The sequence below is a fragment of the Cupriavidus sp. GW822-FHT03E04 genome (genome assembly GCF_058801495.1).
The window spans coordinates 111,954-216,722 of the sequence record NZ_JBXANI010000015.1; the positions used below are offsets into that span (position 1 = coordinate 111,954).

The window sequence follows — 104,769 nt, forward strand, 5'->3', positions numbered from 1 at the left end:
GCCCACCCACGTGGTGCCGCTGGGCCGGGAGGCGCCGGTGGACCCGGCCTCCGGCACGCTGGCGATCGGCGTTCCCGCCTTCAACGTTGACTCCTTCATCGGCGACGATGCGGGCGCGCCAGTGCCGGTGGGCGAGGTCGGCGAGATCATTTCGCGCGGGCCGATGATCGTGCCGGGCTACTGGAACAAGCCGGAAGAGACGGCAAAGGCCATGGCGGGCGGCTATTTCCACACCGGCGATGTTGGATTCATGGACGCGCAAGGCTGGTTCTACCTCGTCGACCGCAAGAAGGACATGATCGTCGCCGCCGGCTACAAGGTCTGGCCGCGCGAGGTGGAAGACGTCTTGTATACGCATCCCGCGGTGCGCGAGGCGGCCGTGGTGGGCATCCCGGACGCCTATCGCGGCGAGACAGTGAAGGCCGTGGTCAGCCTGAAACCGCAGGCCAGCGTCACGCCGGAAGCGCTGCTGGCCTGGTGCAAGGAGCGCATGGCAGCCTATAAATACCCGCGCGTGGTGGAGATCATCGACGAGTTGCCGAAGACGGTCACGGGCAAGATCCTGCGGCGAGAGCTGCGCGGCTGAGGGGGCCGTGCGCGCAAGAAAGCGGCTGAAATCGTCGGCGCGCGCGCGGCATCCGGCGTGGCAAAAAAGACAAAATCACGCGTTTACCCCTTGTATATAGAGTCCGTGGACGCATCCACTGCTGCGTCCGCGCGACACAACGGCAGGCCGCGCGAGACAAAACCTCAAAAAACCCCGGGGAAAACCCCGGTTTTTACACTCGCACACACGAAAACCCCTTGACGTTGCGTTGTTTCCGCTATGATTCAGTCGATGCCGCACGCCGATAGTCGATCGACGAAGCGTCGAGCGACATCGGATGCCACATCCCGTGCGACATCATTCTGTTCAACTCATATTTATCGATATGGCGACCAAAGCGAATCCGACCGCGAAGACTGCAACCAAGACCGCTGCCAAGAAGGCACCGGCAACCAAAGCCGCTCCCGTAAAGGCTGCTGCCAAGAAGGCCGCGCCGGCCAAGAAGGCTGCTCCGGCTACCGCGGTGACCCCGCGCCCGCTGAAGGACACCTTCAACAAGTCGAGCCTGGTCGCTCACCTGGTAGCACAGACCCAGCTGGACGCCAAGGCCGTGAAGACGGTGCTGGCCCATCTGGAAAACACCATCGTCAGCGCGCTGCACAAGAAGGGCGCCGGCGAATTCACGCTGCCCGGCCTGATGAAGGTCACGGCTCAGCAAGTACCGGCCAAGAAGAAGCGCTTCGGCAAGGACCCGTTCTCCGGTGAAGAGCGTTGGTTCCCGGCCAAGCCGGCCAGCGTCAAGGTCAAGGTACGCCCGCTGAAGAAGCTGAAAGACGCAGCTGCCGCCTGATAGGGGCCCTGTTTCCAGCTTGAAAAGGAGCCGCTAGCCGGCTCCTTTTTTGTATCCGGCGAATGTGCAGCCGTGCCCGTAGCTCCAGCTTTTCCCGCTTTCCCCGCTGTTTTGGTCGTTTCCGTAGTTCCTCAGCCGGCCGCCAATGAAGCCGGCGCACCATTCCGGGAGATCGTCATGCCTAGCATCCAGTGCCGCCTGTGGCGGCTTGCCTTGCGCCTGGTCCGGCGCAAACAGCGTTTTTCCAGCGCGCAGGCGCTGCACGAGGAAATTCGCCGCCGCCGCAAGATCGGCCGCGCGAATCCCACGGCGCGCTTGCTGGCGCGCCATGCGGTGAGCATGGAACCTGTGGCCGGCGTCGAGGTCTACACCGTGCGCCCGCGGGGCAACGACAGCGGCAGGCAAATCCTCTATCTCCATGGCGGCGGCTACGTCTTCGATATCGTCAGCCAGCACTGGGACTTCATCGGCAAGCTGGTGGATGCGCTCGGCGCCACGGTGACCGTGCCGATCTATCCGCTGGCGCCCGAGCATACCCATCGTGAGGTCTTTGCCGGACTGCTGCCGCTCTACGACCAGTTGGTCCGCGGCAATCCACCCGCCAGCCTGACCGTCATGGGCGACTCCGCCGGCGGCGGCATGGCGCTCGCGCTGGCGCAAGTGGCCCGGGATACGGGACGCGCGCTGCCTGGCCGCCTGGTCTTGCTGTCGCCGTTCCTGGACGCCACTGGCAGCAACCCGGCCATCGATGTGCTCGAACCACTTGATCCGATGTTGTCGAAGCTCGGCGGCATCGAGTGCGGGCGCGTCTATGCCGGCGGCGATCCCGTCACGCTTGCACAGGTCAGCCCCATCTACGGCAGCCTGCGCGGCTTGCCTCCGGTCACGCTTTTCATCGGCACCCACGACGTCCTGTTGCCGGACTGCCGCGCTTATCGCGCGCTTGCGCAGGAACAGGGCTTGCCGCTGCGCTATTACGAATACGAGGGCATGTTCCACGTGTGGATGCTGTTGCCAATGCCGGAATCCAATGCCGCCTTCGCGCAGATCGTCGCCGCGGTGCAGGCCGATGAAGCCCCGCAGCGGCAGCCGGAGGCGCGCGCCGGGCAGGGCGCTGCAACCGGGTATCAGCCGATGTAACAAGGAACGGCGATAATCGCGGGGTTGCCGGCCAGGTGCCGGCCCAAAGTAGTTAGGAGTCCCCATGCTTTCTCGTCGTTACGGCGCGGTCTGGCTGACCGCGCTCGCTTTGCTGGTTCTTGCGGCACTTGCCGCCGGTCACCGGCTTTCTCCCGCATGGCTGGCTGTGCCCGTTGTGCTTCTGCTGGTTGGCTTGCATGACATCGGCCAGTCGCGCCACTCCATCCTGCGCAACTATCCGATCTGGGGCCACCTGCGTTTCTTATTCGAGTTCATCCGCCCGGAGATCCGCCAGTATTTCATCGAGGACGACACCAACGAGATGCCGTTCTCGCGCCAGCAGCGCAGCCTGGTCTACCAGCGTGCCAAGAACGAGGTCGACAGCCGGCCCTTCGGCACCGAGATCGATGTGCGCCTGGCTGGCCACGAGTGGATCAGCCACTCGCTTGCGCCGACCCGCATCCCTTCCGCTGACTTTCGCATTACCGTGGGCGAGGGCCGCGCCCAGCCTTACTCGTTATCGATCTTCAACGTCTCGGCCATGAGCTTCGGCGCGTTGTCCGGCAATGCGATCCGCTCGCTCAACCGGGGAGCAAAGCTTGGCGGCTTTATCCACGACACTGGTGAAGGCTCGATTTCCCCTTACCACCGTGCCGAAGGCGGCGACCTGATCTGGGAGGTGGCCTCCGGCTACTTCGGCTGCCGCCGCCCGGACGGTGGCTTCGATCCCGACAAATTCGCCGAGCAGGCGCGCTCGCCGCAGGTCAAGATGATCGAGGTCAAGCTCTCGCAAGGCGCCAAGCCGGGCCACGGCGGCGTGCTGCCGGCGGCCAAGGTGACGCCGGAGATTGCCGCCACGCGCGGCATCGGCATGGGCGAGGACTGCATCTCGCCCGCCACGCACAGCGAATTCTCCACGCCGCTGGGCCTGCTGCAGTTCGTCGACCGGCTGCGCACGCTGTCCGGCGGCAAGCCGACCGGGTTCAAGCTTTGCATCGGGCACCCGTGGGAGTTCTTCGGCATCGTCAAGGCCATGCTGGAATCCGGCATCCTGCCGGACTTCATCGTGGTGGATGGCGCCGAAGGCGGCACCGGAGCAGCACCGCTGGAGTTCGTCGACCATATCGGCGTGCCGCTGCAGGAAGGGCTGCTGCTGGTGCACAACACGCTGGTGGGCGTGAACCTGCGCGACAAGATCCGCGTTGGCGCGAGTGGCAAGATCATCACTGCCTTTGACGTGGCGCGCACGCTGGCCACCGGCGCCGACTGGTGCAACTCGGCGCGCGGCTTCATGTTTGCGCTCGGGTGCGTGCAGGCGCAGAAGTGCCATACCGACCGCTGCCCCGTGGGCGTGGCCACGCAGGATCCGGTGCGCCAGCGCGCCATCGTGGTGCCTGACAAGGCGGATCGCGTAGCCAGCTTCCACCGCCAGACGCTGCACGCGCTGCTGGAAATCCTGCAGGCCGCTGGCCTGAATCATCCGGGCGATCTCAAGCCGCACCATATCGTGCGGCGCATCTCGCCCAACGAAGTGCGGCTGATGTCCGAGCTGCTCAAGTTCCTCACGCCGGGGGACCTGATCAACGGGAATTTCCGTTACCAGTTGTACGAGAAGTACTGGCCGCTGGCGCGTTCCGACAGTTTCTCGTTGTAAAGCACTGCGCTAGCGCGCGGCTTGCGGCGCCGGCAGGCGGGCGCGCCCGTGCTGCCGGAATGCGCTGGGCGTCTGCCCAACATGCTTCGCAAAGAAGCGCGCGAAATACGCGGCGTCCGCAAAACCCAGGGTCGAGGCGATCTGCTTGATGTCGAGATCGCTATAGAGCAGGTCGCGCTGCGCCTCCACGATCAGGCGCGAATGGATCAGCTGCAGCGCGCTCCTGCTGGCAAGCTGCTGGCAGATCCGGTTGAGCTGGGTGGACGAGATGCCGAGCGTGTCGGCATAGCCCGCCAGATCCTGGTGGTTCCGAAAACGTGCCTCTACCAGTTGCTGGAACTGCTGAAAATGGCGTGCGGTCCTGCCCGCCGGCTGCGCCCCGGTTGCACCCGCGCCGCAAGCGCGCCGGGCAATGCCCACCAGCAACAAGGACAGCAGCGCCGACAAGGCAGCACCGCGCCACAGCGATACTGCGTTCATCTCCGCGCGGAACAGTTCCAGCGCCCCGGCAAGCACGGTGGCGTCATCGCGCTCGCTACCGGCCGGGTCACCGAACGGGTCATGGTAGGGCCGCTCGAACAACGGTAGCGCATCCGGCACGCCAGCCAGCAGCGTGTGCAGGTAGTGGTCGGTCATGGTAATGACGATGCCATCCACGTCCGGCGTAAACCGAAAACCATGCACGCAACGCGGCGGCACCGTTACCACCGTGCGCGCGCCCAAGGGGTACTCGCGGTCGTCGAGCAGCGCGCGGCCGCCGCCCTGGTGCACGTAGAGCACCTGGAAGAAGCGTTCGTGGCGGTGTGGCTTGATTTCCCAGTCGTTGACGCCGCTGCGCTCCGGGATCGACTCGAAATGCAGCTGTTCCAGCAGGGGCTCGTTGGAGTTGACCCCATAGAGGGAGTAGGTCGGGACGGTTTTCATGGGGCGGGGGCGGGCACCGGGGTGGCCATTGTCCCGCCGGGGGGGCGGATCTGTCCATCGGTGCTGCCGCTTGCCACGGCAGCGCACCGATGGCCACCGATGGCTATTGATCCGCCTTGGCGCCCGACTTGCGCACGATCTCAGCCCACTTCTTGCCCTCTGCCGCGGTGTAGCGCGCGAACTCTGCGGGGGAGGAACCCACCGGTTCGGCGCCCATGTCGGCGTACTGGCGCTGCACGTCGGGCTGGCGCAGTGCCTGCGCGGCGTGGGCCGCGAGTTTCTCCACGATCGGTGCTGGCGTGCCGCGCGGCGCCCACAACCCGTACCAGGTGCTGATATTGAAGCCGGGCAAGCCCGACTCCGCCACCGTCGGCACGTCCGGCAGGGCACGCGCGCGCTTGAGCGTGGTGACGGCCACGGCGCGCAGCTTGCCGGCCTTGATGAACGGCATGGCCGATGGCATGGAATCGAACATTAACTGGATCTGGCCGCCCATCAGGTCGGTCAGCGCGGGCGAGCTGCCCTTGTACGGCACGTGCTGCATCGAGACATTGGCGGCGAACTTGAACGATTCGCCCGCCAGTTGCTGGGCCGACGCGTTGCCGGCCGAGCCGAAGTTGATGCTGCCGCCCTTGGCCTTGGCATAGGCGATCAGGTCCTGCACGGTCTTGACCGGCGAATCGTTGTTGACCACCAGCACCAGCGGCACATCGGCCAGTTGCGTGACAGGCACAAAGTCACGGAAGGCGTCGTAGCGCATCTTTGGATAGATGCTCGGGTTGATCACATGCAGCGAGGCATTGGCCAGGATGGTGTAGCCATCGGGCGCAGCCTTGGCGACCATTTCCGCGCCGATCATCCCGCTGGCGCCTGGCTTGTTGTCGATCACCACCGTCTGGCCAAGCGTGTCGCCCATCTTGACGGCGACCACGCGCGCCAGCAGGTCCGTGGGGCCGCCCGGCGGGTAAGGCAGCACCATGCGGATCGGGCGCTGCGGGAAATCGTCGGCGGCACGGGCCGGCGACGTGCCTATGGCAGCAAGCGCGGTGGTTGCCAACGTTGCCAGCAGGGCAAGGCGCAACGCGGACCGGCGATGCTTGGTGTGCTGCGTACTGTGTTGCGTGTTCAGGACCCTGAATCGGCTTGGCATGCGTTAGTCTCCTTGATTTTTATTGCGACTTTGCCGATGACCTGCCTGGCTTCCAGCGCGTCCAGCGCCTCGGCCAGCCCGTTCATCGGGTACACCTTCGACACGGTCGGTCGGATCTTTCCTTCGCTAGCCCAGCCGCACAGTGTCTTCATGACGGCTTGCAATGCGTGGGCATGCTGTGCCCGCTCGTTGGCGGGCGTCCAGCCGATGTAGCGCCCTACGAAAAATCCATGCAGCGTCAGGTTCTTTACCAGCAGCAGGTTCAGTGGCGCTTGCGGGATGCGGCCGCTGGCAAAGCCGATACTGAGAATCCGCGCGTTGGCGGCCGCCGCGCGCAGCGCCTGGTCGAACAGGTCGCCGCCTACCGGGTCCACCACCACATCGGCACCGCGCCCCCCGCTCACACGCTTGACGGCGGCGGCCAGGTCTTCCGGCGCGAGCGCATGTTGGGCGCCGCGCTGCAGGGCCTGAGCGCGTTTCGCTTCGGTGCTGGCGCAAGCAATCACCTGCGCGCCCAACTGGTGGGCGATTTCCACGGCGGCCAGGCCCACGCCGGCGCCGGCGCCAAGCACCAGCACCGTGTCGCCGGGCTGCACGGCGCAGCGCCACACCAGGCCGCAGTAGGCGGTGCCGTAGGAGAGGGGGATCGGCAGGGCTTGCAGCGCGTCGAGCGCATCGGGAATGGGGTAGACCGTGTATTCGGGCAGCGTGACTTCTTCGGCAAAGCAGCCCCAGTCGGCAATGGCAGCCACGCGGTCGCCAGGGCGCAGGCGGGTTACAGCGGCGCCGCAAGCCACCACGTGGCCGACCGCCTCGGTGCCGGGCACGAACGGCAGCGGCGGCTTGGTCTGATAGCGGCCTGCCACCATCAGGCCTGTGGCGTGGCTTACGCTTGCGTACTCCACGGCCAGCGTGACGGCGTGCGGATCCGCCAATGCCGGGCGCGGGATGCTGGCAAGGCGAACGTCTTGCGCTTTGCCGAAATGCTCGCAGAGCAGGGCCCGCATCATGCCCTGGCTCCCGCGGTGGCATTGCCCGCCAGAGGGCTGGCCTGCCTGACCACGCCCATCTCCAGCCATTGCGCGAGCTTGTCCGGGGTGACACCGTACTCACGCAGCACGGCTTCGGTGTGTTCTCCGACACGCGGCGCGGCGGTGGCCGCCCGCCGCATGCCCTTGGCGGGGATGCCGGCAAACGGCAAGGCACCCAGCCCCGCCTGCTCGATCGTCTGGAAGGTCCCCTGCGGTGCCGCTAGCGGGTGGTCGAGCACTTGCTGGTAGTTGCGCACCGGCGCATGAAGGATGTCATGCGCCTGCAGGATGCCGAGCCAGTGCGCCGTGCTTTTGCCGGCAAGCACCGCCGCCACAGCGTCCTGCAGCCAGGCCGCGTGCGCCATGCGGCTGGCGTTGTCCGCAAAGCGCGCATCTTGCGCCCAGCCAGGGCGATCCAGCGCGCGGCAGAGCCTGCCGAATTGCGCGTTGTTGAGCGCCAGCAAGGTGAGGCTGCCATCGCTGGTGGCAAAGACGCCATTCGGCGCGCTCACCGGCCCGGCGGCCACAGCGCCCTGGATGGCGTATTCGAGGATATTGTTGGCCTGCAGCGCCACGCAGGCGTCGAACAAGCTTAGCTCGACATGCGCGCCGACGCCGCTGCGAAAGCGCCTGCACAAGGCGGCGGCGGCGGCCTGCGCCGCGTACAGGCCGGTGGCCGCGTCAGCCAGCAGCATGCCGATGCGCCGCGGCGAGCCGTCCGGCATGCGATTGGTGTGCATGAGGCCGCTGTCGGCCTGCATCACGGAGTCCGAGGCCGGGTGGTCGGCATATGGACCGTCCGCGCCGTAGCCGCTGATGGACACATAGACCAGCGCCCGGTTGCGCGCGGACAGCGCGGCGTAGCCAACGCCAAGGCGCTCGGCGACCTGCGGCCGGAAGTTCTGCACCACGATATCCGCCCGCAGCGCGAGGTCGAACAACAACGCCTTGCCGGCGTCGGTGGCCGCATCGATGCAGACGCCACGCTTGCCGGCGTTGTACGCGATGGACAGCGCACTGTGCTCGCCACGCACCACGCCAACATGCCGGCCCCAGTCGCCAGCAGGCGGATCGACCTTGATGACGTCGGCGCCTTGCTGCCAGAGGATGTGCGCGCAGTAGGGGCCTGCGATGCCCTGGCTGATATCCAGGATGCGCAGGCCGGAGAAGGGCAGCTCGTCGACAGCTTCGGGTGAAGGCGGGGTATGCGAAGGTAGCGCGGATTGCAGGTCGGTCTTGGCCATCGGCAGGGATCTGGGAGTCGTCATGTCGCGTCGGATGCCCTATGCTAGGGCGTACTCCTGGCCGTGACAATCCGCCGGCCTGTGCCATCCGTGTTGACTCATGATTGACAATAATCCAAGCTTCGACCTGAACCTGATCCGGCTGTTCGTCACGCTGGTGGAATCCAAAACGCTCACGGCCGCCGCCGCGCGCGGCGGCATGACCCGCTCCAATGTCTCGCGCCGGCTCAAGGCGCTGGAGCAGCATATGGGCGCGCAACTGATGCGGCGCACCACCCGCCATGTGGAGCTGACCGAGGCCGGGCGGCTGCTGTATGCGCACGGCGTGCGCATGCTGGATGAGCTGCAAGCGGCGGGCACTTCCATCGACAGTCTCGGCCAGACCGTGCGCGGCGATGTGCGGATCCGCCTGCCCACAGGGCTCGGGCACTTGTACCTGGCGCAGGTGTTACTGGAGTTCGCCCGGCAATACCCGGCCATCTCCCTGCGCGTGCTGATCAATGACTATATCGGCGACCTGATCTCCGCCGAGGTGGATGTGGCGTTGAAGATCACCTCCCTGCCGCCGGAGGATCATGTGGCGCGCAAGATTTGCGCGGTAGGCTGGTGCCTGTGCGCATCGCCCGCATTCCTGTCGGAGCACGGGCCGGTCAGCCGCGCGGAGGATCTTGCCCACTGCGACCTGATCGCGCCAGCGTCGCTGGGTCGGCGCTTCGATCTCAAGCTGAAGCTGGCCGGCACGCCGCTGATCCTGCGGGTCGCCCCGCGCATCCAGTCCGGCGACTATCCCTTCCTGTTCGAGTCGATGATGACAGGACTCGGCGTTGCCTTGCTGCCGCGCTATGCCGTGTGGCAGCAGATCGGGCGTGGCGAAGTGGTGGAGGTGCTGCCCGAGTACGAGCCCGAAGGCGTGGGCGACAGCATTTACATGCTGACCGCGCCGAATCGGTTTCCCACGCTGGCCACCCGCACGCTGATGGACTTCATCCGCGCGCGGCTGGAGAGCCAGGCGGGGAACTGGGGCGGGCATAAGGCGGGCGCGGAGGTTGACGCCGCGTGATAGTTTGGCGGCGTTGGCGCGACGTCATTGGCGCGAGCAGCGCAAGCCTGCGCCAGCCGCGCCTGCGGCGGTTGGCTGGGCAAGCCCGTCTGGTTTACTGCGGCCCCAGCTTCTTGATCAGCGCATCCAGCATCGCCAGTTCCTGCTCGTCCAGATCCGTCAGCGGCGCGCGGACCGGGCCGGCGTCATGCCCGACCAGCTTGGCGCCGGCCTTGACGATGCTCACCGCGTAGCCTGCGCGGCGGTTGCGGATGTCCAGGTACGGCAGGAAGAACTCGTCAATCAGGCGGTTGGTGGTGGCGTGGTCGTCGGCGGCAATCGCGCGGTAGAAGTCCATCGCCGTCTTGGGGATGAAGTTGAACACGGCCGACGAATACACGGGCACGCCCAGCGCCTTGTAGGCCGCGGCATAGACTTCCGCGGTGGGCAGGCCGCCCAGGTAGGACAGGCGGTCGCCCAGCTTGCGGCGGATGCGGACCATGCCTTCGATCTCGCCCACTCCGTCCTTGAAGCCGATCAGGTTGGGGCAGCGGTCGGCCAGGCGTTCGAGCATGTCCGCGTTGATGCGGGAATTGCCGCGGTTGTACACGATCACACCGATGTGGACCGACTTGCAGACTTCTTCGATATGGTTGGCAATGCCGTCCTGGCAGGCTTCGGTCAGGTAGTGCGGCAGCAGCAGGATGCCCTTGGCGCCCAGGCGCTGGGCTTCCTTGGCGTAGGCGATGGCCATGCGGGTCGGGCCGCCGGCGCCGGCCAGGATGGGCACCTTGCCTGCGCAGGTTTCCACTGCGGTGCGGATGACATTGGCGTAGTCGTCCGGCGTCAGCGAGAAGAACTCACCGGTGCCACCGGCGGCGAACAGGGCGGTGGCGCCGTAGGGGGCCAGCCATTCCAGGCGCTCGACATAGGTCTCGGGGCGGAAGTTGCCTTGCGCGTCGAAGTCGGTCACGGGGAAGGAAAGCAGGCCTTCCGAGACGATCTGCTTGAGTTCTTGTGGTGTGGTCATGATGGCTGGTCCTGATACCCGCAAGGGCGGTGTTGGTTCAGTGGTTCTTGTGCATGACTTTCGTCTGCGCAATTTCGAGATACGTCATCGTACAACTAGAGATTTGAATGCGCAAGTACTTTTGTTTTGGCAAAGGGTTTCGGCCTTCGGCTTTGCCAGCGACCGTCAATATGAAGAGACAGGGCAGGGGGGAGCAGTCCAGGCGCGGAATGGAACGCGTATGGCAGAATCTCATGAATTCGCCTTGAAAGCTGGCTGAAAGCTTGGGGCGTGGCATCTTCCAGTCGGAGCACCCGGACCAACCGCGCCGCTGCAACGGCTAACGCACCCTACCCAGAGGAGTTGTCTTGGAGCTAGGGTAAACACTCAATGTTGCCGATGAAACCGGGTGCTTATAATTCAAGTTATACGATGACATATCACGTAACCGGCCAAATAGGCGAGATGGCCGAGAGCCGTATGACGTAAGACGGCCTCCCATCTCCAATCCGGTTCGTGCAGGAGACACCATGAATCTCAGCAATACCCTCAGCGTGGCCGGCGAGGCCACCCGTCGCAGCCACGTCCGTTACTGGATCCTGCTGATGATCTTCGTGGTGACGACGGTGAACTATGCCGACCGCGCCACCCTTTCCATCACCGGCCCAGCGATGCGCTCGGAGTTCGGCTTCGATGCCGTGCAGATGGGGTTTATCTTCTCGGCCTTCAGCTGGGCCTATGTGATGGCGCAGATCCCGGGTGGCTGGTTGCTGGACCGCTTTGGCGCGCGCCGCATCTATGCCTGCAGCATTTTCCTGTGGTCGCTCTTTACCCTGCTGCAGGGCTTTATCGGCGGATTCGCCACGGTCGGCGCGGCCGTGACCACGCTGTTCGTGCTGCGTTTTGCCGTGGGCCTGGCCGAGTCGCCGGCGTTCCCGGCCAATGCCAAGGTTGTGGCCAGCTGGTTTCCCACGGCCGAGCGCGGCACGGCTTCGGCCATCTTCAATTCCGCGCAGTATTTTGCCGCGGTGCTGTTTACGCCCCTGATGGCCTGGCTGACCCACGCGCTGGGCTGGCACCACGTCTATCTGTGGATGGGCGCGTTGGGCATGGTGCTGGCAGGTCTCTGGCTCAAGGTGGTGCGTAGCCCGGCGAGCCATCCGGGCGTGAATCGCGCCGAGCTCGACTACATCAAGCAGGGCGGCGGCCTGATCGAGATGAGCGGCGACGCTGGCAAGAAGGACAAGGAAGCCTCCGGCACGCGCTGGTTCTATGTGCGCCAGCTGCTCTCCAACCGGATGCTGCTGGGCGTGTACCTGGGCCAGTACTGCATCAACGTGCTGACGTACTTCTTCCTGACGTGGTTTCCCGTGTACCTGGTGCAGGCCCGTGGCATGTCGATCCTGAAGGCGGGGTTTGTCGCATCGCTGCCGGCGATCTGCGGGTTCCTGGGCGGTGTGCTGGGCGGCGTGATTTCCGATGGGTTCCTGCGCCGCGGCTATTCGCTGACGGTGGCCCGCAAGGTGCCGATCGTCGCCGGCATGCTGCTGTCGGTCAGCATGATTGCCTGCAACTACGTGGATAGCGAGTGGCTGGTGGTGGGCTTCATGGCACTGGCCTTTTTCGGCAAGGGCATCGGCGCGCTGGGCTGGGCCGTGGTGGCGGATACGGCACCAAAGGAAGTGATTGGCCTGGCCGGCAGCATCTTTAACATGTTCGGAAATATCGCGGGCATCGTCACGCCTATCGTGATCGGATATATCCTTGGCACCACCGGTTCTTTCAATGGCGCGCTGGTCTTTGTCGGCGCCAACGCGCTGGTGACGGTGATCAGCTACCTGGTGATCGTCAAGGAAATCAAGCGCGTCGAGCTCAAGCATCCCTGAAATCCCTGAATTGAGTGGTGCCTGCTGCGCAGGTGCCGCCCCGGCGCAGCGGCCAAGTGTTTCGCAAGGAAAAAAGACATGTCGGTGATCGATATCAAAGTAGAACAGCCAGGCGGTTCGCGGCCGGCTGCGCAAGTGCAGGGCACTGCGCTGTACATCCGCATCCACGCGCTGGATAACGTGGCAATCGTCGCCAACGATGGCGGCCTTCCCGAGGGCACGGTATTTCCCTGCGGGCTGACGCTGCGCGAGCGGGTGCCGCAGGGCCACAAGGTGGCGCTGGTGGACCTGGCGGCTGGCGATGCCGTGGTGCGCTACAACGTGGTGATCGGCTACGCGCTGCGCGACCTGCCCAAGGGCAGCTGGGTCAACGAGCGCGTGATCGAGATGCCGGTGGCGCCCGGGCTGGACAACCTGCCTGTCGGCACGCGCGTGGCGGAACCGCTGCCACCGCTGGAAGGCTATAGCTTCGAGGGCTTTCGCAATCCGGACGGCTCGGTCGGCACCCGCAACATCCTCGCCATCACTACCACCGTGCAGTGCGTGTCGGGCGTGGTGGAGCACGCGGTGCGGCGCATCCGGGCCGAGCTGCTGCCGCAGTATCCCAATGTGGACGACGTAGTGGGGCTGGAGCACACCTACGGCTGCGGCGTGGCCATCGATGCGCCGGACGCGATCGTGCCGATCCGAACGCTGCGCAATATCGCGCTGAACCCGAATTTCGGCGGCACCGCCATGATGGTGAGCCTGGGTTGCGAGAAGCTGCAGCCGGAGCGCCTGCTGCCGGCCGGCAGCTTGCCCGGCGGCCTGGATGTTGGCGTGGTGTGCCTGCAGGACGACGAGCACGTCGGCTTCGAGAGCATGATCGATTCCATCATGGCAATGGCGCATACGCACCTGGCCAAGCTGGACCAGCGCCGCCGCGAAACCTGCCCGGCCTCGGAGCTGGTGGTGGGTGTGCAGTGCGGCGGCAGCGATGCATTTTCGGGTGTGACCGCCAATCCCGCCGTGGGGTTTGCCACCGACTTGCTGGTGCGCGCGGGCGCCACCGTGATGTTCTCGGAGGTCACTGAAGTGCGCGATGGCATCGACCAGCTCACCGCGCGTGCCGCCACGCCGGAAGTGGCGCAGGCCATGATCCGCGAGATGGACTGGTACGACCGCTACCTGGAAAAGGGCCGTGTCGACCGCAGCGCCAACACCACGCCCGGCAACAAGAAAGGCGGCCTGTCCAATATCGTCGAGAAGGCCATGGGCTCGATCGTCAAGTCGGGCTGCACGGCCATCACCGGCGTGCTCTCCCCCGGCGAGAAGCTCAAGCAAAAGGGCCTGATCTACGCGGCCACGCCCGCCAGCGACTTTATCTGCGGCACCCTGCAACTGGCCGCCGGCATGAACCTGCACGTATTCACCACCGGCCGCGGCACGCCGTATGGCCTGGCCGAAGTGCCGGTGATCAAGGTGGCAACGCGTAGCGATCTGGCACGCCGCTGGCACGACCTGATGGACGTGAACGCTGGCCGCATCGCCACCGGCGAAGCCACCATCGAGGATGTGGGCTGGGAGTTGTTCCGGTTGATGCTGGATGTGGCGAGCGGGCGCAAGAAGACCTGGGCCGAGCACCACAAGCTGCACAACTCGCTGGTGCTGTTCAACCCGGCGCCGGTAACCTGACCCGTTAGCCCGGCCAGCGCGGCCAAAGAAAATCGATGCGGCGATACGCGGCCGGGACCAGTGTCCCGGCCGCTTTACATTCGCCGGGGGCCAACCTTAAATGAGGAAGGATTCGGCCCTTCTCCTGGCTACCACGCCTGCTGCCTTCCCCCCTTCAGTTCGCCATGCCATCCTCTCCCCGACATGACGCCGGAGACGGATGAAGCACGGATCAAGCCTTGCTTCGTGGCGCGCGGCCAGTGCCGCGGCCGAACCCCTATCCGGGATTCCGTCGCGAGGTGCATCATGGCCGATTTGTCGAGTGAGCTGGTCAATGGGTTGAAGTCGAAACTGAGAGGCCAGGTGCTGCAACCTGGCGAGCCGGGCTATGAGCAGGCGAGGCAAGTCTGGAACGCCATGATCGACCGCCGTCCCGCGCTGATCGTCAAAAGCGCCGGCGCGGCCGATGTCATCGATACGGTCGCGTTCGCGCGGGACAACGGCGTGCCGCTGTCGGTACGCGCCGGCGGCCACAACATCGGCGGCCTGGCGCTTTGCGATGACGGCATCACGCTGGACCTGTCGGGCATGAAATCGGTGCGGATCGACCCCACCGCGCTGCGCGCCTATGTCGAGCCCGGGGCCACGCTGGGCGATTTCGACCACGAGGCGCAGGCCTTCGGCCTTGCCACGCCGCTTGGCATCAACTCCACCACCGGCGTGGCCGGACTCACCCTGGGCGGCGGCTTTGGCTGGATCAGCCGCAAGTACGGCACCACCGTGGACAACCTGGTCAGCGCCCAGGTGGTGACAGCCGATGGCAAGCTGGTGCACGCCAGCGCCACTGAGCATCCCGACCTGTTCTGGGCCATTCGCGGCGGCGGCGGCAATTTCGGCGTGGTCACCATGTTCGAGTTCGCCCTGCGGCCAGTCGGCCCGGAGATCTATGGTGGCCTGATCGTCTATCCACTGGAGCAGGGCGTGGCCGTGTTGCAAGCCCTGCGCGACCGCCTAGACGGCATGCCCGACGAGCTGACCGTGTGGGCCGTGATGCGGCTCGCGCCGCCGCTGCCGTTCCTGCCGCCGCAGACCCATGGCAAGCCCATCGTGGCGCTGGCTATCTGCTACATCGGGCCGCCAGCCAACGGGCCGCAACTGGTTGAGCCATTGCGCCATCTCGGCACGCCCTATGGCGAGCATGTCGGACCCATGCCGTTTGCTGCGTGGCAGCAGGCGTTCGATCCTCTGCTCACGCCGGGGGCGCGCAACTACTGGAAATCGCACAACTTCGCCGGGCTGGATGATGGCCTGCTCACGTTGCTGGTGGATTACGTCAACAAGCTGCCCTCGCCGCACACCGAGATCTTCATCGGCGCCATGGGCGGCCAGACCAACCGGGTCGCGGCAGACGCCATGGCTTACCCCAATCGCGATGCCAACTACGTGATGAACGTGCATGGACGCTGGACCGAGCCGGCCGACGACGCCGCCTGCATTGCCTGGTCGCGCGAGGTGTTCCAGGCCGCCGCACCGTACGCGCTTGGCTCCGTATACGTGAATTTCCTGACGCAGGAAGAGGGCGATCGCGTCGGTGCCGCGTACGGGCCGAACCATGCCCGGCTGGTCGAGGTCAAGCGGCGGTACGACCCCAACAACCTGTTCCGCCACAACCAGAACATCAAGCCCTGAGCGCTTCCCGGCAGGCTATGCCGCCGGCCCCGTGCCGGCGGCATGGGTTACGTCGATCTTCGTACCGCGGGCGAGTGTCTGATACACCACGCAATAGCGCTCGGTCAGCCGCAGCAGCGATTCGAGCTGCTCGGCCTGCGCATCGGTATCCAGTTCAAACCGCATCCGGATCGCGCGCAAGCCCACGGCGGCGTCCTTGCTCACGCCAAGCGTGCCGCGAAAATCGAGGTCGCCTTCCACCAGCACGCGCGCATCGCGCAGCACGATGCCCAGCGCGGTAGCCACCGCATTCAGCGTGACGCCAGCGCAGGCGGCCAGGGCCTCCAGCAGCATGTCGCCGGAGCAGGCGCTCAGGCCGGTGCCGCCGGTGGCAGGATGCAGGCCGGCTTGGACCATGGCCTTGCCGGTTTCGACGTGGCAGGTAACCCCCTCGCCCAGGCGGCTCGATGCACGCAAGGTGATCAAGGCAGCCTCGGGGTGTTCTCGGTACTTTTCCTTGAGCGGGGCCTGGAGGGTGCGGAGTTGGTCGGCGTGCACGGGCGTTCTCCCAAGCGTTGGCTTCAGGCATCGAGCCTAGACGGCGGTTGCAAAACCTTCAAGGCGGCAACAGGCAGCCAGCATCTGAGGTGTCAAATCAACCGCGCCCCCGGCCACGCCCCCGACATCACGATATTGCGCACAGACTGCCGCACCGTTTGCATGATGTCCCACAATTCTGGCACCGGTGTGCGGTTACGCGCGGTGGCAAGCGCCACCTGCCGCGTCACGACCGGATCCACCAGCCGGGCGGAATGCAGCCGGCCTTGCGCTACGCGATCCGCGACCGCGGCAAACGGCAGCAGGGTGGCGCCGCAGCCGTCTTCCACCAGGCGCATCGATACGGTATTGGACGCGTCGCATTCCAGCGCCAGTTGCAGGGTGGTGCCCGCGCGAGCAGCGAGCGATTCGGCCAGCACGCGCAGGCCGTGTCCGGTGCTGGGCAGGATCAGAGGCACTTCGCCAAGGCGGCGCACGGGAAAGGTCGGGCCGAGGTGGCTCCAGGATGTCGGCGTGACCAGGGTCAGGTCTTCTTCCAGCAGGATGTCGACCTTCAGCGCCCCTTGCTGCTCGGGCAGGTAGAGCAGGGCTACGTCGATCTCGCCAGCCGCCAGCCAGGCGAGCACGGGGCTGGCCAGTCCTTCGACGAAGCGCACTTTGGTCGCCGGGAAGCGTTGCTTGAGCGCGGTGCCGATGCTGGCGAATGCGGTGTTGGCGATGGTGGGCTGCGCCGCGATCACCAGTTGCGCAGGGCCTTGCGCCGACGAAGCGCGGATGGCTTCGCGGGCTTCGGCGAGCGTGGCCGCTACCTGCCGCGCATAGACAATCAACGTCTGGCCGGCTTCGGTCAGCACCACGCCGCGCCCGCTGCGGTGAAACAGGCGGGTGTCCAGCGCGGCTTCCAGCCGGGCGATCTGCCGGCTTACGGTGGACTGGTCCGCGCCCATTTCGAGCGCGGCGCGCGAGATGCTCTGCGTGTTGGCGACGCAGACGAAGCAGGCCAGATCCTCGGAGTTCATCGCAGCGCTTAGCTGGCGAAACGATCGCGCAGCGCCTGCGTCGCGGTACGGAAGAGACTCTGGTCCACGCCCACCGCCACGAAGCTCGCGCCCATGTCCAGGTAGCGGCGCGCGTCGGCTTCTACCGGTGTCAGCGTGCCCACGGCCTTGCCGGCGCGCCTGGCGGCCGCGAAGATGCGCGCCACCTGCGCCTGCACTTCGGGATGGTTGGGGTTGCCGAGGTGGCCGTAGGCGGCCGCGAGGTCGTTCGGGCCGATAAAGATGCCGTCGACCCCATCGACCGCGCAGATCTCGTCGGCCGCGTCCACGCCTTTGCGGCTTTCGATCTGCACCAGCACGCAGATATTGTCATTGATCTGGCTGAAGTACTCCGGCACCGTGCCATAGCGGTTGCTGCGCTGGACCGACGACACGCCACGCATGCCCGCTGGCGGGTAGCGGGTGGCGCTCACCGCGCGCCCGGCCTGCTCCGCGCTCTCCACAAAGGGAATCAGGAAATTGTAGAAGCCGATGTCCAGCAGGCGCTTGATCAACACCGGATCGTTGGCGGGCGGGCGCACTACCGGCGCGCTCACGCTGCCTTGCAGCGCCATCAGTTGCGGGATGAAGGTCAGCACGTCGTTGGGCGAATGCTCTGCGTCGAGCAGCAGCCAGTCGAAGCCGGCCAGGCCGAGGATCTCGGTGGTGGTGGCGTTGCCCAGCGAGCACCAGCACCCGATCACGCGCTTGTGCGCCAGCACGTCGGCACGAAAGCGGTTGGGAAGGGGTGAGGGCAAGGTTGAATTCGGGAGGGGGGACATGACGATGGTGTTCCTGTTTTCAGTCTGGAAGGCGAATGGGTCAGCCGGTGCCCACGATCTGCCAGGGCGGTGTGGCCCCGCATTCAGCCTTTGACCGGCTGCGGGGCCAGCGCTGATGCCAGATGGCTTGCTGGGCTGGCGGGTCAGTGCGAACCGCTGACGATCTGCTTGGTGAAGCTGGCGCGTTCCATCTCCACCACCTCCACGCTGACCTGCACGCTGTCTTCCGCGTTGGCCGGGCGCACCGCGTCGGCAATGACCTCGCAGATCGCCTGGCTCAGTGCCTGGCGCACGGCCAGGTCGCGGCCGTCCAGGATGTGCAGGCGCGCATGGACGAAAGCGCGCTCGCGCGCTTCGGTGCCCTGGCGGTAGGAGGTCAGCGTGATGCAGCGCGACTTGATGTCCGGCTCGCCGAACTGGCCGGAGGCCAGCAGCGCGGCATTGGCCTCGTCCAGCAGTTCTTCCTGCGAGCAGGTGAGGCGGGTGTTTTCGGTAATTTCAATGATGAGGTGGGGCATGGTCGCTAGGCCTGAAGGTTTCGGTGAGTCGCCGGGGCGGGGGATCAGTCCACCGCCAGCCGCGACAGCGGGCCGGGCGACTTGCCGCGCGCTGCCTGCACGCGCGCCGCGGCGTCGTCAAGCTGGGCCAGCGTGCCGCTGTCCACCGGCATGAATTCGGCGCGGGCGCGGCGCCAGGCACGTTCCGGCTCGCCGGGCAGCAGGATGGCATCGGTGCCGGGCTGCAGGTGCGACGAGCGCAGCCAGTCGACGAAGGCCTGCACTTCATGGCCAAAGGTGGTGCTGCTGCCCAGGCGCTCGGGGTCGAACACGATGGCCAGCATGTTGTTCCAGACCGCGTGCTCGTGGGTCAGGGTCTCCGGGCGGATGGTGTGGCCACCGGTGACCGCCGCGCCCAGAAGTTCGCACATCACCGCCAGCACGTAGCCCTTGTGCTCGCCGAAGGGGCGCAGCGCGCCCTGCGCCTGGCCAGGGGGCGGGAACATCACGGCCGGGTCGTCGGTAGGGTGGCCTTCGGTGTCGAGCAGGCAGCCCGGGGGCACCGTCACACCCTTGTTGTTGGCCACGCGCACCTTGCCCAGCGCGATCGCGCTGGTGGCGAAATCCATCACCAGCGGTTCGCCGCCGGCCACCGGCACGCCGATGGTGAACGGGTTGGTGCCATAGCGCGCCTCATAGCCGCCATGCGGGGCCACGATCGGCTTGGATAGGACATTGACGAAGTGGATGGAGATCATGCCGGCAGCGGTAGCCTGCTCGGCCCAGTGCCCAACCCGGCCCAGGTGGTGCGAGGCGCGCAGCCCCAGCACGCATACGCCGTGCTCGCGCGCGCGCTCGATGGCCAGGCCCATGGCTTCCTCGGTCACCGCCTGGCCCATGCCGCGATTGCCATCCAGGCTGAGGATGCCGCCAGCCTCGTGCACCACGCTCACGCGCTGGTTCAGTTGAAGCTGCTCGCCTTGCCAGGACATCACGTACTTCGGGATCATGCCGACCCCGTGCGAGTCGTGGCCAGACAGGTTGGCGCCGACGAGGTGGTCGGCGGTCAGGCGGGCCTCGCGGGCATCGGAGCCGGCGGCGAGCCAGAGATCGACCACCCATTGATGGAGGGCGGGAGTCGGGATGCGGTGTTCACTCATGAGCTTGGGGTTCGAAAGAGAAGGGGAGATCGGTGGGGAAATCGGTCGAACATGGCGGCCCCCATGATAAGCCGCCGGGCCCGGCTTGGGTACCCGGCAAGCCATGCGAGCCATGCACTGGCGTCATTCCGGCCGGATGTTGGCGCTCTTGATCAGCTGCGCCCACTTGGCCACTTCGCTCTTCTGGAACGCGCCCAGTTCGGCCGGGCCGGCGCCGGACGGCTCGATCCCGAGCGAGGCCAGCCGGGCGCGCATGTCGGGCTCCTGGATGATCTTGCCGATGTCCGCGGCAAGGCGGTTGACGATGGGTGCAGGCGTGCCAGCGGGGGCAAACACGGCTTGCCAGGAAACGATCTCGTAGCCTTGCAGTTTCGCGCCGCCGGCTTCGGCCACGGTCGGCACGTCCGGCAGTTCGCGAGCGCGCTTGGCGGCCGTGGTGGCCAGCGCGCGGAACTTGCCGGACTGAATCATCGGCATGGCGGCCACGCTGTTCTCGAACAAGACATCAACCTGGTTGCCCAGCAGGGCTTGCACGGCGGGGCTGCTGCCCTTGAACGGCACGTGGAGCAGCTTGACGCCCGCCATGCTGGAGAACAGTTCGCCGGCCAGGTGCTGCGAGGTGCCGTTGCCGGCCGAGCCGAAGGAGACGGCGCCGGGCTTGGCCCTGGCGGCGGCGATCACGTCCTGCACGGTCTTCCACGGGCTGTTGGCGTTGACCACCAGCAGGTTGGGCAGGGTGCCGATCAGGGCCACGGGCTGGAAGTTCTTGATCGGGTCGTAAGGCATCTTCGGATACAGGCTCACATTGATCGAGTGCGAGCTGATGGTGCCGCCGACCAGGGTGTAACCGTCCGGCGCGGCCTTGGCCACATAGTCGGAGCCGATATTGCCGCCCGCGCCGGCGCGGTTCTCCACCACCACCGGCTGGCCGATCATCTGCGACAGGCGCTGGCCAATCAGGCGGCCGAGCACGTCGGTGGTGCCGCCCGCGGCAAAGGGCACCACGTAGTTGACCGGCTTGGCCGGCCAGGTGTCCTGCGCATGGGCCGGCAGCGCGCCAACGGCGGCCAGGGCGCAGGCGAGCAGGCCAAAGGCGCGGCGAGATGGGGAAACGGCGCGGAAAATGGGCTGCAAAACGGGCTGCAAAACGGGATGGGACTGATGGGCCGGCTGGCTGGCCCGAAGGGGCCGCAGGTGCAGAAGCTGCAGAAGCATGTCTTGGTCTCCATTGTATTTTTGTCTGGGCCATCGTCCTTTGCGCTGCGTGACGTGGCCGCTATGCTCTGGCAAGCGGCGCATGTGGCAGGGTGGGATCGCCTGGCAACAGGCTACACGCGTGCCGTGGTAGTAGCCTTGCGTTTTACGCATAACAGAAATGCGCCTGAAGCCAGGCGCCCGAAGCGTTCGCGACGTAACAATCGCTACATTCCCGGAGGTTCCGGATTGCTCTCATCCCGGCTCCGGCCCGATTGCACTGCACCATTTCCTTTCTGCCATGACCAGCCAATCCGTTGCAGCTACCGTGCCTTCCACTTCCTCCTCCGCCAATCCGGCGGCGCGCTCCGGCGGCCGGATCCTGGTGGACGCGCTGCGCATCAACGGCGCGGAGCGTATCTTCTGCGTGCCGGGTGAGAGCTTCCTGGATGTCCTCGACGCGCTGCACGACCAGCCCGCCATTGACCTGATCGTCTGCAAGCACGAAGGCGCCGCGGCCAACATGGCAGAGGCCGACGGCAAGCTCACGGGCCGCCCGGGCATCTGCTTCGTCACGCGCGGCCCGGGCGCCACGCACGCCAGCATCGGCGTGCATATCGCAGCGCAGGATTCCACGCCGATGCTGCTCTTCGTTGGGCAGATCGCTCGCGGCCACAAGGGCCGGGAGGCCTTCCAGGAGGTCGACTACGGCGCCATGTTCGGCTCCATCGCCAAGTGGGTGGTGGAGATCGAGGATCCGGCTCGTATCCCTGAGCTGGTGGCACGCGCGTTCCAGTGCGCCACCTCGGGCCGGCCCGGCCCGGTGGTGATTTCCCTGCCCGAAGACGTCCTGGACGGCCTGTGCGAGGTGGCCGATACTGGCCGCTATCGCCCGGTGGCGGCGGCACCGCGCGCGGTCGATGCCGATGCGCTCGCTGCCGCGCTGGCGGGGGCCGAGCGCCCGCTGGTGATTGCCGGCGGCGCCAACTGGAGCGCGCAGGCGGCGGCCGATTTTGCGGCCTTCGTGCAGCGCTGGAACCTGCCGGTGGCCTGTGCGTTCCGCCGCCAGGACGTATTCGATAATCGCGATCCGCACTACGTTGGGCACCTCAGTCTGGGCGTCAACCCGGCGTTGGCCGAGCGCGTGCGCACGGCCGACGTGATCCTGGCCTTCGGCACGCGGCTGGGCGATATCGCGACCGACGGCTACACCTTGCTGGAGGCCCCGCAGCCGCGCCAGCGCCTGTTCCACCTGCACGCCGACAGTGCCGAGCTGGGCCGCGTCTACCAGCCCGAGCTGGCCATCCATGCGGGCATCGAGCCCGGCGCCGCCATGCTGGCCGCGCTCACGCCGCCGGCGGCGGTGCGCTGGGGCGACTGGACCAGCGCCGCGCGCGCCGCGCATGGCGTCTTCGTGGCCCCGGCCAAGCCGCACCCGCAGCTCACCGGCGTGGACATGGGCGCGGTGGTCGCGCACCTGGACCGGGTCTTGCCCGACGACGCTGTGCTGACCAACGGCGCCGGCAACTACACGGTCTGGCTGCATCGCTACTACGCCTATCGCCAGCCGCGCACCGAACTGGCCCCCACCTGCGGTGCCATGGGCTACGGCCTGCCCGCGGCGATCGCCGCCAAGCTGCGCGACCCGCAGCGCACCGTGGTGTGCTTCGCCGGCGACGGCTGCTTCCTGATGTACCCGCAGGAAGTGGCCACGGCCGCGCAGTACGGCGCCAACCTGATCGTGGTGGTGGTCAACAACGGCATGTACGGCACCATCCGCATGCACCAGGAGAAGCGCTATCCCGGGCGCGTCAGCGGCACGGACATCCCGAGCCCGGATTTTGTGGCGATGGCGCAGTCGTGCGGGGCCTGGGCGGAGCGCGTGACGCAGACGGAAGATTTCGCCGCGGCCTTTGCGCGCGCGCAGGCCGCGGGCAAGCCCGCCGTGCTGGAGCTGGTCACGGACCCGCGCCAGATCACCCCGGCGATGCGGATCGCGGACTGAAAGAAGAAGAAAGCAAAAAACAAAATACAAGACAGGAGACATCCCATGACCGATGCCACGCTGGCCGACTTGCGCAGCCAGTTTGCCGGCCGCTTGCTGAGCGCCGCCGATGACACTGCGCCGTTTCTCACCGACTGGCGCCGCAGCTGGACCGGCCGCGCCCTGGCCGTGGCGCAGCCCGATAGCACGGCCGACGTGGCGGCCATCGTGCGCTGGTGCGCGGCGCGCCAAGTGCCGCTGGTGCCGCAGGGTGGCAATACGGGCATGGTGGGTGGCGCCATCCCGGACGACCGCGGCCGCGCGCTGGTGCTGTCCACGGCGCGGTTGAACCGCATCCGCGAGATCGATCCGATCAACAACACGCTCACCGCGGAGGCGGGCTGCATCCTGGCCGCCGTGCAGCAGGCGGCGCAGGAAGCGGGGCGCTTGTACCCGCTGTCGCTCGGCGCGGAGGGCAGTTGCACCATCGGCGGCAATCTCGCCAGCAACGCGGGCGGGGTGCAGGTGCTGCGCTACGGCAATACACGCGAGCTGTGCCTGGGGCTGGAAGTGGTAACGCCCGACGGCGAGATCTGGGACGGCCTGCGCGGCCTGCGCAAGGACAACACCGGCTACGACCTCAAGCAGCTCTTTATCGGCGCGGAGGGCACGTTGGGCGTGATCACTGCCGCCACCCTCAAGTTGTTCCCGCGTCCGGCGGCGCGCATGACGGCGCTGGCCGCGGTGAGCGATCCGCATGCGGCACTGCGCCTGCTGGAACTGGCCCAGCGCCGGCTAGCCGCCACGCTGACGGCGTTCGAGTTGATGAGCGGCGTGTGCGTGGCACTGGTGGCGCGACATTTCCCGGACTGCCGCGCGCCCTTCGGGCAGGAGCATCCCTGGTATGTGCTGCTGGAGAGCAGCGACCCGCATAGCGAGGCGCACGCCACGCAGGCCTTCGGGGAGCTGATGGAAGAGGCCTTCGAGGCTGGCATCGTGGCGGACGCTGCCATCGCGGCCTCGCTGGCGCAGTCCGATGGGCTGTGGCGGATCCGCCATCACCTGCCGCAGGCCCAGTCGCTGGAGGGCGACAACCTCAAGCACGACATCTCGGTGCCGATCTCCGCGATCGGCGCGTTCATTGCGCACACCAGCGCCGCCATCGTGGCCGCCAATCCCGGCGCTCGCGTACTGGCTTTTGGCCATCTGGGCGACGGCAACCTGCATTACAACGTCAGCGCGCCGTACGGCGTGTCGCAAGCGGACTTTGTGCGGGCCAACGGCGCGGCCATCAGCGCGCTGGTGTACGAGGCCGTGCACCGTGTGCGTGGCTCGATCTCGGCCGAACATGGCATCGGCCAGCTCAAGGTCGACAAGAACGCGCACTACAAATCCGCTGTGGAAATGAAGCTGATGCAAAAGATCAAGCACGCGCTGGACCCGCACGGGCTGATGAACCCGGGCCGGCTGCTGCCGGGCGCATCGCACTGAGCGCACTGCACGCCACGCGCCAAGCATCACAACAAGAACCTGAGAGGAGACACCCATGCATCAAAGCTACAAGCCGTTGCGCCGCACGCTGCTGGCCGCCCTGGCCGCCACCGCCGCGTGCGTGGCGTTGCCCGTGCAGGCGGACACCTATCCGTCCAGGCCGATCCGCGTGGTGGTGCCGTTTGCCGCTGGCGGCAATACGGATATCGTGGCCCGGCTGATCGGGCGCGACCTGCAAAAGGCGCTGGGCCAGCCGGTGGTGGTGGAAAACCGCCCCGGCGCCTCGGGCAACATCGGCGCCGACATCGTTGCCAAGTCGGCGCCGGACGGCTACACCTTCCTGATGGGCACGGTTGGCACCAATGCGATCAATGCCAGCTTCTATCGCAAGATGCCCTACGATACGGCCAAGGATTTCACTGCCGTGGCCATGGTCGCCTCGGTGCCGAATATCCTGGTGGTCAATCCCGCCGTGCCGGCAAAGAACGTCAAGGAACTCACGCAGTTCGTGAAGAGCGAAAACGGCAAGGCCACCTTTGCCTCGTCGGGTGCGGGCAGCTCGATCCACCTGTCGGGCGAGCTGTACAAGGTCATGACCGGAATCCAGATGGTGCATGTGCCGTACAAGGGCAGCGCGCTGGCGGTGACCGACCTGATGGGCGGGCAGGTGCAGATCATGTTCGACAACGCGCCGACCTCGCTGCCCTTCGTCAAGTCCGGCAAGCTCAAGGCGCTTGCCGTGACCGGCACCCAGCGCATGAGCGCGCTGCCTGATGTGCCGACGATGGAAGAAGCCGGCCTGCCAGGCTTTGTGACCGGCTCGTGGTTCGGCCTGTTTGCCCCGGCTGGCACGCCGCGCGAGATCGTGTCGAAGGTGAGCGATGCGGTGATGGCGGCCATGCGCAGGCCCGAGTTCCGCGAGCAGCTGGTCCATGCCGGCGCCGAGCCGGACCCCAAGCCCGCCGCAGAATTCCAGGTCTTCGCGCTGGCCGAGAAGGCGCGCTGGGAAAAGGTGGTCAAGGCGGCCGGCGTATCGGTCAACGAGTAAAACCCTGGGCGCGCCGGTCGCGCCCGACCTGACGGAGCCCCTATGCAAAGCCAACCCCCAGCCACCGTGCGCCATGACGCCGCCGCGCTGCGCAGCATGGCGCAGGCCATGTTCGAGCGCGCGGGCATGCCCGCCGACCGGGCCGCCGACGTGGCGGACATCCTGGTCGAAGGCGACCTGATGGGCCACGATACACACGGCCTGCAATTGCTGCCCACCTACCTGGCCGAGATCGAAAGCGGCAGCATGGCCGTCAAGGAGGACTACGAGGTGCTGGCCAACCGCGCCGCCGTGGCCACCTGGGACGGCAAGCGCCTGCCGGGGCCCTGGCTGACCCTGCGCGCCATGCAAAGCGCGATGGCGCGGGCGCGCGACTACGGCACCGGCACGGTCACCATCCGCCGCGCGCACCATATTGCGTGCCTGGCCGCCTACCTGGAGCGCGCCACGCGGGAAGGCTTCGTCATGCTGCTGTACTCTTCGGCGCCGGCCGCCATGACCGTGGCGCCGTTCGGCGGCACCCGCCCCGTGTTCTCGCCCAGTCCTGTGGCGGCGGGCTTTCCCACGCCCGACGGCCCGGTGCTGATCGATGTCTCCACCTCGGTCACCACGGTCGGCCTGACCACGCGGCTGTACAAGGAAGGCAAGCGCCTGCCGCACCAGTGGCTGATCGATGAGAACGGGAACGCCAGCGACGACCCCGCCGTCATGTTTGCGCCGCACGCGGGCTCGATCCTGCCGCTGGGCGGGCTCGATGCCGGCCATAAGGGCTATGCGTTGTCGCTGATGGTGGAAGCGCTGACCGCCGGCCTGTCCGGCCATGGCCGCGACGATCCGGGCAAGCGCTGGGGCAATACCGTGTTCCTGCAGATACTGGATCCGTCTGCCTTTGCCGGTGAAGAAGCCTTTGCCGGGCAAATGGGCTGGATCGCGCGGGCCTGCACGGATAATCCGCCGCGCCCTGGCGTGGATCGCGTGCGCCTGCCGGGGCAGGGTGCGCTGGAACGCAAGGCGCGCCAGCTGCGCGATGGCGTGGCGCTGAATCCCGCCATCCTGCCGCAGATCCAGCCCTGGCTGGACAAGTTCGGCATGGCGGCGCCGGCGCCGCTGGCTTGAGGCGCAGCCCGGCGCCGAAGCGCGATCAGTCCTGCCAGAAGCCCGCGTGCGCCTGCGCCGCCTCGTCCTCCAGCGCGGGGCCCAGCACGGCGACGCTGTGCTGCCCGCGCGCGAACACCTCCCGGCAGGGCAGCGAGAAGGTGGGGTTCTCGGGGTGCGCGCCGGTCAGCGTCAGCAACCGGTGCTCGGACAGCGCGTACACGACCCGCCCGATGTTGCACCAGTAGATCGCGCCGGCACACATGCAGCAGGGCTCCGCGCTGGTGTAGAGCGTGGCGCTGGCGAGTGCCTGCGGCGACAGCTTGCGGGCGGCTTCGGCCGCGGCGACCAGTTCGGCATGCTGGGTGGGGTCGCCCTCGGGCGGCATCGAGTTGTTGCCGGCGCTGGCGATGATATTGCCGTCGGCGTCCGCCACCAGCGCCGCAAAAGGATGCCGCCCGCGGGCGCGGGACGCCGCCGACAGGCGGATGGCCTCGCGCAGCAGGCGCAGGTCCTGCTGGCTCATCCCCGTGGCAGCAGCGGTAACGTCGGCGGCAATCAATGTGGTCATGGTCTGGTCCCGGTGGGTTCGTGAAGCGCGTGCCGGCGCGACGGCGTGGTGGTCTGGTGCGAATCATGACATGCAAGCCGCAGGGCAGACCACGGCCGCCGCCATCATGGCGGCAAAACGCGGGTGCCTAGCGATGGTCGGCCGGGATTCGCAAAGAATCCGCAGAACCTCCGCAAAGCGGTGGATGGGATAAAGCGCCTCAGGAGAGCCCGAACGTTTTCCGCAGACTTGCATCGACCGGGCCTGCCGGCATGAAACGGCGCAGCTTGCTCAGGAGGGAGGCCTCGCCTTTGGGTGTGCGGCGCATTTTCCACGTACCAAAGGCGGCATCGACGACCGTGCTCGCGACGCCATCGGGATCCGGTGCTTTTTGTACACTTTCTTGAATCGCCTGCGAAACGACGCTGCGCTCGTCGTCGTAGGCAGTTACCTTGGAAACTGCATGAGGGGCATTGATGTCCAGACTAGTCTTGGTAAATGAGGGTTCGACAAGCACCACACGGATGCCGAACTTGCGCACCTCGTGGTCCAGTGTTTCGGACACCCCCTCCACGGCGTGTTTGGACGCCGAATAGAGACCCATGTACGGCGCTGGCAGAAACCCGAGCACCGAGCTGATGTTGACAATTCTTCCCGAACCTTGCTCGCGCATGTGTGGCAATACGGCTCGTGTGGTGCGCAAGATGCCAAACACGTTGGTGTCAAACAGCGCCTGCCCTTCGGCGATCGAGGTTTCTTCGGTCGCTCCGAGCAGCGTCACGCCGGCACTGTTGACCAGCACGTCGATGCGCTCGGCCTGCGCGATGATGGCCTGGATCCCCCTCTGAACAGAGGCTTCATCGCGGATATCCATCTCGACCAGCTCAACGCCCGGTAGCGGCTGCGCTTTTGCGACGTTGCGCACGGTGCCGAATACCAGACAGCCCCGCAGCGCAAACTTCGCGGCGGTGGCACGGCCGATGCCCGAGGACACGCCTGTAATGACGACAACTTTGGAACTAGACATGGCAGTTTCTTTCGGTATGCGTGGTTCGGTGCTGCGGTAAAGGTTCGAGCGATGAGCCGTGCTGAATGCGCAGCCTCATCCGCACAGTGACTATTTGCTAGCAACGTCGATCGATTCGTTGGGCTGCCACCCACCGCCCAGGGCCTTGAAAGCCGCGACGGCAGCGCGCGCTGATTCGGTTTGCGCCTGCGCGCGCGCGTCTGATGTACGTAACAGGCTTTCGTCGGCTTGCAGGACTTCAATCAGGCTGACGACGCCTTTTTGATACGCAGCAAACGATGCATTTCGCGCGCGGCCAAGCGAATCCACGCCTTGTGTGAGCACGGCCGCTTGCTCTTCGCGCTTGACGAGGGCAGAGAAGGCGTCTTCCACATCCTGCGTGGCGCGCAGCACGGCGAGCCGGTACGCGGCCAGCATCTCCGCCTCTTGCCCCTTGGCCTGATCGATCTGCGCGTTGATACGGCCGAAGTCGAACAGGCGCCAGCGCAGGCCAAGCACGCCGGCAAATTGACTGGCACCGCTGCCGAACAGACTGCCGGCGCCCACCGATGTGGCGCTGCCCAGCAGGCCGCTGAGCGAGAACTTCGGGTAGTACTCCGCAATGGCGACACCGATGCGCGCGTTGGAAGCCGCCAGGCGGCGCTCGGCAACGATGAGGTCAGGGCGGCGCCTCAGTAATTCGCCCGGCGATCCGCTGATCGCAATTTGCGGAGCGGCCGGGATGTCGCCGCCTTGCGCAAGCTCCGCCCGGTGCGTGCCCGGCAGCGAGCCGAGCATCACATCCAGCGCGTTCATCGCCGCATCGAGGCCAGCCTCAAGCTGTGGGATGGAAGCGCGAACCTGAGCGAGTGCGCCTTCGGCCTGCCGGACTTGAAGCTCGGCCGCCAGTCCCTTGCCGTACAGCAGGTTGATGGTGGAGAGCAATTCTTCTTGCGTCTGTACCTGGTGGCGGGCCACTTTCAAGCGCGTCTGTAAGCCGCGGATGATGATGTAGATATCGGCAGTCTGTGCGGCCACGGCCAGCCGTGTGGCGACTGCGCCCGCCTGGGAGGCCTGGTAGTCGGCAAGAGCCCCTTCGCGGCCACGGCGCAGGCCGCCGAATACGTCCAACTCCCAGCTTGCGCTGACATCGGCCTCAAAAGCGTTGCCGTAGCGATCGAAGCCGGGCCGCGAATTCAAGACGCGGCCCAAAGGGGTTTCGACGGACTGGTACGCACGCGCGGCCTGGCCCGTGACATTGCCGGAGGGCAGCAACGCAGCATTGGCAGCGCCAAGCCCCGCACGGGCTTGCGTGACGCGGGCGAAGGCCTGTGCAAGGTCCAGGTTTTGTTCCAGCGCGAGCTGCACGTACCGCGTAAGTTGCGGATCGCCAAAGCCAGCCCACCACGCAGGCAGATCGGCTTCGGCGTTGGCTGTCCGCTGCTCCACTGCTGTCTGGCCCTGGAATTGTCGGGGAACCGGCACATCTGGCTTCACATAATCGGGGCCGACGGCACAACCGGTCGCCAGGCTGGCAGCGAAGAGGGCCATAAAGGAGTGTTTTGGCAGCATGGATGTCTTCCATCGTGTTTTTGTGACTATAGTACAAAATGGTCACACGTTGTTCAACTATCGCGACTCGCGTAAGCTGGAGCCTATGAAGACCACCCCCTACCCCGTTTCCGCCCGTGGCCCGGCGGACCATGACGTGCGAGACCAGATCGTTGCCGCCGCCACCGAGCACTTCAGCCGCTACGGCTACGAGAAAACCGCCGTTTCCGATCTGGCCAAGGCCATCGGTTTTTCCAAGGCCTACATCTACAAGTTCTTCGAGTCCAAGCAGGCCATTGGCGAGATGATCTGCGCCAACTGCCTGCGCGACATCGAGGCCGACGTGAATGCCGCCCTGGCCGACGCCGACTCCCCGCCGGAGAAGCTCCGGCGCATGTTCAAAGCCTTGACTGAGGCCAGCCTTCGGTTGTTTTCCCACGACCGCAAGCTGTACGAGATCGCGGCCTCGGCAGCGACTGAACGCTGGCAAGCGGTGATCGCCTATGAGGACCGCATCCAGAGGTTGTTGCGCGATGTGCTGCAGGAGGGCCGGGAGACCGGAGATTTCGAGCGCAAGACGCCGTTGGACGAGGCCACGACGGCCATCTACCTGGTCATGCGCCCGTACATGAATCCGTTGCTTTTGCAGTACAGCTTTGACTACACGGAAAGTGCGCCCGGGCTGCTCTCCAGCCTCGTGCTTCGGAGTCTTTCCCCCTGATGTGCAGATTTTTTTGATTGTGACCATTGACTAAAATAGTCACAAGAACCAGAATGAAAGCCCAGATCATCTTGTCGATGGGGCTTTCATGCTTTCTCGTTGCTTTGTTACCTCTATCGTTATTGGTGCGTTGCCGCTCGCTTTGAGCGCTTGCGGCGAAAAGGCCCCTGCCGATCCGCGCACCGAGGCACCGTTGGTGCGTGCCGCGTTCGTTCAGCCCGTCGCTTCCGCGTCCCGTTCATTCACGGGGGTTGTCGCTGCCCGGGTGCAGAGTGATCTCGGGTTCCGCGTGCCCGGCAAGGTGTTGGAGCGGCTTGTGGATGCCGGACAGACCGTCAAGCGCGGGCAACCGCTCATGCGCATCGACCCTGTCGATCTGAAGCTCGCCGCGCACGCACAGCAAGAAGCCGTGGGCGCCGCGCGAGCGCGCGCGCACCAGACGGCGGAAGACGAAGCCCGCTACCGCGATCTGCGAGGAACTGGCGCCATTTCCGCCTCAGCCTATGACCAAGCCAAGGCTGCGGCGGACGCAGCCAAAGCCCAGCTGAGCGCAGCGCAAGCGCAGGCCGATGTTGCGCGTAACGCCAGCCGTTACGCAGAGCTTGTTGCCGATGGTGAAGGCGTGGTCATGGAGACGCTGGCCGAGCCCGGCCAGGTCGTCAACGCAGGGCAAGCCGTCGTACGGCTGGCCCACGCTGGCCGCCGTGAAGCGGTGGTCCAGTTGCCGGAAACGTTGCGGCCGGCGATCGACTCTGTCGCACAAGCCACGCTTTTCGGTAAGGAAAGCGCCGGTGTACCTGCCAAGCTGCGGCAACTGTCGGATGCTGCCGATCGGCTTACCCGCACGTTCGAAGCGCGCTATGTGCTGGATGGGGAACTGGCCAATGCGCCGCTGGGCGCCACCGTGACGATCCAGATTCCCGATCGGCTTACCACCGTGCAAGGCGATCTGCAGGTGCCGCTTGGTGCCGTGTTCGATGCCGGCAAGGGCCCGGGCGTGTGGGTCATCCAGGGTGATCCGGCGAAGGTGTCGTGGCGATCCGTCACCATCGTGCGCCTCGGTGACGAAAGCGCTCGGGTTGCTGGCCAAGTCAAGCAAGGGGACCGGATCGTCGCGCTTGGTGTACAACTGCTGCGTGAAGGACAGCAAGTCCGTGTGGCAGGGCAAGGTGCCAGCACTGCCATCGCGGGGGTGCGCCTGTGAGCCAAGGTCGTTTCAATCTATCGGCGCTCGCCGTGCGCGAGCGCGCCATCACGTTGTTCCTTATCTGCCTGATCTCCCTGGCGGGTCTCATTTCCTTCTTCAAGCTGGGCCGCGCGGAAGACCCGGCGTTTACGGTCAAGGTGATGACCATCATCACCGCGTGGCCCGGCGCCACCGCGCAGGAAATGCAGGATCAGGTGGCCGAGAAGCTCGAAAAGCGCATGCAGGAGCTGCGCTGGTATGACCGCACGGAAACGTACACGCGGCCGGGCCTGGCGTTCACTACGTTGACCCTGCTCGACAGCACGCCACCGTCGGAAGTGCAGGAGGAGTTTTACCAAGCGCGCAAGAAGGTCAGCGACGAGGTGGCCAACCTCCCGCCCGGCGTGATCGGGCCGATGGTCAACGACGAGTATGCGGACGTGACCTTTGCGTTGTTTGCGCTCAAGGCGCAGGGCGAACCGCAACGTGTGCTCGCGCGAGATGCGGAGACGCTGCGTCAGCGCTTGCTGCACGTGCCTGGCGTGAAGAAGGTCAACATCATCGGCGAGCAGTCGGAGCGCATCTATGTCGAGTTCTCCCATGACCGGCTGGCGACGCTGGGCGTGAGTCCGCAAGAAGTGTTTGCCGCGCTCAACAGCCAGAATGCCCTGACGGCAGCCGGCTCGGTAGAGACGAAAGGGCCGCAGGTATTCATCCGTCTGGACGGCGCGTTCGACGAGCTGCAGAAGATTCGGGATACGCCGGTTGTATCGCAGGGCCGAACGTTGAAGCTGTCGGACATTGCCACGGTCAAGCGCGGCTACGAGGATCCTGCCACGTTCATGGTGCGCAATGGTGGCCAGCCTGCCTTGCTGCTGGGCATCGTCATGCGCGAAGGCTGGAACGGGCTGGACCTGGGCAAGGCGCTCGACAAGGAGGTGGGCGCCATCAATGCTGACATGCCGCTCGGCATGAGCTTGACCAAGGTGACCGACCAGGCAGTCAACATCGCCGCTGCCGTCGATGAGTTCATGCTCAAGTTCTTCGCCGCGCTGCTGGTGGTCATGCTGGTGAGCTTCGTCAGCATGGGCTGGCGCGCGGGCCTGGTGGTGGCCGCGGCCGTGCCGTTGACACTGGCGGTCGTCTTTGTGGTGATGGCTGCGACAGGCAAGAACTTCGACCGCATCACACTTGGATCTTTGATTCTGGCGCTCGGCTTGCTGGTGGACGACGCCATCATCGCCATCGAAATGATGGTGGTGAAGATGGAAGAAGGCTACGGCCGCGTCGCCGCTTCGGCATATGCATGGAGCCACACTGCGGCGCCCATGCTGTCGGGCACGCTGGTGACCGCCGTCGGCTTCATGCCCAATGGCTTTGCGCGATCCACCGCGGGCGAATACACCAGCAACATGTTCTGGATCGTCGGCATTGCGCTGATCACGTCCTGGGTGGTCGCAGTGGTGTTCACGCCTTACCTAGGCGTAAAGATGCTGCCCGACTTCAAGAAGGTCGAAGGCGGCCACGATGCGATTTACGACACCCTGCGTTACAACCGCTTCCGTGCGCTGCTCGGGCGCGTGATTGCGCGCAAATGGCTGGTCGCGGGTTCGGTCGTCGGGCTCTTTGTCTTGGCCATTCTCGGTATGGCGGTGGTCAAGAAGCAGTTCTTCCCAATTTCGGATCGGCCTGAAGTGCTGGTCGAGGTGCAGATGCCCTATGGAACATCGATCAACCAGACCAGCGCGGCCACCGCAAAGCTGGAAGCTTGGCTCGCCAAACAGAAGGAAGCCAAGATTGTGACGGCTTACGTTGGCCAGGGTGCGCCGCGCTTTTATCTGGCGATGGGGCCGGAACTACCGGATCCGTCGTTCGCCAAGATCGTGATCCGCACCGACAGCCAGGAAGAGCGTGACGCGTTGAAGCAGCGCCTGCGCCAGGCCATTGCCGACGGCCTCGCCCCCGAGGCGCGCGTACGGGTCACGCAGCTCGTGTTCGGTCCGTACTCTCCGTTCCCGGTTGCCTATCGCGTGACCGGCCCCGATGCGCAGACGTTGCGCCGCATCGCGGCCGATGTCCGGCAGGTGATGGACGCCAGCCCGATGATGCGCACCGTCAACACTGACTGGGGGATGCGCGTACCCACGCTGCACTTCACCTTGCAGCAGGACCGCTTGCAGGCCGTTGGGCTGACCTCCAGCGCCGTCGCGCAACAATTGCAGTTCCTGCTCAATGGCATTCCGGTGACGGCGGTGCGCGAGGACATCCGCACCGTGCAGGTGACCGCGCGCTCGGCCGGCGACATCCGACTGGATCCGGCCAAGATTGGCGACTTCACGCTAGCCGGCGCCAACGGGCAACGCATTCCGCTCTCGCAAGTGGGCAAGATCGATGTGCGCATGGAGGAACCCATCATCCGCCGGCGCGACCGCGTGCCGACCATCACGGTGCGCGGCGACATTGCCGATGGCCTGCAGCCGCCCGACGTGTCGACAGCCATCAGCAAGCAGCTTCAGCCGATCATCGAGAAGCTGCCCAGCGGATACCGCATTGAACAAGCGGGCTCCATCGAAGAATCGGGCAAGGCGACGAAGGCCATGCTGCCGCTGTTCCCGATCATGCTGGCCGTCACACTGTTGATCCTCATCTTCCAGGTGCGGTCCATTCCGGCGATGGTCATGGTGTTCCTGACCAGCCCCCTCGGCTTGATTGGTGTGGTGCCAACGCTGATTCTGTTCGGGCAGCCGTTCGGCATCAACGCGCTGGTCGGCCTGATCGCGTTGTCGGGCATCTTGATGCGCAACACGCTGATCCTGATCGGGCAGATTCAGCACAACAAAGCCGAAGGGTTGGACCCGTTCAGGGCCGTTGTAGAAGCCACCGTCCAGCGTGCGCGGCCAGTGATTCTCACCGCGTTGGCCGCCATCCTGGCCTTCATTCCGCTGACCCATTCAGTGTTCTGGGGCGCACTCGCTTACACGCTCATCGGCGGGACATTTGCTGGGACGATTTTGACCCTGGTGTTCCTGCCGGCCATGTACTCGATCTGGTTCAGGATTCGGCCAGGCAACGCGGCCGATGCACAGCGCGATCGGCACGAGACCACCGCGCAGCCCGCCGGAAAACTGGTGCCCGAGTCATATTGAATTGCAAGGGCATGTTCCTGCCACATTTCCCTTGATTCCAATCCACTTGCATTAAAGCGTCTTCTAGACGAGACATTGGGTGCATGACCTCCACCCAAGGTGTGCTGCTGTGCGATAGGTCATAAAAATCGTGGTGAGGAGACAAAATATGAAGGTAAATCCAATTCTTCTGGGCTCCTTGAGCCTATTTTCTGGCATGACCTGGGCTCAGTCTAACGTTATTCTGTATGGCGTTGCAGATATGAGCATGGAATACGCAAATCACGTCGGTACGGTGCCATTGGTAAGCAATGGGTTCAATAGTGGGGCCGGAAAAAACGTCTATCGAATGGATTCTGGTGGTCTGTCTGGATCGCGCTGGGGGATTCGCGGCACAGAGGATATTGGTGGAGGCCTGCAGTCCATTTTTGTCCTGGAAAGCGGCGTGAGTCTCGATAACGGTACTCAGATGCAGGGTCGACTTTTTGGTCGACAGGCGTTCGTTGGATTGCAAAGTAGCTCCCTTGGAAAATTCACATTCGGGCGTCAATACACATCGCTGTTTGATTCCATTGCGAATTTCTCACCAACAATCTACGCAACGCAGTACTCGCCAACCGTACTTCTTCTTGGGCCTGCCTATCGAGAAGACAACACGGCGAAATATAGCGGTGCTTTCGGTCCCTTCACTATCGGTGCCCATTGGTCCTTTGGAACAGGTCTCGCGTTACCCGCCACCGCGCCAAGCACAATCCCGCTCACAGGAACCGGCGAGGTTCCGGGGCAATTTCGCAGAGACTCCGCGTATGGCGTTGGAGTGAATTATTTTGGCGGAAGTTTTGGAGCAGCGCTAGCCTTTGACGAATTCAATCCGAGCATGGTGAACGGGACGGGAGGATTCAAAAAACTCGCGGTTGCCGGAAGCTATGCCGCGGGGCCCGCAAAGATAATGGCCGGGTACCGCTGGGGAAAGAATAAAGATGGGGCCGGAAGTGAAATCCTGCGAGACGATTTCTATTGGATCGGCGCAAACTACAAGTTGACACCGAGTGTGGATTTCACTTTGGAGTACGCGTACGACAAGATTCACCGAAGAGTAGGTGAATCGCAAATGGGAAATCCATGGCAAGTAACGGCAATCGCCAATTATTCATTCTCCAAGCGTACAAGTGCCTACGTCGTAACTTCTTTCGCAAAGAACGCGGGACTCAATCTTGATAATAGCGCCGTAAATTATGCCAACAGTCTGGGGACAGGGAATAGCTATGCCCTCGGTGCAGGCGAGACGTCCATGCTTGGGGTAGGGCTTGGACTTCGCCACACGTTTTGAGCGGCGTTATGAGATGCCTTACAAGAATATTCAGATGGTATTTTCCTCAAGGAGCGAAAAATGATTACCAAGTCGGTAATTTTTGGTGGGTTCGCCGTCGCGGTGCTGGTGGCCTCGAGCTTCACAACGGTTGCGCCCGCGCGAAGCAAGGGCGAAAAGAGACGCTCTTGGGTGGACGCTGCGCTCCACGTCAAGTACGACGCCAAAGGCAATGCGGCGAAGTGGGGACCCTTCGATCCGTTCAGCGACGGCACGCGAACTGGCACGCCCGATCCACGTGTGGACACCGCGAAGTTCAAGGTGCTCGACACGTTCGGTACTGGCTTCGACATGCCATCGACCGACAGCGAGTCGCCAAGTAACAGGTTGACCTGAACACGTTGCTTCCGATGTTGGGCGCTGCGTAAGCAGCGGCAAACTTTTGCACCCGCCTGCCCATGTTACCTCCGTGCTCTCTCGACCTTGGGGCAGGCGGTCTTTTTTAATATCCGATTGCTTTCCCAACTCTTTTTTTACAAATCCCGGCCAATCGCTCCTAGCGATCCTGCGCGCGCAGCGCCGCTTCGATGCCGCGAATGCTCTCGAGCAGGCGCGGGCGCACCGTCTCAAGCAGTAGCGCGGCCGGCACGATGGCGGTAGGCCCGCTGCACGACAATGTCATCGGCGGCAGCGCCGGGCCGGGCCGGAACGCGGCGGCGATCGAGTTGATGTCGGGAAGCCATTCGCCAAACGACGTGGTGCAGCCCTGGCGCTCCACCTCCGCGCGGCTGCGCTCCACAATGGCCTGCGCATTGGGGGCGTCCACCCCTTCCTGTTGCCGGAAGGCAGCCAGTGCTTGCCGTTGTTCCACGGCCGGCAACGCTTGCAGGTAGGCACGCCCCGCGGCCGAGGTCAGCCCGGAAATGCGCGTGCCGACCGCCACCCGCAACGTCAGGTATGACTCCGACTGGCAGTTCTCAAAGATCAGCATCTGCGCCCGATCGCGCACGATCAGCGACGTCACGCCCTGGGACAGGTCGGCCAGCTCCTGCATGAACGGCCGCACCACCGCCAGCACATCCACGCCATGTTGTGCCGCCGGCGCGAGGGCCAGCGCCGAGCTGCCGAGCTGGTACTTGGCCAGCTCCGGGTCCAGGCGCAGGTAGCCCAGCTCGGTCAAGGTATGCGTGAGGCGCGACACTGTGGATTTGGGCAGGCCGCAGCGCTGCGCCAGCTCGGCATTGCCCAGCCGCGTCTCAAAGCTGCGGAAACTCGCCAGCACATCGAGGCCCCGCGCCAGCGCGGTCACGAAATGCCGGTCTTCCTTGTGCTGCTGCATGTGCTGCGGCACTTGCGTTTCGTGCGGCGGATCTTCGGTCTGCGGTCCGGACATGGGTGGCCTCGGCTGGCTTGGGGCTGAGCTTGCGTCTCAGCCTGCACTGGCCAGCAGCTCACGCAGCTTGGCCTTGAGTATCTTGCCGGACGGTGCGGCCGGCAGGTGGGCCACGATCCTGACCTCCGCCGGCATCTTGTAGGGCGACAGCTGCTCACGCAGGAAGGTGCGCAGCGCGGCCTGGTCCAGCGTCATGCCCTCGCGCACTTCCACAAAGGCGATCACTTCCTCGTTGCCTTCCACCGCGCGTCCCACCACCGCCGACTGCAGCACGGCCGGGTAGGCGTTGATCGATTGCTCGACCTCCTCCGGGTACACGTTGAAACCGGAATGGATGATGATTTCCTTGGAGCGCCCCACGATGGAGACGGCGCCGTCGGCATCGATGCGCGCCAGGTCGCCGGTGTGCAGCCAGCCGTCGGCGTCGATCACCTGCGCGGTCAGGTCGGCTCGGCGGTAGTAGCCCTTCATCACGTTGGGGCCGCGTACCAGCAGCTCGCCGCTGCCATCGGGCAGGGGCTCGCCCAGGCGGATCTCCACGTCAGGCACCACCGGGCCCACCGAGCAATCCGTGCGCGGCGATTCCACCCGGGTCTGGCAGACCGTGGGCGAGGTCTCGGTCATGCCATAGCCGTTGTGCAGGATGATGCCGAAGCTCGCTTCAAACGCCGCCTTGAGCGTGGCGGTGAGCGGCGCGCCGCCAGATTGCGCCATGCGCAGCGCGGGCGCTTGCAGCGGCGTTGCCTGGGCGCGGCTCCATTCGATCAGCTTGGCATACATGGCGGGCACGCCATGCAGCACGGTGAGCCGCTCCGCGACCAGCGCGTGCGCCAGCTTCTCGGGGCGGAATCGCGGTTCGTAGAACACCGTGGCGCCGTTGGAGAGCGGACCCACCAACAGCACGGAGAGACCGTAGACGTGCGAGATCGGCAGCACACCGTAGACCCGGTCGCCCGGCTGCACGCGCGCCTGCAGGCGGTTGGAGCGCCCGATGAACATCAGGTTGGCGTGCGTCAGCATCACGGCCTTGGCGGCGCCGGTGGTGCCAGTGGTGTAGATCAGCGCGGCTACCTGGTCGCGCGCCGCTGCGTCCACCGGCTCAGCCACGGCGGCTGCATTGAGCGCGCCCAGCAGCAGCTTGCCCGCATGCGGCCATTCGGCCGGTTGCGCGCCGAGCGCCAGGCCGTGCTCGCGTGCTTCGGGATGGGCGTTGTCGAGGTAGAGCGCGATGCGCGCGCCCGAGTGTTCGATGATGTTGTCGATCTCGCGGGCGGACAGGCGGGCATTGACCGGCACGGCCCATGCGTCCAGCGCGCTAAGCGCCAGGATCAGCACCGCGCAGCCCACGCTGTTCTCGGTCACCAGCACCACGCGATCGCCGCCGCGCACGCCGGCGCCAGCCAGTGCGCGGGCGGTTTCGGCAATGGCGCCGTCCAGCTCGCCGTAGCGCAGGGACCGCTCGGCGTCCATCAGGGCCACGCGCTCGGGGTGGCTCTGGACCCAGGGGCCGATGGTCTGGTGCAGGCGGGAAAATGCAGTGGCAGGCGAAGCGGACGGGGCGGCAGCCGGCGCGTGCGCGGCGGGCGTGGGGGTGCTACTCATCACAGTCTCCAGATAAGGCGTCCGGCGTGGGCCGCCGGATTTTTCGATGGCGGAATACTCCCACCGATCGCCTTACACGTCAACTGCACCGCGGAACCCATGTTCTGCATTGCAGAACATGGGTCATTCAGCATCAGAACCGGAAGCGCGCGACCCCAGCCGACAGCCCTGCCGCTTGCTCATCCAGGCTAGCCGCCTGCGCCGTAACGGCTTCGACCAGCTCGGCGTTCTGCCGGCTGGTCTGGTCGAGCTGGGCCACCGCCTCGCCCACCGAGCGGATGCCGCGCGCCTGTTCATCGGCCACCCCGCACAGCCGCTCGGCCAACTGGTGGCTCTGGCCTACCGCCTGCTCGATGCCGCTCATGGCGCTGACCACTTGCCCGCTAAGCCGTGCCCCACGGGCGATCTCAGAGCTGGCCTGGCCAATGGTGGTGCGAATCTCGCGCGCGGAGTTGGCGCTGCGCTGCGCCAGCCCGCGCACCTCCTGCGCCACTACGGCGAAGCCGCGCCCGGCCTCGCCGGCGCGGGCCGCTTCCACGGCGGCGTTGAGCGCGAGGATATTGGTCTGGAAGGCAATACTTTCGATCACTTCGACCATTTCCGCGATATTGCGCGAGTGCTGGTTCACCGTGTCCATGGCGCCGCTCATCTCGTTCACCACCGCCATGCCGGCGTCGGTGGCTTCGCGTGCCTGGCGCGCCATGGCGCTGGATTCGGTGGCCTGGGCGTGGGCTTGGCCGACCAGCGCGGTGAGGCGGGCGACGCTGTCGGCGGCTGCGGCCAGCGCTGCCGCCTGCAGCGCGGTGCGGCGCGACAGATCGTGGTTGCCGCTGGCGATGCCTTCGCTGGCCGCGGCGATCTCGGCGGCGGAGAGCTGGATCCCTTCCAGCACGCCGGCGAGCTGGTCGCGCATGCGCGCCAACAGGCTCATCAGGCTGTGGTCGTCGCCAGGGCGCACGCGCACGGGTTGTTGCAGGTCGCCCGAGGCGATGCGGCTGGCCACCTTGGCCGCGTCCGCCGGCTCACCGCCCAGCTCCGAGTGCAGCAGGCGCGAGGCAAACCAGGCCAGCGCGGCCGCCGCTGCAAGGCTCGCCACCAGCATGCCGATCATCACGGCCTGGGCGCGCAACTGGCTGGCCGTCACGGTGGCGACCGTATCGGCGGCCTGCCGCTCCTGCTGCTTGCGCGTGACCTCTACCAGATCGGCCAGCTTCTGTAATTGCTCGCCAAGAAAATGGCCGTCGACCGAAACGGCGCTGTCGAACTGCAGGGCATCGAGCGGCTGCTTGCGCAGCAACGTGACATAGTCACGCAGCATGGCTGCGGCGCTGTCGCGTTCCGCTTGCAGCGCGGTGGCCTGCGCGGGTGCGGCAGTGCGCACGGTGCCAAGTGCCTGGTCGAGGCGGGCGAGGGCGCTATCGATGTCGGCGGTTGCACCATCGCGCTCGGTGCTGCTGGTCGCCATGGTCAGGGCAAGCTGGGCGCGGCCCAGCCGGGCCAGCGCCGATTGCGCGCGCTCCGCCGCGATGGCGCCCTGCATATCGCGTTGATAGAGCGTATCTGTCATCTGCTTGACCGAGACGAGGCTGAAAATGCCCGTCAGCCCCACCACGGCGCCGAACACATAGACCAGCGCAAATGCCACGCACATGCGCGCGCTGAGGGGAAGCCGGCCCAGCCAGGCGGGCATGCGCCGGCCGGCGCGGCGTGGAAGGCGAAGGTTGATGGCTTGCAACACGGTTGAGACTCCGATGGGCCACGCGGCCCATATGCTGACCCTGGGGTACCGCCATCTCGCGCGCCGGCTTGCAGCGCCAGCTTGCCGCGGGTGACGGCATGACTTTGTTATGGCATGCATGCTCGCCGCAACCTGTGACGCATGAATGACATCCCGCCATTGCGCAGGGGTAATCGGCTTTGTCATCCGGGTGACACATTGCTGACATGAAATAGAGGGCGAGTCACATTGGCTCACCAGCCTCTTGCGCCTGGCGCCGCGCCTTCCCACGTCACGTTCACTCCGTCCATGCAGATTGCCTCCCCCCTGGCTGGCGCACCCGTGCCGCGGCTACGCTTGCCGCAGCTCCACGCCGTCTTCCAGCCGATCGTGGTGTTTGGCACCGGCGAGGTGCTGGGCCACGAGGCGCTGGTCCGGGGGCCTGCCAGCTCGCCGCTGGCCATGCCGGATGCCTTGTTCCGCCTGGCGCGTGACGAGGCCGAGACCATCGAGCTGGAGCTGCGGGCGGCGCGCACCGGGCTGTCCACTTGCCTGGCGAATGGCTTGCACGGCAAGCTGTTCCTCAACTTCAGCGCGATGGCGCTGCGCTACCTGCTAGCCGACGGCGGGAGTGCCATGCGGGCCCTGGTGGCGAACAGCATCGCGCCGGATCGGGTCGTGATCGAGGTGACCGAGCAGACCCCCATCGAGGACGCGGAGCGCTTCGGGCAGGCCATGGCTGTGCTCCGCGAACTGGGCATGCAGTATGCGCTGGACGATTTCGGCACCGGCCACGCCAATCTCGACCGGCTGGTCCACCTCGCGCCACACTACACCAAGCTGGACAAGTCGCTGGTGCGTGGCATCGGCACGTGCTCGCGCCGGCTTGAAGTCGTGCGCACGGTGCTGGCCCTGGTCAAGGCGCTGGACGGCGAGGTGATCGCCGAAGGGATCGAGGACGCCGATGAGCTGGCGGTGCTGCGCGATCTCGGCGTGCCCTTCGGGCAGGGCTACTACCTCGGCAGGCCGGCGCCGCACCCGGTGCTCAGCCAGTGCTGAACGGGCCGGGCCGAGGCGGCCGCGCGCCGGTCTCATCCAGGCGATACCCTTTGCCATAGACCACCGTGATTACCAGCCCATTGCGAGGGTGGAGCTCCAGCGCCCTGCGCAGGCGCGATACCAGGCTCGCCAGGGCGCGGGACAACGGTGGCAGCGAATAGCCCCAGATTGCGCGTTCGATATGGGCATGGGACAAGACGCGGCCGACGCTGCCAAACAGCAACGCTGCGAGCTCGAACTCCTTGGGGGGCAGCGCGAGCCTGCGCCCCTGGAACACGGCCTCGTGCGCCAGGCAGTCCAGTGAATAGGGCCCGACGGTCAGGTCCGGGCTTGGCGTTTTCCGGCGCGAGGCGGCGCGGCGCTGCAGCGCGTGCAGCCGGGCCACCAGCTCGCGCGCGCGCAGCGGGCGGATCATGTAGTCGTCGGCGCCCGCCTGCAGGGTATTGACGACCGAGTCTTCGTCGCGCTGGTGGGAAACCACCATCACCGGTACCTCGCTGCGCCAGGCGCCGCGCACCGCGCGCACGGCTTCCATGGCAGGCATGTCGGCAAGTTCGTGGTCGATCAGCAGGACGTCGTAGCCGGCTTGGTCCATGCCACGGAAGAGCTCCCCGCTTGCGGGATAGGTGTGGCAATGCACGCCGGCGCGAGCGAGGGCGTCTGCAATGGCTTTGGCCTGAAGCGACAGATCCGCTAGCAGTGCGATCTTCATAGGCATTGTCAAACAAACTGGATTTAGTACGGTTCGCGGGCCGGCGCGCGCATCGGCTGCCGGGCCAGTCAGGCTGTCAATGTGCCAGGGCCGGGCGGCCACCGGCCTGCCCGCGAGGCGACCCAGGCAGGATAGTCCGCGGAGCGAGGGATATCATTCGGAACAATCTGCAAGGACGGGCAGAAGATTCCCAAAGCAGGCGGGGAGCCAATCCACAAGGCGACCGGTATCGCACCAGGCCACAGTCGATTGTTGCGGCGCACGTACACAATTTGTCCACGATTGCCGGATCGTGTTATCCACAGCTTGTGTGGATAACCGAGCTTGACGTGCCGCGCTTGGCCAATGGTGGCGGTTATGTATCGGACTGCCTAAATTTTGAACAGGATGGCGGGTGACGCCTCGCCAGCGAAGGTGGACGCAGACAAATTCAGCGTGACAGCGTGCGCGGCAGCAAGCGCGGCAGGGTGGCGGCACCGTGCAGCAGCAGCCCGAGGTACAGGCACGCGCCCGGCCAGTCGGGAGCGGGCTGCAGCAGCGGCCCGGCCAGCGCCAGCGAGCCCGTCAGCAAGACCCAGGCGGCCGCCCCCCGGCGCCGGCCGTCGCTCATGGCGCCCAGGGCGATGGTGGCGGCAAAGATCAGGCCGAACAGCAGCGCCTGCCGCTGCCCTTGCCACTGGCCATCGTGGTGAATGTAGTGGATCACGGTGCCGAACAGCAGCAGCCCGCCGAGGCCGATGAGCAGGTCCGGCACATGGAACCCAGCGCGCGGCGCACGATGCTTGCTGGTGCCGCCGATGAGGCGCAGCAACGGCAGGTTGCTTGCCAGCAAGGGGTTGTCGCAGCGCGGTGTCCCGGGCACGCCATAATCCAGCGGCACGTCGGCCAGCCTTGGCTGGAAGGTGCCGAACAGCTTGTCCCACCAGAGGAAGGTGCCGCCGAAATTCCGGTCGAGGTAGCACGGCGCGGTGCCATGGTGCACGCGGTGATGCGCCGGCGTGACCAGGAAGCGATCCAGGATGCCGGAGCTGCCCACCAGGCCGTTGTGATTGTAGAACTGCACCGCGTAGTGGATCGACGAGACCACCACGAAGATCTCCAGCGGCAAGCCCGCCACAGCCAGCCCGATCACGAACGGCAGGTTGGTGAGCGACGAGTACCAGGAGTTGCGGATGCCTAGCGACAGGTTGAAGTGCTCGCCCTGGTGATGGACCACATGCACCGCCCACAGCAGGGGTATCTTGTGATGCAGCCGGTGCATCCAGTAGAAGCAGAAGTCCCACGCGACAAAGCCGAACACCCATTGCCAGGCGAGCGGCCATGCGTCTATCCAATGCAGGTTGGCGACCCGCAGCACCAGCCCGAAGGCCGCGATCTCCAGACCGCGGAAAAACCACATCAGGATGTGCCCGGACCCCAGGTTGAACACCACCTCACGCCAGGGAATGGGCTCTCCCCGGCGATGCTTGCGGATCAGCAACTCAGCCACCACGCATAGCAGCATGGCGATCAGGGGGAGCGCGAATGCGTTCATTGCGAATGTCCTTGGATAACGGTCACCGCGGACACCTTGGGGCGCGCCAGCCAGGTGGCCACCGTGCCCGCGGCCAGGCCCACCAGCAGGCCGGCGGCCAGGTCCAGCAAGACATGCTGGCGTGTCTGCACCACCGAGTAGCAGATCGCCAGCCCCCAGCCGATCGCGCAGGCGCTGCGCAGCTTGCGGCGCGGGTCGAGCAACGCCCAGACGCTTAGCAGCGTCAGCGCGCCATGCAAAGAGGGCAGGCAGTTCTGCCGCGAGTCGCCGGCGATCAGCCAGCCCAGCACCGTGCTGCTCAGCCCGTCGCCCGGCAGGCTCGGATAGGCCAGCGTGGTAGGCCATGCCAGGAAGACGGCGCCACAGGCAAGCGCTGCGCACTGCATCGCCGTGCGCAGCCAGCGCAACCGTTGCGGCGGGGCCAGCGCAAAGCTGACCGGTATCAAGGCGAAGAACGACAGGTAGAGCCAGATGCCGGCAGGATCGAAGGGGATCAGGCGGTCCAGCGCGCTTTCGGGCAACTGCGCCGGTGCGCCTCGCAGCAGGCTGGTGCTACCGTAGACCAGGCCGACGCTGCCCCAGCCCAGCAACATCTGCCGGCACCGCCACCATGCCCCGGCGCTTTGCATGCGGTGCGTCACGGGCCTTGCGTGGCTTCGCGCAGCCGGACAATGCGGCGGCGCTTGGTGGTGAAATCCGCCGGGGGCGCGGCATCGTTGTGCCACGCGATATCCGCAACAGCCACGCCCAGCCCGTCCAGCACCGTTTCCAGCTGCGCGCGGCAAGCCGTGTGCACCGCGTCGCCGCCTTCGGCATACAGGCTGAGCGTGCGCCCGCCGGTCTGGCGCAGGCGGTAGTCGGCGGCGAGCGGCAGGGCCTGCGCGAAGGCGCGCGATAGCACGTCGGCAAAGACCTGCACCGGCTGGCCGAGGCGGCCCGGCAGCACCAGCATGTCGTCGCAGCGGCCTTCGATGCGGGCCAGCGCCAGCGCAGGGCTGCCGCACGGGCACGCATCCGCGCGCCGCACCAGCACGTCGTCCAGCCGGTAGCGCACGATGGGCTGGGTGGTGCGGGTGAAGTCGGTCACGATGGGCACGAAGCGCTCCTGGCTCTCGTCCAGCCATTCCGGCTCGATGTGGACGAATTCCTCGTTCAGGTGCAGCGTGCCATGCGCGCAGGTGACGCCGAGAAAGCCTTCGGTGGCCTGGTAGACCTCGCCGGGCTCGCCGAACACGTTGGCCAGCAAGGCGCGGTCCTGTGCTTCCAGTACTTCGGCAACCGAGACGACCCGCGCCGGGCGCAGTGCCGTGCGCCCGGCCTGGCGCGCCAGCGCAAGGCTGCGCAGCACCTGCGCGGGCGCCACGACAATGGTGGGCGCATAGTGCTCCAGCCGCGCAAGATGATCCTCGAACGGGGTGAACAGGTCGAAGAACGCGAACGAGAGCCAGGGGTTGCGCACCGCCGTGTACAGGTTGCTGTTGGCACGGAGGAACAGCGCCACGCGCTCGCCCGCCAGCAGCCCGCGCGGCAGCAACCTGGCCAGCAGCGTGCCGGCCCATTGCGCCTGCTCCTGCCGGCTCACCACAAACGCGCCACGCCCGCCCGAGGTGCCCGAGGACAGCCCCACGCTAAATCCTTGCAGCGTCGGGCTGAAATCGCGCGAGGCCTCGGCCTGCCGGGCACAGGCAAGGACGTCATCAAGGCGGAGCCCGGCCGTGTTGATGCGGTCGAAATTGGCCATCATCACCGCCTTGTCCATGCGCGGCCAGTCTTGCATCGGCTGCGACAGCAAGGGGGCGAAGTACGGGCTGCGCGCCAGCACGCGCTGGCGGAAGCGGGCTATCTGACGGGCCTGGTGCGCCTCCAGTTCGGCGCGGCTGGCAAAGCGCAACCTGCGCGCGCGCCAGTAGGCCCCGAGCATGCGCGGCAACTGCATCAGAGGGCTCCTTCGTGGGTCAGGCGGATCTGCACCTGGCCATTGCGATGCAAGGCGTGCAACTGCCTGAGCGTGGCCTGGTAGGTGCGCGGGTCTTCCATGATCAGGTTGGCGATGGACGACGGGCCGATCAGCTCACGGTAGCTGGTGGGCGACCATGCCGCGTCGGACGCCAGCAGCACCCACCCGCCGTTCGTTTGCACGAAGGCGCCCAGGTGGCCGGCGGCGTGGCCCGGCAGCGCTACCAGGAAGACTTCCCCGTCACTGTCCGGCAAGGCATAGCCCTCCTGGAACGGCGTGAGCGCGACGGGCAGCGGCTGGCGCGCAAAGGCTTCGATAAAGCCCACGCGCTGCTCGAAATCCTCGGGCATCAGCCCTGGCACGAAGCCCCGGCGCAGCGCGCCGACGCCGCGCAGCAGCCGCGTGGCTTGCCACCCGGCGCCCGAGCAGTAGAAGCGCATGCCGGGAAAATCCCGCAGTCCCGCGATATGGTCCCCGTGGAAGTGCGACAGGATCACGCCGGCGAGGTCGCGCGCGCCGATGCCCGCCGCGCGCAGCTGGCTTGCCGCCGCCTCGCTGCTGTCGAAATGCACCGGCGTGACCATGCGGTACAGCGCGAACAGCCCGCTGCGTGTGTGATCGAGGAAGTGCGTGGCATAGCCCGTATCCCACAGCCAGTGCCTGCCGCCTGCCTCGATCAGGTACGCCCGCGCCGGGAAGCGGCAGACCGACAGGCCCGCGCCCTTGAGCGCCATGCAGGCGCGGTGCGTGCAGAAGCCCGCCTCAAAGGTGGTGATGCTGGCCATGGTCTCGCATCCATTGCGCCGTCAGGCGAATTCCCTCATCCATCGTATAGGCGGGCCGATAGCCCAGCGCCGCGATGGCCTGCGTGTTGTCGAGCGTCATATCGTAGTGCAGCACGCCCATGCCGTAGCGCGTGAAGGCCGGCTCGCGCCGGCTCAGGGCCGACCAGGCCTCCATGCCACGCGCCACGGCGTCGGCCAGCGCATAGGGCAGGCGGCGCAGGCGCGGCGGCTGGCCCAGTTCGTCGCCGAGCAGTTGGCCGAGCACCTGGCACAAGCGGCGCGGTTCGTGGTTGGTGATGTTGTAGGCATGGCCGGACGCCACCTGCGCGCTCGTGCTGGCGAGCTGCATGGCGTGAACCACGTTGGGGGTAAAGGTCAGGTCCATCAGCACCTTGCCGGCGCGCGGCAACGGCAGCTTGCCGCGTCGTTGCGCCATCAGCGCCAGCACGCGCGGCATCAGCACGCGGTCGTGCGGGCCGAACAAGGCGCGTGGGCGCAGCATGACGAAGGCGGTGGCGGCCTGGTTGCCTGCGCGCAGCCGTATCGCCGCCTCAGCCAGCGCCTTGGTGCGGGCATAGTGGTTGGCGTAGCGCGCTGGCCGGTAGCTCTCGGGAATGTCGAGATGGTGCCGATAGTCGAAGTACAGCGACGGCGTGGAGACGTGCACGAAGCGCTCAACGCCGGCTGCGATCGCCGCGTCGGCGAGCCGCTCGGTAGCGGCCACGTTGGCCGCTTGGAAATCGGCGGATGCGCCCCACGGCGATGACAGCGCGGCGCAGTGCCAGACGGTGCTCACGCCGCGCAGCAATGCGCGTGCCTGTGCAGCATCGAGCGTGGCCAGGTCCGCCGGCACGAAGTCCACGCCAAGCGCGCGCAGCGCCTCGCCCTGCGCGGGGTTGCGGCCGGTGGCGCGCACGGGCAGGCCACGCTGCAACAAGTACTCGACGGCATTGCGGCCGAGGCCGCCGGTTGCACCGGTTACCAGCGTGATCACAATCGCAGCACCATGGCACCCACGGTAAGGCCGGCAGCCGTGCCCAGCAGCAGCGCGCGCGAGCCGGCGCTGGCCCTGCCGCTGTGCATCGCTTCGTGCAAGGCCGTGGGCAGGGACGCGGCCACCTGATTGCCGTGCGTACGGTAGATATCCACCACCGACGCCGCCGGCACGCCGAGGCGGCGCCCGATGTGCTTCATGGCAAGGTGGCTGGCCTGGTGCGGCACTACCACGTCGATCTCATCGAGCCGCAGCTTGCCCGCGTCGAGCAAGCCGGCCAGGAAGGCGTCCATCACCGTGGAGGCCAGCTTGAATACGCGCTTGCCTTCCATATGGAACAGGAAGTCGGACTCGCGCGCGCCCATGCGCGGGCTGGTGCGGGTACCGCCTGCGCGGATCTCGCAGAAGGCCTTGCCCGCGGGATAGGTCTCCATGCGATAGGCCTCGATGCCGGTGCTGCCATCGCCGCGCTCCACCACCGCCGCCGCCGCGCCGTCGCCAAAGATGAGCGAGGCCTCTGGCTGGCTCCAGTCCAGCCCGCGAGAGGCGAGGTCGGATGCGACCACCGCGATGCGGCGGTAGGTGCCGCTGTGCAACAGGCTGGCCGCCACCTGCAAGGCGGCCAGGAAGCTCAGGCAACTGGCGTTGACGTCGAAGGCCGGCGTGCCGGCTGGGATGCCGGCGGCTTCTAGCAGCCGCGCGCCAGTGCAGGGCAGGGCTTGCTCCTGCACGCCGGCGGCAGAAATGACCAGGCCGACCGAACCCGGGGCGATGCCGCCGCGCGCCATGGCATCGCGCAGCGCGGCGGCGGCCAGAGCGGATTGCGTCTCGCCAGGGTCAGCATGGTAGCGGTGGTCGATGCCGGCGGTTTTCCTGACGTAGCCGGCCGCTTTGCCGAGCACCTTGTCAAGCTCGGCGGAGGTGACCTGCCGGGCAGGTAGTGCTTTGCCTGTGGCCAGGATTCTTAATGGCAGCATGTCGTTGGTTGGGTCTCCCGCCGGGGTGAACAGAGCGGCGGGAGCGAATCGATCCTTGAGAAGCAGAGAGAGAGAGGTTGGTCACGAAGGAAGGTGCGTATTGTAATGAGTTGGCCGGCAGGGGAGCTTGATCTGACGATCGCTTGATCGTCAGATCGAGACGCGGCGGCCAATCTCCACCACCTGATCGCTGGGCAGCCGGAAAAGATCGGTAACGTGCATGCCGTTCCTGACCATCAAGGCGAACAGTTTGCCTTGCCAGCGCGGCATCCGGCTGTCGCCCTCGCGCAGCACGATGGTCTCCAGGCCCATGTAGTAGGTGATGGTGCCCAGGTCCAGCCCGCAGGGCAGCATCTGGGGCTGTAGCAGCAGCTTGGGAATATCGGGCCGCTCCATAAAGCCGTAGCGGGCGTTGGCGCGCCAGAAACCCGGCATCGGTTGCGTTAGCGTCAGGCGCTCGGCATCCTTGATCCATGGCACCGTCTCCGTCACGATGCTCACGGCAAGGATCTTCTGCTGCAAGGCGTGGTTGCGCTTGACATGCCACAGCATCACCGGCGGCGTGCCATCCAGCGTTCGCGTCAGGAACACCCCGGTCCCGGGCACGCGCGGAATGTGCTTTGCCTGCACCTCGCCCAGGAACGCGTCGATCGGCAGGATGTCTTCGTTGATGGCTGCCGAAATCGCGGCCGTGCCCCGATGCCAGATCAACATGACGCTGTAGACAACCGCCGCCAGCATCAACGGGATATACCCGCCATCCAGTACCTTGGCGAGATTGGCCACGAAGAACCCGCCGTCGATGATCAGGAAGACGCCGGACACGGCCGCGCTGGCCCACAGGCTCCAGCCCCAGATATCGCGCATGGCGATAAACAGCAGCACGGACGTCATCAGCATGGTGAGGGAAACGGCGATGCCATACGCGGAGGCCAGTTGATCCGATGACTTGAAGAACAGTGCAAGGCTGACCGTCACCACCATCAGCAGCCAGTTGACCGTGCCAACGTAGATCTGCCCGTAGCCCTCCTCGGAGGTCTGCCTGATCTGCAGATGCGGCAGCCATCCCAGCAGGATCGCCTGGCGCGTCATGGAAAACGCGCCAGTAATAATGGACTGGCTGGCGATCACCGTCGCCACGGCGGCCAGGATAACCAAGGGCACCAGCAGCGGCGGCGGGCAGAGCAGGTAAAAGATGTTGTGCGTTGAATCGGCCCCGGACAACACCAGCGCGGCCTGTCCGGCATAGTTAAGCAGCAGGCTGGGGAACACGATGGCGGACCATGCCAGGCGGATCGGGCGCGGGCCGAAATGGCCCATGTCGGCATACAGCGCCTCGGCGCCGGTCACGCAGAGGAAAATGCCGCCCAGCACCAGGAAACTGGTATAGCCATTGGAGAACAGGAATTCCAGGCCATAGATCGGATTGAGCGCAATCAGGATCGACGGGTGCAACAGGATGCCGCGAATGCCGAGCACGGCTATGCAAAAGAACCATAATGCCATCACCGGCCCGAAGGCCCTGCCGATGCGGGACGTTCCCATCGGCTGGATGGCAAAGAGCGCCACCAGTATGGCCACCGTGGCCGGCAGGATAATGGATTTGGCCTCGGGAAAGACAATCTCCAGCCCCTCCAGCGCGGAGAGCACGGAGATGGCGGGTGTGATCGCGCCGTCGCCATAGATCAATGCCGCCCCGAACAGCCCGGCGGCCACCACCAGCGGGCGTTTCTTCTGCTTGATTCCCAACAGCGACATCAAGGCGAGAATGCCGCCTTCGCCGTTGTTATCGATGCGCATGGCGAAGGACACGTACTTTACCGTCGTGATGATGATCAATGTCCAGATCAGCAGGCTCAAGAGGCCCAGGATAACCGGTGCCGACGGTTTGCCCCCCGAGAGCGCGAGCACGGTTTTCAGGGTGTAGAGCGGGCTGGTGCCGATGTCGCCAAATACCACGCCCAGTGCGGACAGCCCCATGACGGCGAGGCCGGAACGGGTTTTAGCGGGCGTATCGATCAGCGCAGGGGCTTGCGGCATGACTATCTCTCCAGGCAACCCATTGAAGAACATTCCGGGAAGCCCGGGATGCAGATCATGGTTTGTAAGCCAACATGATGATAATCGCGAGGCAAAACCCGCGATCTGTCCGCGAAACGCGGACCGGCCCGAGCGCGAGCCGTTGGCCAGGGCCGGCGGCCCTGCAACCGTGCGTGCAGGTTGCCAGGCGAACCGGTTGTGGGCAGGGTCGCCTGCGGGCGGGCCACCCTGGCGGGCAACGCGATCAGGCTGCCGGAACCGGACGCCCGGTCAGCGGATAGTTCGGATCGTTGTAGCCATGCGTGGAGGCATGTCCGGGGCGCACCAGCTGGTCGACCAGGGCCTCCTCTTCGGCGGAGATGGGCACGCCGACGGCGCCAAAGTAATCCTCGAACTGTGCCAGCGTGCGCGGCCCGGCAATCACCGAGCTGACGATCGGGTTGGCCAATACCCAGGCGGTAGCGAACTGGCCCAGCTTGAGGCCGCGCGCATCGGCATGCGCCTTCAGCGTCTGGGCAATCACCAGCGATTCCTCGCGGAATTCCGTTTCCATCATGCGGCGGTCGGCGCGGCCTGCGCGTGAGTCTTGCGGGGGCTGCTGGCCGGGCAGGTACTTGCCGGTGAGCACGCCGCGCGCGATCGGGCTGTAGGGCACCACCCCAAGGCCGAAGTGCTGGCAGGCCGGCAGGATTTCCACCTCGGGCATGCGGTTGAGCAGGTTGTAGTAAGGCTGGCAAACCACCGGGCGCGGCACACCCAGCTGGTCGCACAAGCGTGCGACCTCGGCGATGCGCCAGCCGCGGAAATTGGACAAGGCCCAGTAGCGGATCTTGCCGGCACGGACCAGGTCGCCCATGGCACGCACGGGTTCTTCCAGGTTTTCGCCGGGGTAGTCGCGGTGCAGGTAGAGGATGTCGAGGTAGTCGGTGCCAAGGCGGCCCAGGCTTTGCTCGACTTCGCGCAGGATCCAGGCGCGCGAGTAGTGCGAATGGTTGGGCGCAGCCTGCATCGGATTGCCGAGCTTGCTGGCCAGGATCCAGTCATGGCGGTCGGCGGCGAGCAGCTTGCCCACCATGCGCTCGGAGCCGCCCTTGCTATACACGTCCGCGGTGTCGATGAAGTTGACGCCGTGCGCGCGAGCGCTGTCGACGATGCGGCCGGCCTCGGCTTCGTCTGTCTGGTCGGCGAACATCATGGTGCCGAGGCACAGGGCCGATACCTTGAGGTTGCTGGCGCCCAGGCGCCGGTATTCCATCTTGAACTCTGACATTGCGGTCTTCCTTGATGTGGCTGGCGGTCAGGCAGTAACGCGGTAAGGCGTGAAAGCTTAACGCCTGCGAGGAAATTCTGCCTGCCCCGGGGCGCGGCTATGCCAGAATGCTAGCCATTGTGGTCCGGCTCCGCCAAGGCGAAATCTAACGATCATGCTCAGCCCCTCCCTCGTCGCGGCGATCGTGCTGGTGTTCCATCTGCTTGGCGTCGTCGCGGCCTTGCATGCGGTCATGACGGTGCGCACCGCGCCCGGCGCCATTGCGTGGGCCGGCTCGCTGGTGATGATGCCGTATTTCACGCTGATCCCGTACCTGATCCTCGGCAGCAGCAGTTTTGCCGGCTACGTGAATGCCCGGCGCTTCAACAACGACCGGCTGCGCGAGGTCACGCATGAGATGGAGCCGCACGAGCGCGAGGCGCGCGACGCCAGCGTGGTGCACTCGCCCGCCCAGCCTTACCTGCGCGCCTTGCCCCGGCTGACCGGCATGCCCTGCCTGGCCAATAACGCGGTGCGGCTGCTGGTCAACGGCGAGGCGACGTTCGAAGCCATCTTTGCGGCGATCGCCGCCGCGCGGCAGGTGGTGATCGTGCAGTTCTTCATCGTCCACGACGACGCGCTCGGGCGGCGCCTGCAGAGCCTGCTGTGCGAACGCGCCGCCGCGGGCGTGAAGGTGTATTTCCTCTACGACAGCATCGGCTCGCATGCGTTGCCCGGCCAATACGTCAAGGTGCTGCTGACTGCTGGGGTGGAGGCGCGCGCCTTCGCCACGCGGCGCGGCTTTGTCAACCGCTTTCAGCTCAATTTCCGCAACCATCGCAAGCTGGTGGTGGTGGATGGGGAATGCGCGTTTACGGGCGGTCACAACGTCGGCAACGAGTACCTCGGGCAAAAGCCGCCGCTGGCGCCCTGGCGCGACACGCATATCGAGATCCGCGGCAGCGCCGTGCTGGACTTGCAGATGGTGTTTGCCGAAGACTGGTTCTGGGCCGCGCGGGAGGTGCCGATGCTGCTGCCCCCGCCGGCAGCACCTGCCGGGGGCATGACCTGCCAGGTGGTGCCGTCCGGCCCCGCCGACGCGCAGGAGACCTGCTCGCTGTTCTTCGTCGAGGCGATCCAGGCGGCGCGCTGGCGGGTGTGGATCACCAGCCCGTACTTCGTGCCGGACGAGGCCGTGTTCGCCGTACTTCGGCTGGCGGTGCTGCGCGGGGTCGACGTACGCATCCTGCTGCCGGCGCGCCCCGACCATCTCGTGGTGTTCGCCGCCTCCACGCTGTATGCCTACCAGGCGGTCTGCGCGGGCGTGAAGCTCTATCGCTACCAGCCGGGCTTCCTGCACCAGAAGGTCATCCTGATCGACGATGAGGCCGCGGCGGTTGGCAGCGCGAATCTCGATAACCGTTCGTTCCGGCTCAATTTCGAGCTGATGGTGATGACCGCGGACCGCGATTTTGCCGCCAGCGTGACGCACATGCTGGAGGCGGACTTCGCGCAGGCCTGCCAGATCGAGCGCAGCGAATACACCGCCGCGCCGACGCTGCGCCGCGTGGCGATGCACGTGGCCACGCTATTTGCGCCGATCCTATAGCCATGTGCCGTGCGCCAGGCCCTGCGCGCCGTGCGCCGTGCCTACAGATCCGCTTGCGCCGATTGCCTCGATGTGCCGGTTGGCCAGTCGCGGCGCATGATGATGTAGGTGAAGGATGTCGACCAGCCGATCAGGATCAGGCCCACCAGCGGCTCGATGCTGGCGAGCAGGCGCGTGGCGCCGACCGGCGCGATGTCGCCCAGGCTTTGCGTGGTGAAGGTTTCAAGCGAGAAGTAGAGGTAGACGATGGGCGTGATGGGATGGGCGCTGGCAAGGCCGCCCAGGCCCAGCACATGGCCCGCCACCCAGTAGCCGACGGCAAACACCATGGCTTCAAGGCTATGGGCCAGGATGATGCAGACGATCAGCACGCCAACGTTGACGCGGCCGGTCCAGCGGCGCGGATTCATGCCGGACAGCAGGCGCAGGGCTTCGTAGTGGATGGCGACCACGGTCACGGTGAGGATACTGGCGCAGGCCAAGGCCAGGAGGTCGTGGACGGTGAGGTTCATTGGGCATTCCTTGTCGGGCCGGGATCGCCTCGGTTGGGCGCGGCACGCGGGTAATGACCGCCCTTGCCGCCGGGATGTTCCCCGGGGCATGGCCGCACACGGTCACAAACTGCTTGGAATGTAACGGGGGATCACGCGCAATGCCAGCCCGAAGCGCACTGGCGCGGCTAGGGAAGCGGCGTGGCGAAGCGGCGGCGCAGCCAGCCTACCAGCGGCCCGAGCCAGGGCAGTTGCTGCCAGAGCTCCTGCGCGGCGTCCCAGTAGTCGCGATGGAGTGTCACGCGTCCATCGTCGTCAAAGCGAAAATGCGAACTACCGTGCACCTGGTAGGGCTTGCCCTTCAGGGTGAAGTGGAAGTCCCACAGCACAAACGCCTGGCCCGGCTGCCGGAATTGCTCACCGATCACAAAGCGCGGGTTGTCCGTGGCGACGAACATGTGCGCAAAGATCCGGCGGATCGCCTCGCGTCCGCGCACATCGTTGAAGGGATCCTTGAAGCGGGCATCGTCGGCATAGAAGCGCGCGATGTCGCCCAGCGAGGCGGGCGAGAGCGTTTCGTACCATCGCAGCAGGGCGGTCAACTCTGTCAACTCTGTCAACTCTGTCAATTCGGTCAACTCGGCCAATTCGGTCAACTCCGTCAATGCGTTCGGGCGGGTCAGGGGCATCACGGCGCGTCCATCACTTTTTGCAGAGCCGCAAGGCGCAGCCGGTAGGGTAACAGGCTGGCGAGCTTGAGCAGGCGGGTGAAGCGGCGCGGGAAATCGATCTCGAAGCGGCCGCGCGCCAGCCCCTGCAGGATGGCCTCGGCGGCGGCCTCGGGGGTGAGCAGGGCAGGCATCGGGAACGCGTTGTTGGCCGTCAGGCGTGTCTTGACGAATCCCGGGTTGACCAGGTAGACGCCCAGCCCGCGCGGATGCAGCTCGGCGTAGAGCAGTTCGGCCAGGTTGATCAGCGCGGCCTTGGTCGGCCCGTAGACGGTGGCGTTGGGCAGGCCCATGTAGCCGGCCACGCTGGCGACCAGCACCAGGCTGCCGCTACCGCGCGCGAGCATGTCGGTGAGCGTGGCCTGCAGCCCGTAGTAGACGCTGTTCAGGTTGGTCTCGATGGTGTGGCGCACGCTCTCGGCTTCCAGCTCCCAGGGGCGCAACGCACGATAATCGGCCGCGCAAAACACCACCAGGTCCACGCCTTCCCAGGCCTCGCGCAACGCGTCATGCGCCTGGCGCCAGGCGTTGGGGTCGGTGGCATCCATCGGCAGCAGCAGCGCCGTCGCATGCTCGCCGGCAACCGCCTTGAGGGCTTCAGCCCGGCGCGCCGACAGGGCTACCCAGGCGCCGCGCGCAAGCAGGGCGCGCGCCAGCGCCGCGCCGATACCGCTAGATGCGCCGACCAGCCAGACCCGCTTTTCGCGCCAATCCGTCCAGCGGGGGTTGAGTGCCGTCCAGGCCATGGTTGCCTCTCTGATTTGCGCCGCAGCCGCGATTCGGTCATTGCGGTCATTGCGGTCATTGCGGCCATTGCGGCCATTGCGGCTATTGCAGCGATTGCAGCGATTGCGGGCGCCGGAAGAACACCGTGACCTGGCCAACCTCGAAACCGAATTTCGAGACGCTGGCGCGATTGATCATGGTGTGCGCGTCGACCAGGTACATCCAGTCGTCGAACTGCACGTCATACGTAGCGTCTCCCACTGGCAGCCGCAGCGTGTAGCGCCAGTTCAGCGTGTTGCCAGCGCTGTGCCCGATCGCGTCGCCCACCACGTCGCCGGCGCGGCCGCGCCAGGTGCCGTCGGGCTGGCGCGTCAGCGTCCAGGTGCGCTGCTCGGTGCTGCCGTCGCTGTAGGTGAAGTGCTCGTCCAGTACGAAATCGCTGCCTTGCCGGCGGCCCTCGATGGCTACCGTGAAGCGCTTGACCACCTCGCCGCTGCGTTTCTGGAACATGCCCCAGGCCTCTGTCTTGCCGCCAAAGAAAGCCGGCACATCGAGCACGGGCTGCTGCTGCGCGTACTGCGAAACGTCCGGGCCAGCGCAGGCAGCCAGCCATAGCGCGGCGTACAGCAGCAGGTGTTTGCCGCAGCGCGACGGGGCAAGGCGAATCATGTCGGGTCCTCCATCTGTGGTGCCTGGGCCGTGCGCAGGCACAGCATGGCGCCGAGCTTGAACAGGCAGGGCAGGCCGCCGTAGACCAGCGCCAGGGCATGGCTGCCGGCCGCCGTGCCGCCCGCGCCAGGCTGGTAGCCGCACCAGGCCAGCAATGGCAGCGCCAGGCCCGACAACGCGAGCGCCAGCTTGCCCAGCAGGCTCCAGATGCCGTAGTAGCCGGCGGGTTGCTCGCCGGGGGGAATCAGGCAGGCCAGCAGCACCGGCGGCAGCGCCAGGTCGGCGCCAAGCGCAAGCCCCGCCAGCACGCACACGGCCAGGTAGGCGCCGGTGTCGCCTGTGCCCAGGCCGGCCGCCCAGACAAAGGCGGCCACCGCCAGCGCCATGCCAAGCCGCCACGCCCGCGCGAGGCCGATGCGCGCGGAAAGCCGGGTCCAGAGCGGCAGGCCGGCAGCGCCCGCCGCGAAATAGGTGGCGAGGAACGCGCCGGACCACTGTGGCGCGCCCAGCCGATCCTGGATGAAGAACAGAGCCAGCGTAGCCGGTATCGAGACCGACACCGCATTGAGGAAATACGGCAGCAGCAGGCGCCGGAATGCACGGTTGGCGAGCGTGGCGCGCCAACCGTGCACGCCAGCGCTGTGGTGGCGCCAGGCCGGCGCGTGCCGCAGCAGCAACGCCAGCGCGCCCAGCAGCAAGGCGGCGAACACCAAGGCATAGCACGCCATGGCCGGCGCGGCGGGCCAGCCCGATGCGCCCGGAAGCCAGGTAGGCAGGACGCTGGCCAGCATCACCCCGGCCAGGCCCGCTGCCTCTCGCCAGGCCGCGGCGCGGGTCAGCGTGGCCGGCTCGCCAGACAGGCGCGCGCCCCAGGCCAGGTAAGCAATGTTGACCACGCTGTGCGCGCTGTAGACCAGTACCAGCGAGAGCGCCAGCCAGGCGGCCAGCGCCCCGCCGCGCACGGGCGGCAGCCACAGCATGGCAAAGGAGGCCGAGAGCACCAGGCACGCCAGCCACAACGCCGGCGCCAGCTTGCCGCGCTGCGCCAGGTGGTCGATCCAGCGGCCGAGGAATGGGTCCTGCACGGTGTCGAGCAGCCGCGCGGCGAACAACACCGTGCCGGTCGCGGACAAGGCCAGCCCGAGCTCGCTCGCGTAGTAGGCGGGCACCTGCACGTAGACCGGCAGGGCGGCCATGGCCAGCGGCATGCCGAGCAGGCCATAGGCAGCCATGGCGGATGCCGGGGCGGGCGCTGGGAGGGCCGGATCGGGATTGGGCGCGGTGGGCGTCGCGGCAGTCGCGCTGCCGAGGTGCGGCGCGGTCATCGTGCGAGCCCAAGCAGGCGCTGGCGCAACGCCGGCGCGCGCGTGGCGGGGTCGAGCCAGATCGAGAAAAACGCCTGCGCGAAGGCGGGGTCGTCGATCTCGGTGGTCAGCCGATCACCTGCGTAGAAGCGCACGCCCTTGCCTGGCATGAACACGCCAGTGAGCGTGTCACCCGGGCGCACGTCGACAAACGCCTGTGCCATGCTGGCGCGCCAGCTATCGAGCATCTGCGGGCTGGGCGGCGTGTTGCCGGCGCTGCCGATGCGCTTCATCTCGTCCAGGCTGGTTTCGACCAGGCGCTCGCGCTTGATGCTGCGGTCGTAGGTGAGTTGCAGCGCAAAGGGCGCATCCGGCGCGATCGGCAGCTGTGCGCTCCAGAGCTGGGCGGTATAGAGGCGAAATCCAAACACGCGAAATTCGCCTTCGCCCGATAGCCGGGCGGGCTGCACGTCTGCGTGCCAGCCCGTCGCGGCAAGCGCTGGGATACAGAGGATGGCCATGGCGAGGGCGGCGGCAGCGCGGCGCATCTCAGGCATTCCGCTGAAGCACGAACTGCATGACGTCGGTGCGGCCTTCGTCGAATCCGGCTTCGCAGTAGCACAAGTACAGGCGCCAGGTACGGATGAAGACCGCATCGAAGCCCTGCGCGGCGACATCATCAAGCCCCTGCTCGAAGGCCGCGCGCCAGCGCCGCAGCGTCTCGGCGTAATCCGGGCCAAACGCCAGCGTGACGCGGCTTTCCAGCCCGGCCCGCAACCCAGCCCTCAGGAATCGCTCGGGGCTGGGCAGCATGCCGCCCGGGAACACGTACTCGCGGATAAAGTCGCTGCTCGCGCGATAGGCCTTGAAGCGCGGCTCTTCGATGGTGATCGACTGCACCAGCGCGCGCGCGCCGGGCCGCAGGCGCTGGTGCAGCATCTGGAAGTAGCCGGGCCAATAGCGCTCGCCCACGGCCTCGAACATCTCGATGGAGACAATGGCGTCGTACTCGCCATCGAGATCCCGGTAGTCGCGCAGCTCCAGCCAGGCGAGCCCTTGCAGACCGGCCTGGGTCACGCGTTGCTGCGCTACCTCAAGCTGTGCGGAGGAGATGGTGATGCCGTGCACGTGGATCCCTTGCCTTGCCGCATGCATGGCAAAGCCGCCCCAGCCGCAGCCCACCTCCAGCACGCGCATGCCGGGCTTGAGGCCGAGCGTGTCGACGATATGCTGGTACTTGGCGTCCTGCGCCGCTTCCAGCGGCCGGGCCCGCTCGCCCTGGAACAGCGCGGCCGAATAAGTCCAGGTCGGGTCCAGCCAGCGCTGGTAGAAGGCGTTGCCCAGGTCGTAGTGCGCGTGGATATTGCGGCGGCTGCCGGTACGGCTGTTGGGGCGCAGCCGGTGGCGCAGGCCATACCACAGCCGCGCAAGCCAGCTGCCGACCACGGTCTGCGGCAGCGCGGACTCATTGCGGATGGCCAGGCGCAGCAGCGCGGTGAGGTCCGGCGTATCAAGCCAGCCTGCGCGGTAGGCTTCGGCAAAGCCGATGTCCCCGGCGCGCAGGATCTCGGCACAGGCACGCCAGTCGCGCAGTTCCAGGCGCGCGCCGGGTCCGGCATGCGGATCGCCAAACAGGCACTGCTCACCCGAGGGCGCGACCAGCAACAGGTGGCCAACGCGGATGCGCGCGAGCAGGGTTAAGAAAAGACGGGCTGACGCAGGGGCACCGTCGGGCGGCAGGGTTAGCGCGCGAGAGGGCGTCATGGCTTGTTTTCCTCGAACTGCGACAGGTTGGCGGAGGGGTTGGGGAAACTGGTCGGGCCGGGGGGATCCGCACCGGGGCCTGGGTCTTTGCCGCGGAACGGCACTTTCTTCAGCCACAGGCGCAGTGCCTGCCAGTGGATGCGCGCCATCACCGACACCGTGAGCCAGGGCTGCCTCGCCAGCGCACCCAGCACATTGGCGCGCGAAAACGGCAGGCGGCGCCCGCCGATCGCGGTACGGATCACGAGGCCCGTGGCGTCGTAGTAGTCAATGCCGGCAAAGCTGGTGCCGCCGGTATCGCGCAGGCGGAACGCATAGCTGCCCTCGACCACGCAGAACGGCGACACATGCAGCGCCTTGTGGCAGCTCAGCACGGTGTCGGGGCCGATTGCGCAGCGGTCGGGCGCGCACAGCAAGTAACGGTGGCTGGCGCCGAAGGTGTTGTTGACCTCGGCCAGCACCGCGCGCAACTGGCCGGCGCGGTCATGGCAATGCCAGAAGCTCACCGGGTTGAAGGCATAGCCGAACACGCGCGGGAACGTCTGCAGCCAGATCTCGCCGTCAGCCGGCAGGTTGGCCTCGGCCAGCAGCTTGCGCATCCACGCGGCCAGGTCGCTGCCATCGCGCGGGCCGTAGTCGCGCGTGGCAAGCGACAGCGGCGCCCAGCGGTCGATGCCGAACCACCAGTGGCGCAAGGCAGGCAGGCGGTCGAGATTGCAGCGCAGGTAGAACACCGGATACACAAAGCGGTGGCGTGCGGGGCGCAGGCGTTCATGCATCACGCGGCCAAGTAGCAACCACGCGGGCGGCGCGTCGGCGGGGCTGCTGGCGAGGTGGTCTTCCATGCCGCTCATAGCCTGGCCCAGTCTGGGAGCACATCGAAATCGGCGGCCACGCGCAGCGCGGACTTGAGCCCGTCCTCATGGAAGCCGTAGCCCGTCCAGGCCCCGGCAAACCAGGTGCGGCGCCGGCCCTGCAACGCGGGCAGCGCGGACTGCGCCGCCACGGCGGCCAGGTCAAAGACCGGATGCTGGTAGTGGTAGCGGCCCAGTTCCGTGCCGGGCGCTGGCGCGGTGACGGGGTTGAGCGTCACCACCACCGGGGTCTTGAAGGGCAATGGCTGGAGCTGGTTGCACAGGTAGCTCACGCAGACCGGGCGGGTGTGGCCGGCATGATCGTGCGTGCCCGGGCCCGCATCGTGGGTGCCAACGGCACCGCCCAGGTAGTTCCAGGCTGACCACACCTTGCGCCGGCGCGGCAGCAGGGCCGGATCGGTATGCAGGATCGCCAGGTTCGGCTGGTACTGCACCGCGCCAAGCGTATGGCGCTCGCCGGGATCCGCGTCCGCCAGCATGCGCAGCGTGGTGGGCGCGTGGGTGGCCAGCACCACCGCGTCGAAGTGCTCGGGGCCATCTTCGGTCAGCAGGTCAACGCCGCGCTCATGCCTGCGGATGCTGCGCACGGGCGTCGATATCCGGATGGCGGCATCGCGCTGCGCCAGTTGCGCGGCGATCCGCTGTACATAATCGCGCCCGCCGCCCTGCACCGTTTTCCACTGCGGCCGGTTGTTGACCTGCAGCAAGGCGTGGTTGAGGCAGAAGCGCAGGAAGGTGGCGGCAGGGAAACGCAGGATATCGGCGGTCGCGCTGGACCAGATCGCCGCCGCCATCGGCAGCAGGTAGTTGTGGCGAAACGGCTGGCCATAGCCGCCGTCGAGCAGCAATTGGTCCACCGAGCAGCCGCTCCGGATGGCCAGCGCCAGGTTGCGCTCGGCGGCACCGTTGAAGCGCACGATATCGCGCAGCATCGACAGGAAGCTGGGCGAAAAGAGGTTGCGGCGCTGCGCGAACACGGTGTTGAGGTTGCTGCCGGCCCATTCCAGCCGGCCCTGGTCCAGCGATACCGAGAACGACATATCGGTGGGGTAGGCCGTGACCCCAAGCTCGGCGAACAGCGCGATCAGGTTGGGATAGGTGCGGTCGTTGAACACAAGGAAGCCGGTGTCCACGGGATGGCGCGCGCCCTCCAGCTCGACCTCGACCGTGTTGGTATGCCCCCCCAGGTAGTCACCGGCTTCAAACAATGTGATGTTGTGCCGACGCGACAGCAGATAGGCGCTCGCCAGGCCGGAGATGCCTGCGCCGACCACGGCGATGCGCTGGCCGCGCGGATAGGTTCCGGGCGCGCCGCTCATGCCGGTTCCTGGCTGGCGAGCGCGCGCTCGCCAATAGCGCCAGCCCTTGTGGCAGCTTGACTGGCAGCGGTTGCAGGGCGGCAGTGCTGGGGATTTCCTGAATTCGACATCGCGTTGCCTGGATGGGTGCTAAGATGGTTTCGTACCGTGTTGGAAAAAAGATTACTACATAGTAGCGAGATTTACTAATGAGTATTTTCGGCAGGCTGAGTTTCAAGGACCAGGCTTTCAAGCTGCGTGAGGACGCGATCCTCGATGCGGCGACCCGCATCCTGGCTGGCAAGGGCTTCGACCTGATGACCATGGACGACGTGGCGCTGGAGGTTGGCATCTCCAAGCCCAGCCTCTACAAGCACTTCAAATCCAAGGAGGACCTGGTCGGCGAAGCGCTGATCCGGCTGATCGACGGCGCGCTCGAGTACCTGGAGCAGCTCCCGGGCGATCTCACGGGGCTGGCGCGCCTGCGCGCCTTGCTCGAGTGGGCGCTGCGGGTACGCCTGACCGGCGGGCTGCCGTTCCTGCCATCCACCAGCCCGCATGTGCGCGAAATGCTCACGCGCAACCTGCGCTACGTCACGCGCGTGCTCAAGCTCAACCGGCAACTGGAACAGCTCGTGGCCGAGGCCAAAGCGGCGGGCGAGCTCGACCCGTCGCTGCCCGACGAGGTGATCCTGTTCAGCTATTACGCGCGCACTTGCGATCCGGCCGTGGAGTACCTGCAGCTGTACAGCAAGCTGGGCACCGACGCGATCGTCGAGCACATGCTCAAGGTCAGCTTTGAAGGGATGCGTAGTCACTTGTAGGCGGGCGCGGGCAAGCCGCGCGCTGGGGTCCTGATGCCTACATGTACGGTGCGCAGCGGGGATTGGATGCGCGCCGGCAGCGCCCGGCCCGGGGAGGCGGGCCTAGTCGAACTCGACGTAGAATTCGCCGCGCGGCCCGTCAAAGCCGACGCGTGGCACCTTGCCGTGTTCGCGGCTGGAGCGGGCCAGGGCGCGGAGCTCGGCCTGCCGGGCGGGCTCGCGCAGGCTGCGGCGGGCCTTGGTGCTGATCTCCACCGGGCCACACTGAGGGTTGTCGCAGTCGTACCGCACCCATTGCCCGTAGCTGCCTCGACGGGCACGGGCTGCGGCCTGGGTGCCGCAAAGCGGGCAGTATTCTTGTTTTTCCTTCATCGCCGTCAATGGTCTTAAAGGGGAGGGGGGCAGGGGCGGGAAAATCGGTCCAGGCACCATGCTGCCTCGCTGGTAGCAACGCAAAGTCAAATTGAAACATGGCCAGCCACGACGCCAGGCGGTCAACGTGCTGACAGACTTTGCATACAAGTCTGCGCAGTTCGCGATCGTGGTGCTGCCCCTCTTTAGAGGGGATCGATTGTCCGAGGGGCGCACTGGGACGCGGTGAGCGCGCCTCCAGTGGGCGAATGGCGCGGCTCAGCTCGTGCGATAGGCATCCAGCCGGTTGTAGAGCGTCTTCAGGCTGATGCCAAGCGAGTGCGCAGCCTGCCGCTTGTCGCCGCCAAAGCGCGCCAGCGTGGCCAGGATGATCTCGCGCTGGGCGTCGGCCAGCGAGGTGCCGATGCGCACGTTGACGAAGCCGTCCAGCGTGGCCGGCCGTGGCGGTTGGGTGGCGATATTGGGGTTGACGATGTCGATGACGCGGTCGGCCAAGATAAAGGCGCGATAGATGGTGTTCTTCAGTTCGCGCACATTGCCGGGCCAGCCGTAGTGCCGCAGCCGTTCCAGCGCCGTGCCGGAGAACACCTTGTCGGCGCCCTCCATGGCGTTGAATTCCGCCAGGAAGTGCCTGGCCAGCTGCGCGATATCCTCGCCACGCTCGCGCAGCGGCGGAATGTGCAACGGGAAGACCGCAAGGCGGTAAAGCAGGTCCTCGCGCAACTGGCCAGTGCGCACCGCGTCGACAGGGTCGCGGTTGGTCGCGGCGAGGATGCGCACGTCGCACACGATCTGCGTGTCGCCGCCCACGCGGTGGAAGGTGCGCGTCTCCAGCACGCGCAGCAGCTTGATCTGCATGTCGGGCGCCATTTCCGTGACTTCATCCAGAAACAGCGTGCCGCCCCGGGCTTGCTCGAAATACCCGGCCTTCTGCTGCACGGCGCCCGTGAAACCGCCTTTCTCGTGGCCGAACAACTCCGACTCGATCAGCGTGGGGGATATCGCCCCGCAATTGACCGCGACGAACGGGCCGGCCCGGCGCGCGCCGCGGTCGTGCACGGCGCGGGCTACCAGCTCCTTGCCGGTGCCGCTTTCTCCCACCGCCAGCATCGTGACTTCCGTGGCGGCCACGCGGTCGATCTGCGCGAGCAACTGCTGCATGACGGGCGAAGCGCTTTGCCATAGCAAGGCCGAGGGACCCTGTACGGCGCGCCGCGGCGCGCCGCATGCCGGCGAGGCGGGAAGGGAGGCGGCGGGCGGGTTGAGGCTTGTCATCGAGTGCGGCATGGGGGCGTGATCGCCTATGGCCGGGTCGGCGGGAGGTGCGTCGGCGGTGGGGCAATCTGGGGGCAGTTGAGCTAATCCTAGCGCGTGCTTTGGCTTGAGGCCACTGTTTTGAACGGTTCCTGCGCCAATGCGTGCCGGCGCGTGGCGTTGTCAGACAGACACTGGTACCGCTGCGGCTGGCGCCCGCATAAAATTGGTTGTATCCCCGGATTAACCTTGGCGCCAGGACGCACTACCGCCCTATGTTCTGACATAAGGCCAGGACCGTGCTTGCCGTGGCAGCCGGGTGATACGGTGCCGATACGGAGAACGATGCCCCACATCCTGATCGTCGACGACGATGAAAATACTTGTGCCGCACTGTCCGAGATCGTGGCGGCCGAGGGCTTCACGTCCGCCACCGCAGGCGACTTGCGCGAAGCCTGCCTGCAGATCGGCTGGCAGGTGCCGGACGTTGTGCTGGCCGACCTGAAGCTGCCCGACGGCAGCGGCATGGACCTGTTCAACGAGGTCGGCACCGCCGGCGTCGAAGTGATCCTGATGACTGGCTACGCCAGCGTGGAATCCGCCGTGGACGCCCTGCGCCGGGGCGCCACCGATTACCTGGTCAAGCCGATCAACGTGACACGCCTGCGCACCGTCCTGAAGCGCATTGCCACCACCGGCGACCTCAAGGCGGAAATCCATTCCCTGCGCGACGAACTGCGCCGCTATGGCCGCTTTGGCCGCCTGCTTGGCAGCTCCGAGGCGATGCAGGTGGTCTATGACCAGCTCAGTAAGGTCGCGCCCACCGAGGCCACGGTGCTGCTGGTGGGCGAGAGCGGCACCGGCAAGGAGCTGGCCGCGCAGACCTTGCACGAACTCTCGGCGCGCCGGCGTCAGCCCTTCCTGGCCGTGAACTGCGGCGCGATTTCCTCCACGCTGATCGAGTCCGAGATGTTCGGCCACGAGCGCGGCAGCTTTACGGGTGCGGAGCGCCAGCACAAAGGCTACTTCGAGCGCGCTGACGGCGGCACGCTCTTTCTCGACGAAATCACCGAGATGCCGGTCGAGTTGCAGGTCAAGCTGCTGCGCGTGCTGGAGTCCGGCGCCTTCATGCGCGTTGGCACCAACCGCGAGCTGCATGCCGATGTGCGTGTGGTGGCCGCCACCAACCGCAATCCGGAAGAGGCGGTAGCCGAGGGCAAGCTGCGTGCCGACCTCTATCACCGGCTCAACGTGTTCCCGATCGAGCTGCCGCCGCTGCGCGCGCGCGCCGACGACGTGGTGCAGATCGCTAACACGCTGCTGGAGCAGATGAACGGCGAGCATGGCACGCAACGCCGCTTTGCCCCGGCGCTGCTCGATAGCCTGCTGCTGCATGCATGGCCCGGTAATGTGCGCGAGCTGCGCAACTTTGTGCAGCGCGCCTATATCATGGCCGACCAGGATCTCATTGCCGATGCGCACGTGCCGCTGCAGGTGGCAGCGACCAATACGGCCGCCACCGCCATGGTCTCGGTGCCAGTGGGGATGTCGCTGGCCGAGGCCGACCGCCAGTTGATCTTCGCCACGCTGGAGCAGTGCTCCGGTGTGAAGAAGCACGCCGCCGAGATACTCGGCATCAGCCTCAAGACCTTGTATAACCGCCTGGAAGAATACGCCTCAAGGGGTGAATTGCCCGAGTCGCTGCGCGCCAACGGCACGAGCACGCCGCCGGGCAGCACCACGGCGCCGAACTAGCTTGTGCCGCGTGCCGCCAGCGTTCCTGGGACGTCGCCGCTGGATCGGATACCAAAAGTTGGCCGGGTGCGTGCCCGGATTACGGTTTCGCGCTACACAGATGCCATCCATTGGCGTGCGCGGTATGGTTATTGCATGACAACCGGGCGAGCATGCAGCCCCAAAAGGTATCCATGTCGCAGCAACACCATCCTTCAGAAGGCCCCGATGCATCGGATCGTCCCGCGACCGTTGAACCCAGCGAGCCGATCCAGAGCGGCGCCGAGGTCGCCACGTTGATCAGCCAGGTGGCGCATGACCTGCGCTCCGCGCTTAACGGGGTGCAGAGCTGGGCCTACGTGCTGGACCACACGCTCGACACGCCTCCCGCCTCCGCGCAGCGGGCGCTTAGCGGCATCCGCACCGGCATGCAGCAGCAACTGGCGCTGATCGAACACATGGAGGAGGCGGTGGCGCTGCTGGCCGACGACAGCTCGCCGCAGTGGGAGCGCGTAGACCTGCTGGCCGCATTGCAGAAGGCGACGGACGAGGTACGCCCGGTGGCCGAAGCGCGCGGCGTCATACTGGCCGCAGCGGGCGTGGACAGCGCTGCGGATCAGCCTGGCGACGGCCTGCTGATCGACGCAGACACGCGTCGCCTGGATCCGCTGCTGCGCAACTTGCTGGTGCATTGCATTCACCATGCGCGCAGCGCCGATACCGTGGAGACGCACCTCAAGTTCGAGGCGGGGCGGATCCGGCTGCGCATTACCGAGAGCCGGGCGCCCACCGGCGCACGCAGGGAAGAGCGCATTGCCGTGCTCTCCGATTTCTTCCGCCGGCGCAAGGCCCAGGGCGGCAACTCGGCGCCACGCCAAGGCACTGCGCTGCTGCTCGCCAGGCGGCTGGTGGAAACGCATGGGGCGCACATCGAGGCCGAAGGGCAGGGGTGTTCGACCGATAGCGGATCGGTGTGCATTACAGTGAGTTTTCCGCTGCATGCCACGCCGCACGAAACCCATTGAGCACGTAGTTTTTACCGGTTGCAGCATAAAGTGCATGGCGCCTGCGAAATGCCGTTTTCAGTTTGGCTTCGAAGCCTCACGCCCGCTGCGGCGGCGGGGGCCTGTCGCCTGGCGGCGGATCGCTCACGGGCACGGGCGGATCGGGATCAGGCACTTCCGGGGGAGGAACCTCCGGCGGTGGCGGGTTTTGATCAGGCTCGGGCGTGATATGAAAGTGCATCTGCATGCTCCATCTCCGAAAAATCAAGATCGGGGGGCAGCCGGCTCCCCAAGTTCTTCCAGCATCCGCGACAACACCTCCAGGTCCACCGGCTTCACCAGATGTTGGTCAAAACCGGCTTCGTTGGTCCGCTGCCGGTCGGCTGGCTGGCTATAACCAGTCAATGCCACCAGCCGCACATGCTGCAACTCGGGGATGGCACGCAGCCGTTGCGCAATCTCGAAGCCATCCATTGCCGGCATCCCGATATCCAGCAAGATCACATCGGGCTGCGCCTTGACCGCGCGCACGATCGCGGCCGGCCCGTCGATGGCGGTCACCACCGTGTGTCCCATGGCCTCCAGCGTGAGCGCCATGGCCTCCAGCGCATCGATGTTGTCGTCTACCACCATAACCGTGCGCGGCGTGCCGAGCGGGGAGCGTAGCTTGCCCACTTCGGGCTGCCAGCTCTGCCACGGCTGCGCGGGCAGCTCCACCACGAAGGTGCAGCCCAGGCCCGCGCCCGCGCTCTGCGCGTGGACAGTGCCGCCATGCAGCTTGACCAGCTTTTGCACCAGCGACAGCCCGATGCCCATGCCCTCCTGCCCGGTGGTGCCGCGGGGCTTGTCGCCGTAATGCGCGGTGGTTGGGTCGAAGATGGCTTGCAGCGCCTGCGGCGACAAGCCGGGGCCGTTGTCCCGCACCCGGACCGTGAGCAGCGTACCGTCGCTGGTGACTTCCAGCGCGAGCTGGCCGTCCGGCTGGGTATAGCGCGCCGCGTTGTGCAGCAGGTTGCTGAAGATCTGCGTCAGCCGCACCAGGTCGCCGCGTACTGGCATTGGCCCCTCGGGCACGCTCAACCGCAGCGAGTGGCCGCGCGAATCGATCAACGGACGCACGGCTTCCACGGCGGTGCTCAGCGCGGTGCGCAGCTCGACCAGGTCGTCGCGCAGCACGATCCGGCCCTGGGTGAAGCGCGAGATATCGAGCAGGTCGTCCACCAGGCGGGTCAGGTGATGCAGCTGCCGGGCGATGATGTCGCGCGCCTTGAAGGTGTCCTCGCGGCTTGGCGCGCAGCGCATCAGCAAGTCGGCGGCGCTGCGCATCGGTGCGAGCGGGTTGCGCAGTTCGTGGGCCAGCATGGCGAGGAAATCGTCCTTGCGGCGATCCTCGTCCAGCAGCATGCGCTCGGCGCGCTTTTGCGGAGTGATGTCCTGGCAGATGCCGGCCACGCGATAGAACACGCCGGCCGTGTTGGAGACCGGGAATGCGCGCGCGCGGACCTCGCTGACTTCGCCGTCGCCTCGCTCGAGCCGGAATTCCGCATCCATATGGCCGTCGCGCAGCATGGCATCGAATGCAGCCTCCATGCGCTCGCGGTCCTCGGCGTGCACGCTGGCGAGCCAGTTGCGCGGGTTGTGCTTGAGGTCTTCCACCGGGCGCCCCCAGAGCTGGGCGAACGACGGGCTCATGAACAGGAACTGGCGCTCGGCGGGGTCCAGGATCCACAGCGCATCGGAGAGATTCTCGGCCAGCTGGCGGAACAGTTCCTCGTTCTCGCGCAGCGCTTGCGACGACTGGCGGGAGGCCTCCTCGGCCTTGCGCATGCGCAGCAGGGCATTGATGCTCGACACCAGTTCTTCCGCGTCCACGGGCTCGATCAGGTAGCTGTCGGCGCCGCCATCCAGGGCCTGAACCCGGTGGCGCGATTCGGTCAGCGCGGCCGAAGTCTGCAGCACCAGCGTGCTGGCGGTCTCGGGATCGCTCTTGATCAGCCGGCACACTTCCAGTCCACTGATGTCGGGCAGCTTCACATCCAGCAGCACCAGGTCCGGGGCATGCTGGCGCACCAGCGACAGCGCGGCCTGTCCGCTCGCGGCCTCCAGCACGGAGAAGCCCGCGCGCTGCAGGATGCGGCCCTTGACGTAGCGAGCCCCGTCGCTATCGTCCACGTTGAGGATCAGCGGGCGCCTGGCGTTGATGGGAGAGGGCAGGATGTTCATGGCGAACTCAGCGAAGTGGCGTATCGAAAGGTGCTGTGTGGCGTGCGCATGCGGGGCAGTGAGCGGGGATCGTCAGCGTGAAGGTGGATCCCTTGCCAGCCTCGCTTTGGACGTGGATGTCGCCGTTCAGCAATTCGGCAAGCTGGCGGCACAGCGGGAGGCCCAGGCCCGTTCCCTTGGCCCGGTGCTGCAGCGGGTTCGCGATCTGCGCGAACTCCTCGAAGATCACCGGCAGGTGTTCGGGAGCAATGCCGATGCCGGTGTCCGCAACCGTGAGCACCAGCTGGTCGGTGGCCGGGAGGTAGAGGGCGCTCACACGCACCTCGCCGCGCTCGGTGTACTTGAGCGCGTTGGAGACAAAGTTGCGCAGGATCTGCGCCACCTTGCCCTCGTCGGTACGCAGTGACGGGACGTGGTCGACGGCGCCGATCACCAGTTCCACCTCGGCGCTGTGCTGCAGCGGGCGCATCATGCCGCGCAGCGCGCTGAAGGTACTGTCCAGCGTGAATTCGGTGACGTGCACTTCGGTCTTGCCCGAGGCGATCTTCGCCAGGTCGAGCAGGTCGTCGACCAGCTGGCTCAGCGCCTCGGCGGAATGGCGCACCATCGTCACCTGATGCACCTGCTCGGCATTGAGCGGGCCATCGGTCTGGTCGAGCAGCAACGTGGACAAGGCGCGGATCGAGCTGAGCGGCGTGCGCAGTTCGTGGCTCACGTTGGAGAGGAAGCGGCTCTTGGTTTCGTCCGCCACGCGCAGGCGGTCGGCCCGATCATCCAGCTCCGCGTACAGGGCCACCACGCCACGGTTGGTGTCCGCCAGCTCGTTGGCCAGCAGCTCGAGCTCGCGCTGGCGGGCGGCCAGTTCGTGCAGCGTGCCAGCCAGCTCGCGGTTCTGCTCGCGCAGCTCGCTCGCAAGCAGATCAGGCGAGCGCTCCAGGCAGCGCCCGGAGATGGCGGCCAGCGCGGCTGGCGCAGGCTCCGCCGCGGCTGGCGGCAGATGCCGGCGAATGGCGAGACGGGGTTGCTGGCTTGCCTCGGGGTCAAGCGACCAGGTGTCGGCCAGCGCCACGGCATGCAGCAGCGCCTGGCCCGGCGGGTCGCCCGCCAGGGCCTCGCCCCGCAGCATGCGTGCCAGCGTTGAAATGGCGGAGGGCGCCGCGTCGACGACGATGGCGAGTTCGCGCGCCGCCTCGTTGCGGCAATCGCCGCGATCCAGTTCCGCGCGCAGCGTGCGGGGCTCGTCCATCGCCAGCAGCAGGCGCGCAAGTTCCGACACCGTGGTGGCGATGGCCGTTTGCTCGATCGCGGAGAAGCCAAGCTCGGCCGCGGCGTTGCGGGCGGCCTGGCGCGCCACCACCACGTCGGTGTCCGCGCGCAGGGTGATCTGGAACAGCGGGAGCTTCATGGCAAGGCTCCCTGGCCAGCAGCGGCAGCCGAGCCCGGGGCGCTCAACGGGCCCGTCCACGCGTGGCATTCGCTGTTGCGGCGGCACACGATCACGGTGACGTCATCGCGCCCGCGCGCGAAATCCCGGTACAGCACCGCCGCGATGATGGCCGGGTGCCGCGCGTTCAGACCCGGATAGTTGTCCAGGTCCCAGTGCGTGCCCAGGCCATCGCTGTGCAGGATCAACAGCGTGTCGGGCGGCCACGGTGCCTCCACTTCAGTCACCTTGCGTATGGCGTAGCCGACGATGCCGTTGTGCGAAATCAACTGGCGCCGTGTCCCCGTGCTGCCCAGCGTCCCGGGCGTGACCACGCAAGCGGCGATGTTGCCGATGCCTGCAAAGCGGATCCGCCCCGGCGCCGTCTCGATGCGGGCTACCGCCATGGCCGCGCCGCGCGTGGCCCGCAGTGCCGCATGGGCGTGCCCGATCAGCACCGCGGGGGCCACGAAGGCATGGGCGGCGGCAACCCGCTTGGCGGCCTCGGCGGCGCGCGCGGCATCGGGGCCGTGGCCGAGCCCATCGGCCACCGTGAGGCTGGATAGCTCGTGCGCCGAACTCACGTGCCAGCCGTCGCCGCACTCGGTCTCGCCGGCAATGGGCACGCACACTGATCCCACCGAGATCGCCGGCAGGGCTGGTGGCGCTGGCCGGTCGGAGGGGGAGAGCGCCATGCGCAGGACCGTGCCTTTGCCGGGCGCGCTGTAGATATCGAAGGCGGTGGCGAGCCGGCTTATTGCCCCCAGCCCGTTGCCGGCGGTGCCGGTCGTGGAAAAGCCGTCGCGCAGGCTGGTGCTGAGGTCGGGCATGCCAGGGCCGCGGTCGATGGCGATCACCTCCACCTGCGGCGCGGCCGGCCCGGCAACTTCTTCCTGCAAGGCACGGATCAGCAGTTCGCCATCCCCGCCGTGCTTCAGGATGTTGGTTGCTGCCTCGGAGACGGCGATGGCCAGGCGGCCCGTGGCCACCTCGCCAAAGCCACAGCGGATGGCCAGCTCGGTGACCGTGCGGCGCGCCTGCGCGACATGGCTGGCTTCCTGGATCGAGGCTCTAATCTGCATGATGTTCTCCCGCATTCAGAACACGCCGTAGCGGGCGATGGTCACCGTCGTTCCCCGGCCCGGCGCGCTATCGATCTCGAAAGCGTCGGATAGCCGCCGTGCGCCACCTAGGCCAATGCCCAAGCCGCCGCCGGTGGTGAAACCGTCCCGCAGGGCCGCCTGCACATCGGCAATGCCAGGACCCTGGTCGATGAACCGCAGCTGCACGCCGCGCCGCGCGCCCGCCGTCACCGGCAGGACCTGCGCGGTGCCGCCGCCGCCGTAGAGCACCATGTTGCGCGCCAGCTCGCTCGCCGCGGTGACCAGCTTGGTCTGGTCGACCAGGGACATGCCCTGTGCCACCGCCGCTTCGCGCACCAGCTTGCGCAGCCGCACCACGTCCTCGCCGGTGCGCAACGGCATGTTCTGCGCCGCCGCATGGCTCTCGGGCATAGCCTGCTGAAGCAAGGGCCTCTGGGCCGCGAAAACGCCGTCGTGCGGGTTCATGCGCCGGCCTGCAGCAGGGCCATGCCGCGCTCCACGTTCAGCGCGGTGCGCACCCCATCCAGCGGGACCCCGAGTTCCACCAGGGTGATCGCCACGGCGGGCTGCATGCCGACGACCACGGTCTGGGCGTCAAGCACGCGCGCAATGGCGGCGGTATTGCCAATCATGCGGCCGATGAACGAATCCACCAGGTCCAGTGCTGAGATGTCGATCAGCACGCCCTTGGCGCGGTCCTTGACAATGCGCTCGGAAAGGTCCTCCTGCAGCGTCAGTGCCAGCCGGTCGTGCATGTCGACCTGGATCGTCACCAGCAGCAGGCTGCCCATGCGAAGAATTGGAATGCGCTCCATATCCGTTCGTCCGTTGCGCGCGGCTAGTGCCGGGCGGCACTGGTAACGGCGCCCCCGGTACGCTTGAGCGCGACGCGGAACGCATCCGCCAGGGTGGCCTTGGTGGTGACATCGGCCAGGTCCACGCCGAGGTGGACAATGGTCTGCGCAATCTGCGGGCGAATGCCGCTGATGATGCAATCCGCGCCCATCAACCGGGCCGCCGCCACGGTCTTCAGCAAGTGCTGCGCGACCAGCGTGTCCACGGTGGGCACGCCGGTGATGTCGATGATGGCGATCGAGGCGCCGGTATCGACGATCTTCTGCAGCAGATTCTCCATCACGGTCTGGGTCCGCGCGCTATCCAGCGTGCCGATCAGCGGCAGCGCCAGGATGTCGTCCCAGAGCTGCACCACGGGCGTCGACAGTTCCATCAGTTCGCTTTGCTGCCGCGCGATGACCTCTTCGCGGCTGGCCTGGTATAGCGTCGTGGTGTAAAGGCCGAGCTGATCCAGCAGGGCGCTGGTCGCCCAGGTTTCGTCCGCCAGCCGGACCGGGTCCTGGGCCAGCAGCTTGCGCAAGCGCACGAAAGCCAGCTGCTTGAGCGAGAACACGAACATGGCCGTATCAGCCGGAGAGAAGCCTTCGCGGGCGCGGCGGCGCGAGATATCCGCCAGCACGCCGCGTACGCGCTCCCATTCCGGCTTGCTCAGGTCCGCAGTGGCGCCGGCGCGCAGCGCTTCGCGCAGGCCGTGCAGGAAGCGCTGGGACTGGTCGCGCAGCTCCGCTTGCGCCAGGCGCTGCCCGCCCGGCAGGGCAAGCTGCTGCGCTACCCAGTCATTCAATAGCGCCTCGGGTTCGTTTGTAAGAACGCTTGTAAGAACGACTAGGGCGTCAGGGCCCTGATCGGTATTTTCTGCATGTAGCGTTTGCGCCACGATTCTCCCCCTTGATATGCCGAAGGCTGCGTTTCCCCTTGGCCGGCAACGGTTTGCGGGCGATGCCCAGGAGCCGGCGGGCCTGGCTCGTGCCGCCTGGTGGCCCGGATGGAGGAAATGGCGCAAAAGCCGTGCCCACGTGCAGGACCCTGCCACAGGAAGGCGCCGGGCGGCCCGGATTGCCAGGCGCCGCGCGCGCGGCCATACTGAGCGCTCAGCAGTGTCCGTGCCAGAACGATCCCGAAACGATCTCCCCAGACATCGATGCGCCAAGACTCTCCCGATTCGCCAGCCAGTCCCCCGCATGGCCATGACCACGATCACGGCCACGGCCACGGCGGCAGCACGCTCTCCGAGATGGACCTGCGCGTGCGCGCGCTGGAATCGCTGCTGGTGGAGAAGGGCTATGTCGACCCGGCCGCGCTGGATGTCCTGATCGAAGCCTACGAGCAACACATCGGCCCGCGCAACGGGGCGCGCGTGGTCGCCAAGGCCTGGGCCGATCCCGCCTACAAGGCGTGGCTGCTGGCGGACGCCACCGCGGCCATCGCCTCGCTCGGCTTTACCGGCCGCCAGGGCGAGCACATGATCGTGCTGGAGAACACGCCCGCCACCCACAACATGGTGGTCTGCACCCTGTGCTCCTGCTATCCCTGGCCGGTGCTAGGACTGCCGCCGGTCTGGTACAAGTCCGCGCCGTACCGTGCCCGGGCGGTGATCGATCCACGCGGCGTGCTGCGCGATTTTGGCTTTACGCTGCCGCAGGCGGTGCAGATCCAGGTGTGGGACTCCACCGCCGAGCTGCGCTACCTGGTGCTACCCATGCGCCCGGCCGGCACCGAGAGCTGGAGCGAGCAAGCGCTGGCGGAGCTGGTGACCCGTGACGCGATGATCGGCACGGGGCTGCTGCCGGACGTGACCACGCCGGCAACGGCAGGGGAGCCGCAATGAACGGTGGCCAAGACCTCGGCGGCATGCAGGGTTTCGGCCCGGTTCGCCCGGAACCCGATGAGCCGGTATTCCACGCCGGCTGGGAGCGCCGCATGCTCGCGCTTACGCTCGCCATGGGTGCGCTCGGCAAGTGGAATATCGACACCATGCGCGCGGCTCGTGAAAGCCTGCCGCCGGCGCAGTACCTTGGCAGCAGCTACTACCAGATCTGGTTCGAAGGCCTCAAGGCCATGCTGGTCAAGACCGGCATGGCCAACGCGGAAGAGATCGCCAGCGGCGCATCCACCGCGCCGCCGCTGCCCCTCGCGCGCATCTTGAGCGCGGATCAGGTTGCCCCGGCCCTGGCGCGCGGCACACCCAGCGCCCGGCCCGCGCCGGGAGAAGCCCGTTTCCAGGTGGGCGACCGGGTACGCACCCGCCAGATGCATCCTGCCGGCCACACCCGGCTGCCACGCTATTGCCGTGGACGGCAGGGCGAGATTGCGGCTGTGCATGGCGCCCATGTATTCCCGGACGCCAGCGCCGCCGGGGCCGGCGACCAGCCGCAGTGGCTCTACACCGTGCGCTTTGCCGCCACCGAGTTGTGGGGCTCCGACACCACCGCGGCCTCGGTCTGTGCGGATTGCTGGGAGTCCTACCTTGACCCGGCGGAGGTGGCCCATGGCTGATCCGGCGCCAACTTCGCCCTCGCCCGCAAGCCTGCTGGCCATGCGGGCAGCACTGCCGGCACTGCCTTGCGACAGCACCGGACCGGTGTTCCGTGAGCCGTGGGAAGCACAGGCCTTTGCGCTGGCGCTCGCCCTGCATGAGCGCGGCGCCTTTACCTGGACGGAATGGGCGGCCACCCTGTCGCAGGTCATCCGCGAAGCCCAGGCCGGGGGGGATCCCGACAACGGCGAGCATTACTACCGCTTCTGGCTGACCGCGCTGGAGCGGCTCGCCGCGGCCAAGGGCCTGGTCGACGCCAGCGCGCTGCTGGACCGGCGTGACGCGTGGGACGCGGCGGCCCGGCGCACGCCCCACGGCCAGCCGATCGAGCTTGGCTGAGGCGCCAAGGCGGCCGGTCTGAGCGCGACTTTCAGGCCAAATACGAGCCGCCGGCGGGCGCCCGGCCACTTGCCCGCCAGCGATCCGGCCCCGCTCGTGCTACCGTAGCGGACTAGACGCTATCAAGCGCCCCGATGCCGCGCCGCCAAGGCCGGCGCAACACTCCGACTGACATGAACGACACAGAGATCCAGCTGATCGGCTCGGCCCGCTTGCCGACCCGATTTGGCGAATTTACCGCCCACGCCTTCAAGGGTGCCGTTTCGGGCATCGAACACCTTGCGCTGAGCGTTGGCGACATCACTGGCGAGGCAGTGCTGACCCGCCTGCATTCCGAATGCCTGACCGGCGACGTTTTTGGCTCGTGCCGTTGCGACTGCGGCGAGCAGCTCGACCTGGCCATGAAGAAGATCGCCGAGGAAGGCCGCGGCATCCTGTTGTACCTGCGCGGCCAGGAAGGGCGCGGGATTGGCCTGGGCCACAAGATCCGCGCCTATGCGCTGCAGGACGGCGGGCTCGACACGGTCGACGCCAACCTGGCTCTGGGCCAGGAAATCGATAGCCGCAACTACGCCTTTGCCGCCGACCTGCTGCATCAGTGGGGCGTCAAGTCGATCCGGCTGATGAGCAACAATCCCAAGAAGAAGCAGGCGCTGGAAGCCGCAGGCATCAAGGTGGTCGAGCAGATGCGTCATATCGTGCCGTCCAACGCCGAGAACGAAAAATACCTGGAGACCAAGCGCGAGCGCATGGGGCACCTCCTGGATTGACGCCGGGCGGCAAGCCAACGGCGGATTCCGGCCCAAGCTACGAAAAGCGCACAAAACCGAGAAAAGAACCGGTGTATCCGGCTACACTTTCGCATCGTTGCCACCATCAGCCCTCAGCCGGTTCTCAACATGCTTGCCCAGATTCAACGCAGTTGCGGTGAAAGCGCGATGCGCCTGCGCCGGGTGCTTGCCAGGGAAGTCCATCTCGATATCCGCCAGCCCGCCCAGGTCAAGCGCATCCGCCTTCTGGGGTGGCTCGCCTTTACGGGCTACCCGGCGTTCTACCTGATCTGGAAATTCTGGTTTCCCCAGCCTTACGAGAGCCTGGCCCTGCGGCTGGTGGCCATGGTCATGTGCCTGCCGCTGATCGTCTCGCGCGACCTGCGTGACAAAAAATGGCTTCCTGCACATTTTTTGGCGACCCTGACGTACAGCCTGTCGTTTTTCTTCGTCTACATGTATTTGATGAATCACGGCAACCTGGTGTGGTCCCAGTCGCTCGTGATCGCCGTCATCATCCTCTTCAACTTCAGCGGCTGGCTGGGTGGCGCCACCTCCCTGGTGGTGGGCACCGCCCTGGCGTGGCTGGTCTACAACTACGTGACGCCGCCACCCGCCGCGATGCTGGCGGTGAACTGGCCGGTGGAGCTGCCGATCATCGGTTTCACCATCTGTACCATCGCTGTGCTGAAGATTGACCAGCGCATCCTGATCCAGGAAAAGCTGGACGGCATGGCGATTGCGCTGGGCACGGTGGCCCATGAGCTGCGTACGCCGATCCGCAGCATCGGCTCCACGGCGCTCGGCATGGGCCGGTACCTGCCGGGGCTGATCCGTTTCTATGAGGAAAACGAGACGCCGGAAAACTCACTGCACCTGCCGCGGGCCCATTTTGGCCTGCTCAAGGACGCGTTGCCGCGGATCCAGCTGGAGGTCGACCGCATGAACCACGGCATCGACGTGCTGCTGGTCAATGCGCGCGCCAAGTCCCTGCACGGGCCCAGCGAGGTTTTCCTTCTCGGCCAGGCCGTGGAGGAAGCGATCTCCCGCTACCCCTTTGAAGCCAGCCAGCGGGAGCTGGTGCGCGTGGATCTGGAAGAGAATTTCCTGATTCACGCGGACCAGAAGCTGATGGTCATGGTGTTGTTCAACCTGATCAAGAACGCGCTGCACGCGCTGGCGCGGGCAGGGCACGGCGATATCCGGCTGCGGCTGGAGCGCGGCACCCGGCGCAACCGGCTGATCTTCCGGGATACCGGCACCGGCGTGCCGGAGCGCGAGCTGCCGTCCATCTTCAAGCGTTTCCACACCTACCCGCGCAATGAGGGCACCGGCATCGGCCTGGCCTTTTGCCGTGAGACGCTCGAGGCCTGGGACGGGCGCATCCATTGCAGCTCGGTCGAACACGAGTACACGGAGTTCGTCCTCGAGTTCCCGCTTGCCAAGCCGCGCCCGGAGGGCGACGGCGCGGCAAGCTGAGCCTGCATCAGGCCGCGCCGTGCAGCGCTTCGAGGCTGGCTTGCAGCGTGGCCTGCATGGCCATCGGCGGGCGCGCCACCAGCGTGCGCGGCTTGCGCTGCGTGGAACGCCAGCCGGCCAGGTTCACCTCATCGCGGATTTCCGCGCAGACCTGGATCAGGCGCTCGATTTCCACGGCGGTGAGGTGGGCATGCATGGTCAGCCGCATCAGCGCGCGGTCCCGCGCGGTGGCCGGCGCGCAGAACACGGCGCCAAAGATCCCGCGTGACTGCAAGGCATTGCGCAGCACCAGCGTCTGCTCCTCGGTGCCAGACTCCAGCGCGATGATCTGCTCGGATCCTGCCGAGACGTTGTAGCCCAGCCCGGACAGCGCTTCGCGTACCTGAGCCGACACCGCATGCAACTGCCTGCGGCGATCGTTCGCCCCGACGATGAAATCCGCTGCGGCGTCGAACCAGGCCAGTTCATGGCTGAGCAGCCCCGAACTGAAAATAGCCGGGCGCGATTCCGCAGCGAAATACCCCTTGAACGACGACGGGCACGTCACCAGCCCCGCGCGGCCGCCAAATGCCTTGGCCAGGCTGGCTGTCTGGAAGTGGACCCGCTTCGACAGTCCGAGCTGCGCCACCAGGCCCGCGCCGCCGGGGCCATGCGTACCAAGAGAATGTGACTCATCAACTACAATCACACTACCGGTACGCTCCGCAACCTCCACGAAATCGGTCAGCGGGCACAGGCTGCCATTGGTGCTGTAGACGGAATCCACCACGATGATGCCGGGGCCCTCCTTACGGATCTGGCGCTCGGCGTGCTCCGCATCGTTGTGCATGAACGGCACGGCACGGGCGCGCGCCGCGTGGGCGCCTTCCCACAGCGACATATGGGCCAGCATGTCCAGGTAGACCGGCGTGCGCTCGTTGGCGATGCTCTGCAGCAGGCCCACATTGGCCACCCAGCCCGACTGGCAGAGGATGCTGTCCTCGGCGCCGCTGAACTGCGCCAGCTTGCGCTCCAGCCGGCTGGTGGGGTTGTCGCCGTACTGGAACACCGCCGACATCAGCAGCTCGCTCTCCGGCCCGCGCATGGCGGCCGTCTGCGCGCGCACCAGCTTGTCTTCGCCGAGCAGGCAAAGATAGTCGTTGCTGGAGAAATGCACGGCGTCGGGCCCCGGTTGCCGGCCGTGCAGCAGGTGGCTGCCGCCCCAGCGCTTCTGTACGCGTTCCACCTCGTGGCCCGCCACCCGCGTGGTGACAAAATCCGGCCAGGCAGCCACCGTGGCGGCGGCCTGATGCGACGTACGGCTAGCTTGCAGGCAACCCGAATCCATATTGCTCATTACAACCCCCTTGAAGTACTCCGACTAAAGAAAATGGCCGAAACGGCCGATAAAGGTCGAGGCAACACAGGTGCATCCCGCGTCCTTTGTTTGCAATATAGGTTCCGGGGCGGAATGCAGCCTGCTGCATGTCTGATGTTGCGCCGACAAGCTATTCTGACGCGTGTCCGGGAATTCGCCTTGTTCCGTAGCAGACAAATGGCGCGGCGACGCCACGCCTAGATGTGGGCCAAGGCTTCGGCGGGCAAGCCGGCAGGCGGCAATGCGGCGGCCAGCGGCGCGCCGGCGGCGCGCGGGCTGGCCATGCCTTGGCGCAAATATTCTGTGGGGGCGTGGCCCAGCACGCGGCGGAACATGGTCGAGAAGGCCGCCGGGCTGTCGTAGCCGAAATCCAGGGCAATGCGCGTGACGGCGTCGCCGGCGGCCAGCCGGGACAAGGCCAGGACCACGCAGGCGCGCTGGCGCCATGCCGAAAACGCCATGCCGGTCTGCTCGCGGAAAAACCGGCTGAAGGTCCGGCTGCTCATGTGCAGCACCAGGGCCCAGCGTTGCGGCGAATCATGGGTGTCGGGCTGCCGGAGAAAGGCGTGGCATAGCGGCGCGAGCCGCGCATCGCGCGGCAGCGGAATATGCAAGGGCAGCGCCGTCATGCCCGCGATCTCATGCAGCAGCAGGGCGACCAGCGCGCCGTCCCGGCCGTCGGGATCGTAGTGCGCCGGCATCTCCACCGCACCAATCAGCAACTGCCGCATCAAGGCCGATATCCCCACCACCTGGCACGTATCGCCCGGCCCCGGCACGGCGCCGGGCTCGATATACAGGCTGCGCGTGCTGACGCCCAGCATCGTCACCTCATGCGCCATCCCCGGCGGAATCCACACCGCGCGCTGCGGCGGAACGATCCAGTTGCCATCGTGCGTCGCCACATGCATCACACCCGTCGCGCCATAGAGCAGCTGCGCGCGGCGATGGGCATGGCGCGGCAGCAGGTAGCCCTCGGGGTAGTCGGTGCCGATCGCAACCACGGGCCTGGGCACGTGGTCGTAGTCGTCGATGCGGACGTTGCGCATGGAAGGAAATGGCGGCGGAAGGGTGGAATGGCCGAAACACAAATATTATTGTCCAATCTTCGAAAGTTGGCCATGCCAACCGCACGTATCGTGGGCGCACCTGGAACCCACTCCGCCTTTGCGATGCTCTATCTCCTTTTTGTCCTGTTCGGCTGCCTGACTGGCTTGACCACTGTTTTGTTCGGCTTCGGCGGCGGGTTTGTGGTGGTGCCTTTGCTTTACCGCGCATTGAGCGCCGCCGATGCGCATGGGCCAGGCCAGTCCGCCATGCATATTGCCGTCGCGACCTCAACGGCGGTGATGATCCTGAGCGCCTCGCTCGCCACGCGCAAGCATCGCCTGGCAGGCAACATCCTGTGGTCCTATGTGTGGCCGCTGGGGGGATTCATCGGGTTGGGCGCCATCATGGGCGCCGGCGCCGCCACGCTGGCGAGCAGCGACGTGGTTCGCCTTGCCTTTGTGGCCTACCTTGGCGTCACGCTGCTGGATTGCCTGGCACGGCGCGGATTTCTCGCGCGCGCCGGGCAGGACTCACCGCAGCGGCTCGGGCAGGCGCAGACGGTGGCGGGCGGCCTGGCGATCGGCGCAGTCGCCACGTTCCTCGGCGTGGGGGGCAGCGTCATGACCGTGCCCCTGCTGCGCCGCCGCGGCCTGAGCATGGCGCAAGCCACGGCGATGGCGAACCCCTTGAGCCTGCCGGTTGCCGTGCCGGGCACCCTGGCCTATGTGGCCATGGCGTGGTACCAGCCGGTGGCGCTGGGCAGTGGTTATCTGGGGTACATCGACCTCGCCGCATTCGGCTTGCTATCGATCGGCGCCCTTGCCGGCATCCGCCTTGCCGCCCCGCTGGCCGGGCGCATCCCCGACCGCGTGCATGCGCGCGTCTATCTCGGGCTGCTGGCCCTGGTGATGGTCAGCATGATGTTCAAGTAAGCGCGAGCCTGGCGCCGGCCGCTCAGGCCATGACCCGCGCAGCGTCCGTGCGCGCCCACCAGCGATGCTCGCCCACGGCTTCCAGCAGTGCATCGTGCTCGGAGGCCCCATCCTTCTTGGCGAGCACCACGCCAGGGCCGGCAAAGCCGCCGTCGATCCCGGCTGCGCGCGCGGCGGCGGCAACCAGCATCGCGCCGGTGCCACCCGCGCCGATCGGCTTGTCATGCTTGTAGGCCTCGCAGATGAAGAGCACGGCAGCGGGGTCGGCCTGCAGCGCATCGACATCGCCTTGCGGCACATGGACGGCATCGAACATCACGGAACCCACCGAGGAGTGTCGGCCGGAAACAGCAGCAAAGACTGATCCAAGGCAGATAGCGTGCCAAGGGCGCATCGGCATGCACAGGCGCGCTCAGGCTGGTCCTTGCCAGGCAATGCCGGGCAATGCCGGGAAGGGCACGTGGAATTTTCATGGGGATGTCAATTGTGCCGGCAACTGTCTGCGGCTTGCCCCCATGTCCGCGGGGCTGCTGTAGGCCAGCACCGACAAACCGTCGCGCCTTCTCCCTACAGCCGGCGGGGCCGCCCTTTCGTAATGTGGAGGGGTGGCAAGGCAGGGCGCATCGCAGCGCCGACGCCAAGGCCCGCTTCATCGGCTGTCGTCTTCACGGCGCCACTCTCTTTGAGGTTCTGAAACCCTGGACCCTTGAACACTGTCTTTCAACACGCTGCAAGGAGCTCACATGGCTGACAAGAATATCTCCATACTGAACGACCTGATCGAAGTTTCGCGTGACGGCGAGCAAGGCTTTCTCAAGGCAGCGGAGGATGCCCAGAATCCTGAGCTCAAGTCACTCTTCGCCAGCCGCGCCACGGACATCGCCGCCGGCGTGAGGGAATTGCAGGCACAGGTGGCGGCGCTCGGCGGCAAGCCCGAGGAACACGGCAGCGTGGCCGGCGCGCTGCATCGCGGCTGGGTCAGTCTGCGCACGGCGGTGGCCGACCGCAACGATCTCGCCATTCTGGAAGAAACCGAGAAGGGCGAGGACGTGGCCAAGAAGAAGTACGCCGACGCGCTGCAGGAAACCGAGCTGAGCGTCGAAGTCCGTGCGCTGGTGGAACGCCAGTACCAGGGCGTGCTACGCAACCACGACCTGATCCGCGACCTGCGCAACCGCTATCGCGCAGCCTGAGGCCAGCCGCCTCCCGCACGTCAGGCTCGTCATGATCGGCATGTACGACGGTGCACCCACGTTCGTCGGCCAGCATCCTATGACCAGCCCGATTCTGCTCAACGAGAGGCAAGCCGGCGCTGCCGTCGAGGGCATGCTCCGGCGAGTGGTGTTCGGACTACATGGGGCGATTGACTTTGAATACCCACGGCCTATCGATTAGGCGATGAGCCTGTCCCGCCTGTTTGAGCGGCGTGCAACCGGGAGCACCAGCCGCGGATGCAATGCAAGCGAGTGTGACCAAACGCGACCGGGGCAGCACGAATCTCACGAACGGCGCAGGCTTGCTCCCCTTGAAATTTGGGTGGCCAATTACTATTTTATTTTTGCTCAGGCAGTCGCGACCATTGCGCGCTGCGTGTTTCTGTTTGTTTGCCAGCGGCTTGGCAGGTGGATGGGAGCGCGTTGCCCCTTCGCCTCCTTGCTGCGTCGAAGGAGGATACAACCATGAGCGATCTTTTCTTTGGAACTGACGTCTTCAGCGAACTCGACCGCATGCAAAGGCAGATGGCGAGCTTGTTCGGCGGCTTCCCATCCAGCATCCGCTCCGGCCGCTTCGGGGCATTTCCCCCCGTCAATATCGGCGCCACGGACGATTCCATCGAGATCGTCGCGTTCGCACCGGGGCTCAAGCCAGACAAGTTCGAGGTGTCGATCGACAAGGGCTTGCTGACCATCAGCGGCGAGCGCGAGACGGCGCAAGCGGAGGATGATCCGGAGGTCCGGCTGTACGCGCAAGAGCGATTCACAGGCACGTTCCGGCGCGTCGTCGAATTGCCGCAGAGCGCCGACCCGGACAAAGTTCAGGCGCGCTATGCCAACGGCTGCCTGTCTATCAGTGTCGGTAAGCGCGAAGCCTCGAAGCCCCGGGCGATCACGGTCCAATAGCGCGAGGAGAACGCCATGAACGAAACTACCCAAATGGTTGAACGCAACCAGAATGCGGTGACAAAAGGTCAGGAAGACAGGTCGACGCCGACGATGACGCTGCTTCCCGCGGTCGACATCGTCGAGGACAGCAACGGCGTCACCCTCTGGGCCGACCTTCCAGGTGTGACCAGGGACAAGCTCGAGGTGAATGTTCACGACGGCAACCTCCATATCGAGGCGGAAGCGGTCGTGCCCACCCCCCAAGGACTGCGGGTGCAACACGCGGAAATTCGCCAGCCGCACTTCGCACGCGCTTTCTCGTTGAGTGCGGACCTTGACGCGTCGAAGATCGAGGCGAACCTGCAGGACGGCGTGCTCAAGCTGACGATCCCGCGTCGCGACGAAGCGCGCCCACGCCGCATTGCCGTCAACGTCGCGTGAGTTGCCGTCGCCCGCCGGGTAGCGGTGGCGTCCGCAAGGGCGCCACCGCAGTGCCCGCGGAAATTGGCTGGACATTCGGTGAGGACAAGATGAAAACAGATCTGGGTAAATGGAACCCCTTCAAGTTCCTACGCAAATCGACAGAGGACGGGCAGCCGACGGGCGAGTCATCAAATGTTCCCGCGCCAAGGCACCGGACACCGGACTGGCCTGACGTTTCGCGGCTGTTTTCAAGCGACCCATGGCGTGCGATGGGCGAGCTTCTGCATGAACCCTTCGCGGGTTTCGGGGGCCTGGATCGATGGTTCGGTGACTTCAGTTCGTCGCGCTTCCAGCCACGGATCGATGTGGTCGATGATGGCACGGCGCTGAGGATTACGGCGGAGCTGCCCGGCATGGATCGCGAGGACCTGCAGACCACCATCGAAGATGGCGCCCTGGTGTTGCGGGGTGAGAAGAAGCAGGACACTCGGAGCGAGGAAAACGGCTGCTACCGGCTGGAGCGGGCATATGGCGCCTTCATGCGCAGTATTCCGCTGCCAGATGGCGTCGACCTTGATCACGTCGAGGCGAACTTCGACCGCGGTGTATTGACGCTGCGTCTGCCCAAGACCGGTGCGCCGCAGTCTGCGGTGAGGAAGATCGAGGTGAAGTGAGCGGGAGATGCGAGCTGCCTCAAGGGCATGGACTCGCGTGAGCCTGCTGCGCTCCGCCGGGATGTTCCTGCTGGCCATGCAAGGTAGCACCTCCGCGGTTCCTTTCTGGCATACGCGGCGCTCGGAACGTGCGGTGCGGCTTGCAACCCTGCAGCGAATCCACGTGCGAAGCTGAGGTCTTGAAATCGCGGGACTGGCGTCTATTTTCGCGGAAAACGCTTCCCGAGAAGGAGACTTCGATGAAATTCGATTCTGAGTGGGTGACGCTAGGCAGGCATCGGGTGCGGCTCAAGTGCACGCGCGGCTTCCCTACCGAGCGGACGCGGCGCGTGGCGGAGTTGGTCACCATCGCGATCGATAACAACCTCAGCGCGCGGGCCCGGTTGGTGGAAGTCACGGCACAAGGCGATGCTTACGTGATCAGCATCGGCACGACGTTCGAAAAGGACAGAGAGGCGGCGCCCCACCTGGAAGTGGCCCTTGCCACGATGTTCGGCCTGGCGCTCGAACAGGTCACGATTGACGTTGTTGTCGTCAGTCAAACAGAGGTGGATACGCATTTTGGCGTGTATGAGCGGATGCTGGCAGAGAAGCTCGGCGTCGTGCCGCCCATTCAGTGAAGCGCTAGAATTCGGCTTCTGGGCCAGTGATGCTCGTGGCGCGAATCCAGGCATCGGCGTTAAGACTCTCAAGCACGAACAGTGTCAGGACTGGCCGGCCCGTCAAGCTCATGATTACAGTGATTGGATGAGGAGCAAGGCGATGAACATCCGTCCACTACACGATCGCGTCATCGTCAGACGTCTGGAGGCAGAACACAAGACGGCCGGCGGCATTGTCATCCCCGAAACTGCCGCTGAAATGCCGGACCAGGGCAAAGTCCTGGCCATCGGCCCCGGCAAGCGCCTGGGCGATGGCCGTGTCAGCGCGCCGAGCGTGAAGATCGGCGAGCGCGTGCTATTTGGCAAGTATACGGACACCACCGTCAAGCTTGCAGGCGAGCACGTGCTGGTCATGCATGACGAGGACATTCTGTGCGTCGTCGGATAGAGGAAGGAACATAAGGCCAGAGTCTCGCGAGGAGTCTCATCATGGCAGCCAAGGAGATCCAGTTTCAGGAGTCCGTCGCCGCCACATCGTGGCGGGTGTCAACCTGCTGGCCAACGCGATCAAGGTCACGCTCGGTCCCAAGGGGCGTAATGTGGTCCTCGAGCGATCGTTCGGGGCCCCGCTGATTACCAAGGATGGCGTGTCGGTCACCAAGGAAATCGAGCTTCGCGACAAATTCGAAAACATTGGGGGCCCAGTTGGTCAAGCAGGTTGCGGCCAAGACTTCCGACGTGGCCGCGTGGCGGTCTCCGGCCATGACAGCCGCGCGCGCTGCCGACCTTGTGCTGGGCGGCACGCCCGGGTGCGGGACGGCTTCGCCGGCTGCCTGTGCGCGCTGGCCGACGCGCCGGAGCCCGGCACTGCCTGCGCGCCCGCGATCGGCGCAGGATTGGCATCCCGCCCATAAGCCTTCTAAGATCAAGTCACACTCACCCGTCCAGGGACATGACCATGACCAATGCGAGCAAACCTGCAGCGCCGACGCCTCACAAGGCGCCCGCACCATCCAAAACCAAGCCATCGCCTGCCAGCAAGGCCGACCACGCGGAAGAAGAGCTCGACGAAGCCCTGAGGGAAACCTTTCCCGCAAGCGACCCGATTTCGGTGGACCACGGACGCGTCACCCGGCCTGCGAAGTAGCCCCTGCACCGGGCCGCCCCGCTAGACCAGTTGCCGCAGCTGCGCGACGACTTTCATCAGTTGCCCGTGCGCCACGATCACGCCTGACTCGTCCTGCAGCGCTTGCTGGTAGCGGTCACGAAACGCCGGGGCGCTGTCGGGTCCAAACAGTTTCTCGGTGGCCGCGGCCACCGCCTTGCAGGTTTCATCGTGATGCTCGGGCGCGTCCAGCTCTTCGTCGATCTCGATGATCAGCCGCGAGAGCGGGTCCAGCCAGCGGAAATAGGTCTCCTCGGTCACAACCTGCACGAACAGCCCGGCCGGGATCGGGCCATGCAGGCGTTCGTACTCCACGCGATTCAGCGCGATCACTTCCTTGTGCACCTTCAGGAGCGCGGCCCGCAGGGCGCGCAGGCCGCTGCGGCGATCCTCCTGCTTGGCCAGGAATTGCTCGTGTGACATAGCCGTTCTCCTTTTCTTGTTGGCTCAGTGGGGCTGCTTGTCAGTATAGGCAGGAGGGCGCGCCCGGCGGTGGGCGCGTGGCTTGGCAGCAACCCCTAGGGTTAGCGCTGGCTTGCCTTGCGGGATGCCTTGTTGGCATACATGGCCGCATCGGCCTCGGCCAGCAGCGCGGTGGTGCCATCGTGGCGCGCCGCATCGAACTGGACGGAGCCGACGCTGAACGCGATGTCATAACCTCGCGCCGCCTGCTCGTTGATCGCATCCATGGCCGACTTCAGGCGCGCCAGCGTGGCCTCGCACAGCGCGGCATCGGAGCTGGTCAGCAGCGCCACGAACTCATCGCCGCCCAGGCGGCCGATCACATCGGAGTCACGCAGCGACTGGCGCAACTGCGCGGCAAAGACTGACAGGGCGCGGTCGCCCTCGGCATGGCCGAAGCGGTCGTTGATGCCTTTGAAACCATCCAGGTCGAAGAACAGCAGCGTGGCGGGCTTGTCCAGCCGCTCGCACACATTGAGCGCGTGTTGCGCCAGCGCCGAGAAGCCGCGGCGATTGGACAACAGCGTCAGCTCGTCCATGGTGGCCAGTTGCAGCGCGGCCAACTCCTGCTCGGCCATGCGAGCCAGATCGCGCAACAAGGCGCGGTCTTCCTCGCCGAACTCGCGCGGCTGCACGTCGATCAGGCACAGCGTACCCAGCTTGCTGCCGTTGGCCACCGACAACGGACAGCCCGCATAAAAGCGGATGCCGGGCTCGTCCACGACCAGCGGGTTGTCGTGAAAGCGTTCGTCGAGCAGCGCGTCGGGCACCAGCAGGATGCCGTCATCGAGGATCGCGTGCCCGCAGAACGAGACCTCGCGAGGGGACTCGGTGGAAGACAAGCCAATGCAGGACTTGAACCACTGGCGGTTGGCGTCTACCAGGCTGACCAGCGCAATGGGTACGCCAAACAGGCGCCGCGCCAGCCGGGTCAGGCGGTCGAAGCGCTCTTCCGCCGAGGTATCGAGGATATTCAGGGCACGCAGCGTGTCCAGCCGAAGCTGTTCGTTGGCGGGGATCGAAGGCGGCGTCATAGGGGTTCGGCGACTGGCAGGGGATGGTGTGCGACATCACGCTCTCGGGCTGCGATTGCACGCGCACCGCCTGTATATCGGCATACCCGGCGCGTATTGTAGTGGCTTGCGGAATTCAAACAGGCAATCGAAGAGGCAATCGAACAGGCAATCGAACAGGCATTCGAGCGATGTCCATGGCCTCAGCAGCGCAGCCGCGCCTGCTGATCGCGCAGGTTGCGGTAGCGCCGGCGGTAGTCCTCCTGCTCCGGCAGGCGAGCCCGGCGGCGCGCACTGTAGTCGGACTCCAGCAGTCGCATCTGGTTGGCCAGCCAGTAACACTGGTTGACCTCGGTGCGGGCGGCCTCGTTTTGCTCGCGCACCAGCCGCGCCTGGTATTCGCGCTCCTCCGCCTCGCGCTTTTTCAGGAACTGCTGGTTGGCCGCGTCGGTAGCCGGTTCGGGGCTGATACGAGAGAGATTGCCGCCCAGCGCCGCGCCCTGCCAGCCGGCCGGGCACGGGGCGTCGGTGTAGAGCGTTTTGTTGCCGCTTACGCATTTGCCGGCGTGGGCCGCGCCCATGCAGCAGACAAGCGCAAGCAGGACAAGCCAGTGCCGCATGGCAGTCTCCCGTTGGCACCGCCGGTGGCGGCCGCCGTGATTGTCGATCTGGAATCTGGTGGGCGTGTGCGCAACCCGGCCCATATTCTTGTCCGTCCCAGGGCGGCTTGTCCAGCGGTGCCGACCGTTCTCCCATGATCCTGGCGCCCTTGCATTCTCGGCAATAGAATCAGATTTGAGACGTTCTCCTTGCATCAAGGAGAACTACACGTGGAAGGCGGCATCAGCTGTCACCGCTCGGCATCCTCGTCCAGCACGCCGATCAGGTCAGCCGCCACCGAGCGCCGCGCATCCGCCGCCCGGAAGTACCGCACCAGCGTCGCCACGCTGGTGTGCCCCGTCATGGCCATGGCCTCGGCCATCGGCACCTGGCGCGAAGCGGCCTCGGTCACAAAGCCCGAGCGCAGCGAGTGCGCCGAGAAATCTCCCTCCAGCCCGGCCGCCTCGCAACGCTGCCTGACGATCTTGCGCACGGCGGCGTCGGACAGCGCTTCGCCCACATGCCCGCCACGGCGCACGCGCCGGAAGATCGCGCCATCGCCAATCGCTGCCGCCTTTAGCCAGGCCTCCAGCGCCGCGCCCGCCGCGCCGATCACCGGCTTGGCGTTGTCCGGCAGGTCGGCTCCGGCCTGGTTGGTCTTGGACCAGCCCAGTTGATAGACGAACTCGCCCGGCGCGAGGCGCCGCAGGTTGGCCAGGGTGGCGCCCGCCACCTCGGAGCGCCGCCGGCCACCGCTGGACCAGGCGAACAGCAGCAGCGCACGGTCGCGCAGGCCGATCAGCGAATCGTCGCAGGTCTCCAGTAGCCGGGATAACGGCTCACGCGTCAGCGCCGCCTTGCGCGCCGGGCGCTCGCCGCGCTTGGCATAGGCCCGGCGCGTGCGCGCCACCAGCTCACGCACGGCCGGGTCGGCACAGGGGTTATCCAGGTTTTCCAGCCGATGCGCCTTGGCAATCACGGCCAGCCGGTGCATCAGCGTGGCCAATGCCGGCGGGCCTGTACGCGCCTTGAGTCCGCTGGCGACCAGTGCCGCGTCGATGGCCGGCGGCAATTCGCTGACCGGGCCCTGGGGCGTGGTCCGCGTGGCGTGGTCTACGACAAACTGGATGATGACCGCCGGCTGCAGGGGAAGGGCGATCGGCTGGCCGTAGCGCAGCGCGAACCAACCTGCCCAATACCGTAGGGCGGAACGATAGCTGGCCACCGTGTTGGCGGATTCGCCCTCGCGGTACAGCGCTTCGGCGGCCTGGCGGCCCAGCGGGTCGAGTTCGGACGGGCGCAGCGGCGCGGGAAAATCGGCATGAGCGAGCTTCAGGCTGGAGGAATCGGGGTGCTTTGGCGAGTTTTCGGCCTTGTCACCGAGGAATAAGAGGGACTCTTGAGAAGTCATAATAAATATGATGTATGCTGTATTAAATTATACACCAACACCAGATAAGGCGCGATAACCATTCATTATCGTGCCTTATCTTTGCGGCGAGATCCAACGCCGCCAAAAAACTTGCCCGGACCATGCAAAACGCCAATCTGCCCGCCACGCGCTCCCGTTCCATCACCCAGCAAGATGTCTGGCAAGCCGCCGATGCCTTGCTGCTGGCCGGCCAGCGCCCCACCATCGAACGGATCCGGCTGCATCTTGGGCGCGGCTCGCCAAACACCGTCAGCCCGCACCTGGATGCCTGGTTCGCCGGGCTGGGCGCCCGTTTGCAGGACCCGCAGGCGTTTGCGGCGCCAGCGAACCTGCCTGAGCCGGTGAACCAGGCCGCACGCTATCTATGGGATGCGGCACAAGCCGAGGCCCGGGCCACCGTGTCGGCGAGCTATGCCACGCGAGAATCGGAACTGGCGCTGGCGAGGGCAGCCGTCGAGGCGGAGCAGGCCGCGCTGGCGCAGGAGCGCGCCATCCTGATGACAAAACTGGACGCGGCCGACAACGCCCTGGCCGAACTGGCGCGCGCCCGCGATGAAGCCAGCGAACGCGCCGCCCGCGCCGAGGCGCAACTGGTGGCGCAGCAAGCGGAGAACGACGCCATGCGTGCCGCGCTGGGACGCGCGCAGCAAGAGAAGGACGCGCTGCTGCGCGATACCGCTAGCCAGCGCGCCGCCTGGGACAAGGAGCGCGAAACCATGGCGGATCGATTTGGCGCCAATGAGCGGCGCATGGCGCTGGAACTGGACGGCGCGCGGGTAGCGCTGCGCGAAGGGCAGCGTCAGTTGGACAACGAGCGCAAGGCGGCCCAGCAAAAGCTGGTGGACGCGGCCGAAGCCGCGGGGCGGCAGGCCGAGGAACTGGCAAAGGTAGGGAATGCCGTGGCTGTGCTGGACGAGCGGGTCCGGCAGCAGGATGGCTTGCTGGCCGAGTACCGGCAGCAATTGGAAAACCGGGGAGAGCCGGACGCGGATATCGCGCGGGCAGCACGCCCGCCAATACGAAAGAGTCGCCCGATCAGGCCCGCCCGGCCACCGAGATTCAAGGTGTGAGGAGGGTCTATCCTGATGCTAGATCTAGCATTGACAGTAGGGCGCAACCGGTTGAATTTATTGGAAATCTCCGGAATATTTCCACACCGGAACACCTAACACCTGACATTTGGACATGCCGATAAGCCATTGATCTTCATGCATTTCCATGACCCGACTCCTTTACGTCCCCCTTAGCAAGTGCTTCTGGATTTTCCCGCTCGTGGTCTTCGGCAGCGCATCGACAAAGTGATACCGGCGCGGCCGCTTGTAGGCAGCCAGGCGGTCGCCATGCACCAGGAAGCCGTCGAGCAATGCCGCGGTAGCTTGTGCCCCGGGCTTGACCACCACGTAGGCGCCGACAACCTGTCCCCAGGTAGCATCCGCCTCGCCGATGACCGCCACTTCCAGCACGGCAGCGTGCTCGATCAGCGCATCCTCGACTTCCCGCGGATACACGTTCTCGGCGCCCGAATTGATCATGTAGTCGATGCGATCGCGCACCCACAGGTAGCCGTCCTCGTCCAGGCTGCCGAGGTCGCCGGTGTGGTACCAGCCGTGGGCCAGGGCGCGCGCATTGGCATCCGGGCGGTTCAGGTAGCCGGCCATCATGCACGGGCCGCGCACCAGGATCTCGCCGACTTCTCCGGGTGCGCAAGGCTGGGCCGGATCGGTCGGGGCGTCGTCCTCGCGCAGCACTGCAACCACCAGGTCGTGATTGAGCGAGGGCAGGCCGGCCGAGCCGGCGTGGCTGAGCTGCTCATGCGGATACAGCACGGACATGCAGGGCCCCATCTCGGTGGTGCCATACACCTGCACCAAGCCCGCGCCAACCACGCGGTCCCACTCGCGGATCAGGTGCGGCGCCATCGATGCGCCGCCGTACTCCACCAGCCGCAGCGACGACACATCGCGCGCGCGGGCGTCCGGGTGGTTGAGCAGCATGCCGACCATGGTCGGCGCGGCGAAGAAGTGCGTGACTTTCTCGGCCTCGACCAGTTGCCAGGCCTCGCCGGCATCGAAGCGCCGCTGCAGCACCTGCGTGGCACCCAGCTGCAGGCGCGGCAGGAAGCTGGTGTGCAGCTCCGCCGTGTGGTTCAGCGGCGCAATCGACAAGCCCACGTCCTCGCGCGACAGCGTCATGGCCTGATGCATCATGGCGTTGTGCGCGAGCTTGCTGCGGTGCGTGTGCAGCACGCCCTTGGGGCGGCCGGTGGTGCCGCTGGTGTACATCAGGATGCAGGGATCGTTCTCAATCACGGCGATGCCGGGCGCGTCATGCGGCTGCCCCGCGGCCAGCGTGGCCAGGTGGTGCGTGGCAAAGGCCGGTGCCGGCTCGGGGTCCGCGTAGATCCAGCGTGTTGTGCCCGAGGCCAGCTCGGCGGCTTTTTCCACCACGGCGCAGCCTTCCTGCTCGAACAGCAGGGCGCTGGCCTTGCCGTCCTCCAGGATGAAGGCCAGTTCCTGCGCGGCCAGCCGGTAGTTGATCGGATTAAAGATCGCGCCTACCCGGGCCGCCGCCAGCATGCTGAAAACAAAGGCTGGCGTGTTGTAGAGGAACGCCGCAACCACATCGCCATGGCCTACGCCGATCGACAGCAGCGCATGGGCGTGGCGGTTCACCTGCGCGTCCAGCTCCGCATAGGTCCAGGTGCGGCGGCTCGGTCCCATGCCGGCGACCAGCGCGGTCTTGCGTGGCAGGTAGCGCGCGGGCCAGGAAAGGGTGTCGCCCAGGGTAAGGACGTGGCTCAAGGCAATGCTCCAACAGCGGGGGTGGGGGGGCGCCGGCGGGCAAGGCAAGCCGGCAAGAACGGCCGAAAGAAAGCGGTCGAATATAAAGCCAGCGTCTCTTTTTGGGAAATAACGATTTGCACTTTGCATATATGGATCCGCCAGGGCACCCTGCGCCGAAGCCAATTGACGCAAGACGTCATGCCCGCAACTCGCTATCGTGCCAGCAAGGCCGGCGAGCCATGACTCGCCGATGACAACGGCAATCGATGACTGAGACGAAAGGGGAAGCGCGTCCATGAACAAGCAAAGTCGGCAGGGCAAGGAAAACGTGCGGATAGGCGGCGCCTCCGGTTTCTGGGGCGACAGCGCAATCGGCCCGGTCCAGCTGGTGGACAAGGGCGACATCGACTACCTGGTGTTCGACTACCTGGCTGAGCTCACCATGTCGCTGCTGGCGGCGGCGCGGCTGAAGAATCCGGAAGCTGGCTATGCGCTGGATTTTGTCACCGGGGCCCTGCGCTCGGTGCTCAAGCCAGCCATGGAAAAGGGCATCCGCATCGTGAGCAATGCCGGCGGCGTGAATCCGCGGGCCTGTGCGGCGGCGGTGCGCAAGCTGGCCGAGGAACTCGGCGTGACGGTGCGGGTGGCGGTGGTCGATGGCGACGACCTGCTGCCGCAGCTCGACGCGCTGCGCGAGGCAGGCACGCGCGACATGCAAAGCGGCGCCGCGATGCCGGCCCGCATCCTGACGGCCAACGCCTACCTGGGCGCCGTGCCGATCCGGGCCGCGCTGGATGCCGGCGCGGATATCGTGATCACCGGGCGCTGCGTGGACAGCGCGGTGACGCTGGGCGTGCTGATGCACGAGTTCAACTGGAGCCCCACCGACTACGACCTGCTGTCCGCGGGCAGCCTGGCGGGGCACATCATCGAGTGCGGCTGCCAGGCCACCGGCGGCCTGCACACCGACTGGGAGCAGGTACCGGACTGGGCCAATATCGGCTACCCGGTAGTGACCTGCCGGGCGGATGGCACCTTCCTGGTCGGCAAGCCGCCCGGCACCGGCGGGCTGGTCAGCCCGGCCACCGTCGGCGAGCAGATGCTATACGAGATAGGCGATCCGGCCGCCTACCTGCTGCCTGACGTGATCTGCGATTTCACCGGCGTCACGCTGCGCCAGGCCGGGACGGACCTGGTGGAAGTCCAGGGCGCCAAGGGCCGCCCGCCTAGCGCCAGCTACAAGGTCTCGGCCACCTATGCCGACGGCTATCGCTGCTCGGCGCAACTGACCATCGTGGGCTTCGATGCAGTGCGCAAGGCGCGCCGCAGCGGCGAGGCCTTCCTGGCACGCACGCGCGGCATGCTGGCACGGGCCGGGCAGCCGGATTTCACCGAGACCCGGCTGGACGTGCTGGGCACCGCCGCGGCCTTTGGCCCGCATGTGCCGCAACCTGCCTTGTTCGAGGCGGTGATGTGGCTGGCGGTGACGCATCCGGACAAGCGCGCGCTGGAGATGTTCGCGCGAGAGATTGCGCCGGCAGGCACTTCATGGTCGCCCGGCACCACCGGGGTAGGCGGGCGGCCATCGGTCAGCATGGCCATCAAGCAGTTTCCCTTCCTGGTGCCAAAAACGCGGGTCCAGCCCGCCGTGTGGCTTGACGAGCAGCCGGTGCCGCTGCCCGCGACCATGGCCTGCGCAAGCGATGCGCCAACTGGCGCGGTGCCGGCGGCCGAGCCAGCCCGCGCGTCGACGCCATCTGCCGCTACCGAGCCTGCCGCAGACTGGGTCGATGTGCCGCTGATCCGGCTGGCGTACGGGCGTAGTGGCGACAAGGGCGATTTTTCCAACATCGGCATCATCGCGCGCGACGCCGCCTACCTGCCGCTGATCGCAGCGCAGTTGACAGAGGCTGCGGTGGCCGCGTTCCTTGCGCACAACGTCAAGGGCAGGGTGACGCGTTACTTCCTGCCCGGCATCGGCGCCTTCAACTTCCTGTGCGAGCAGGCGCTGGGCGGCGGCGGCATGGCGTCGCTGCGCAACGATCCGCTGGGCAAGGGGATGGGCCAGGTCCTGCTGGCCATGCCGGTGCGGGTGCCGCCGGCGCTGGCGCTGGCGCGGGCACTGGGCGCCTGAGCCAGGCCGGATGGGGTCTATCCCGATGCCGACGGCATGCGGCATGCGGCATCGGGATAAACCCCCATCCGGCGCCTCTGCAGCCGCCTTCGCTGGCATCATGACGCTGGCGCGCAAGGCCGCAGGGCGGCTGCCCGCGCGTTCTTGCCGAACCAGGCGCCAGCCGTCAGTCACATCAGCCACATCCGCCACATCCGCCACGCGCGGCGCCGCGAACAGTGAGACCCAGATGCAGCCAGTTTTGCCATGCACACCGGACGCCACGGACCTGCCATGCAGGCGCCCGAGCGGAAGTTTCATGTGGATCGACCCCGACCGCGTGCTCTACGTTGGGCTGCTCGGCGCGCCGTCGGTGCGCTCGATCGGCGCCATCCTGCTTTATGTGGCGCTGGACGCGCCGTTTCGCCTGAGCGTGGCGGATGGCGAGTGGGAAACCGCCGAGATCGCCTTCGTGCCGCCCTACGCTGCGCACCGCATCGCTTCCGACAGCCGCAGCCTGTGCGGCTTCCTGATCGAGCCCGAGACCGTCGATATGTCCCGCTTGCCCCTGCCGCTGCGCGGTCCGGGCGGCGCACTGGCGGCCCCGCGGATGGCGCAGCATGCGCGCGACCTGATCACCCAGTTGCGCGGCATGCGGCGGCCGGAGCTGGGCGCCGGGCTGCTCGATGCGCTGCTGCTGGGCGAGCCGCTGGCGCCGCGTGCGCTCGATCGGCGCATCGATGCGGCGGTGCGTCAGATCAAGGCCGACCCGGGCGGGCGTAGCGCCGCCAGCGACCATGCGCGCGACGCCAACTTGTCGTTTTCCCGCTTCCTGCACCTGTTCAAGGAGGAGGTCGGCACGCCGTTCCGCACGTTCCGCACCTGGAAGCGCGCCCGCAGCCTGCTGCACTACGTCACCCAGGAGGCCAACCTGGCCGAGGTCGCGCTGGATACCGGCTATCCGGATTCCACGCACTTCAGCCACTCCATCCGCCGCGTGTACGGTCTCAAGCCGCGCGACATCTTCGCGGGCTCGCGCAAGCTCGCGCTGCATGGCCTGCCGCCAATGACTGCCTATCGCCCCGCGTAGCTGGCCAGGCGGCGATCACTTTGCACAAGACCAATGGCGCGCCGCGCGCCAGAATCGAAGCCATCGAACCTTGCCAAGCCTGCCGCCAACGGCAGCCGGATACGCCCCATGAAAGCAACCTGCCAGGACCTGCTGGACGAGTACCGCGAGCTGGCCGCCCTTTGCGCCACGCTCACCCCCGCGCAATGGCGCGAGCCAAGCGCCTTCTATGACTGGAGCGCCTGGGACGAGATCGCCCACCTGTGCTACTTCGACCAGACCGCGCTGCAGGCTGCCACCGACCCGCAAGCCTTCCTGCGCGACGCGCAAGCGCTCAATGCGCTGATGGCAGGAGGCGGGCATATCAGCGCCGTGGCGCGCGATACCTACGGCCACCTGGACGGCCCCGCCTTGCTGGCGTACTGGCAGCCACTGTACGAGCAGCTGGTGCGCACGCTGGCCGCGCTCGACCCCAAATCCCGCCTGCCCTGGTACGGTCCACCCATGAGCGCCCGCAGCTTTGCCACCGCGCGGCTGATGGAGACCTGGGCCCATGGCCAGGACATCTGGGATACGGCGGGCCAGGCCCGCGCGCCCACCGCCCGCCTCAAGCACATCGCGCATATCGGCGCCACCACCTACGGCTGGACCTTCGTCAACCGCGGTGAGCCGGTGCCGGGGCCCGCGCCTTATATCGCGCTGAGCGCGCCCGATGGCAGCGTGTGGACCTGGAACGAACCGCAGCAGGACAACTACGTGCGCGGCAGCGCGGAAGATTTCTGCCTGCTGGTCACGCAGCGCCGCCATCTGGACGATACCCGCCTGCAATACAGCGCCGGGCCGGCCCGGCAATGGCTGGCGCAGGCCCAGTGCTTCGCCGGGCCGCCCGCCACCGGGCCGGCTGCCGGCACGCGCGTGTTGCGCACGGCTTCGGCAGGGTGAACGGCACCGCAGCGCCCATTCAGGCCGCGCACGGCGAGCCGCTGGTCCCGGCGCTTGCCGCCGGGATCGACGCAGCGCTGCGCAAGCTCAGCGCCGACGCCGGCGAAACCTGCCTCTCCGAGCACGCCTTCGCCAACCTGTACCTGTTCCGGCAAGCGCACGCCTACCGCTATGTCGGCGGCGACTATCCGCATATCAGCGGTGTGACCTATGACGGCGCGCGCCACGTGCTGCCGCTGTTCGCGCTGGAAACCGCACCGGTTGACGTGCTGCGGGCGCTGCTGCGCGAGCACGCCTGCTTCTATCCGCTGTCCACGGCCCAGGTCGCGCGGCTCGACCCCGCCATCTTCACCTGGACGGCATCGCGCGCCGACGCTGACTATCTCTATCCCGCCGCCAACTTCACAGCCTATCGCGGCACGACGCTGGCCAAGAAGCGCAACCTGATGAAGCAACTGCTGGCCACGCATGCCGTCACCGCGCGCGCCTACCACCCGGGGCTGGCCGACCAGGCCCTGGCCGTGCATGAAGGCTGGATGCAAGCCAAGCACAAGGCGCACGGCGAAGCCGACGACACCCCCTGCGGCGAGGCCCTCCAACACGCCGAACGACTCGGCCTGGAAGGCTTCCTGTACGAGATAGCAGGGCAGCCCGTGGGTTTCGTGCTGGCGCAGGAGATCCGCCCAACGGTCTTCGCCATGCGCTTCGCCAAAGGCCTGGCAGCCTGCAAGGGCATCTACCAGTACATGTTCCACCACTTCTGCACGGCGTATCCACGCCCGGTAGCGTGGCTGAATTTCGAACAGGACATGGGGCTGGACAACTTCCGTCAGACCAAGCTCTCCTATGCGCCGAGCGCGTTGCTGCCGAAGTTCAGGGTGCAATTGCGGGTGGGCTGACGTACTTCCGGCATCTGTCACACAAAGGCACAAAGGAAGATCGGCGCAAAGGCAGAACGGCGCGAAGCAGCACAGCCAGTTCTCGCAAGACCCTGCCGGCTCCCACCCCTACCATGGCTTCACACCGGCGCACCGCCCCTGAACAGTGAACCCACATGGCAAATATCGAATCCAGACTCTCCGCCGGCAGTGAAGCATTCCAGGCCAACCGTGCCGGCATGCTGGCACTGCTGGAGCGTATCCGCGCCTTCGAGCAGCGCGCCGCCAGTTTGTCCGCCGCCTCGCGCGAGCGCTTCGAGAAGCGCGGGCAGTTGCTGCCGCGCGACCGGCTGGCATTGCTGCTGGACCCGGGCGCACCGTTTATCGAGTTGTCGTCGCTGGCCGGGCTGGGGCTGGACAACCCCGACCTGGACAAGAGCGTGCCCGGCGGCGGCCTGATCGCGGGCATCGGCTTTGTGTCGGGCCTGCGCTGCATGATCAGCGCCTCGGACTCAGGCATCAACGCCGGCGCCTTGCAACCCAAGGGGCTGGACAAGCAGCTGCGGGTGCAGGAGATCGCGCTCGAGAACAAGCTGCCCTATGTGCAGCTGGTGGAGAGTGCCGGCGCCAACCTGATGACCTACAAGGTCGAGGATTTCGTGCGGGGCGGCAACCTGTTCCGCAACCTGGCGCGCCTGTCGGCTGCCGGGCTGCCGGTGGTGACGGTGACGCATGGCTCGTCCACGGCGGGTGGGGCTTACCAGACCGGCTTGTCGGACTACATCATCATGGTGCGCGGCCGCTCGCGCGCCTTCCTGGCAGGCCCGCCGCTGTTGATGGCAGCGACGGGCGAAGTGGCCACCGAGGAGGAGCTCGGTGGCGCCGTGATGCATACCTCGGTCTCCGGCCTGGGCGACTACCTGGCCGAGGACGACCGCGATGCGCTGCGCATCGCCCGCGAGATCCTGGGCAAGATCGACTGGCACCGCGACCAGCCCGCCGCCGCGCCGCGCAGCTACAAGCCGCCGCGCTTTGATGCCGAGGAGCTGCTCGGCGTGATGCCGATGGACCATAAGCGGCCTGTCGACATGAAGGAGGTGATCGCGCGCATTGCCGACGATTCCGACTTCCTGGAGTTCGGCGAGAACTACGGCGGCGCCACCGTATGCGGCCATATCAAGATCGAGGGCTGGCCGCTGGGCATCATCACCAACAACGGCCCGATCGATCCGGCCGGCGCGACCAAGGCCACGCACTTTATCCAAGCCTGCTGCCAGTCGCGCACGCCCATCCTCTACCTGAACAACACCACCGGCTTCATGGTGGGCCGCAGCTATGAGGAAGCCGGCATCATCAAGCACGGCTCCAAGATGATCCAGGCGGTGAGCAACGCCACCGTGCCGCAGATCACGATCTATTGCGGCGCGTCGTTCGGCGCGGGCAACTACGGCATGTGCGGGCGCGGCTTCCACCCGCGTTTCTGCTTCTCCTGGCCCAATGCCAAGACCGCCGTGATGGGCGGCGAGCAGGCCGCGCGCACCATGGCCATCGTGACCGAGGCCGCCATGAAGCGCAAAGGCGGGCAGGCCGATGCCGACCAGCTGGAAGCACTGCAGAAAGGCATCGTCGAGCGTTTCGACCGCCAGATGAGCGTGTTTGTCACCAGCGCCCACGTGCTGGACGACGGCGTGATCGACCCGCGCAATACGCGCGCGGTGCTGGCCAATGTGCTGGCGGTCTGCCGCGAGGGCGATGCCAGGACGCCGCAAGCCATGCAATTCGGGGTTGCGCGGCCCTGACGACCAGCGACTCAGCCAGAACAGACATGCAAAAGAACGAACGGAGACCAGCGACATGCTACTGACACCCGAACACGAGGCGCTGCGCGCCACCATCAAGCGATTTATCGCCGAGCAGATCAATCCGCACGTGGACGCCTGGGAAGAGGCCGAGATCTTCCCCGCGCATGACGTCTTCCGCAAGATGGGCGATCTGGGCCTGCTGGGCCTGTCCAAGCCGGAAGAGGATGGCGGCATGGGGCTCGATTACTCCTACAGCGCGGTGCTGGCGGAAACGCTCTCCGACATCAACTGCGGCGGCGTGCCCATGGCCATCGGGGTGCAGACCGACATGGCTACCCCGGCCCTGGCCCACCACGGCAGCGCGGAGCTGCGCCGCGAATTCCTGGCGCCCGCGATCCGCGGCGAGTACGTGGCCTGCTTGGGCGTCTCGGAGGTGGGCAGCGGCTCCGACGTGGCCTCGATCAAGACCACTGCAAGGCGCGACGGCGACGACTACATCATCAACGGCGGCAAGATGTGGACCACCAATGGCACCCAGGCAGACTTCTGCTGCGTGCTGGCCAATACGTCGGACGGAGCGCCGCACCGCAACAAGACGCTGATCGTGGTGCCAATGAAGACCCGCGGCGTTTCAGTGGCCAAGAAGATCCGCAAGATCGGCATGGACTCGTCCGATACCGCGCAGCTGTACTTCGACGACGTGCGGGTGCCGCAGCGCTACCGCATCGGCGAGGAAGGCATGGGCTTTACCTACCAGATGGAACAGTTCCAGGTAGAGCGCCTGTGGGGCGCGCTCAGCTCCGCCAGCCGATGCGCCAAGGCGATCGATCTCACCATCGAGTACACCCGCGAGCGCAAGGCATTTGGCCGCTCCATCCTGGACAACCAGTGGGTGCACTACACCTTGGCCGAGCTGCAGACCGAGGTCGAAGCGCTGCACGCCCTGTGCTGGCGCGCCGTGGAGATGATGGTGCGCGGCGAGGATGCCACCCGCCTGGCCACCATGGCCAAGCTCAAGGCCGGCCGGCTGTCGCGTGAGGTGGCGGACCGCTGCCTGCAGTTCTGGGGCGGCATGGGCTACGTGCTGGAGAGCCCGATCTCGCGCATTTTCCGGGACGGGCGGCTCACCTCCATCGGCGGCGGCGCCGACGAAGTCATGATGCAGATCCTGTGCAAGTTCATGGGCACCTTCCCCCAGTCGAAGTAAGCGTTCAAAGCTAAAGACAAGAGAGCAGACCAGGCCACCATGAAGCAGCCCACGCCATTCCAAAAGATCCTGATCGCCAACCGGGGCGAAATCGCCTTGCGCGTGATGCGCAGCGCCACCGCGCTGGGCTACCGCACGGTGGCGGTCTACTCCAGCGCCGACGCCGGCGCGCGCCATGTCCAGGAAGCCGGCCAGGCGGTGTATATCGGCGAGGCGCAACCGGCGCAGTCCTACCTGCGCATCGACGCCATCATCGAGGCAGCGCGGCGTTGCGGCGCCGATGCCGTGCATCCCGGCTACGGCTTCCTGGCGGAGAATGCCGCTTTTGCCCGCGCCTGCCGCGAAGCGGGGCTGGTATTCATCGGCCCGTCGGCCGAGTCCATCGTGGCCATGGGCAACAAGGCCGGCGCCAAGCGGCTGATGATGGCCGCGGACGTGCCGTGCATCCCGGGCTACCAGGGCGAGGACCAGGACGAGGCGCGCCTGTGCGCCGAGGCCGAGCGCATCGGCTTCCCGGTCATGATCAAGGCCACGGCAGGCGGGGGCGGGCGGGGCATGCGGCTGGTGCCGCACGCGCGGGCCTTTCCCGAGCTGCTGCGCAGCGCGCGCTCGGAAGCGCAGGGCGCCTTCGGCGACCCCGAGGTGATCCTGGAGCGGGCCGTGGTGGAACCGCGCCATATCGAGATCCAGATCCTGGCGGACCGCTATGGCAACGCCATCCACCTGGGCGAGCGCGATTGCTCGGTGCAGCGGCGCCACCAGAAGCTGATCGAAGAGGCGCCATCGCCCGCGGTGAGCGCCGAGCTGCGGGCCCGCATGGGCGCTACCGCCGTGGCCGCCGTCAAGGCGATCGGCTACGAAGGCGCGGGCACGCTGGAGTTCCTGCTCGACCGCGACGGCAACTATTACTTCATGGAGATGAACACGCGGCTGCAGGTGGAGCATCCCGTGACCGAGGCCATCACCGGCCTGGACCTGGTGGCGCTGCAACTGCGGATTGCCGCAGGCGAGCCGTTGCCGCTCAAGCAGGAAGACGTGCGCTTTTCCGGCCACGCCATCGAAGTGCGGCTGTGCGCCGAAGACGCCGATCAAGGCTTTATGCCGCAAAGCGGCGAGATTGCACTGTGGCAGGCCCCGTGCGCCTTGCGCGTGGAGCACGCGCTGGGCAGTGGCGCCACAATCCCGCCGTACTACGACTCCATGATCGCCAAGCTCATCAGCTACGGTGGTACACGCGACGAAGCGCGGCGCAAGCTGTCGCAAGGCCTGGCGGACCTGGTAGCGCTTGGCGTGACCACCAACCAGGTGTTCCTTGGCCGCTGCCTCGCCCATCCCGCCTTTGCCGGGGGAGAGGCCACCACCGCCTTCATCGGCCAGCACCAGGACGCGCTGCTGCAACCCGATGCGGCACTACGCCAGCGGGCCGCCGCGCTGGCGGCGCTGCTCCTGTATGAAACCTCGCCGGAGCGCCAGCCGGGCGAGCCAGCCGCGAGCCTGGCCCCCACGCTGCCCATCGGCCTGCGCTACCGGGTCAACGGGGCGGAGCATCAGGCCAGCCTGGCATATGGCGGAGGCAATCGCTTCGTGGTTGCCATGGGCGAGGCGCGCTTTGCCTTCGAGACCATCGCGTTAAGCGCGCATTCGGTACGTTTCAGCTGCGATGGCCTGGTCGAGAGCGCCACCTTCCATCGCGACGCCAGCACGCTGCTGCTGCACTACCAGGGCACGCCGCTGCGCATCGAGGACCACACCCGGGCCGCTGCCGCCAGGGCTGGCGAGGCTGCCGGGGACGGCAAGCTGCGCGCCTCGATGAATGGCCGCGTGGTCAACGTGATGGTGGCCATCGGCGACCAGGTCGAGGCGGGCCAGCCCATGGTCACGCTGGAAGCCATGAAGATGGAGCACATCCACGTGGCCCCGGCCGCCGGCCGGGTTGGCGCCGTGCACGTACAGGTTGGCGATCAGGCCGCCGCCATGCGCGTGATCGCGGAGATCGAGTTCGAGGCGCCGCCGGCGGAGCCGGTCAAGGCTGCCGCCTGAGCCCTCCGAGTGGCCTGAGCCTGTTGCCACGGCACCCATCAGACCGCTTCCCAACCCATAGAGACAGACTAACCAGCGGAGCACCATGAGCGAATCGGAAACCCCAGCCGTCCTCCATGAAAAACGCGGCGCCGCGTTCTGGATCACCATCAACCGGCCCGACAAGCGCAACGCCATCAACAAGGAAGTCGTGGCCGGCATCCGGGCGGGCTACCGCGCTGCGCACGCAGACCCCGCCATCCGCGCCATCGTGCTGACCGGTGCCGGCGACAAGGCCTTCTGCGCCGGTGGCGACCTGCAGCCAGGCAAGGGCTTTGCCTTCGACCTCTCGCAGCCTAATGTGGACTACGCCGACATGCTGCGCGAATCCCAGCAAGCCACGCTGCCCAGCATTGCGCGGATCAACGGCACCTGCATGGCCGGCGGCATGGGCTTGCTGTGCATGACCGATATGGCGGTCGCCGCCGAGAACGCCTTGTTTGGCCTGCCGGAGGTCAAGGTGGGCGTGTTCCCGATGCAAGTGCTGAGTCTGCTGCAAACGCTGGCGCCGCCCCGGCTGGTGCGCGAGTGGTGCATCAGCGGCGAGCCGTTTTCCGCCGCCGAGGCCAAGGCCGCCGGCCTGGTCAACCACCTGGCCGCGCCGGGCGAGCTGGACGCGCGCACCGAATGGCTGGTCGCCCGCGTGGCCGACAAGTCGCCCACCGCCATCCGGCGCGGCAAGTACGCCATGCAAGCCATGGCGTCGATGAGCTTTCCCGAAGGCATCGCCTATACCGAAAGCCAGATCGCGCTGCTGGCGATGACCGAAGACGCGCGCGAAGGCCTGGCCGCCTTCAACGAGAAGCGCAAGCCGGTCTGGACCGGCAGGTAAAACAACCGGCGAGGCGCGCGCCGGGCAGGCCGCGCTGGCGGTGTCTGCAACGACTGAACAAGGTAGCAGCCTATGAACAATGCATCGTCGACAACATCGTCCACCCAAGCGGACAGCGCCGCCTTCCTGGCGCTCGGCATGGCGCAATGGCTGCGCCGCCGCGCTGCGCGCAGCCCCCGCAGCCCCGCGCTGACCTGCGCCGGGCAGACCTGGACCTATGCCGAGCTGGTGGCCGACGCCCAGAAGGTGGCTGCCGTGCTGGCGGCGGGTGGCGTCGGACGCGGCCAGCGCGTGGGCTACCTGGGCCTGAATGACCCGCTGTTCCTGGTGACGCAGTTCGCCTGCGCCTGGCTGGGCGCCATCTTCGTGCCGCTCAATTTCCGGCTCACCGGGCCGGAGCTGGCCTTTATCCTTAACGATGCCGGCGTGCATACGCTGTTTGCCGATGAAGACTACGCCGGCCTGATCGATGAAGCGCGCCCGACGCTGGAGTGCCAGCGCTACCTGCGCCGCACCGATGCGCCGGGCTGGGAAGGCCTGTTGTCGCGGATGGCGCAAGCCGATGCTGCGCTGCCGCCCGTGCCCACCGATCCGGACGATATCGCCGCGATCATGTACACCTCGGGCACCACCGGACACCCCAAGGGCGCCATGCTCACGCATGGCAACTTCTGGGCCAACAACCTGAACGTGATGATGCTGAGCGACCTCGCCAGCACCGACGTCGCGCTCAATTTCGCGCCCCTGTTCCATGTTGGCGGCATGTGCTGCGTGAGCTTGCCCATCCTGATGGCGGGCGGCCATCTCGTGCTGCAGCGCAGCTTCGACCCCGCAGCCGTCATGCAGGCGGTGGCCGAGCACCGGGTGACGGTCAGCTTCGCGGTGCCCGCCATGCTGCTGTTCGTCAGCCAGCACCCGGATTTCGCGCAGGCGGACCTGTCCAGCCTGCGGACCATTTCGGTCGGCGGCGCCCCCATGCCCGAGCCGCTGCTGCGCCTGTTCGCCGGGCGCGGCATCCCGGTCAACCAGGGCTACGGCCTGACCGAGACGGCCGCCGCGACGACCTTCCTGGCCCCGGAGCGCGCGCAGGACAAGCTCGGCTCCTGTGGCACGCCGGCCATGATGACCGAAGTCTGCATCCGCGACTTCGACGGCAAGCCACTGACCGAGCCGCAGGCCCGCGGCGAGATCTGCGCGCGTGGCGGCAACATCATGAAGGGCTACTGGAACCGCCCGGAAGCCACCGCCGCGGCGTTCTACGAAGGCGGCTGGTTCCGCACCGGCGACGTCGGCTATGTCGACGAAGAAGGCTTCCACTACGTCTGCGACCGCCTGAAGGACATGGTGATCACCGGCGGCGAGAACGTCTACCCGGCCGAAGTCGAAAGCGTGCTGTATGAGCACCCGGCCATCGCCGAAGTCGCCGTGATCGGCGCGCCCGACGAGCGCTGGGGCGAGCATGTGGTTGCCGTGGTGGCGCTCAAGCCGGGCGCCAGCCTGACGCTGGAAGCCCTGCAGGCGTTTGCGGAGCCGCGGCTGGCGCGGTACAAGCTGCCGCGGGCGTTGCGGGTGGTGGCGGCGTTGCCGCGTAATCCTACGGGGAAGGTGTTGAAGGTGAGGTTGAGGGAGATGGGGGAGGGGTAAGGGTGTTGGGTGGTGCATGGCGGGTTTGCTGTCTCTTTTAGCGGCGTTGGTTTTTGCACCCAAGGGCCATACGACATCCCCCTGCGGGGGCTGCCGGTCACTCTTCTTTGCGTCGGCAAA

The 104,769-nt window shown here is 66.5% G+C and carries 97 protein-coding genes and 1 pseudogene (1 of these 98 cut by a window edge); 47 read left to right on the plus strand and 51 right to left on the minus strand.

Annotation, left to right across the window (positions count from 1 at the left end; all coding sequences use genetic code 11):
* From AC1RQC_RS22670 to AC1RQC_RS22685, 4 genes are all read left to right on the plus strand, one after another.
* Positions 1-586, plus strand: partial view of a class I adenylate-forming enzyme family protein gene (locus tag AC1RQC_RS22670; RefSeq protein ID WP_416052525.1) — the 3' end only. Its footprint begins 1,097 nt before the window's first position; 586 of the gene's 1,683 nt are visible here — the last part of the coding sequence; its start codon lies off the left edge, out of view; it ends in the stop codon at positions 584-586.
* 346 nt (positions 587-932) lie between these two features.
* Positions 933-1,397, plus strand: coding sequence for an HU family DNA-binding protein (locus AC1RQC_RS22675; RefSeq protein ID WP_492370814.1), 465 nt, complete (start codon positions 933-935; stop codon positions 1,395-1,397).
* A gap of 177 nt (positions 1,398-1,574) precedes the next feature.
* A complete protein-coding gene (locus AC1RQC_RS22680; RefSeq protein ID WP_492370813.1) occupies positions 1,575-2,537 on the plus strand; it encodes an alpha/beta hydrolase fold domain-containing protein in 963 nt (320 codons plus the stop codon).
* 64 nt (positions 2,538-2,601) lie between these two features.
* Positions 2,602-4,191: an FMN-binding glutamate synthase family protein gene (locus AC1RQC_RS22685; RefSeq protein WP_492370812.1), complete on the plus strand. Its 1,590-nt coding sequence runs from the start codon at positions 2,602-2,604 to the stop codon at positions 4,189-4,191.
* Between the two features lie 9 nt (positions 4,192-4,200).
* Here AC1RQC_RS22685 and AC1RQC_RS22690 read toward each other — a convergent pair whose 3' ends face one another.
* The 4 genes from AC1RQC_RS22690 to AC1RQC_RS22705 all read right to left on the minus strand — a co-directional run bounded on the left by AC1RQC_RS22690 (position 4,201) and on the right by AC1RQC_RS22705 (position 8,540).
* Positions 4,201-5,115: a helix-turn-helix domain-containing protein gene (locus AC1RQC_RS22690; RefSeq protein ID WP_492387130.1), complete on the minus strand. Its 915-nt coding sequence runs from the start codon at positions 5,113-5,115 to the stop codon at positions 4,201-4,203.
* Positions 5,116-5,218: 103 nt separating this feature from the next.
* A complete protein-coding gene (locus AC1RQC_RS22695; protein WP_492374264.1) occupies positions 5,219-6,265 on the minus strand; it encodes a tripartite tricarboxylate transporter substrate binding protein in 1,047 nt (348 codons plus the stop codon).
* Positions 6,241-7,272, minus strand: a complete 1,032-nt coding sequence (locus AC1RQC_RS22700) for an NADPH:quinone oxidoreductase family protein (RefSeq protein ID WP_492374267.1) — start codon at positions 7,270-7,272, stop codon at positions 6,241-6,243. Before AC1RQC_RS22700 ends, AC1RQC_RS22695 begins: the two co-directional genes overlap by 25 nt.
* The gene (locus tag AC1RQC_RS22705) at positions 7,272-8,540 is read right to left on the minus strand and encodes a CaiB/BaiF CoA transferase family protein (RefSeq protein WP_492374266.1); all 1,269 of its coding nucleotides are present in this window, start codon (positions 8,538-8,540) and stop codon (positions 7,272-7,274) included. Before AC1RQC_RS22705 ends, AC1RQC_RS22700 begins: the two co-directional genes overlap by 1 nt.
* 100 nt (positions 8,541-8,640) lie before the next feature.
* Here AC1RQC_RS22705 and AC1RQC_RS22710 point away from each other — a divergent pair, with 100 nt between their 5' ends.
* Positions 8,641-9,600 carry a LysR family transcriptional regulator gene (locus tag AC1RQC_RS22710; protein WP_492387129.1) on the plus strand — a complete coding sequence of 320 codons (960 nt, stop codon included), beginning with the start codon at positions 8,641-8,643 and terminating at the stop codon, positions 9,598-9,600.
* 94 nt (positions 9,601-9,694) lie between these two features.
* Here the strand turns inward: AC1RQC_RS22710 and kdgD are convergent, their stop codons facing one another.
* A complete protein-coding gene (gene kdgD / locus AC1RQC_RS22715; protein ID WP_006160033.1) occupies positions 9,695-10,609 on the minus strand; it encodes a 5-dehydro-4-deoxyglucarate dehydratase in 915 nt (304 codons plus the stop codon).
* On the opposite strand from kdgD, the gene AC1RQC_RS22720 reads away from it, so the two are divergent.
* The 4 genes from AC1RQC_RS22720 to AC1RQC_RS22735 all read left to right on the plus strand — a co-directional run bounded on the left by AC1RQC_RS22720 (position 10,608) and on the right by AC1RQC_RS22735 (position 15,816).
* Positions 10,608-10,868, plus strand: coding sequence for a hypothetical protein (locus tag AC1RQC_RS22720; RefSeq protein WP_492884709.1), 261 nt, complete (start codon positions 10,608-10,610; stop codon positions 10,866-10,868). The two genes, kdgD and AC1RQC_RS22720, sit on opposite strands and share 2 nt — an antisense overlap.
* Before the next feature lie 250 nt (positions 10,869-11,118).
* Positions 11,119-12,474: an MFS transporter gene (locus AC1RQC_RS22725; protein ID WP_492826535.1), complete on the plus strand. Its 1,356-nt coding sequence runs from the start codon at positions 11,119-11,121 to the stop codon at positions 12,472-12,474.
* Between the two features lie 78 nt (positions 12,475-12,552).
* On the plus strand, positions 12,553-14,148 hold the full coding sequence (gene garD / locus AC1RQC_RS22730) for a galactarate dehydratase (RefSeq protein ID WP_492884711.1): 1,596 nt from the start codon (positions 12,553-12,555) through the stop codon (positions 14,146-14,148).
* Positions 14,149-14,433: 285 nt separating this feature from the next.
* Positions 14,434-15,816 carry an FAD-binding oxidoreductase gene (locus AC1RQC_RS22735; RefSeq protein ID WP_492374260.1) on the plus strand — a complete coding sequence of 461 codons (1,383 nt, stop codon included), beginning with the start codon at positions 14,434-14,436 and terminating at the stop codon, positions 15,814-15,816.
* Between the two features lie 15 nt (positions 15,817-15,831).
* Here AC1RQC_RS22735 and AC1RQC_RS22740 read toward each other — a convergent pair whose 3' ends face one another.
* From AC1RQC_RS22740 to AC1RQC_RS22765, 6 genes are all read right to left on the minus strand, one after another.
* A complete protein-coding gene (locus AC1RQC_RS22740) occupies positions 15,832-16,353 on the minus strand; it encodes an OsmC family protein (RefSeq protein ID WP_492374259.1) in 522 nt (173 codons plus the stop codon).
* A gap of 92 nt (positions 16,354-16,445) precedes the next feature.
* Positions 16,446-17,372, minus strand: a complete 927-nt coding sequence (locus AC1RQC_RS22745; protein WP_492374258.1) for a LysR family transcriptional regulator — start codon at positions 17,370-17,372, stop codon at positions 16,446-16,448.
* Positions 17,373-17,380: 8 nt separating this feature from the next.
* Entirely contained in the window at positions 17,381-18,172 is a 792-nt protein-coding gene (garL, locus tag AC1RQC_RS22750) for a 2-dehydro-3-deoxyglucarate aldolase (protein WP_492884714.1), read from the minus strand.
* 143 nt (positions 18,173-18,315) lie between these two features.
* Positions 18,316-18,690: a 5-carboxymethyl-2-hydroxymuconate Delta-isomerase gene (locus tag AC1RQC_RS22755; RefSeq protein WP_043355096.1), complete on the minus strand. Its 375-nt coding sequence runs from the start codon at positions 18,688-18,690 to the stop codon at positions 18,316-18,318.
* A gap of 44 nt (positions 18,691-18,734) precedes the next feature.
* Positions 18,735-19,829, minus strand: coding sequence for a malate/lactate/ureidoglycolate dehydrogenase (locus tag AC1RQC_RS22760; protein ID WP_492807345.1), 1,095 nt, complete (start codon positions 19,827-19,829; stop codon positions 18,735-18,737).
* A 123-nt stretch (positions 19,830-19,952) separates the two neighbouring features.
* Entirely contained in the window at positions 19,953-21,044 is a 1,092-nt protein-coding gene (locus AC1RQC_RS22765; protein WP_492884716.1) for a Bug family tripartite tricarboxylate transporter substrate binding protein, read from the minus strand.
* Between the two features lie 280 nt (positions 21,045-21,324).
* Between AC1RQC_RS22765 and AC1RQC_RS22770 the strand changes: the two genes are divergently transcribed.
* From AC1RQC_RS22770 to AC1RQC_RS22785, 4 genes are read left to right on the plus strand one after another with little or no spacing between them, the layout of a single operon-like run.
* Entirely contained in the window at positions 21,325-23,028 is a 1,704-nt protein-coding gene (locus AC1RQC_RS22770) for a thiamine pyrophosphate-binding protein (protein ID WP_492884718.1), read from the plus strand.
* Positions 23,029-23,073: 45 nt separating this feature from the next.
* Positions 23,074-24,498 carry an FAD-binding oxidoreductase gene (locus AC1RQC_RS22775; RefSeq protein ID WP_492884720.1) on the plus strand — a complete coding sequence of 475 codons (1,425 nt, stop codon included), beginning with the start codon at positions 23,074-23,076 and terminating at the stop codon, positions 24,496-24,498.
* Between the two features lie 55 nt (positions 24,499-24,553).
* Positions 24,554-25,546, plus strand: coding sequence for a Bug family tripartite tricarboxylate transporter substrate binding protein (locus AC1RQC_RS22780; RefSeq protein ID WP_492374252.1), 993 nt, complete (start codon positions 24,554-24,556; stop codon positions 25,544-25,546).
* Positions 25,547-25,588: 42 nt separating this feature from the next.
* Positions 25,589-26,662: an Ldh family oxidoreductase gene (locus AC1RQC_RS22785; protein WP_492374251.1), complete on the plus strand. Its 1,074-nt coding sequence runs from the start codon at positions 25,589-25,591 to the stop codon at positions 26,660-26,662.
* A gap of 25 nt (positions 26,663-26,687) precedes the next feature.
* Here the strand turns inward: AC1RQC_RS22785 and AC1RQC_RS22790 are convergent, their stop codons facing one another.
* The 3 genes from AC1RQC_RS22790 to AC1RQC_RS22800 form a co-directional block, all read right to left on the minus strand.
* Positions 26,688-27,212, minus strand: coding sequence for a nucleoside deaminase (locus AC1RQC_RS22790; RefSeq protein WP_492374250.1), 525 nt, complete (start codon positions 27,210-27,212; stop codon positions 26,688-26,690).
* Positions 27,213-27,411: 199 nt separating this feature from the next.
* Positions 27,412-28,218, minus strand: coding sequence for an oxidoreductase (locus AC1RQC_RS22795; protein ID WP_492374249.1), 807 nt, complete (start codon positions 28,216-28,218; stop codon positions 27,412-27,414).
* A 90-nt stretch (positions 28,219-28,308) separates the two neighbouring features.
* Entirely contained in the window at positions 28,309-29,769 is a 1,461-nt protein-coding gene (locus AC1RQC_RS22800) for an efflux transporter outer membrane subunit (protein WP_492884723.1), read from the minus strand.
* A gap of 85 nt (positions 29,770-29,854) precedes the next feature.
* Here AC1RQC_RS22800 and AC1RQC_RS22805 point away from each other — a divergent pair, with 85 nt between their 5' ends.
* The 5 genes from AC1RQC_RS22805 to AC1RQC_RS22825 all read left to right on the plus strand — a co-directional run bounded on the left by AC1RQC_RS22805 (position 29,855) and on the right by AC1RQC_RS22825 (position 36,485).
* Positions 29,855-30,469 carry a TetR/AcrR family transcriptional regulator gene (locus AC1RQC_RS22805; protein ID WP_441637362.1) on the plus strand — a complete coding sequence of 205 codons (615 nt, stop codon included), beginning with the start codon at positions 29,855-29,857 and terminating at the stop codon, positions 30,467-30,469.
* 88 nt (positions 30,470-30,557) lie between these two features.
* Entirely contained in the window at positions 30,558-31,673 is a 1,116-nt protein-coding gene (locus AC1RQC_RS22810) for an efflux RND transporter periplasmic adaptor subunit (protein WP_492374247.1), read from the plus strand.
* Positions 31,670-34,801: an efflux RND transporter permease subunit gene (locus AC1RQC_RS22815; RefSeq protein WP_492884725.1), complete on the plus strand. Its 3,132-nt coding sequence runs from the start codon at positions 31,670-31,672 to the stop codon at positions 34,799-34,801. The genes AC1RQC_RS22810 and AC1RQC_RS22815 overlap by 4 nt, the downstream gene beginning before the upstream one ends.
* 148 nt (positions 34,802-34,949) lie before the next feature.
* Positions 34,950-36,110: a porin gene (locus AC1RQC_RS22820; protein ID WP_492884727.1), complete on the plus strand. Its 1,161-nt coding sequence runs from the start codon at positions 34,950-34,952 to the stop codon at positions 36,108-36,110.
* A gap of 60 nt (positions 36,111-36,170) precedes the next feature.
* A complete protein-coding gene (locus tag AC1RQC_RS22825) occupies positions 36,171-36,485 on the plus strand; it encodes a hypothetical protein (protein ID WP_492374244.1) in 315 nt (104 codons plus the stop codon).
* A 160-nt stretch (positions 36,486-36,645) separates the two neighbouring features.
* On the opposite strand, the gene AC1RQC_RS22830 is transcribed toward AC1RQC_RS22825, so the two are convergent.
* The 3 genes from AC1RQC_RS22830 to AC1RQC_RS22840 form a co-directional block, all read right to left on the minus strand.
* The gene (locus tag AC1RQC_RS22830; RefSeq protein WP_492807367.1) at positions 36,646-37,482 is read right to left on the minus strand and encodes an IclR family transcriptional regulator; all 837 of its coding nucleotides are present in this window, start codon (positions 37,480-37,482) and stop codon (positions 36,646-36,648) included.
* Between the two features lie 36 nt (positions 37,483-37,518).
* A complete protein-coding gene (locus AC1RQC_RS22835; protein WP_492884729.1) occupies positions 37,519-39,084 on the minus strand; it encodes a class I adenylate-forming enzyme family protein in 1,566 nt (521 codons plus the stop codon).
* Between the two features lie 133 nt (positions 39,085-39,217).
* A complete protein-coding gene (locus AC1RQC_RS22840; protein WP_492374241.1) occupies positions 39,218-40,822 on the minus strand; it encodes a methyl-accepting chemotaxis protein in 1,605 nt (534 codons plus the stop codon).
* 288 nt (positions 40,823-41,110) lie between these two features.
* Here AC1RQC_RS22840 and AC1RQC_RS22845 point away from each other — a divergent pair, with 288 nt between their 5' ends.
* A complete protein-coding gene (locus tag AC1RQC_RS22845; RefSeq protein WP_492374240.1) occupies positions 41,111-41,860 on the plus strand; it encodes an EAL domain-containing protein in 750 nt (249 codons plus the stop codon).
* Here the strand turns inward: AC1RQC_RS22845 and AC1RQC_RS22850 are convergent.
* The 9 genes from AC1RQC_RS22850 to AC1RQC_RS22890 form a co-directional block, all read right to left on the minus strand.
* On the minus strand, positions 41,847-42,572 hold the full coding sequence (locus AC1RQC_RS22850; RefSeq protein WP_492884731.1) for a response regulator transcription factor: 726 nt from the start codon (positions 42,570-42,572) through the stop codon (positions 41,847-41,849). The two genes, AC1RQC_RS22845 and AC1RQC_RS22850, sit on opposite strands and share 14 nt — an antisense overlap.
* Before the next feature lie 430 nt (positions 42,573-43,002).
* Positions 43,003-44,106 (minus strand): sterol desaturase family protein, encoded by a 1,104-nt coding sequence (locus AC1RQC_RS22855; protein WP_492374238.1) that lies wholly within the window; start codon positions 44,104-44,106, stop codon positions 43,003-43,005.
* Positions 44,103-44,747: a phosphatase PAP2 family protein gene (locus AC1RQC_RS22860; RefSeq protein ID WP_492807373.1), complete on the minus strand. Its 645-nt coding sequence runs from the start codon at positions 44,745-44,747 to the stop codon at positions 44,103-44,105. Before AC1RQC_RS22860 ends, AC1RQC_RS22855 begins: the two co-directional genes overlap by 4 nt.
* On the minus strand, positions 44,744-46,042 hold the full coding sequence (locus AC1RQC_RS22865; RefSeq protein ID WP_492884733.1) for a F390 synthetase-related protein: 1,299 nt from the start codon (positions 46,040-46,042) through the stop codon (positions 44,744-44,746). The genes AC1RQC_RS22860 and AC1RQC_RS22865 overlap by 4 nt, the downstream gene beginning before the upstream one ends.
* The gene (locus tag AC1RQC_RS22870) at positions 46,042-46,848 is read right to left on the minus strand and encodes an MBL fold metallo-hydrolase (RefSeq protein ID WP_492374235.1); all 807 of its coding nucleotides are present in this window, start codon (positions 46,846-46,848) and stop codon (positions 46,042-46,044) included. Before AC1RQC_RS22870 ends, AC1RQC_RS22865 begins: the two co-directional genes overlap by 1 nt.
* Positions 46,826-47,842 carry an NAD-dependent epimerase/dehydratase family protein gene (locus AC1RQC_RS22875; protein ID WP_492807377.1) on the minus strand — a complete coding sequence of 339 codons (1,017 nt, stop codon included), beginning with the start codon at positions 47,840-47,842 and terminating at the stop codon, positions 46,826-46,828. Before AC1RQC_RS22875 ends, AC1RQC_RS22870 begins: the two co-directional genes overlap by 23 nt.
* Positions 47,839-48,819 carry a 3-oxoacyl-[acyl-carrier-protein] synthase III C-terminal domain-containing protein gene (locus tag AC1RQC_RS22880; protein WP_492826564.1) on the minus strand — a complete coding sequence of 327 codons (981 nt, stop codon included), beginning with the start codon at positions 48,817-48,819 and terminating at the stop codon, positions 47,839-47,841. Before AC1RQC_RS22880 ends, AC1RQC_RS22875 begins: the two co-directional genes overlap by 4 nt.
* 150 nt (positions 48,820-48,969) lie before the next feature.
* Positions 48,970-50,859, minus strand: coding sequence for a potassium transporter Kup (locus AC1RQC_RS22885; RefSeq protein ID WP_492374232.1), 1,890 nt, complete (start codon positions 50,857-50,859; stop codon positions 48,970-48,972).
* Positions 50,860-51,103: 244 nt separating this feature from the next.
* On the minus strand, positions 51,104-52,129 hold the full coding sequence (locus AC1RQC_RS22890) for an aldo/keto reductase (protein ID WP_492374231.1): 1,026 nt from the start codon (positions 52,127-52,129) through the stop codon (positions 51,104-51,106).
* Positions 52,130-52,283: 154 nt separating this feature from the next.
* Between AC1RQC_RS22890 and cls the strand changes: the two genes are divergently transcribed.
* The gene (cls, locus tag AC1RQC_RS22895) at positions 52,284-53,717 is read left to right on the plus strand and encodes a cardiolipin synthase (protein ID WP_492884735.1); all 1,434 of its coding nucleotides are present in this window, start codon (positions 52,284-52,286) and stop codon (positions 53,715-53,717) included.
* 41 nt (positions 53,718-53,758) lie between these two features.
* Here cls and AC1RQC_RS22900 read toward each other — a convergent pair whose 3' ends face one another.
* From AC1RQC_RS22900 to AC1RQC_RS22940, 9 genes are all read right to left on the minus strand, one after another.
* Complete coding sequence (locus AC1RQC_RS22900; protein WP_492374229.1) at positions 53,759-54,229, minus strand: ion channel; 471 nt, start codon at positions 54,227-54,229, stop codon at positions 53,759-53,761.
* A gap of 167 nt (positions 54,230-54,396) precedes the next feature.
* Positions 54,397-54,897, minus strand: a complete 501-nt coding sequence (locus AC1RQC_RS22905) for a nuclear transport factor 2 family protein (RefSeq protein ID WP_492807383.1) — start codon at positions 54,895-54,897, stop codon at positions 54,397-54,399.
* A complete protein-coding gene (locus tag AC1RQC_RS22910; RefSeq protein WP_492374228.1) occupies positions 54,897-55,682 on the minus strand; it encodes an SDR family NAD(P)-dependent oxidoreductase in 786 nt (261 codons plus the stop codon). The genes AC1RQC_RS22905 and AC1RQC_RS22910 overlap by 1 nt, the downstream gene beginning before the upstream one ends.
* 82 nt (positions 55,683-55,764) lie before the next feature.
* Positions 55,765-56,331 carry a DUF3833 domain-containing protein gene (locus AC1RQC_RS22915; protein WP_492884737.1) on the minus strand — a complete coding sequence of 189 codons (567 nt, stop codon included), beginning with the start codon at positions 56,329-56,331 and terminating at the stop codon, positions 55,765-55,767.
* Positions 56,328-57,656 (minus strand): MFS transporter, encoded by a 1,329-nt coding sequence (locus AC1RQC_RS22920; protein ID WP_492884739.1) that lies wholly within the window; start codon positions 57,654-57,656, stop codon positions 56,328-56,330. The genes AC1RQC_RS22915 and AC1RQC_RS22920 overlap by 4 nt, the downstream gene beginning before the upstream one ends.
* A complete protein-coding gene (locus AC1RQC_RS22925; protein WP_492807390.1) occupies positions 57,653-58,183 on the minus strand; it encodes a chalcone isomerase family protein in 531 nt (176 codons plus the stop codon). Before AC1RQC_RS22925 ends, AC1RQC_RS22920 begins: the two co-directional genes overlap by 4 nt.
* A 1-nt stretch (position 58,184) precedes the next feature.
* Positions 58,185-59,399 carry a class I SAM-dependent methyltransferase gene (locus AC1RQC_RS22930; RefSeq protein WP_492884741.1) on the minus strand — a complete coding sequence of 405 codons (1,215 nt, stop codon included), beginning with the start codon at positions 59,397-59,399 and terminating at the stop codon, positions 58,185-58,187.
* Positions 59,396-60,244, minus strand: coding sequence for a DUF1365 domain-containing protein (locus tag AC1RQC_RS22935; protein WP_492374223.1), 849 nt, complete (start codon positions 60,242-60,244; stop codon positions 59,396-59,398). Before AC1RQC_RS22935 ends, AC1RQC_RS22930 begins: the two co-directional genes overlap by 4 nt.
* Positions 60,245-60,249: 5 nt before the next feature.
* The gene (locus AC1RQC_RS22940) at positions 60,250-61,593 is read right to left on the minus strand and encodes an NAD(P)/FAD-dependent oxidoreductase (RefSeq protein WP_492807395.1); all 1,344 of its coding nucleotides are present in this window, start codon (positions 61,591-61,593) and stop codon (positions 60,250-60,252) included.
* A 188-nt stretch (positions 61,594-61,781) separates the two neighbouring features.
* Here AC1RQC_RS22940 and AC1RQC_RS22945 point away from each other — a divergent pair, with 188 nt between their 5' ends.
* Positions 61,782-62,396 (plus strand): TetR/AcrR family transcriptional regulator, encoded by a 615-nt coding sequence (locus AC1RQC_RS22945; protein ID WP_492374221.1) that lies wholly within the window; start codon positions 61,782-61,784, stop codon positions 62,394-62,396.
* Between the two features lie 102 nt (positions 62,397-62,498).
* On the opposite strand, the gene AC1RQC_RS22950 is transcribed toward AC1RQC_RS22945, so the two are convergent.
* Together AC1RQC_RS22950 and AC1RQC_RS22955 are read right to left on the minus strand one after the other, a co-directional pair.
* Positions 62,499-62,768, minus strand: coding sequence for a hypothetical protein (locus AC1RQC_RS22950; RefSeq protein WP_150984521.1), 270 nt, complete (start codon positions 62,766-62,768; stop codon positions 62,499-62,501).
* A 258-nt stretch (positions 62,769-63,026) separates the two neighbouring features.
* The gene (locus AC1RQC_RS22955) at positions 63,027-64,043 is read right to left on the minus strand and encodes a sigma-54 interaction domain-containing protein (RefSeq protein WP_492826575.1); all 1,017 of its coding nucleotides are present in this window, start codon (positions 64,041-64,043) and stop codon (positions 63,027-63,029) included.
* Positions 64,044-64,367: 324 nt separating this feature from the next.
* Here AC1RQC_RS22955 and AC1RQC_RS22960 point away from each other — a divergent pair, with 324 nt between their 5' ends.
* Together AC1RQC_RS22960 and AC1RQC_RS22965 are read left to right on the plus strand one after the other, a co-directional pair.
* Positions 64,368-65,777, plus strand: a complete 1,410-nt coding sequence (locus AC1RQC_RS22960; protein WP_492826577.1) for a sigma-54-dependent transcriptional regulator — start codon at positions 64,368-64,370, stop codon at positions 65,775-65,777.
* Positions 65,778-65,950: 173 nt separating this feature from the next.
* A complete protein-coding gene (locus AC1RQC_RS22965; protein ID WP_492375278.1) occupies positions 65,951-66,781 on the plus strand; it encodes a sensor histidine kinase in 831 nt (276 codons plus the stop codon).
* A gap of 243 nt (positions 66,782-67,024) precedes the next feature.
* Here AC1RQC_RS22965 and AC1RQC_RS22970 read toward each other — a convergent pair whose 3' ends face one another.
* Genes AC1RQC_RS22970 through AC1RQC_RS22995 form a run of 6 tightly spaced genes read right to left on the minus strand, consistent with a single transcriptional unit; the run spans position 67,025 to position 73,148 of the window.
* Positions 67,025-68,983: a hybrid sensor histidine kinase/response regulator gene (locus tag AC1RQC_RS22970; protein ID WP_492807399.1), complete on the minus strand. Its 1,959-nt coding sequence runs from the start codon at positions 68,981-68,983 to the stop codon at positions 67,025-67,027.
* A gap of 7 nt (positions 68,984-68,990) precedes the next feature.
* The gene (locus tag AC1RQC_RS22975) at positions 68,991-70,388 is read right to left on the minus strand and encodes a sensor histidine kinase (RefSeq protein WP_492884743.1); all 1,398 of its coding nucleotides are present in this window, start codon (positions 70,386-70,388) and stop codon (positions 68,991-68,993) included.
* The gene (locus tag AC1RQC_RS22980; RefSeq protein ID WP_492884745.1) at positions 70,385-71,488 is read right to left on the minus strand and encodes an ATP-binding protein; all 1,104 of its coding nucleotides are present in this window, start codon (positions 71,486-71,488) and stop codon (positions 70,385-70,387) included. Before AC1RQC_RS22980 ends, AC1RQC_RS22975 begins: the two co-directional genes overlap by 4 nt.
* 15 nt (positions 71,489-71,503) lie before the next feature.
* A complete protein-coding gene (locus AC1RQC_RS22985) occupies positions 71,504-71,920 on the minus strand; it encodes an ATP-binding protein (RefSeq protein ID WP_492884747.1) in 417 nt (138 codons plus the stop codon).
* 50 nt (positions 71,921-71,970) lie between these two features.
* Complete coding sequence (locus AC1RQC_RS22990) at positions 71,971-72,324, minus strand: STAS domain-containing protein (RefSeq protein ID WP_492375273.1); 354 nt, start codon at positions 72,322-72,324, stop codon at positions 71,971-71,973.
* A gap of 23 nt (positions 72,325-72,347) precedes the next feature.
* The gene (locus AC1RQC_RS22995) at positions 72,348-73,148 is read right to left on the minus strand and encodes an STAS domain-containing protein (RefSeq protein WP_492884749.1); all 801 of its coding nucleotides are present in this window, start codon (positions 73,146-73,148) and stop codon (positions 72,348-72,350) included.
* Positions 73,149-73,505: 357 nt separating this feature from the next.
* On the opposite strand from AC1RQC_RS22995, the gene nthA reads away from it, so the two are divergent.
* The 5 genes from nthA (at position 73,506) to AC1RQC_RS23020 (ending at position 77,488) form a co-directional block, all read left to right on the plus strand.
* Positions 73,506-74,192, plus strand: coding sequence for a nitrile hydratase subunit alpha (gene nthA / locus AC1RQC_RS23000; RefSeq protein WP_492375271.1), 687 nt, complete (start codon positions 73,506-73,508; stop codon positions 74,190-74,192).
* A complete protein-coding gene (nthB, locus tag AC1RQC_RS23005; protein ID WP_492375270.1) occupies positions 74,189-74,860 on the plus strand; it encodes a nitrile hydratase subunit beta in 672 nt (223 codons plus the stop codon). The genes nthA and nthB overlap by 4 nt, the downstream gene beginning before the upstream one ends.
* On the plus strand, positions 74,853-75,239 hold the full coding sequence (locus tag AC1RQC_RS23010; RefSeq protein WP_492375269.1) for a nitrile hydratase accessory protein: 387 nt from the start codon (positions 74,853-74,855) through the stop codon (positions 75,237-75,239). The genes nthB and AC1RQC_RS23010 overlap by 8 nt, the downstream gene beginning before the upstream one ends.
* Positions 75,240-75,412: 173 nt before the next feature.
* Positions 75,413-76,009 (plus strand): GTP cyclohydrolase II, encoded by a 597-nt coding sequence (gene ribA / locus AC1RQC_RS23015; protein WP_043355124.1) that lies wholly within the window; start codon positions 75,413-75,415, stop codon positions 76,007-76,009.
* A 129-nt stretch (positions 76,010-76,138) separates the two neighbouring features.
* On the plus strand, positions 76,139-77,488 hold the full coding sequence (locus tag AC1RQC_RS23020) for a sensor histidine kinase (RefSeq protein ID WP_492375268.1): 1,350 nt from the start codon (positions 76,139-76,141) through the stop codon (positions 77,486-77,488).
* A gap of 7 nt (positions 77,489-77,495) precedes the next feature.
* Here the strand turns inward: AC1RQC_RS23020 and cqsA are convergent, their stop codons facing one another.
* Together cqsA and AC1RQC_RS23030 are read right to left on the minus strand one after the other, a co-directional pair.
* A complete protein-coding gene (gene cqsA / locus AC1RQC_RS23025) occupies positions 77,496-78,824 on the minus strand; it encodes an alpha-hydroxyketone-type quorum-sensing autoinducer synthase (RefSeq protein WP_492375267.1) in 1,329 nt (442 codons plus the stop codon).
* A gap of 218 nt (positions 78,825-79,042) precedes the next feature.
* Entirely contained in the window at positions 79,043-79,894 is an 852-nt protein-coding gene (locus AC1RQC_RS23030) for an AraC family transcriptional regulator (protein ID WP_492375266.1), read from the minus strand.
* A gap of 123 nt (positions 79,895-80,017) precedes the next feature.
* Here AC1RQC_RS23030 and AC1RQC_RS23035 point away from each other — a divergent pair, with 123 nt between their 5' ends.
* The gene (locus AC1RQC_RS23035; RefSeq protein ID WP_492375281.1) at positions 80,018-80,827 is read left to right on the plus strand and encodes a sulfite exporter TauE/SafE family protein; all 810 of its coding nucleotides are present in this window, start codon (positions 80,018-80,020) and stop codon (positions 80,825-80,827) included.
* A gap of 22 nt (positions 80,828-80,849) precedes the next feature.
* Here the strand turns inward: AC1RQC_RS23035 and AC1RQC_RS23040 are convergent, their stop codons facing one another.
* A complete protein-coding gene (locus AC1RQC_RS23040) occupies positions 80,850-81,227 on the minus strand; it encodes a hypothetical protein (RefSeq protein WP_492807413.1) in 378 nt (125 codons plus the stop codon).
* Between the two features lie 343 nt (positions 81,228-81,570).
* Here AC1RQC_RS23040 and AC1RQC_RS23045 point away from each other — a divergent pair, with 343 nt between their 5' ends.
* The 8 genes and pseudogenes from AC1RQC_RS23045 to AC1RQC_RS23080 all read left to right on the plus strand — a co-directional run bounded on the left by AC1RQC_RS23045 (position 81,571) and on the right by AC1RQC_RS23080 (position 85,775).
* On the plus strand, positions 81,571-82,020 hold the full coding sequence (locus tag AC1RQC_RS23045; RefSeq protein ID WP_492375265.1) for a PA2169 family four-helix-bundle protein: 450 nt from the start codon (positions 81,571-81,573) through the stop codon (positions 82,018-82,020).
* Between the two features lie 486 nt (positions 82,021-82,506).
* On the plus strand, positions 82,507-82,947 hold the full coding sequence (locus AC1RQC_RS23050; protein ID WP_492375264.1) for an Hsp20/alpha crystallin family protein: 441 nt from the start codon (positions 82,507-82,509) through the stop codon (positions 82,945-82,947).
* 15 nt (positions 82,948-82,962) lie between these two features.
* The gene (locus AC1RQC_RS23055) at positions 82,963-83,370 is read left to right on the plus strand and encodes an Hsp20/alpha crystallin family protein (RefSeq protein ID WP_492375263.1); all 408 of its coding nucleotides are present in this window, start codon (positions 82,963-82,965) and stop codon (positions 83,368-83,370) included.
* 89 nt (positions 83,371-83,459) lie between these two features.
* Complete coding sequence (locus tag AC1RQC_RS23060) at positions 83,460-84,026, plus strand: Hsp20/alpha crystallin family protein (RefSeq protein ID WP_492375262.1); 567 nt, start codon at positions 83,460-83,462, stop codon at positions 84,024-84,026.
* A 239-nt stretch (positions 84,027-84,265) separates the two neighbouring features.
* Positions 84,266-84,646, plus strand: coding sequence for a hypothetical protein (locus AC1RQC_RS23065; protein WP_492884752.1), 381 nt, complete (start codon positions 84,266-84,268; stop codon positions 84,644-84,646).
* Positions 84,647-84,788: 142 nt separating this feature from the next.
* Positions 84,789-85,076 carry a co-chaperone GroES gene (locus tag AC1RQC_RS23070; protein ID WP_492884754.1) on the plus strand — a complete coding sequence of 96 codons (288 nt, stop codon included), beginning with the start codon at positions 84,789-84,791 and terminating at the stop codon, positions 85,074-85,076.
* A gap of 41 nt (positions 85,077-85,117) precedes the next feature.
* A pseudogene (locus tag AC1RQC_RS23075) lies at positions 85,118-85,372 on the plus strand (TCP-1/cpn60 chaperonin family protein); the annotation flags it as partial.
* A 214-nt stretch (positions 85,373-85,586) separates the two neighbouring features.
* Positions 85,587-85,775 carry a hypothetical protein gene (locus AC1RQC_RS23080; protein WP_492375260.1) on the plus strand — a complete coding sequence of 63 codons (189 nt, stop codon included), beginning with the start codon at positions 85,587-85,589 and terminating at the stop codon, positions 85,773-85,775.
* 21 nt (positions 85,776-85,796) lie between these two features.
* On the opposite strand, the gene AC1RQC_RS23085 is transcribed toward AC1RQC_RS23080, so the two are convergent.
* The 4 genes from AC1RQC_RS23085 to AC1RQC_RS23100 form a co-directional block, all read right to left on the minus strand.
* Entirely contained in the window at positions 85,797-86,216 is a 420-nt protein-coding gene (locus tag AC1RQC_RS23085; protein ID WP_492375259.1) for a hypothetical protein, read from the minus strand.
* A 101-nt stretch (positions 86,217-86,317) separates the two neighbouring features.
* Complete coding sequence (locus tag AC1RQC_RS23090) at positions 86,318-87,289, minus strand: GGDEF domain-containing protein (RefSeq protein ID WP_492375258.1); 972 nt, start codon at positions 87,287-87,289, stop codon at positions 86,318-86,320.
* Between the two features lie 182 nt (positions 87,290-87,471).
* Positions 87,472-87,888: a hypothetical protein gene (locus AC1RQC_RS23095; RefSeq protein WP_492375257.1), complete on the minus strand. Its 417-nt coding sequence runs from the start codon at positions 87,886-87,888 to the stop codon at positions 87,472-87,474.
* Between the two features lie 230 nt (positions 87,889-88,118).
* Positions 88,119-89,279 carry a site-specific integrase gene (locus AC1RQC_RS23100; RefSeq protein ID WP_492884756.1) on the minus strand — a complete coding sequence of 387 codons (1,161 nt, stop codon included), beginning with the start codon at positions 89,277-89,279 and terminating at the stop codon, positions 88,119-88,121.
* A 122-nt stretch (positions 89,280-89,401) separates the two neighbouring features.
* Between AC1RQC_RS23100 and AC1RQC_RS23105 the strand changes: the two genes are divergently transcribed.
* Positions 89,402-90,370, plus strand: a complete 969-nt coding sequence (locus tag AC1RQC_RS23105) for a DNA-binding protein (RefSeq protein ID WP_492375255.1) — start codon at positions 89,402-89,404, stop codon at positions 90,368-90,370.
* A 162-nt stretch (positions 90,371-90,532) separates the two neighbouring features.
* Here AC1RQC_RS23105 and AC1RQC_RS23110 read toward each other — a convergent pair whose 3' ends face one another.
* Entirely contained in the window at positions 90,533-92,101 is a 1,569-nt protein-coding gene (locus AC1RQC_RS23110; RefSeq protein ID WP_492884758.1) for a fatty acid--CoA ligase, read from the minus strand.
* Between the two features lie 277 nt (positions 92,102-92,378).
* On the opposite strand from AC1RQC_RS23110, the gene AC1RQC_RS23115 reads away from it, so the two are divergent.
* The 9 genes from AC1RQC_RS23115 (at position 92,379) to AC1RQC_RS23155 (ending at position 104,649) form a co-directional block, all read left to right on the plus strand.
* Entirely contained in the window at positions 92,379-94,217 is a 1,839-nt protein-coding gene (locus tag AC1RQC_RS23115) for an acyclic terpene utilization AtuA family protein (protein WP_492807425.1), read from the plus strand.
* Between the two features lie 298 nt (positions 94,218-94,515).
* On the plus strand, positions 94,516-95,286 hold the full coding sequence (locus AC1RQC_RS23120; RefSeq protein WP_492375252.1) for an AraC family transcriptional regulator: 771 nt from the start codon (positions 94,516-94,518) through the stop codon (positions 95,284-95,286).
* A 108-nt stretch (positions 95,287-95,394) separates the two neighbouring features.
* Entirely contained in the window at positions 95,395-96,207 is an 813-nt protein-coding gene (locus tag AC1RQC_RS23125; protein ID WP_492375251.1) for a TIGR03084 family metal-binding protein, read from the plus strand.
* On the plus strand, positions 96,204-97,106 hold the full coding sequence (locus AC1RQC_RS23130) for a phosphatidylglycerol lysyltransferase domain-containing protein (RefSeq protein WP_492884760.1): 903 nt from the start codon (positions 96,204-96,206) through the stop codon (positions 97,104-97,106). Before AC1RQC_RS23125 ends, AC1RQC_RS23130 begins: the two co-directional genes overlap by 4 nt.
* A 155-nt stretch (positions 97,107-97,261) precedes the next feature.
* Complete coding sequence (locus AC1RQC_RS23135) at positions 97,262-98,884, plus strand: acyl-CoA carboxylase subunit beta (protein WP_492375249.1); 1,623 nt, start codon at positions 97,262-97,264, stop codon at positions 98,882-98,884.
* 55 nt (positions 98,885-98,939) lie between these two features.
* The gene (locus AC1RQC_RS23140; protein ID WP_492375248.1) at positions 98,940-100,094 is read left to right on the plus strand and encodes an acyl-CoA dehydrogenase family protein; all 1,155 of its coding nucleotides are present in this window, start codon (positions 98,940-98,942) and stop codon (positions 100,092-100,094) included.
* A gap of 39 nt (positions 100,095-100,133) precedes the next feature.
* Positions 100,134-102,134, plus strand: a complete 2,001-nt coding sequence (locus tag AC1RQC_RS23145) for an acetyl-CoA carboxylase biotin carboxylase subunit (RefSeq protein ID WP_492884762.1) — start codon at positions 100,134-100,136, stop codon at positions 102,132-102,134.
* Positions 102,135-102,219: 85 nt separating this feature from the next.
* The gene (locus AC1RQC_RS23150) at positions 102,220-103,005 is read left to right on the plus strand and encodes an enoyl-CoA hydratase/isomerase family protein (RefSeq protein ID WP_492375246.1); all 786 of its coding nucleotides are present in this window, start codon (positions 102,220-102,222) and stop codon (positions 103,003-103,005) included.
* Between the two features lie 72 nt (positions 103,006-103,077).
* Entirely contained in the window at positions 103,078-104,649 is a 1,572-nt protein-coding gene (locus tag AC1RQC_RS23155) for an acyl-CoA synthetase (RefSeq protein ID WP_492884764.1), read from the plus strand.
* Positions 104,650-104,769 lie beyond the last annotated feature (120 nt).

What these genes read in the sequence shown, in the direction of transcription:
- AC1RQC_RS22675 (WP_492370814.1), top strand. Translation starts at nt 933, where the DNA reads ATGGCGACCAAAGCGAATCCGACCGCGAAGACTGCAACCAAGACCGCT.
- AC1RQC_RS22680 (WP_492370813.1), top strand. Translation starts at nt 1,575, where the DNA reads ATGCCTAGCATCCAGTGCCGCCTGTGGCGGCTTGCCTTGCGCCTGGTC.
- AC1RQC_RS22685 (WP_492370812.1), top strand. Translation starts at nt 2,602, where the DNA reads ATGCTTTCTCGTCGTTACGGCGCGGTCTGGCTGACCGCGCTCGCTTTG.
- AC1RQC_RS22690 (WP_492387130.1), bottom strand. Translation starts at nt 5,115, where the DNA reads ATGAAAACCGTCCCGACCTACTCCCTCTATGGGGTCAACTCCAACGAG.
- AC1RQC_RS22695 (WP_492374264.1), bottom strand. Translation starts at nt 6,265, where the DNA reads ATGCCAAGCCGATTCAGGGTCCTGAACACGCAACACAGTACGCAGCAC.
- AC1RQC_RS22700 (WP_492374267.1), bottom strand. Translation starts at nt 7,272, where the DNA reads ATGCGGGCCCTGCTCTGCGAGCATTTCGGCAAAGCGCAAGACGTTCGC.
- AC1RQC_RS22705 (WP_492374266.1), bottom strand. Translation starts at nt 8,540, where the DNA reads ATGGCCAAGACCGACCTGCAATCCGCGCTACCTTCGCATACCCCGCCT.
- AC1RQC_RS22710 (WP_492387129.1), top strand. Translation starts at nt 8,641, where the DNA reads ATGATTGACAATAATCCAAGCTTCGACCTGAACCTGATCCGGCTGTTC.
- AC1RQC_RS22720 (WP_492884709.1), top strand. Translation starts at nt 10,608, where the DNA reads ATGATGGCTGGTCCTGATACCCGCAAGGGCGGTGTTGGTTCAGTGGTT.
- kdgD (WP_006160033.1), bottom strand. Translation starts at nt 10,609, where the DNA reads ATGACCACACCACAAGAACTCAAGCAGATCGTCTCGGAAGGCCTGCTT.
- AC1RQC_RS22725 (WP_492826535.1), top strand. Translation starts at nt 11,119, where the DNA reads ATGAATCTCAGCAATACCCTCAGCGTGGCCGGCGAGGCCACCCGTCGC.
- garD (WP_492884711.1), top strand. Translation starts at nt 12,553, where the DNA reads ATGTCGGTGATCGATATCAAAGTAGAACAGCCAGGCGGTTCGCGGCCG.
- AC1RQC_RS22735 (WP_492374260.1), top strand. Translation starts at nt 14,434, where the DNA reads ATGGCCGATTTGTCGAGTGAGCTGGTCAATGGGTTGAAGTCGAAACTG.
- AC1RQC_RS22745 (WP_492374258.1), bottom strand. Translation starts at nt 17,372, where the DNA reads ATGAACTCCGAGGATCTGGCCTGCTTCGTCTGCGTCGCCAACACGCAG.
- garL (WP_492884714.1), bottom strand. Translation starts at nt 18,172, where the DNA reads ATGTCCCCCCTCCCGAATTCAACCTTGCCCTCACCCCTTCCCAACCGC.
- AC1RQC_RS22755 (WP_043355096.1), bottom strand. Translation starts at nt 18,690, where the DNA reads ATGCCCCACCTCATCATTGAAATTACCGAAAACACCCGCCTCACCTGC.
- AC1RQC_RS22760 (WP_492807345.1), bottom strand. Translation starts at nt 19,829, where the DNA reads ATGAGTGAACACCGCATCCCGACTCCCGCCCTCCATCAATGGGTGGTC.
- AC1RQC_RS22765 (WP_492884716.1), bottom strand. Translation starts at nt 21,044, where the DNA reads ATGCTTCTGCAGCTTCTGCACCTGCGGCCCCTTCGGGCCAGCCAGCCG.
- AC1RQC_RS22770 (WP_492884718.1), top strand. Translation starts at nt 21,325, where the DNA reads ATGACCAGCCAATCCGTTGCAGCTACCGTGCCTTCCACTTCCTCCTCC.
- AC1RQC_RS22775 (WP_492884720.1), top strand. Translation starts at nt 23,074, where the DNA reads ATGACCGATGCCACGCTGGCCGACTTGCGCAGCCAGTTTGCCGGCCGC.
- AC1RQC_RS22780 (WP_492374252.1), top strand. Translation starts at nt 24,554, where the DNA reads ATGCATCAAAGCTACAAGCCGTTGCGCCGCACGCTGCTGGCCGCCCTG.
- AC1RQC_RS22785 (WP_492374251.1), top strand. Translation starts at nt 25,589, where the DNA reads ATGCAAAGCCAACCCCCAGCCACCGTGCGCCATGACGCCGCCGCGCTG.
- AC1RQC_RS22790 (WP_492374250.1), bottom strand. Translation starts at nt 27,212, where the DNA reads ATGACCACATTGATTGCCGCCGACGTTACCGCTGCTGCCACGGGGATG.
- AC1RQC_RS22795 (WP_492374249.1), bottom strand. Translation starts at nt 28,218, where the DNA reads ATGTCTAGTTCCAAAGTTGTCGTCATTACAGGCGTGTCCTCGGGCATC.
- AC1RQC_RS22800 (WP_492884723.1), bottom strand. Translation starts at nt 29,769, where the DNA reads ATGCTGCCAAAACACTCCTTTATGGCCCTCTTCGCTGCCAGCCTGGCG.
- AC1RQC_RS22805 (WP_441637362.1), top strand. Translation starts at nt 29,855, where the DNA reads ATGAAGACCACCCCCTACCCCGTTTCCGCCCGTGGCCCGGCGGACCAT.
- AC1RQC_RS22810 (WP_492374247.1), top strand. Translation starts at nt 30,558, where the DNA reads ATGCTTTCTCGTTGCTTTGTTACCTCTATCGTTATTGGTGCGTTGCCG.
- AC1RQC_RS22820 (WP_492884727.1), top strand. Translation starts at nt 34,950, where the DNA reads ATGAAGGTAAATCCAATTCTTCTGGGCTCCTTGAGCCTATTTTCTGGC.
- AC1RQC_RS22825 (WP_492374244.1), top strand. Translation starts at nt 36,171, where the DNA reads ATGATTACCAAGTCGGTAATTTTTGGTGGGTTCGCCGTCGCGGTGCTG.
- AC1RQC_RS22830 (WP_492807367.1), bottom strand. Translation starts at nt 37,482, where the DNA reads ATGTCCGGACCGCAGACCGAAGATCCGCCGCACGAAACGCAAGTGCCG.
- AC1RQC_RS22835 (WP_492884729.1), bottom strand. Translation starts at nt 39,084, where the DNA reads ATGAGTAGCACCCCCACGCCCGCCGCGCACGCGCCGGCTGCCGCCCCG.
- AC1RQC_RS22845 (WP_492374240.1), top strand. Translation starts at nt 41,111, where the DNA reads ATGCAGATTGCCTCCCCCCTGGCTGGCGCACCCGTGCCGCGGCTACGC.
- AC1RQC_RS22850 (WP_492884731.1), bottom strand. Translation starts at nt 42,572, where the DNA reads ATGAAGATCGCACTGCTAGCGGATCTGTCGCTTCAGGCCAAAGCCATT.
- AC1RQC_RS22855 (WP_492374238.1), bottom strand. Translation starts at nt 44,106, where the DNA reads ATGAACGCATTCGCGCTCCCCCTGATCGCCATGCTGCTATGCGTGGTG.
- AC1RQC_RS22865 (WP_492884733.1), bottom strand. Translation starts at nt 46,042, where the DNA reads ATGCAGTTGCCGCGCATGCTCGGGGCCTACTGGCGCGCGCGCAGGTTG.
- AC1RQC_RS22870 (WP_492374235.1), bottom strand. Translation starts at nt 46,848, where the DNA reads ATGGCCAGCATCACCACCTTTGAGGCGGGCTTCTGCACGCACCGCGCC.
- AC1RQC_RS22880 (WP_492826564.1), bottom strand. Translation starts at nt 48,819, where the DNA reads ATGCTGCCATTAAGAATCCTGGCCACAGGCAAAGCACTACCTGCCCGG.
- AC1RQC_RS22885 (WP_492374232.1), bottom strand. Translation starts at nt 50,859, where the DNA reads ATGCCGCAAGCCCCTGCGCTGATCGATACGCCCGCTAAAACCCGTTCC.
- AC1RQC_RS22890 (WP_492374231.1), bottom strand. Translation starts at nt 52,129, where the DNA reads ATGTCAGAGTTCAAGATGGAATACCGGCGCCTGGGCGCCAGCAACCTC.
- cls (WP_492884735.1), top strand. Translation starts at nt 52,284, where the DNA reads ATGCTCAGCCCCTCCCTCGTCGCGGCGATCGTGCTGGTGTTCCATCTG.
- AC1RQC_RS22900 (WP_492374229.1), bottom strand. Translation starts at nt 54,229, where the DNA reads ATGAACCTCACCGTCCACGACCTCCTGGCCTTGGCCTGCGCCAGTATC.
- AC1RQC_RS22905 (WP_492807383.1), bottom strand. Translation starts at nt 54,897, where the DNA reads ATGCCCCTGACCCGCCCGAACGCATTGACGGAGTTGACCGAATTGGCC.
- AC1RQC_RS22910 (WP_492374228.1), bottom strand. Translation starts at nt 55,682, where the DNA reads ATGGCCTGGACGGCACTCAACCCCCGCTGGACGGATTGGCGCGAAAAG.
- AC1RQC_RS22915 (WP_492884737.1), bottom strand. Translation starts at nt 56,331, where the DNA reads ATGATTCGCCTTGCCCCGTCGCGCTGCGGCAAACACCTGCTGCTGTAC.
- AC1RQC_RS22920 (WP_492884739.1), bottom strand. Translation starts at nt 57,656, where the DNA reads ATGACCGCGCCGCACCTCGGCAGCGCGACTGCCGCGACGCCCACCGCG.
- AC1RQC_RS22925 (WP_492807390.1), bottom strand. Translation starts at nt 58,183, where the DNA reads ATGCGCCGCGCTGCCGCCGCCCTCGCCATGGCCATCCTCTGTATCCCA.
- AC1RQC_RS22930 (WP_492884741.1), bottom strand. Translation starts at nt 59,399, where the DNA reads ATGACGCCCTCTCGCGCGCTAACCCTGCCGCCCGACGGTGCCCCTGCG.
- AC1RQC_RS22935 (WP_492374223.1), bottom strand. Translation starts at nt 60,244, where the DNA reads ATGGAAGACCACCTCGCCAGCAGCCCCGCCGACGCGCCGCCCGCGTGG.
- AC1RQC_RS22940 (WP_492807395.1), bottom strand. Translation starts at nt 61,593, where the DNA reads ATGAGCGGCGCGCCCGGAACCTATCCGCGCGGCCAGCGCATCGCCGTG.
- AC1RQC_RS22945 (WP_492374221.1), top strand. Translation starts at nt 61,782, where the DNA reads ATGAGTATTTTCGGCAGGCTGAGTTTCAAGGACCAGGCTTTCAAGCTG.
- AC1RQC_RS22950 (WP_150984521.1), bottom strand. Translation starts at nt 62,768, where the DNA reads ATGAAGGAAAAACAAGAATACTGCCCGCTTTGCGGCACCCAGGCCGCA.
- AC1RQC_RS22955 (WP_492826575.1), bottom strand. Translation starts at nt 64,043, where the DNA reads ATGACAAGCCTCAACCCGCCCGCCGCCTCCCTTCCCGCCTCGCCGGCA.
- AC1RQC_RS22960 (WP_492826577.1), top strand. Translation starts at nt 64,368, where the DNA reads ATGCCCCACATCCTGATCGTCGACGACGATGAAAATACTTGTGCCGCA.
- AC1RQC_RS22965 (WP_492375278.1), top strand. Translation starts at nt 65,951, where the DNA reads ATGTCGCAGCAACACCATCCTTCAGAAGGCCCCGATGCATCGGATCGT.
- AC1RQC_RS22970 (WP_492807399.1), bottom strand. Translation starts at nt 68,983, where the DNA reads ATGAACATCCTGCCCTCTCCCATCAACGCCAGGCGCCCGCTGATCCTC.
- AC1RQC_RS22975 (WP_492884743.1), bottom strand. Translation starts at nt 70,388, where the DNA reads ATGAAGCTCCCGCTGTTCCAGATCACCCTGCGCGCGGACACCGACGTG.
- AC1RQC_RS22980 (WP_492884745.1), bottom strand. Translation starts at nt 71,488, where the DNA reads ATGCAGATTAGAGCCTCGATCCAGGAAGCCAGCCATGTCGCGCAGGCG.
- AC1RQC_RS22985 (WP_492884747.1), bottom strand. Translation starts at nt 71,920, where the DNA reads ATGCCCGAGAGCCATGCGGCGGCGCAGAACATGCCGTTGCGCACCGGC.
- AC1RQC_RS22990 (WP_492375273.1), bottom strand. Translation starts at nt 72,324, where the DNA reads ATGGAGCGCATTCCAATTCTTCGCATGGGCAGCCTGCTGCTGGTGACG.
- nthA (WP_492375271.1), top strand. Translation starts at nt 73,506, where the DNA reads ATGCGCCAAGACTCTCCCGATTCGCCAGCCAGTCCCCCGCATGGCCAT.
- nthB (WP_492375270.1), top strand. Translation starts at nt 74,189, where the DNA reads ATGAACGGTGGCCAAGACCTCGGCGGCATGCAGGGTTTCGGCCCGGTT.
- AC1RQC_RS23010 (WP_492375269.1), top strand. Translation starts at nt 74,853, where the DNA reads ATGGCTGATCCGGCGCCAACTTCGCCCTCGCCCGCAAGCCTGCTGGCC.
- ribA (WP_043355124.1), top strand. Translation starts at nt 75,413, where the DNA reads ATGAACGACACAGAGATCCAGCTGATCGGCTCGGCCCGCTTGCCGACC.
- AC1RQC_RS23020 (WP_492375268.1), top strand. Translation starts at nt 76,139, where the DNA reads ATGCTTGCCCAGATTCAACGCAGTTGCGGTGAAAGCGCGATGCGCCTG.
- cqsA (WP_492375267.1), bottom strand. Translation starts at nt 78,824, where the DNA reads ATGAGCAATATGGATTCGGGTTGCCTGCAAGCTAGCCGTACGTCGCAT.
- AC1RQC_RS23030 (WP_492375266.1), bottom strand. Translation starts at nt 79,894, where the DNA reads ATGCGCAACGTCCGCATCGACGACTACGACCACGTGCCCAGGCCCGTG.
- AC1RQC_RS23035 (WP_492375281.1), top strand. Translation starts at nt 80,018, where the DNA reads ATGCTCTATCTCCTTTTTGTCCTGTTCGGCTGCCTGACTGGCTTGACC.
- AC1RQC_RS23040 (WP_492807413.1), bottom strand. Translation starts at nt 81,227, where the DNA reads ATGCCGATGCGCCCTTGGCACGCTATCTGCCTTGGATCAGTCTTTGCT.
- AC1RQC_RS23045 (WP_492375265.1), top strand. Translation starts at nt 81,571, where the DNA reads ATGGCTGACAAGAATATCTCCATACTGAACGACCTGATCGAAGTTTCG.
- AC1RQC_RS23050 (WP_492375264.1), top strand. Translation starts at nt 82,507, where the DNA reads ATGAGCGATCTTTTCTTTGGAACTGACGTCTTCAGCGAACTCGACCGC.
- AC1RQC_RS23055 (WP_492375263.1), top strand. Translation starts at nt 82,963, where the DNA reads ATGAACGAAACTACCCAAATGGTTGAACGCAACCAGAATGCGGTGACA.
- AC1RQC_RS23060 (WP_492375262.1), top strand. Translation starts at nt 83,460, where the DNA reads ATGAAAACAGATCTGGGTAAATGGAACCCCTTCAAGTTCCTACGCAAA.
- AC1RQC_RS23065 (WP_492884752.1), top strand. Translation starts at nt 84,266, where the DNA reads ATGAAATTCGATTCTGAGTGGGTGACGCTAGGCAGGCATCGGGTGCGG.
- AC1RQC_RS23070 (WP_492884754.1), top strand. Translation starts at nt 84,789, where the DNA reads ATGAACATCCGTCCACTACACGATCGCGTCATCGTCAGACGTCTGGAG.
- AC1RQC_RS23080 (WP_492375260.1), top strand. Translation starts at nt 85,587, where the DNA reads ATGACCAATGCGAGCAAACCTGCAGCGCCGACGCCTCACAAGGCGCCC.
- AC1RQC_RS23085 (WP_492375259.1), bottom strand. Translation starts at nt 86,216, where the DNA reads ATGTCACACGAGCAATTCCTGGCCAAGCAGGAGGATCGCCGCAGCGGC.
- AC1RQC_RS23090 (WP_492375258.1), bottom strand. Translation starts at nt 87,289, where the DNA reads ATGACGCCGCCTTCGATCCCCGCCAACGAACAGCTTCGGCTGGACACG.
- AC1RQC_RS23095 (WP_492375257.1), bottom strand. Translation starts at nt 87,888, where the DNA reads ATGCGGCACTGGCTTGTCCTGCTTGCGCTTGTCTGCTGCATGGGCGCG.
- AC1RQC_RS23100 (WP_492884756.1), bottom strand. Translation starts at nt 89,279, where the DNA reads ATGACTTCTCAAGAGTCCCTCTTATTCCTCGGTGACAAGGCCGAAAAC.
- AC1RQC_RS23105 (WP_492375255.1), top strand. Translation starts at nt 89,402, where the DNA reads ATGCAAAACGCCAATCTGCCCGCCACGCGCTCCCGTTCCATCACCCAG.
- AC1RQC_RS23115 (WP_492807425.1), top strand. Translation starts at nt 92,379, where the DNA reads ATGAACAAGCAAAGTCGGCAGGGCAAGGAAAACGTGCGGATAGGCGGC.
- AC1RQC_RS23120 (WP_492375252.1), top strand. Translation starts at nt 94,516, where the DNA reads ATGTGGATCGACCCCGACCGCGTGCTCTACGTTGGGCTGCTCGGCGCG.
- AC1RQC_RS23125 (WP_492375251.1), top strand. Translation starts at nt 95,395, where the DNA reads ATGAAAGCAACCTGCCAGGACCTGCTGGACGAGTACCGCGAGCTGGCC.
- AC1RQC_RS23135 (WP_492375249.1), top strand. Translation starts at nt 97,262, where the DNA reads ATGGCAAATATCGAATCCAGACTCTCCGCCGGCAGTGAAGCATTCCAG.
- AC1RQC_RS23140 (WP_492375248.1), top strand. Translation starts at nt 98,940, where the DNA reads ATGCTACTGACACCCGAACACGAGGCGCTGCGCGCCACCATCAAGCGA.
- AC1RQC_RS23145 (WP_492884762.1), top strand. Translation starts at nt 100,134, where the DNA reads ATGAAGCAGCCCACGCCATTCCAAAAGATCCTGATCGCCAACCGGGGC.
- AC1RQC_RS23150 (WP_492375246.1), top strand. Translation starts at nt 102,220, where the DNA reads ATGAGCGAATCGGAAACCCCAGCCGTCCTCCATGAAAAACGCGGCGCC.
- AC1RQC_RS23155 (WP_492884764.1), top strand. Translation starts at nt 103,078, where the DNA reads ATGAACAATGCATCGTCGACAACATCGTCCACCCAAGCGGACAGCGCC.